Annotated in this window: 109 protein-coding genes and 4 tRNA genes (1 of these 113 cut by a window edge); 51 read left to right on the plus strand and 62 right to left on the minus strand. The window is 61.6% G+C overall.

Annotated features, from left to right (window positions below):
* Positions 1-301 (plus strand): hypothetical protein (locus FHS81_RS18640; protein ID WP_210281482.1); only part of this gene is annotated, 301 nt, incomplete at its 5' end.
* Between the two features lie 148 nt (positions 302-449).
* Here the strand turns inward: FHS81_RS18640 and polA are convergent.
* Positions 450-3,461 carry a DNA polymerase I gene (gene polA / locus FHS81_RS00005; protein WP_183750008.1) on the minus strand — a complete coding sequence of 1,004 codons (3,012 nt, stop codon included), beginning with the start codon at positions 3,459-3,461 and terminating at the stop codon, positions 450-452.
* A 675-nt stretch (positions 3,462-4,136) separates the two neighbouring features.
* On the opposite strand from polA, the gene FHS81_RS00010 reads away from it, so the two are divergent.
* Positions 4,137-4,841 (plus strand): XRE family transcriptional regulator, encoded by a 705-nt coding sequence (locus tag FHS81_RS00010; protein ID WP_183750009.1) that lies wholly within the window; start codon positions 4,137-4,139, stop codon positions 4,839-4,841.
* Between the two features lie 127 nt (positions 4,842-4,968).
* Here FHS81_RS00010 and sciP read toward each other — a convergent pair whose 3' ends face one another.
* Positions 4,969-5,244 carry a CtrA inhibitor SciP gene (gene sciP, locus FHS81_RS00015; protein ID WP_183750010.1) on the minus strand — a complete coding sequence of 92 codons (276 nt, stop codon included), beginning with the start codon at positions 5,242-5,244 and terminating at the stop codon, positions 4,969-4,971.
* 521 nt (positions 5,245-5,765) lie between these two features.
* On the opposite strand from sciP, the gene mnmA reads away from it, so the two are divergent.
* From mnmA to folK, 5 genes are read left to right on the plus strand one after another with little or no spacing between them, the layout of a single operon-like run.
* The gene (mnmA, locus tag FHS81_RS00020; RefSeq protein ID WP_183750702.1) at positions 5,766-6,971 is read left to right on the plus strand and encodes a tRNA 2-thiouridine(34) synthase MnmA; all 1,206 of its coding nucleotides are present in this window, start codon (positions 5,766-5,768) and stop codon (positions 6,969-6,971) included.
* On the plus strand, positions 6,972-7,622 hold the full coding sequence (locus FHS81_RS00025; protein WP_183750011.1) for a class I SAM-dependent methyltransferase: 651 nt from the start codon (positions 6,972-6,974) through the stop codon (positions 7,620-7,622).
* Between the two features lie 19 nt (positions 7,623-7,641).
* Positions 7,642-8,160, plus strand: a complete 519-nt coding sequence (locus FHS81_RS00030; protein ID WP_210281483.1) for an HPP family protein — start codon at positions 7,642-7,644, stop codon at positions 8,158-8,160.
* Between the two features lie 10 nt (positions 8,161-8,170).
* On the plus strand, positions 8,171-8,572 hold the full coding sequence (folB, locus tag FHS81_RS00035; protein ID WP_183750012.1) for a dihydroneopterin aldolase: 402 nt from the start codon (positions 8,171-8,173) through the stop codon (positions 8,570-8,572).
* Between the two features lie 59 nt (positions 8,573-8,631).
* Positions 8,632-9,105 (plus strand): 2-amino-4-hydroxy-6-hydroxymethyldihydropteridine diphosphokinase, encoded by a 474-nt coding sequence (gene folK, locus FHS81_RS00040; protein WP_183750704.1) that lies wholly within the window; start codon positions 8,632-8,634, stop codon positions 9,103-9,105.
* An 88-nt stretch (positions 9,106-9,193) separates the two neighbouring features.
* Here the strand turns inward: folK and FHS81_RS00045 are convergent.
* Positions 9,194-9,268: transfer RNA gene (locus tag FHS81_RS00045), tRNA-Val, on the minus strand.
* 130 nt (positions 9,269-9,398) lie between these two features.
* Complete coding sequence (locus tag FHS81_RS00050) at positions 9,399-10,109, minus strand: phosphoglycolate phosphatase (protein ID WP_183750013.1); 711 nt, start codon at positions 10,107-10,109, stop codon at positions 9,399-9,401.
* A 252-nt stretch (positions 10,110-10,361) separates the two neighbouring features.
* Between FHS81_RS00050 and FHS81_RS00055 the strand changes: the two genes are divergently transcribed.
* From FHS81_RS00055 to FHS81_RS00075, 5 genes are all read left to right on the plus strand, one after another.
* Positions 10,362-10,793, plus strand: a complete 432-nt coding sequence (locus tag FHS81_RS00055) for a hypothetical protein (RefSeq protein ID WP_183750705.1) — start codon at positions 10,362-10,364, stop codon at positions 10,791-10,793.
* A 33-nt stretch (positions 10,794-10,826) separates the two neighbouring features.
* Positions 10,827-11,525, plus strand: coding sequence for a ribose-5-phosphate isomerase RpiA (gene rpiA, locus FHS81_RS00060; protein ID WP_183750014.1), 699 nt, complete (start codon positions 10,827-10,829; stop codon positions 11,523-11,525).
* A gap of 85 nt (positions 11,526-11,610) precedes the next feature.
* A complete protein-coding gene (locus tag FHS81_RS00065) occupies positions 11,611-12,177 on the plus strand; it encodes a DUF2059 domain-containing protein (RefSeq protein WP_183750015.1) in 567 nt (188 codons plus the stop codon).
* 172 nt (positions 12,178-12,349) lie between these two features.
* Positions 12,350-13,717 carry a glutathione-disulfide reductase gene (gene gor / locus FHS81_RS00070; protein ID WP_183750016.1) on the plus strand — a complete coding sequence of 456 codons (1,368 nt, stop codon included), beginning with the start codon at positions 12,350-12,352 and terminating at the stop codon, positions 13,715-13,717.
* Between the two features lie 128 nt (positions 13,718-13,845).
* Positions 13,846-15,231, plus strand: a complete 1,386-nt coding sequence (locus FHS81_RS00075; protein ID WP_183750017.1) for a class II 3-deoxy-7-phosphoheptulonate synthase — start codon at positions 13,846-13,848, stop codon at positions 15,229-15,231.
* Between the two features lie 53 nt (positions 15,232-15,284).
* Here FHS81_RS00075 and FHS81_RS00080 read toward each other — a convergent pair whose 3' ends face one another.
* The 7 genes from FHS81_RS00080 to FHS81_RS00105 all read right to left on the minus strand — a co-directional run bounded on the left by FHS81_RS00080 (position 15,285) and on the right by FHS81_RS00105 (position 21,203).
* Entirely contained in the window at positions 15,285-15,602 is a 318-nt protein-coding gene (locus FHS81_RS00080; protein ID WP_183750018.1) for a hypothetical protein, read from the minus strand.
* Between the two features lie 149 nt (positions 15,603-15,751).
* Positions 15,752-16,345 carry a LemA family protein gene (locus FHS81_RS00085; RefSeq protein ID WP_183750019.1) on the minus strand — a complete coding sequence of 198 codons (594 nt, stop codon included), beginning with the start codon at positions 16,343-16,345 and terminating at the stop codon, positions 15,752-15,754.
* Between the two features lie 121 nt (positions 16,346-16,466).
* Positions 16,467-17,771, minus strand: coding sequence for a dual-specificity RNA methyltransferase RlmN (gene rlmN / locus FHS81_RS00090; RefSeq protein WP_428982421.1), 1,305 nt, complete (start codon positions 17,769-17,771; stop codon positions 16,467-16,469).
* Between the two features lie 183 nt (positions 17,772-17,954).
* Positions 17,955-18,497, minus strand: a complete 543-nt coding sequence (locus FHS81_RS00095) for an invasion associated locus B family protein (protein ID WP_183750020.1) — start codon at positions 18,495-18,497, stop codon at positions 17,955-17,957.
* A gap of 200 nt (positions 18,498-18,697) precedes the next feature.
* On the minus strand, positions 18,698-18,832 hold the full coding sequence (locus FHS81_RS19120; RefSeq protein WP_281374392.1) for a hypothetical protein: 135 nt from the start codon (positions 18,830-18,832) through the stop codon (positions 18,698-18,700).
* Positions 18,833-18,886: 54 nt separating this feature from the next.
* Entirely contained in the window at positions 18,887-20,674 is a 1,788-nt protein-coding gene (locus FHS81_RS00100; RefSeq protein WP_183750021.1) for a SulP family inorganic anion transporter, read from the minus strand.
* Between the two features lie 256 nt (positions 20,675-20,930).
* A complete protein-coding gene (locus FHS81_RS00105) occupies positions 20,931-21,203 on the minus strand; it encodes a helix-turn-helix domain-containing protein (protein ID WP_183750022.1) in 273 nt (90 codons plus the stop codon).
* A 346-nt stretch (positions 21,204-21,549) separates the two neighbouring features.
* Here FHS81_RS00105 and FHS81_RS00110 point away from each other — a divergent pair, with 346 nt between their 5' ends.
* A complete protein-coding gene (locus FHS81_RS00110) occupies positions 21,550-21,759 on the plus strand; it encodes a hypothetical protein (protein WP_183750023.1) in 210 nt (69 codons plus the stop codon).
* A gap of 181 nt (positions 21,760-21,940) precedes the next feature.
* On the opposite strand, the gene FHS81_RS19235 is transcribed toward FHS81_RS00110, so the two are convergent.
* The 3 genes from FHS81_RS19235 to FHS81_RS00125 all read right to left on the minus strand — a co-directional run bounded on the left by FHS81_RS19235 (position 21,941) and on the right by FHS81_RS00125 (position 24,871).
* Entirely contained in the window at positions 21,941-22,357 is a 417-nt protein-coding gene (locus FHS81_RS19235) for a YXWGXW repeat-containing protein (protein ID WP_183750024.1), read from the minus strand.
* 449 nt (positions 22,358-22,806) lie between these two features.
* A complete protein-coding gene (locus tag FHS81_RS00120; protein WP_183750025.1) occupies positions 22,807-23,958 on the minus strand; it encodes a DUF2865 domain-containing protein in 1,152 nt (383 codons plus the stop codon).
* 409 nt (positions 23,959-24,367) lie between these two features.
* The gene (locus tag FHS81_RS00125) at positions 24,368-24,871 is read right to left on the minus strand and encodes a MarR family winged helix-turn-helix transcriptional regulator (RefSeq protein ID WP_183750026.1); all 504 of its coding nucleotides are present in this window, start codon (positions 24,869-24,871) and stop codon (positions 24,368-24,370) included.
* 381 nt (positions 24,872-25,252) lie between these two features.
* Here FHS81_RS00125 and FHS81_RS00130 point away from each other — a divergent pair, with 381 nt between their 5' ends.
* Both FHS81_RS00130 and FHS81_RS00135 read left to right on the plus strand, forming a co-directional pair.
* Positions 25,253-25,750 carry a CreA family protein gene (locus tag FHS81_RS00130; RefSeq protein ID WP_183750707.1) on the plus strand — a complete coding sequence of 166 codons (498 nt, stop codon included), beginning with the start codon at positions 25,253-25,255 and terminating at the stop codon, positions 25,748-25,750.
* 468 nt (positions 25,751-26,218) lie between these two features.
* Positions 26,219-27,802, plus strand: coding sequence for a 2-isopropylmalate synthase (locus FHS81_RS00135; protein ID WP_183750027.1), 1,584 nt, complete (start codon positions 26,219-26,221; stop codon positions 27,800-27,802).
* An 81-nt stretch (positions 27,803-27,883) separates the two neighbouring features.
* Here the strand turns inward: FHS81_RS00135 and blaOXA are convergent, their stop codons facing one another.
* Complete coding sequence (gene blaOXA / locus FHS81_RS00140; RefSeq protein WP_210281485.1) at positions 27,884-28,702, minus strand: class D beta-lactamase; 819 nt, start codon at positions 28,700-28,702, stop codon at positions 27,884-27,886.
* Positions 28,703-28,849: 147 nt separating this feature from the next.
* On the opposite strand from blaOXA, the gene FHS81_RS00145 reads away from it, so the two are divergent.
* The 3 genes from FHS81_RS00145 to FHS81_RS00155 all read left to right on the plus strand — a co-directional run bounded on the left by FHS81_RS00145 (position 28,850) and on the right by FHS81_RS00155 (position 30,505).
* A complete protein-coding gene (locus FHS81_RS00145; protein WP_183750029.1) occupies positions 28,850-29,635 on the plus strand; it encodes a competence/damage-inducible protein A in 786 nt (261 codons plus the stop codon).
* Between the two features lie 93 nt (positions 29,636-29,728).
* Entirely contained in the window at positions 29,729-30,226 is a 498-nt protein-coding gene (gene gpt, locus FHS81_RS00150; RefSeq protein WP_183750030.1) for a xanthine phosphoribosyltransferase, read from the plus strand.
* 203 nt (positions 30,227-30,429) lie between these two features.
* Positions 30,430-30,505, plus strand: a tRNA-Lys gene (locus FHS81_RS00155).
* Positions 30,506-30,560: 55 nt separating this feature from the next.
* Here the strand turns inward: FHS81_RS00155 and FHS81_RS00160 are convergent.
* The 5 genes from FHS81_RS00160 to FHS81_RS00180 all read right to left on the minus strand — a co-directional run bounded on the left by FHS81_RS00160 (position 30,561) and on the right by FHS81_RS00180 (position 38,064).
* A complete protein-coding gene (locus FHS81_RS00160; protein ID WP_210281486.1) occupies positions 30,561-31,334 on the minus strand; it encodes an alpha-amylase family protein in 774 nt (257 codons plus the stop codon).
* A 288-nt stretch (positions 31,335-31,622) separates the two neighbouring features.
* Positions 31,623-33,755 carry a glycosyl transferase family protein gene (locus FHS81_RS00165; protein ID WP_183750032.1) on the minus strand — a complete coding sequence of 711 codons (2,133 nt, stop codon included), beginning with the start codon at positions 33,753-33,755 and terminating at the stop codon, positions 31,623-31,625.
* A 15-nt stretch (positions 33,756-33,770) separates the two neighbouring features.
* Positions 33,771-36,008, minus strand: coding sequence for a cellulose biosynthesis cyclic di-GMP-binding regulatory protein BcsB (locus tag FHS81_RS00170; RefSeq protein ID WP_183750033.1), 2,238 nt, complete (start codon positions 36,006-36,008; stop codon positions 33,771-33,773).
* Positions 36,009-36,042: 34 nt separating this feature from the next.
* Positions 36,043-37,200, minus strand: coding sequence for a non-hydrolyzing UDP-N-acetylglucosamine 2-epimerase (wecB, locus tag FHS81_RS00175; protein ID WP_183750034.1), 1,158 nt, complete (start codon positions 37,198-37,200; stop codon positions 36,043-36,045).
* Between the two features lie 360 nt (positions 37,201-37,560).
* Positions 37,561-38,064, minus strand: coding sequence for a methylated-DNA--[protein]-cysteine S-methyltransferase (locus tag FHS81_RS00180; protein WP_183750035.1), 504 nt, complete (start codon positions 38,062-38,064; stop codon positions 37,561-37,563).
* Positions 38,065-38,202: 138 nt separating this feature from the next.
* Between FHS81_RS00180 and FHS81_RS00185 the strand changes: the two genes are divergently transcribed.
* The 8 genes from FHS81_RS00185 (at position 38,203) to FHS81_RS19330 (ending at position 46,306) form a co-directional block, all read left to right on the plus strand.
* On the plus strand, positions 38,203-38,823 hold the full coding sequence (locus FHS81_RS00185) for a bifunctional transcriptional activator/DNA repair enzyme AdaA (RefSeq protein ID WP_183750036.1): 621 nt from the start codon (positions 38,203-38,205) through the stop codon (positions 38,821-38,823).
* A complete protein-coding gene (locus FHS81_RS00190; RefSeq protein ID WP_183750037.1) occupies positions 38,820-39,485 on the plus strand; it encodes a DNA-3-methyladenine glycosylase family protein in 666 nt (221 codons plus the stop codon). The genes FHS81_RS00185 and FHS81_RS00190 overlap by 4 nt, the downstream gene beginning before the upstream one ends.
* A gap of 112 nt (positions 39,486-39,597) precedes the next feature.
* Positions 39,598-40,134 carry a GNAT family N-acetyltransferase gene (locus tag FHS81_RS00195; RefSeq protein WP_183750038.1) on the plus strand — a complete coding sequence of 179 codons (537 nt, stop codon included), beginning with the start codon at positions 39,598-39,600 and terminating at the stop codon, positions 40,132-40,134.
* Positions 40,135-40,323: 189 nt separating this feature from the next.
* Positions 40,324-40,644 carry a (2Fe-2S) ferredoxin domain-containing protein gene (locus FHS81_RS00200; protein ID WP_183750039.1) on the plus strand — a complete coding sequence of 107 codons (321 nt, stop codon included), beginning with the start codon at positions 40,324-40,326 and terminating at the stop codon, positions 40,642-40,644.
* 327 nt (positions 40,645-40,971) lie between these two features.
* Positions 40,972-42,012, plus strand: a complete 1,041-nt coding sequence (locus FHS81_RS00205) for a D-alanyl-D-alanine carboxypeptidase family protein (RefSeq protein WP_183750040.1) — start codon at positions 40,972-40,974, stop codon at positions 42,010-42,012.
* Positions 42,013-42,614: 602 nt separating this feature from the next.
* On the plus strand, positions 42,615-45,572 hold the full coding sequence (locus FHS81_RS00210; RefSeq protein WP_210281487.1) for a glycosyltransferase family 2 protein: 2,958 nt from the start codon (positions 42,615-42,617) through the stop codon (positions 45,570-45,572).
* Between the two features lie 79 nt (positions 45,573-45,651).
* Positions 45,652-45,909 (plus strand): transposase, encoded by a 258-nt coding sequence (locus tag FHS81_RS19325; RefSeq protein WP_183750042.1) that lies wholly within the window; start codon positions 45,652-45,654, stop codon positions 45,907-45,909.
* Positions 45,910-45,994: 85 nt separating this feature from the next.
* Positions 45,995-46,306: a transposase gene (locus FHS81_RS19330; protein WP_428982422.1), complete on the plus strand. Its 312-nt coding sequence runs from the start codon at positions 45,995-45,997 to the stop codon at positions 46,304-46,306.
* A 65-nt stretch (positions 46,307-46,371) separates the two neighbouring features.
* Here the strand turns inward: FHS81_RS19330 and FHS81_RS00225 are convergent.
* Positions 46,372-46,447 (minus strand) — tRNA-Glu (locus tag FHS81_RS00225).
* A 217-nt stretch (positions 46,448-46,664) separates the two neighbouring features.
* Here FHS81_RS00225 and FHS81_RS00230 point away from each other — a divergent pair.
* Together FHS81_RS00230 and rpoH are read left to right on the plus strand one after the other, a co-directional pair.
* Positions 46,665-47,690, plus strand: coding sequence for an RluA family pseudouridine synthase (locus FHS81_RS00230; RefSeq protein WP_210281488.1), 1,026 nt, complete (start codon positions 46,665-46,667; stop codon positions 47,688-47,690).
* Between the two features lie 432 nt (positions 47,691-48,122).
* Complete coding sequence (gene rpoH / locus FHS81_RS00235; protein ID WP_183750043.1) at positions 48,123-49,037, plus strand: RNA polymerase sigma factor RpoH; 915 nt, start codon at positions 48,123-48,125, stop codon at positions 49,035-49,037.
* Positions 49,038-49,121: 84 nt separating this feature from the next.
* Here the strand turns inward: rpoH and FHS81_RS00240 are convergent, their stop codons facing one another.
* From FHS81_RS00240 to FHS81_RS00365, 26 genes are all read right to left on the minus strand, one after another.
* The gene (locus tag FHS81_RS00240; RefSeq protein ID WP_183750044.1) at positions 49,122-50,342 is read right to left on the minus strand and encodes a hypothetical protein; all 1,221 of its coding nucleotides are present in this window, start codon (positions 50,340-50,342) and stop codon (positions 49,122-49,124) included.
* 67 nt (positions 50,343-50,409) lie between these two features.
* Positions 50,410-51,702, minus strand: a complete 1,293-nt coding sequence (locus FHS81_RS00245; RefSeq protein WP_183750045.1) for an adenylosuccinate synthase — start codon at positions 51,700-51,702, stop codon at positions 50,410-50,412.
* A 150-nt stretch (positions 51,703-51,852) separates the two neighbouring features.
* Positions 51,853-53,436, minus strand: coding sequence for a phosphoglycerate dehydrogenase (serA, locus tag FHS81_RS00250; protein WP_183750046.1), 1,584 nt, complete (start codon positions 53,434-53,436; stop codon positions 51,853-51,855).
* A gap of 123 nt (positions 53,437-53,559) precedes the next feature.
* A complete protein-coding gene (locus FHS81_RS00255; RefSeq protein ID WP_183750047.1) occupies positions 53,560-54,732 on the minus strand; it encodes a phosphoserine transaminase in 1,173 nt (390 codons plus the stop codon).
* Positions 54,733-54,854: 122 nt separating this feature from the next.
* On the minus strand, positions 54,855-55,901 hold the full coding sequence (locus FHS81_RS00260) for a hypothetical protein (protein WP_183750048.1): 1,047 nt from the start codon (positions 55,899-55,901) through the stop codon (positions 54,855-54,857).
* Between the two features lie 69 nt (positions 55,902-55,970).
* Positions 55,971-57,341 (minus strand): MBOAT family O-acyltransferase, encoded by a 1,371-nt coding sequence (locus FHS81_RS00265; RefSeq protein ID WP_183750049.1) that lies wholly within the window; start codon positions 57,339-57,341, stop codon positions 55,971-55,973.
* A 240-nt stretch (positions 57,342-57,581) separates the two neighbouring features.
* The gene (locus FHS81_RS00270; protein ID WP_183750050.1) at positions 57,582-58,451 is read right to left on the minus strand and encodes a CheR family methyltransferase; all 870 of its coding nucleotides are present in this window, start codon (positions 58,449-58,451) and stop codon (positions 57,582-57,584) included.
* Positions 58,448-59,671: a chemotaxis-specific protein-glutamate methyltransferase CheB gene (gene cheB, locus FHS81_RS00275; protein WP_281374393.1), complete on the minus strand. Its 1,224-nt coding sequence runs from the start codon at positions 59,669-59,671 to the stop codon at positions 58,448-58,450. The genes FHS81_RS00270 and cheB overlap by 4 nt, the downstream gene beginning before the upstream one ends.
* A gap of 79 nt (positions 59,672-59,750) precedes the next feature.
* The gene (locus tag FHS81_RS00280) at positions 59,751-60,227 is read right to left on the minus strand and encodes a chemotaxis protein CheW (RefSeq protein WP_183750051.1); all 477 of its coding nucleotides are present in this window, start codon (positions 60,225-60,227) and stop codon (positions 59,751-59,753) included.
* Positions 60,224-63,019: a hybrid sensor histidine kinase/response regulator gene (locus FHS81_RS00285; protein ID WP_183750052.1), complete on the minus strand. Its 2,796-nt coding sequence runs from the start codon at positions 63,017-63,019 to the stop codon at positions 60,224-60,226. The genes FHS81_RS00280 and FHS81_RS00285 overlap by 4 nt, the downstream gene beginning before the upstream one ends.
* A 119-nt stretch (positions 63,020-63,138) precedes the next feature.
* Complete coding sequence (locus FHS81_RS00290) at positions 63,139-63,591, minus strand: hypothetical protein (RefSeq protein WP_183750053.1); 453 nt, start codon at positions 63,589-63,591, stop codon at positions 63,139-63,141.
* On the minus strand, positions 63,588-64,016 hold the full coding sequence (locus tag FHS81_RS00295; protein WP_183750054.1) for a hypothetical protein: 429 nt from the start codon (positions 64,014-64,016) through the stop codon (positions 63,588-63,590). Before FHS81_RS00295 ends, FHS81_RS00290 begins: the two co-directional genes overlap by 4 nt.
* Positions 64,017-64,043: 27 nt before the next feature.
* Positions 64,044-64,598, minus strand: coding sequence for a rod-binding protein (locus FHS81_RS00300; protein WP_183750055.1), 555 nt, complete (start codon positions 64,596-64,598; stop codon positions 64,044-64,046).
* 73 nt (positions 64,599-64,671) lie between these two features.
* On the minus strand, positions 64,672-65,070 hold the full coding sequence (locus tag FHS81_RS00305; protein WP_183750056.1) for a hypothetical protein: 399 nt from the start codon (positions 65,068-65,070) through the stop codon (positions 64,672-64,674).
* Between the two features lie 6 nt (positions 65,071-65,076).
* Complete coding sequence (locus FHS81_RS00310; protein WP_343052404.1) at positions 65,077-65,826, minus strand: flagellar biosynthetic protein FliR; 750 nt, start codon at positions 65,824-65,826, stop codon at positions 65,077-65,079.
* Between the two features lie 5 nt (positions 65,827-65,831).
* The gene (gene flhA, locus FHS81_RS00315) at positions 65,832-67,922 is read right to left on the minus strand and encodes a flagellar biosynthesis protein FlhA (protein ID WP_183750058.1); all 2,091 of its coding nucleotides are present in this window, start codon (positions 67,920-67,922) and stop codon (positions 65,832-65,834) included.
* Between the two features lie 149 nt (positions 67,923-68,071).
* Positions 68,072-68,341: a flagellar biosynthesis protein FliQ gene (fliQ, locus tag FHS81_RS00320; RefSeq protein ID WP_183750059.1), complete on the minus strand. Its 270-nt coding sequence runs from the start codon at positions 68,339-68,341 to the stop codon at positions 68,072-68,074.
* Between the two features lie 53 nt (positions 68,342-68,394).
* A complete protein-coding gene (flgD, locus tag FHS81_RS00325; RefSeq protein WP_183750060.1) occupies positions 68,395-68,796 on the minus strand; it encodes a flagellar hook assembly protein FlgD in 402 nt (133 codons plus the stop codon).
* 31 nt (positions 68,797-68,827) lie between these two features.
* Positions 68,828-69,283 carry a flagellar biosynthesis repressor FlbT gene (gene flbT, locus FHS81_RS00330; protein WP_183750061.1) on the minus strand — a complete coding sequence of 152 codons (456 nt, stop codon included), beginning with the start codon at positions 69,281-69,283 and terminating at the stop codon, positions 68,828-68,830.
* Between the two features lie 6 nt (positions 69,284-69,289).
* The gene (flaF, locus tag FHS81_RS00335; RefSeq protein ID WP_183750062.1) at positions 69,290-69,637 is read right to left on the minus strand and encodes a flagellar biosynthesis regulator FlaF; all 348 of its coding nucleotides are present in this window, start codon (positions 69,635-69,637) and stop codon (positions 69,290-69,292) included.
* Positions 69,638-69,681: 44 nt separating this feature from the next.
* Positions 69,682-70,830 (minus strand): flagellar hook-associated family protein, encoded by a 1,149-nt coding sequence (locus tag FHS81_RS00340; RefSeq protein ID WP_183750063.1) that lies wholly within the window; start codon positions 70,828-70,830, stop codon positions 69,682-69,684.
* Between the two features lie 4 nt (positions 70,831-70,834).
* The gene (gene flgK / locus FHS81_RS00345; protein ID WP_183750064.1) at positions 70,835-72,253 is read right to left on the minus strand and encodes a flagellar hook-associated protein FlgK; all 1,419 of its coding nucleotides are present in this window, start codon (positions 72,251-72,253) and stop codon (positions 70,835-70,837) included.
* 82 nt (positions 72,254-72,335) lie between these two features.
* Complete coding sequence (locus FHS81_RS00350; RefSeq protein WP_183750065.1) at positions 72,336-73,610, minus strand: flagellar hook protein FlgE; 1,275 nt, start codon at positions 73,608-73,610, stop codon at positions 72,336-72,338.
* A gap of 84 nt (positions 73,611-73,694) precedes the next feature.
* Entirely contained in the window at positions 73,695-75,200 is a 1,506-nt protein-coding gene (gene fliI, locus FHS81_RS00355) for a flagellar protein export ATPase FliI (protein WP_183750066.1), read from the minus strand.
* A gap of 96 nt (positions 75,201-75,296) precedes the next feature.
* The gene (flgF, locus tag FHS81_RS00360) at positions 75,297-76,025 is read right to left on the minus strand and encodes a flagellar basal-body rod protein FlgF (RefSeq protein ID WP_183750067.1); all 729 of its coding nucleotides are present in this window, start codon (positions 76,023-76,025) and stop codon (positions 75,297-75,299) included.
* Positions 76,026-76,123: 98 nt separating this feature from the next.
* Positions 76,124-77,587, minus strand: a complete 1,464-nt coding sequence (locus FHS81_RS00365) for a DUF1217 domain-containing protein (RefSeq protein ID WP_183750068.1) — start codon at positions 77,585-77,587, stop codon at positions 76,124-76,126.
* 391 nt (positions 77,588-77,978) lie between these two features.
* Here FHS81_RS00365 and motA point away from each other — a divergent pair, with 391 nt between their 5' ends.
* The 17 genes from motA (at position 77,979) to moeB (ending at position 91,483) form a co-directional block, all read left to right on the plus strand.
* Complete coding sequence (gene motA / locus FHS81_RS00370) at positions 77,979-78,872, plus strand: flagellar motor stator protein MotA (RefSeq protein ID WP_183750069.1); 894 nt, start codon at positions 77,979-77,981, stop codon at positions 78,870-78,872.
* Between the two features lie 2 nt (positions 78,873-78,874).
* Positions 78,875-79,807: a flagellar motor switch protein FliM gene (locus FHS81_RS00375; protein ID WP_183750070.1), complete on the plus strand. Its 933-nt coding sequence runs from the start codon at positions 78,875-78,877 to the stop codon at positions 79,805-79,807.
* 73 nt (positions 79,808-79,880) lie between these two features.
* Positions 79,881-80,273, plus strand: a complete 393-nt coding sequence (gene fliN / locus FHS81_RS00380) for a flagellar motor switch protein FliN (protein WP_183750071.1) — start codon at positions 79,881-79,883, stop codon at positions 80,271-80,273.
* Between the two features lie 183 nt (positions 80,274-80,456).
* On the plus strand, positions 80,457-81,488 hold the full coding sequence (locus FHS81_RS00385; RefSeq protein WP_183750072.1) for a flagellar motor switch protein FliG: 1,032 nt from the start codon (positions 80,457-80,459) through the stop codon (positions 81,486-81,488).
* A gap of 80 nt (positions 81,489-81,568) precedes the next feature.
* Positions 81,569-82,669 (plus strand): flagellar biosynthesis protein FlhB, encoded by a 1,101-nt coding sequence (gene flhB, locus FHS81_RS00390; RefSeq protein ID WP_183750073.1) that lies wholly within the window; start codon positions 81,569-81,571, stop codon positions 82,667-82,669.
* A gap of 232 nt (positions 82,670-82,901) precedes the next feature.
* Complete coding sequence (flgB, locus tag FHS81_RS00395; RefSeq protein WP_183750074.1) at positions 82,902-83,297, plus strand: flagellar basal body rod protein FlgB; 396 nt, start codon at positions 82,902-82,904, stop codon at positions 83,295-83,297.
* On the plus strand, positions 83,294-83,734 hold the full coding sequence (flgC, locus tag FHS81_RS00400) for a flagellar basal body rod protein FlgC (RefSeq protein WP_183750075.1): 441 nt from the start codon (positions 83,294-83,296) through the stop codon (positions 83,732-83,734). The genes flgB and flgC overlap by 4 nt, the downstream gene beginning before the upstream one ends.
* Positions 83,734-84,048: a flagellar hook-basal body complex protein FliE gene (gene fliE / locus FHS81_RS00405; RefSeq protein ID WP_183750076.1), complete on the plus strand. Its 315-nt coding sequence runs from the start codon at positions 83,734-83,736 to the stop codon at positions 84,046-84,048. Before flgC ends, fliE begins: the two co-directional genes overlap by 1 nt.
* Before the next feature lie 133 nt (positions 84,049-84,181).
* Positions 84,182-84,976 carry a flagellar basal-body rod protein FlgG gene (flgG, locus tag FHS81_RS00410; protein WP_183750077.1) on the plus strand — a complete coding sequence of 265 codons (795 nt, stop codon included), beginning with the start codon at positions 84,182-84,184 and terminating at the stop codon, positions 84,974-84,976.
* Positions 84,977-85,088: 112 nt separating this feature from the next.
* Positions 85,089-85,655, plus strand: coding sequence for a flagellar basal body P-ring formation chaperone FlgA (gene flgA, locus FHS81_RS00415; protein ID WP_183750078.1), 567 nt, complete (start codon positions 85,089-85,091; stop codon positions 85,653-85,655).
* A 1-nt stretch (position 85,656) separates the two neighbouring features.
* Positions 85,657-86,754 (plus strand): flagellar basal body P-ring protein FlgI, encoded by a 1,098-nt coding sequence (gene flgI / locus FHS81_RS00420; RefSeq protein ID WP_183750079.1) that lies wholly within the window; start codon positions 85,657-85,659, stop codon positions 86,752-86,754.
* Positions 86,751-87,395 carry a MotE family protein gene (locus FHS81_RS00425; protein WP_183750080.1) on the plus strand — a complete coding sequence of 215 codons (645 nt, stop codon included), beginning with the start codon at positions 86,751-86,753 and terminating at the stop codon, positions 87,393-87,395. The genes flgI and FHS81_RS00425 overlap by 4 nt, the downstream gene beginning before the upstream one ends.
* Complete coding sequence (gene flgH / locus FHS81_RS00430; RefSeq protein ID WP_183750081.1) at positions 87,392-88,147, plus strand: flagellar basal body L-ring protein FlgH; 756 nt, start codon at positions 87,392-87,394, stop codon at positions 88,145-88,147. The genes FHS81_RS00425 and flgH overlap by 4 nt, the downstream gene beginning before the upstream one ends.
* Before the next feature lie 15 nt (positions 88,148-88,162).
* A complete protein-coding gene (locus tag FHS81_RS00435) occupies positions 88,163-88,687 on the plus strand; it encodes a flagellar basal body-associated FliL family protein (RefSeq protein ID WP_183750082.1) in 525 nt (174 codons plus the stop codon).
* The gene (gene fliP, locus FHS81_RS00440; protein ID WP_183750711.1) at positions 88,687-89,505 is read left to right on the plus strand and encodes a flagellar type III secretion system pore protein FliP; all 819 of its coding nucleotides are present in this window, start codon (positions 88,687-88,689) and stop codon (positions 89,503-89,505) included. Before FHS81_RS00435 ends, fliP begins: the two co-directional genes overlap by 1 nt.
* A gap of 94 nt (positions 89,506-89,599) precedes the next feature.
* Positions 89,600-90,700, plus strand: a complete 1,101-nt coding sequence (locus FHS81_RS00445) for an esterase-like activity of phytase family protein (protein ID WP_183750083.1) — start codon at positions 89,600-89,602, stop codon at positions 90,698-90,700.
* A gap of 45 nt (positions 90,701-90,745) precedes the next feature.
* The gene (moeB, locus tag FHS81_RS00450; protein ID WP_183750084.1) at positions 90,746-91,483 is read left to right on the plus strand and encodes a molybdopterin-synthase adenylyltransferase MoeB; all 738 of its coding nucleotides are present in this window, start codon (positions 90,746-90,748) and stop codon (positions 91,481-91,483) included.
* A gap of 110 nt (positions 91,484-91,593) precedes the next feature.
* On the opposite strand, the gene FHS81_RS00455 is transcribed toward moeB, so the two are convergent.
* Positions 91,594-92,415, minus strand: a complete 822-nt coding sequence (locus FHS81_RS00455; protein WP_246374327.1) for a C40 family peptidase — start codon at positions 92,413-92,415, stop codon at positions 91,594-91,596.
* Positions 92,412-93,821: a leucyl aminopeptidase family protein gene (locus FHS81_RS00460; protein ID WP_183750086.1), complete on the minus strand. Its 1,410-nt coding sequence runs from the start codon at positions 93,819-93,821 to the stop codon at positions 92,412-92,414. Before FHS81_RS00460 ends, FHS81_RS00455 begins: the two co-directional genes overlap by 4 nt.
* Before the next feature lie 264 nt (positions 93,822-94,085).
* Between FHS81_RS00460 and FHS81_RS00465 the strand changes: the two genes are divergently transcribed.
* Complete coding sequence (locus FHS81_RS00465; RefSeq protein WP_183750087.1) at positions 94,086-94,547, plus strand: hypothetical protein; 462 nt, start codon at positions 94,086-94,088, stop codon at positions 94,545-94,547.
* A 72-nt stretch (positions 94,548-94,619) separates the two neighbouring features.
* Here FHS81_RS00465 and FHS81_RS00470 read toward each other — a convergent pair whose 3' ends face one another.
* The gene (locus tag FHS81_RS00470; RefSeq protein WP_183750088.1) at positions 94,620-95,696 is read right to left on the minus strand and encodes a nicotinate-nucleotide--dimethylbenzimidazole phosphoribosyltransferase; all 1,077 of its coding nucleotides are present in this window, start codon (positions 95,694-95,696) and stop codon (positions 94,620-94,622) included.
* Positions 95,697-95,990: 294 nt separating this feature from the next.
* Here FHS81_RS00470 and FHS81_RS00475 point away from each other — a divergent pair.
* Positions 95,991-96,065, plus strand: a tRNA-Gln gene (locus FHS81_RS00475).
* Positions 96,066-96,174: 109 nt separating this feature from the next.
* Here the strand turns inward: FHS81_RS00475 and FHS81_RS18830 are convergent.
* Positions 96,175-96,531: a heavy-metal-associated domain-containing protein gene (locus FHS81_RS18830; RefSeq protein WP_246374328.1), complete on the minus strand. Its 357-nt coding sequence runs from the start codon at positions 96,529-96,531 to the stop codon at positions 96,175-96,177.
* Here FHS81_RS18830 and FHS81_RS00485 point away from each other — a divergent pair.
* Positions 96,508-99,015 (plus strand): heavy metal translocating P-type ATPase, encoded by a 2,508-nt coding sequence (locus FHS81_RS00485; RefSeq protein ID WP_183750089.1) that lies wholly within the window; start codon positions 96,508-96,510, stop codon positions 99,013-99,015. The two genes, FHS81_RS18830 and FHS81_RS00485, sit on opposite strands and share 24 nt — an antisense overlap.
* Positions 99,016-99,099: 84 nt before the next feature.
* On the opposite strand, the gene cydX is transcribed toward FHS81_RS00485, so the two are convergent.
* The 5 genes from cydX to cydD form a co-directional block, all read right to left on the minus strand.
* Entirely contained in the window at positions 99,100-99,225 is a 126-nt protein-coding gene (gene cydX, locus FHS81_RS00490; protein WP_183750090.1) for a cytochrome bd-I oxidase subunit CydX, read from the minus strand.
* Between the two features lie 63 nt (positions 99,226-99,288).
* Positions 99,289-100,440, minus strand: a complete 1,152-nt coding sequence (gene cydB / locus FHS81_RS00495) for a cytochrome d ubiquinol oxidase subunit II (RefSeq protein ID WP_183750091.1) — start codon at positions 100,438-100,440, stop codon at positions 99,289-99,291.
* Between the two features lie 5 nt (positions 100,441-100,445).
* On the minus strand, positions 100,446-102,038 hold the full coding sequence (locus FHS81_RS00500) for a cytochrome ubiquinol oxidase subunit I (RefSeq protein ID WP_183750092.1): 1,593 nt from the start codon (positions 102,036-102,038) through the stop codon (positions 100,446-100,448).
* 58 nt (positions 102,039-102,096) lie between these two features.
* The gene (locus FHS81_RS00505; protein WP_183750093.1) at positions 102,097-103,809 is read right to left on the minus strand and encodes an amino acid ABC transporter ATP-binding/permease protein; all 1,713 of its coding nucleotides are present in this window, start codon (positions 103,807-103,809) and stop codon (positions 102,097-102,099) included.
* A complete protein-coding gene (gene cydD, locus FHS81_RS00510) occupies positions 103,806-105,557 on the minus strand; it encodes a thiol reductant ABC exporter subunit CydD (RefSeq protein ID WP_183750713.1) in 1,752 nt (583 codons plus the stop codon). The genes FHS81_RS00505 and cydD overlap by 4 nt, the downstream gene beginning before the upstream one ends.
* A 611-nt stretch (positions 105,558-106,168) precedes the next feature.
* Here cydD and FHS81_RS00515 point away from each other — a divergent pair.
* Positions 106,169-106,435, plus strand: a complete 267-nt coding sequence (locus tag FHS81_RS00515) for a zinc-finger domain-containing protein (protein WP_183750714.1) — start codon at positions 106,169-106,171, stop codon at positions 106,433-106,435.
* Between the two features lie 154 nt (positions 106,436-106,589).
* The gene (locus FHS81_RS00520) at positions 106,590-107,795 is read left to right on the plus strand and encodes an FAD-dependent monooxygenase (protein WP_183750094.1); all 1,206 of its coding nucleotides are present in this window, start codon (positions 106,590-106,592) and stop codon (positions 107,793-107,795) included.
* 96 nt (positions 107,796-107,891) lie between these two features.
* On the opposite strand, the gene ypfJ is transcribed toward FHS81_RS00520, so the two are convergent.
* Positions 107,892-108,797 (minus strand): KPN_02809 family neutral zinc metallopeptidase, encoded by a 906-nt coding sequence (ypfJ, locus tag FHS81_RS00525; protein ID WP_183750095.1) that lies wholly within the window; start codon positions 108,795-108,797, stop codon positions 107,892-107,894.
* A 696-nt stretch (positions 108,798-109,493) separates the two neighbouring features.
* Between ypfJ and FHS81_RS00530 the strand changes: the two genes are divergently transcribed.
* Entirely contained in the window at positions 109,494-110,438 is a 945-nt protein-coding gene (locus FHS81_RS00530; RefSeq protein ID WP_183750096.1) for a DMT family transporter, read from the plus strand.
* 92 nt (positions 110,439-110,530) lie between these two features.
* On the opposite strand, the gene FHS81_RS00535 is transcribed toward FHS81_RS00530, so the two are convergent.
* The 5 genes in view from FHS81_RS00535 to FHS81_RS00555 are tightly spaced (at most 55 nt apart) and all read right to left on the minus strand, a layout consistent with a single transcriptional unit that may run on beyond the window.
* Positions 110,531-111,841 carry an ArgE/DapE family deacylase gene (locus FHS81_RS00535; RefSeq protein WP_183750097.1) on the minus strand — a complete coding sequence of 437 codons (1,311 nt, stop codon included), beginning with the start codon at positions 111,839-111,841 and terminating at the stop codon, positions 110,531-110,533.
* Between the two features lie 6 nt (positions 111,842-111,847).
* Positions 111,848-112,828: a branched-chain amino acid ABC transporter permease gene (locus FHS81_RS00540; protein WP_183750098.1), complete on the minus strand. Its 981-nt coding sequence runs from the start codon at positions 112,826-112,828 to the stop codon at positions 111,848-111,850.
* Between the two features lie 55 nt (positions 112,829-112,883).
* Positions 112,884-113,753, minus strand: a complete 870-nt coding sequence (locus tag FHS81_RS00545; protein ID WP_183750099.1) for a branched-chain amino acid ABC transporter permease — start codon at positions 113,751-113,753, stop codon at positions 112,884-112,886.
* Positions 113,754-113,768: 15 nt separating this feature from the next.
* Positions 113,769-114,497 carry an ABC transporter ATP-binding protein gene (locus FHS81_RS00550; protein WP_183750100.1) on the minus strand — a complete coding sequence of 243 codons (729 nt, stop codon included), beginning with the start codon at positions 114,495-114,497 and terminating at the stop codon, positions 113,769-113,771.
* Positions 114,487-114,505, minus strand: partial view of an ABC transporter ATP-binding protein gene (locus FHS81_RS00555; RefSeq protein ID WP_183750101.1) — the final stretch only. It continues 728 nt past the right edge of the window; only the last 19 of its 747 coding nucleotides appear in the window; the start codon falls outside the window, past its right edge — the gene reads right to left on this strand; its stop codon occupies positions 114,487-114,489. Before FHS81_RS00555 ends, FHS81_RS00550 begins: the two co-directional genes overlap by 11 nt.

A 114,505-nucleotide genomic window follows, 5' to 3' on the forward strand; every position in this document is an offset into this window, starting at 1 on the left:
TCGTCGCTATTTCTCATACTCCCAACCATCTCTGGTCAGGACGCAGGAAAAAAACGCCGCCTACGATTCTCTTCCAATCCAAATTGTCAAAGAACTCGCGCTAACCAACAATCGATCAAAAATCGAAACCAGTCTCTGCGCATGCCCCAGAAGGGCAACAACCGAAGCTGCAATCTCTAATCTACCGAAAAACGAATGTCAACCCCGAAAAACAAATCAGGGAAACAAACCCCAGAAGAAACAAGAAAACAACATCCCCGCCGCAGAAGCACCCCGCAGCGCCGGTGTGACGCTCTTCTAGGACCACAAAACCCAAACGTCAACACCCCAAAAAAATATCCACAACCATCAACAACCCAAAAACAACACAACAAACATACAAAAATCAGGCAAAACACAACAATATCAAACACATAATACAAAAAATAATCCCGCAAAAAATCGCAAAATCAATGCGCGCCGTCCCAGTCAGACGCTGCGCGCGCCTCCACAGCCAGCGGAACTTTGAGTTCTACGGCCGGCAGTGGCGATTGTTCCATCACGTTGCGGATGAGTGGCAAGGTGGCTTCGATCTCATCGTCTCTCACTTCAAAGACGAGTTCGTCGTGCACCTGCAAAAGCATGCGTGCGCTCAATCCTGCCTTTTCCAGTGCAGGTTCCATGCGGACCATGGCGCGCCGAATGATGTCCGCCGCCGCGCCTTGTAAAGGTGCGTTGATGGACTGGCGCTCGACAAAGGCGCGTTCAGAAGCATTTTTCGAGTGAATTTGCGGATAGTGGCAGACACGGCCGAAAACCGTTTTGACGTAGCCGTGCTCGCGAACGAACTGCTTCGTCTCATCCATATAATCGCGAATGCCGGGGAATCGCTCGAAATACCGGCGGATATAGATTCCCGCTTCCTCGCGACCGATTCCAAGTTGATTCGCGAGGCCAAAAGCCGAAATCCCATAGATGATGCCGAAATTGATCGCCTTGGCGCGGCGACGAATCATCGGGTCCATGCCTTCCACAGGCACGCCGAACATTTCCGATGCCGTCATGGCATGAATATCGATGCCATCTTCAAAAGCCCGGCGCAGTTGCGGAATATCCGCGACATGCGCCAACAGGCGCAGTTCGATTTGCGAATAATCGGCAGAAACCAGCTTCCAGCCGGGCTCCGCCACGAAAGCCTGACGAATCTTCCGGCCTTCTTCAGTGCGAATCGGAATATTTTGCAGATTCGGATCGGATGACGCGAGTCGGCCCGTCGTCGTTGAAGCCAATGCAAATGATGTGTGGACGCGGCGTGTCTCGGGATTAATGAACCCCGGAAGCGCATCAGTGTATGTCGAGCGCAGCTTCGACAGCTGGCGCCAATCGAGAATTCTCGCCGGGAGTTCATGCCCCTGCTCGGCAAGATCTTCCAGCACGCCGGCTCCCGTCGCCCATTGGCCAGTCGCGGTCTTTTTCGCACCCGGCAGCCCCATTCGCCCGAACAGGATCTCGCCCAGCTGCTTGGGCGAACCGACATTGAAGCTCTCACCCGCAAGGTCGTGGATTTCCGCCTCCAGGCCTCCAAGGCGCTGGGCGAACTCCCCCGAGAGGCGCGACAAGAGCGCCGAATCAATGGCGATACCGCGCTGCTCCATACGCGCCAGGACTGCTGCCATCGGACGTTCGAGCGTTTCATAGACCGTCGCCATGCCTTCGCCGACGATTCGCGGCTTCAACACATGCCATAGACGCAGCGTGACGTCTGCATCCTCTGCGGCATAGGCCGTGGCCTTGTCGATCGCCACCTTATCGAAGGTTACGGCATTGCGTCCCTTGCCCGCGACATCGGTAAAGGAAATCGGTTTGTGGCCGAGATGTTTTTCCGAAAGCGCATCCATGCCATGGCCGCCCAGCCCGGCATCGAGGGCATAAGACAACAGCATGGTGTCGTCGTAGGGAAAGACGTCGATGCCGTGACGGGCGAACAGCAACCAGTCATATTTAAAGTTCTGGCCGACTTTCAGCACGCCTGCATCCGTCAGAAGTGGCTTGAGACGGGCGAGCACGTCGTCGGGCGATAATTGTGCGACGCCGGCATCTGCGGCGGGCGCCTCATCATCCGCGAACAATCCGCCCTGCTTATCGGCCGTCCCGTGTCGCAGCGGGATGTAACAGGCGACACCCGGCGCTGTGGCAAGGGAGATGCCGACCAGATTCGCCGCCATCGCATCCAGCGAATCGGTCTCGGTATCGACAGCGACGACGCCAAGTTCGGTCGCACGCTTTATCCAAGCGTCGAGAGCCTCGTATGTAGAGACCGTTTCATATGTCGATGTATCGAATGGCACCGCTCGCTGCGCCTTCGCGGCCCGCGCGGCAACGGCTTCGGGCACGGCCTCGCTGGCTTCATTCGACGATGAAACAGATGATTCGTTCGCGGACGAGTTATCGGATGACAATGCGTCCGTCGCTGCAACGGGTGTTGCTGCAGGCGCGACAGCCTCGGCGTCAACACCATACACCTCCGCTGCGCGGCGGGTGATCGTGGTGAACTCCATGGACTTCAGGAAGCTGACGAGGTGCTCGGCATCCGGTTGATGAACGGCAAAGTTCGCCAGCGGCACAACGACGTCGACATCATCCACGAGACGAACAAGTTCACGGGATACGCGGGCGTTATCGGCGTTGGTGATTAAAGTTTCACGGCGTTTCGGCTGGCGAATTTCCGCGGCGCTTGCAAGCAATGAATCGAGATCGCCGTATTCGGTAATCAACTGTGCTGCGGTCTTGATGCCGATACCGGGGACGCCCGGCACGTTATCAGTCGAATCGCCGGCCAATGACTGGACATCGACGACCTGTCGAGGCGGGACGCCGAAATATGCGACGACTTCATCCTCTCCGATCAAGCGCTCAGCGCGAAAGCTGCCTTTCGACTGCGTTCCGGAGGCCGGGTCGTACATCACGACACCCGGGCGAATAAGCTGCATCAGATCCTTGTCGGCGGAGACGATCAGCACCTCCGCGCCGGTTTCCGTCGCTTGCCGGGCGTAGGTGGCGATGAGATCGTCGGCCTCGTATCGCTCCTGCTCCACCGGAGTCAGCCCGAAAGCGCGCACGGCCTCACGCATCAGCGGAAACTGCGGCACGAGATCCTCCGGCGGCGGCGGACGATTGGCCTTGTAGGCCGGATAAAGCTCTTTCCGGAACGACTGCTCTGACTTGTCGAAGATGATGGCCAGATGAGTCGGACGGATGCCGACCGCTCCCTCGCGCAGAAACTGAAAGACCTTCGTGCAGAAAAGGCGCACAGCGCCGGTCGGCAGCCCGTCCGAACGGTAGTTGTATTTCCGGTCCTGATTCATGGACTGGAAATAGGCGCGGAACACGAAGGAAGATCCGTCGACGAGGAAGACGTGGTCTCCCGCGCCAGGCTGGCGGGGAACCGGGGCGGAAGAAGCCGGAGTGCTGACGTCGCTCATATCTTACCTATAAACCGATTGCCCTACTCATAAACCGACTGGCGCGCGCTACCGTAGCCGGTTTGGAGACATTTCCCAACGCCCGATGCCAGAAATGCAGCGCAGGCGACATCATCGCCACACAGGAGAATAGGACACAGACCTGTCTTGCTTCATGCACGCGGCGATCCAAAACAGATAACGGCAAAAGGACTGCGGCCCGCTGATTGCATCAATCTCCAGAGCATCAGAATACGGAAACGATGTCATTTCTCATATTTGGCTCAATTTGCGACATATTTATTGTCTTCATCAAACATGTTTTCGTTCACAGATGGCGTTCATTTGTCTTTACTGTGCATGCAGTTCGACATATGTTGATAGTATGGATGATAATGGCGCGGCAACCGGACAAAGTTGCAGGGGCGAGCAATTGAGCAATATCGGCTTGCGGGCAGATGGCGATCAATGTCACTCCATATATACGTAATGCTTTCGTGGCTCCCGAGAGCCGGGCATCGCGGCGGACAACGAAATAAATGGATCATTCCGTGCCCTGTTATCAGCATAATGAATGGTATTTTTGTCGGTGTAGCTAGTTTTCGTGAACCTGAACAATGGGATTCTTGCGCACATCGCAATATATGCCGAAGATTCCGTCCCTCGTGAATAGCAATTAGCGGGATTGACCTTACTATGGCTGGCAAATCAGACCACTTGAGCGACACCAATCCGCCGTGGGAGGATACCGCTAACGGCGGTAACGATCACGATATCGGGCGCCGGATACGCTTCCTTTTCGAACGTCTGGGCGGCCAGAAGGCGGCCGCGGCGACGGACAAGTCCATCCGCTCGTTGCAGCGCTACTTTTCGGGCGCGGAGCCTCCCGCGAGCGTCGTGAAGGCACTAGCCAAGGCCACCGGCGTTTCAGCGGACTGGATTTTGTTCGGTGGCGATGAGCCGACATTGCAGCCTTCCGGCTCCAGCAGTAACCAGTTCGTCTATATTCCCAAGTTCGACGCGGCGGAGGCCCAGAAGGGCATCGGTAACGACGCAATCCATTCGTCGGCCATCGCCATGCGCGAAAGCTGGCTCAAGGGCATCGGCACAGATCCGCGTCAGGCCTATCTCCTCTCGTTCGGCGGCGACAGTATGGAGCCGACCATTCGCGATGGCGATCTTCTGCTGGTGGATCGTTCGGTGGAACAGGTCATCGACCATGGAATCTACGTGCTGCTCGTGGGCGGCCGGCTTCTCGTCAAGCGCGTTCAGTTGCGCCACGATGGTTCGCTGGTGCTGCGGAACGACAACCCGGCTTACGAGGTCGAGACCGTTTCGGCGGATGAGGCCAGCCGATTGGTCATCGAAGGACGCGTGCGCTGGTTCGGCCGCACTGTCTGAACTGCCCGAAGTTGCCAGCAAAAACCAGAAAGGCCGGCAGGAACATCCTGCCGGCCTCTCCGGTTCGGGGTCTCTCCGAAGACTCGAGACTTGAAGGCCCGGCGGCGAAACAGCCGGGCACGCGCCTTTACTGGCGATAATGCTGGATACGAGTCGTCCGAAGACCGGCCAGGCCGTGCTCGTCGATGGATTGCTGCCAGCTCAGAAATTCTTCAACGGTCAACGTATAACGTTGGCATGCCTCATCGAGGCTCAGCAGGCCGCCGCGCACGGCCGCCACGACTTCAGCTTTGCGTCGGATGACCCAACGCTTGGTGGTAGTCGGGGGTAGATCGGCAATGGTCAGGGGACTGCCATCCGGTCCGATGACATATTTTGCGCGCGGGCGAAAAGCTTCGGTCATGGATACGCTCACTATTGGTCTCAACTGACCAGAATTCGACAAGCTTCCGCCTGCCCCGATACGCCGGGCGGGCGGACTTCGGCATCCGCCTGCATGGGCCAACCTCGCCGACCGCGCCTCCGTGGACGCGCCGGTAAGTCGCCCCATGCAGGCGGATGACGTCGATACCGGAAGCTATCGGCTTATTTTTAAGAATTGCCTAAAGCCGCGAAACTCCTTCCCCGTTTGCCCTCCCCTTGCGCCGCGCAGTGTAACGAGTCGATAATGGCCGGCATCGAGATCTGGGATGCCGAGTGCCTTTGGAATGCTAACGGCCGGGGATGCCGTTTATTGCGGGGGTGGCGGCAGGGCGCAGGTGCGCGTATATGGAAACGAGGCACGGGATCGGAAGAGGGCCGCCTGCGTCGGTAAGGACGGCATCCGCCTTTGCCTCCGAATTTGTGTCATGATGAAGAGATAAGGCACTTCTGCGTTTCCACGAAAGGCCGAAGCGCTTTGGCTCGCGAAAGACGAACGTTATGTTGAACAGTCTGGATCTGCCCAAGGAGCCGCGTGATACGCGCGTCGTCGTCGCCATGTCGGGCGGCGTCGATTCGTCCGTTGTGGCGGCAATGCTGGCGCGTGAAGGCTACGATGTGATCGGGATCACGCTCCAGCTCTATGATCACGGCGAGGCGATCCATCGCAAGGGCGCATGCTGCGCCGGACAGGATATCCACGACGCCCGCCGTGTCGCCGAGCGAATCGGCATCCCCCATTATGTGCTGGACTACGAATCGCGCTTCCGCGACGCCGTGATCGAGCGTTTTGCCGACAGTTATCTGAACGGCGAAACGCCAATCCCCTGCGTTGAGTGCAATCGCTCGATCAAGTTCACCGAGTTGCTCGACACCGCCCGCGATCTGGGCGCCGACGTGCTCGCGACCGGCCACTATGTCGCCAGCCGCCCCGTTCCGGGTGCTCAACAGGGAGCGCGTGGCCTCTATCGCGCCGCCGACCCTGATCGTGACCAGAGCTATTTTCTTTACGCTACCACAGCGGAGCAACTCTCGATCCTGCGCTTTCCGCTTGGAGATCTGAACAAGACCCAGACGCGCGCGCTGGCGCGGGAGTTCGGCCTCGACATCGCCGACAAGCACGACAGCCAGGACATCTGCTTCGTGCCGAACGGCCGTTATGCCGACATCATCGAGCGCTTGCGCCCCAAGGCAGTGCAGCCGGGCGACATCGTCCACGCCGATGGCCGCGTTATGGGCCAACACAACGGCATCATTCATTTCACGGTCGGCCAGCGCAAGGGTCTTGGCATCGCCACGGGCGAGCCGCTTTATGTGGTGCGGCTCGATGCCGACAACGCCCGCGTTATTGTCGGCCCGCGCGATATGCTGGCGACAAGCGCCATGTCGCTCGCGGATCTCAACTGGATCGGCGACGAGATGCCGGACGCGAACGGCACGCCGCTTGAGGTGGCTGTGCGGGTTCGCTCCACGCGCCAGCCGCATCCGGCGTTTCTGCGCATCACCGCTGACGGGCCGGTTGTCGAACTGCCGGTCGCGGAGCTTGGCGTTGCGCCCGGTCAGGCTTGTGTCATCTACGAATCGACGGATATCCGCTCCCGCATTCTCGGCGGCGGCACGATCCGCGCCACGACATCAGCCCTGCGGCAGGCGGCGGTTTCGCCGCGCAAGGACTGCTTCACCCCTGCAATCGCAACGGAAACACTCTGAATGAGCACGATCGCCGACGGCCCCGATACCTCACTGATGCGCAAGGCTTATGCCCGCTGGGCGCCCATCTACGATCTCGTCTACGACGGGCTGACCGCTTCGGCCCGCAAGGATGCGGTGGAAGCGGCTCTGGCTTGCGGCAACAACATCCTTGAGGCTGGCGTCGGCACGGGTCTGTCGCTGGGCGATTATCCAAAAAGCGCTCATGTGATCGGCTTCGATATTTCGGAGCATATGCTGCGCCGTGCGGCAGGCAAGGTCGAAAAGCAGAAGCTGGATCATGTCCGGCTGCTCACCGTCATGGATGCCTGCCGGCTCGGCTTTCCCGATTCCACCTTCGACGCGGTGGTCGCGCAGTTTCTGATTACGCTCGTGCCGCACCCGGAGCTGGCGCTCGACGAATTCATGCGCGTTCTGCGTCCCGGCGGTGAAATCATTCTCGCCAACCATTTCGGTGTCTCGGACGGCCCCATCGCCCGCGCGGAAGAAGCCGTGGCTCCGGCTGTCCGCAAGCTAGGCTGGAGTTCGGCGTTCAAGACGCGCCGCATTGAGGAATGGGCCGAAAAGCATGCCGCCACGGCGCTTGTCGAAGTGCGGCCGGCATTTCCGATGGGCTTCTTCAAGATCGTGCGCCTGCGCAAGATCGCGTGATCGGGACAATCTTGTCATCATGCGCGGTCGCCGCCACCTGATCGATATGCTTATCCGGCTGCGCGCCTTTCCGGTCGTGCAGCGGGCGCAGATGGGGATGCTCGTCGGCGGTTTCAGCTTCCTCATCATTTACGGCCTGTCGACCAGCAGCCAATATGCTCATGTTGCGATGATCATGGCTTCGCTGGGTGCGTCGTGCGTGCTGGTGTTCACGCTGCCGCAGAGTCCGTTGGCACAGCCGAGCAACGTGATTTTCGGCCACATCCTGTCAACGGGGTGCGGCTTGTTATCGCTGCAATTTTTCGGACAAACGCCGCTCGCGTTCGGCATCGGGGTCGGGCTGGCGATTTTCGTCATGGCGGTTACGGGGACGTTGCACCCGCCAGGGGCCGGCAATCCTATTCTTGTCATCGGCGGCAACCAGGGCTTATGGTATCTGCTCACGCCGACGGCGAGCGGTGCTATCGTTGTGGTTCTGGCGGGCCTATTCTACCACCGCTTCATTTCCGGACATATTTATCCGGTACGGAAGGTTTGACAACATCACCATGACTGCCACGCGTTACCGGCAAGACGAGCCGTCCGACCGGATCATTCTGAATCGCATCGCGCTCTTCGCTTATCACGGTCTGCATCCGGAAGAGGAACGGCTGGGGCAGCGATTTTTCGTCTCCCTCGATGTCGGCCTCGACCTTCGCGAAGCCGGACGCGGCGATGACTGGCACAGCACAGCCTGCTATGCAAAACTGACGCAACGCGTGCAGGAAATCGGCGTGGGCCAACGGTTCCGCACCATCGAGGGGCTGGCCGAAGCCATCGCAACCGCGACACTCACCGCCGTCCCCCGCATCCAGCGGGTAACGGTGCGAATCGAGAAACCGGCAGCCCCGATCCCGGCCATCATCGATGGAATCGCGGTCGAAATTACGCGCACACGCGCCGATATCTGAGCCTTACAGCCGGCATGACGGACAAGCGACTCAGCGGCCCGGTCGAAGCTGCGCCGCAGGTGCGCCGGGCCTATATCGGCCTTGGCAGCAACATGGGCGACAAGCGGGCCATGATCGCCGCCGCTATCGATCACCTGCACGCAACGGCGGGAATCGCCGTGGTCGGACGATCGCGTGATTATCGCACGCCGCCTTGGGGCGACACCGATCAGGACTGGTTCGTCAACGCCTGCGCCGCTCTGGACACCACGCTTTCGCCAGACGATCTGCTGACAACCTGCCTTGACGTGGAAACGCGCATGGGCCGCGTGCGGACCCGGCGCTGGGGACCGCGCGTGATCGACATAGACTTGCTCGACTATGACCGGCAGGCAATCCACAGTGAGCGGCTGACATTGCCGCATCCGCGCATTCTGGAGCGCGCATTCGTGCTGACACCGCTGGCCGAAATCGCCGGTGACCTCCTCATCGGCGAAACCAGTGTGGACGCACACGCCCGCCATCTCGCCGATCCAGAGATCACTCCGTACTGAATCCGCCTCCGCGCAAGGGCGCGATGTCTCTGTATGAGACACGTTTTTGCAAGACGTGGAAGTATAAGAAACAGGCAGGATATTGAGATGGTGGGCGGTACAGGGATTGAACCTGTGACCCCTGCCGTGTGAAAGCAGTGCTCTACCGCTGAGCTAACCGCCCATCCATATTTCGGTGGCACAATATACGGTCGATGTACCGCACAGCCTGCCGAAAAACTGCGGCGCCCGTAACGGGCGCCTCTCTCGTTCTTCTAGAAAGGTCGGAGCGTTCCGTCAAGCGCTCTCCTTCATCAGATCGTCGTTTTTCTATCTGATCCGTGTGAACCGGCAATTTCAGTCACCGCTGTCCACAAGTCGTCGAAGTGTGCGACCAGACGATCCGGGCCAAGCTCCGCCACCGGCACATCGGAATAGCCGAACGGCACTGCGACCACCGGCAGGCCAGCCGCACGGGCGGTGCTGATATCGGTGCCCGAATCGCCAATCATGACTGCGCGCACGGGCGATCCCCCTGCCCTGTCGATTGTCAGCGTCAGGTGGCGCGGGTCCGGCTTGTAATAGGGAAAGGTGTCGCGCCCGCAAATCGCAGTGAAGCGATCGGCAATTCCGAGCAGGTCGAGCAGTTGCAACGACTGATTCTCGAACTTGTTGGTGCACACCGCCAGAACCCATCCAGCATTGCGGAATCTGTCGAGCGCCTCCGGCACACCGGGGAACAGCCTGGTTTCATTGAGAAGGTTGCGCTCATAATAATCAATGAAGACACGAAACATCCGCTCCATGTCCGCGTCTTCAACCGGCGGATTACCCGCCTCGTCAAACCCGCGCCTGATCAATGCACGCGCACCCGAGCCGATCATATCCCGCGCCCTCTCGAACGACAGCGGCGGCAAATTTTCTCCGGTGAGCACATGATTAAGCGCTGCAACGAGATCGGGAGCCGTATCGGCGAGCGTGCCATCGAGGTCGAAAACGGCAATCGGGGGGAGTTTATCGGTCATGGCGCACTTTAATGAATGGCGGAAGCAGATTCGCGGTTGACTATAGGATGCCCTCACAGATGCAGCAATCCATGCGCCTTGAAGCTGCAATCGGCAGGTGAAAAACCGTTCCGGCGGCTGACGTGTGGCTGGATGGGTGCTAGAAGACATGCAGTAACCATGGACTGGCGATCAATGATGACGACACCATTCTTGACGACGACGACCCGCGCACCCCGGTCTGGCCGCCGTTGCGGCCTTTCCCCTGTTCGGATGGCGGTGGCCGCGACAGCGCTCGTCCTGTTGAGCGGCGCAGCGCCTTTTGCCTTCGCCCCCGCGCCTCAGCTCGATCTCAACCGTATCTACCGCGTCAATGTCGCCACTGGCGAAGTCGGCGCGTGCCAGTATGGTTTGAAGGAAGGCACGATCGGCGTGACCTTCTGCTTCCCGGCTGGCGAGGGTGCCGGCCCGCAAGCGCTGGGCGAATATGGGCTGGTCAGCTCCAGCCACACGCGGGAGAGCGGCGTGTTCCGCGTCAACCATCGCACCGGCGAAATCAGCAGTTGCTACGTCTTCAATACACATGTCGTCTGCACGCCGCAGGTGAGCGCCACGGATACGGCCTCCTCCGCCCCTGCTGACGCTGCCCAGCAACAGAACAGCGCCACTGGCGACGCCAGCGCGCCGCCCACACCTGCCCAGTGACATTGCCTCGCGCCCCCGATCAGGAGCTGAACCGTGAGTGATTCCCTTAAGCGGGAGGCTGCCGCGCGGGCGGTCGCCCTTGTCGAGCCCGGCATGCGGCTGGGGCTTGGCACCGGCTCCACCGCACGACATTTCGTCGCACTGCTCGGGGAGCGTGTTCGGCAAGGTCTCGATGTGGTTGGCGTGCCAACGTCTGAAGCCACCCGCCGGCAGGCCGAAGACGAAGGCATCCGCCTGACCACCCTGGAAGAAACGCCGCAACTCGACCTCACGGTCGATGGCGCGGACGAGTTCGACGACCGCTTGCGCCTCGTGAAGGGCGGCGGCGGTGCCTTGCTGCGCGAAAAGATCGTCGCGGCATCCAGCACCCGCATGGTGGTGATCGCTGATTCCTCCAAGCGCGTTGAACGGCTTGGCCGCTTTCCGTTGCCGGTCGAGGTCGTGCGTTTCGGGCTTGCATCGACCCGTACTGCAGTAGCAGATGTTGCCAGCCGCTTTGGCGCGCAGGGCAGCGTTACATTGCGGCATGCTGAAGAAGAGCCGTTCGTGACCGACGAAGGACATTTCATTCTCGATATCGCCTTTGGCGTCATCGCGGAGCCTGAAGCGATGGCTGCCGCACTTGTGGCCATTCCGGGCGTCGTGGAGCACGGCTTGTTCATCGGCCTCTGCCAGACGGCATTTCTCGCGACGCCGGACGGCATCCTCACCCTGACCAATAACGACGCCTGAGCGACGTTTCCCCCCTGTTGCGGGCGGGCGGGCTTACGAAATTGAAAAAATTCTGATAAGCCGGCCATGTCCTTGGAGATTGTCCATGAAAAATTCTGTGAAACGTCTGTCTTTCAGCTCTTTTTCCGTACGTAGCGCGGCCATCGCCACATTGGCGGCAACGGGTATCGCGTTTGGCGGCGGCAGCGCCGTGGCGCAAACAGCGACCGCACCGGCTCCTGCTGCGCAGTCGACGCTGACCCAGAGCCACATCGATGTGGCGCGCGAGGTCGTGACCCTTTCGGGCATGGCCCGCACGTTCGATGGTTTGCTGCCGACATTCGGCGATCAGGTGCGGCAGACGTTTATCACCCGTCCAGAGATTTCTGCGGATCTGAATGCCGTGCTCGATCAGCTCAAGCCCGAGCTGGAAGAGAAGAAGGCCGACATTCTGAACAACGCGGCGCGCATTCTTGCCAGCCGCCTTAACGAGGAAACCCTCGTACAGGTTCGCGACTTCTTCCGGTCTACAGCCGGCCAGCAATATGTTGCCACGCAACCGCTGGTCCTCGATGACCTGTTCGCCGCGCTCAACACCTGGATCGGCGACGTTTCCAGCTTCATCGTTACCCGCGTGCGGGAAGAGTTGCGCAAGCGCGGCCACGAATTATGATGGAATCGCTTGCGTTCAGACCAAAGTGTCGAGCTGAACGCAACTTGCGGTAACGTCCTGATTCCGTCAGACTATCTGGCGTTTAATATCGTCAGTGATGACAGGCGGCAAGAACCGGAGCGCATGGCGCGCGGCGGCTCTTGCCTCATCTTTTATTCTGGAGGCTTTCCCCATGGCGTCGTTCGATGTTGATCTTTTCGTCATAGGGGGCGGCTCCGGCGGCGTTCGGGCGGCGCGCATTGCATCCGGTCACGGCGCTTCAGTCATGCTGGCGGAAGAGTATCGCTACGGCGGCACCTGCGTCATTCGCGGCTGCGTGCCGAAAAAATTGCTGGTGCACGCCAGCCGCTTCCCCGCCCAATTTTCAGATGCCGCGGGCTTTGGCTGGAGCGTCGGCGAAACGGCCTTTAGCTGGCATACGCTGATCCGTGACAAAGACGCGGAAATCTCCCGACTCGAAGGCATTTATGCGAAAAACCTCGAATCATCCGGCGTAAAGCTCGTCCGCAGCCGGGCCGTGATCGAGGATGCGAATACCGTACGCCTGCTAGCGACCGGCGCGCGCATTCGCGCGCGGTATATTCTCATCGCCACCGGCGGTGCGCCCGTGATCGATACGACCCTTCCCGGCCACGAACTTGCGATCACCTCAAATGAGGCATTCAACCTGCCGGACTTCCCGCGCCGTGTGCTCGTTGTCGGTGGCGGCTACATCGGCGTTGAGTTCGCGGGAATTTTCGACGGTCTGGAAGCGGATGTTTCTATTGCCTATCGTGGCAAAACCCTGCTGCGCGGTTTCGATGCAGACGTCGTTTCCGCGCTGGAGGATGCCTATAAGGCGCGCGGCATCACCCTGAAGCCGAATCGCACGCTTTCCAGGCTCTCCCGCGCTGACAATGGCGCGCCGATTGACGTAACGTTTTCCGATGGCGAAACAGGCACGTTCGACATCGTCCTGTCAGCCATAGGCCGCAAGCCCAACGTGGCCGGCCTCGGCCTGGAGACTGTCGGCGTGCGGCAGAAGGCCAATGGCGCCATCGAAGTGGACGGTTTTTCGCGTTCCAGCGTGCCATCCATCTACGCAGTGGGTGACGTGACCGACAGGGCCAATCTCACCCCGGTCGCCATTCGCGAGGGCCATGCTTTCGCGGATACGGTCTTCGGCAATAAAAGCTGGCAGGTGGATCACTCCGTCATACCAACTGCAGTGTTCTCAACCCCGGAAATCGGCACCGTGGGGCTGACGGAGGAGCAGGCACGCAAGGCGCATGGCGACGTGTCGATTTTCCGAACCTCATTCCGGCCGCTTCAGGCCACTCTGTCCGGCAGCAACGACCGGGTGCTGATGAAGATCGTCGTCGACAAAAGCAATGATCGAGTGCTCGGCGTCCATATCGTCGGCGAGGGTGCCGGTGAAATGGCGCAGCTTGTCGGCATCGCGGTGACAATCGGGGCGACGAAGGCCGATTTCGATCGCACGATTGCCCTGCACCCAACCAGCGCCGAAGAACTCGTCACCCTGCGCACGCCGATAGCGTGATTCGCTGCGGCAAATGGCGCTCGCATTTTATTGCGTAATACGTATATAAGCAGGAATCTTGTTGCGGGGGCTGGGCCGTTTGCCAGCTTGCCTCCGGTCAGTTTTCTTTGGGAACGGGAGTGGGTGTTATGACGGAGCGTTGGACGCCATCAAGCTGGAGATCGAAGCCTATCCAGCAGGTGCCCTCCTATCCGGACAGCGAGGCGCTTGCGGCAGTCGAACAACAGCTCGGCACTTTTCCGCCGCTGGTGTTTGCCGGCGAGGCGCGCCAGTTGAAGCGCCAGTTGGCCCGCGTTGCGGAAGGAAAGGCTTTCCTGCTGCAGGGCGGCGATTGCGCCGAAAGCTTCGCCGAGCATTCCGGCGACACGATTCGCGATTTCCTGCGCCTGTTCCTGCAGATGGCTGTGGTGCTGACCTATGCGGGCGGCTTGCCCGTGGTAAAGGTCGGCCGCGTTGCAGGGCAGTTCGCCAAGCCGCGTTCTTCGCCCAATGAGACCGTCGGTGATGTCACTCTGCCAAGCTACCGCGGCGATATCGTCAACGGCATCGGCTTCTCGGCCGAAGAGCGTATCCCTGACCCGCACCGCCAGTTGAAGGCGTTCCGCCAGTCTGCGGCAACGTTGAACCTGCTGCGCGCATTCACGGGTGGCGGTTATGCCAACCTCGACAATGCGCATCGCTGGATGCTCGGTTTCGTCAAGGACAGCCCGCTGTCGGATCGTTACCGGGAGATCGCGGACCGCATCACCGAGGCGCTGGACTTCATGCGCGCCTGCGGCATCGATCCGGAATCCAGCCCGGAAGTGCGGGCGACGCAGCTTTACACCAGCCACGAAGCCCTTCTGCTGGGTTACGAGGAAGCGTTGACGCGCATCGATTCGACCTCCGGCGACTGGTACGCGACGTCCGGTCACATGCTGTGGATCGGCGACCGCACCCGTCAGCTCGATCATGCTCATGTGGAATTCTTCCGCGGCATCGAGAATCCCATCGGGTTGAAGTGCGGCCCCTCGCTCAGCCCGGATGAATTGCTGCGCCTGATCGACGTGCTGAACCCGGACAACGAGCCAGGCCGCCTCACCCTCATTGCGCGTTTCGGCTCGGATAAGGTGGAAGCCCACCTCCCCGCGCTTGTGCGCGCGGTGAAAAAAGAAGGCCGTGCTGTTGTGTGGTCTTGCGATCCGATGCATGGCAACACCGTCACGGCCAACGGCTACAAGACGCGGCCTTTCGAGCGGATCGTTGGCGAAATCAGCACCTTCTTCGACGTTCATCACGCCGAAGGCACCCATGCGGGTGGCATTCATCTGGAAATGACCGGCCGGAACGTGACTGAATGCACCGGCGGCGGACGCCCGTTGACGGCTGATCAGCTTTCCGATCGCTATCACACCCACTGCGATCCGCGCCTTAACGCGGAACAGGCACTTGATGTGACCTTCCTCGTGGCGGAGCGGCTGAAGCGCGAGCGTTTGCTGAAAGGGCGGCCGGTCGATGCCGAAGCAGCAGAATAATGCTCCGCTGAAAGCAGTTTGAATTAAAAAGGGCCGGTTTACACCGGCCCTTTTTAATTGATGGCGCTCTTCAACAACGCTGAATTGCCAGCATCTGCCCCAAAATAACGATCGATGAGCGCGCGCTTGGTTTTTTCATCAAGACCGGCAAGGGCCTTGCCAGCACTGACAGCCAGCGCCTCGATTTCATCCCGGCTGGCGCCGGGCCGCATGCTGAGCCCCGTAAGCGCGGTCAAAACCGCTTCGGCTTTTTCCTGCTCGTGGCGCGTGTCATAGCCCACACGATAATCCACCGGCTCTGGAGAGAACCAGTAAATAATGCCGATGCATATTGCGAAGCGTGTGAAAAACCCCATGCCGCCTACCCACAAGAGAGTAACCGATACGATGCGGGGCAAAGATAAACATGAGACTAACGCGGGCAGGTCACAGTATTGACAACCATCCCGCCCGGCAATCCCGGAAGCGTTTCACGCCAATGTGAAACCGCGGCGCAGCCATAAGGGCTGCGCCGTTAGGCTCAGATGCCGACTTCCTGCGACTTCGATTCGACGCTCGTCACGAGCGGGACAGGCGTTGGCTCGACAAAGTTGGCGAACCACCGCGCCGGCGGGGTCTGGACCAGCCGGTTATAGGTGTTGGCAGCGCGGACATAATCGCTGCGCGCCACAACGATGCGGCTTTCGTTCTGCGCCAGCCGCCCCAGAGCCGTGCTCACTGGCGGCACAGTGCGCTGCTCCGGCAGGAATTGCAGCATATCCAGTACGCGTGCAAGTTCCGCCGTCAGTTCGTCCTGCTTTTCCATGTAAGCGCGGAAATGCTCTTCCGTGTGCGGCGGCTTGGCGTCCAGCGGCAGCAGGATGATATCCTGACGCTTTTCTTCCAAAGCTTCGAGCATATCATTGCGAGCGGGGCTGACAGTGCGCAAAGCGTCTATCACATCCTGCGTGACATAGGCACGCAGCAGAAACTGCCGCTGCATTTCCTCCCAGGCATTGGCTGCCCGCGTTTCGGCCTGGGGAACGTTCATGAGGCGTGCGCCGGCAAAAGCCAAAGCGAGAACCAGAACCACGCCGACGACTATGAAGATCCGGTTGCGGGAGGGTACCCCCATTCCTGAAATCCTCTGAGTTTGGCTGACCACAGTTATACTTCCGTAGAATTACACTAAATAGCGCGATGTAAAGCCGCGCGCAGTGAACACGAAAACTTCTCCGGACACAATGCCGCCGTAATCAATCGGCGGCATTATCCTCAACGTTGGATGCTCCGGCGCCTGCGTCCAGCATCAGACGCGCTCTGGCGCGCATCTTTTCCGTTTCGCTCTTCAACTGTCCGCAGGCTGCGAGGATGTCGCGCCCACGCGGCGTGCGAACCGGGCTGGCATAACCGGCACGGAACACGATATCCGAAAACCGCTCAATCGTTTCCCAGTCGGAGCACTCATAGGCGGAACCGGGCCACGGATTGAAGGGAATGAGATTGATCTTGGCCGGAATGCCCTTCAGCAGGCGGACCAACTCACGTGCGTCTGCCGGTGTATCGTTGACGCCCTTCAACATCACGTATTCAAACGTGATGCGGCGCGCATTCGACAAACCGGGATAAGCCCGGCAGGCATCGAGCAGCTGCGCAATCGGATATTTCTTGTTCAGCGGCACCAGCTCGTTGCGCAGGTCGTCGCGCACGGCATGCAGCGAAATCGCCAGCATGCAGCCGATTTCCGCGCCCGCCCGCTCAATGGTCGGCACAACGCCCGATGTCGACAGCGTGATGCGCCGGCGGCCGATGGACAAACCTTCGCCATCGGCAACGACATCCATCGCATCCCTGACGTTGTCGAAATTATACAGCGGCTCGCCCATGCCCATCAGAACGATGTTCGAGACGTAGCGGTTGCCGTCTCCCGGCACGAATCCGTTCTTTGGCGGCTCCGCATCCGGCCAGTCGCCCAGCATGTCACGCGCGACCACGACCTGCGCCACGATCTCCGCCACAGACAGGTTGCGAACAAGGCGCTGTGTGCCGGTGTGGCAGAAGGTGCAGTTCAGCGTGCAGCCGACCTGGCTGGACACGCAGAGCGTGCCACGATCCACTTCAGGAATATAAACGCATTCGATTTCCGCGCCGCGATCGTGCGGCCCAGTCGAGGGCATGCGCATCAACCACTTGCGCGTGCCGTCGGTCGATACCTGCTCGGTCACGACTTCCGGACGATCCAGCGTGTAATGGGATGCAAGCGCGGTGCGCAGACCTTTGGCGATGTTGGTCATCGCCTCGAAATCTGTAACGCCGCGCAGGTAGATCCAGTGCCAGAGCTGCGTGACGCGCATTTTCAGCTCGCGCTCGGGCACGCCGATGGCGGCGAGCGCATCGCGCAGACCCTGACGTGTCATGCCCAGAAGCGACGGCAGACGTGCGGGGACCGACAACTCGACGGGAACGCCCGCCGGGCGCGCGGACAACGTCGAAGCACGCGCTTCCCGCATGCCCGCTGGCGCCTTCCCAATTACCGTCGCCCTGCCGCTCGTCACTGACATCTCATCAGTGACATCACGCGCAACAGCCACCGTCGTCATGCAATTCCCATCCGTCTTGCCCGCTTGTGCGAGCTTGCCACCGGCGTCATCCCGCCGTTACGAAAGGGCGCGTATAGCACGCCACCGCTCAAATAGCCAGAGGGCGGACAGCACGGGAAGATGCCGGATCTTGTCGCCGGACGATTACGGGCATTCGCGTGCGAGACGCTGCAATGCAGCACTGACGCCAGCAAGCGAATACTCGTCCGTAAGGCTCGAGCCACGGGCGGACGTCGATTTGACGGTCAGTTTCGATCCGCCGCGCATGGCCGCCAGCACGGCATTTTCCTGAGCGGCATCCTTCACCCATACGTTGGCGCCGGACGTGACGAGCGCGAATGTCGCGCCACCGTTCACGGTTGCCTGAGCGTCCTGCCCGGGGCGAGTGGGGAAGCCCATCACGAAGCTGATTTCGTTGCGGACATTTTCCTTCGGCCGCGACGACACGAACAGGTAAGCCGGGTCGCGGTTGAGGCCCGCTGGCAGGCGCACCTTCGGCTGCGTCACCGCGTAACAGACTTTCGCGCCGCCCTGTTGCGACGTGTAAACGCTCCAGTCACTGAAAGTGCCTGCGAGCACGGAACCTGCCGGTGCCTGCGCCTGCGCCGGCCCAGCCGGCAATGCGATTGCGAGGACCGAAGCTGCGAAAACGCCCGCGAGGGCGCGTGTCGGAGTCAATCGTATCATGGTCGCATCTTACCCTTTTCCAGCCGGCGCGCGCTGCCGGACTTCATGCCTGGTATCCATTCCGCACACGGCGGACCCTCGAAACCACAAAGGTGGCGTGATCCAAGCCATGACACGGGATGGTAAAATTTCTGTCACCGTCCGCGATAATGCTACAGGGTCAGGTCTTCAAAATGTGCAACCATGCCCCCGCCGACGCATCATTCTGTCAGCAGGCTGGTTCCGTCTGCCCGGAAAGCGCTCTGGAACGCCGAGGTGCTATAGCCCTCAAATCCATCCAAAAAACGGCAAGCGCAGTGCGGTGGCAGCAAAAATTCTGACATGATTTCTGTCATGGCACCCTCTCCGCCGCCAGGGCGATCACAATCGGGCGAGCGCCATGGCATGATTCAAGCCTGTGCAGCTTGTTCCTGCGCACGAATGGCCCGGACGGCCGCATGGGCATCGGCGACGGCATCGTCGATATTGGCCTTGAAATGCACCAGCGGGTGGCGCACCCCATGCAACAGCAGCGTGCGGCGCACACCCGGCCGGGCTCCGGAAATGGAAATCAGCGCCCCGCGCGCGTGGCCCTTGCGCACAAAGCTTTCGATGGTCGAAGCCGCCGTCGAATCAAGGAACGGCACGGCGGAGAAGTCGATCACATAAGCCTTGGGGCGGCGTGCGATCTGGTCCAGCGTCGTGCCGACACTCGCCGCGGCTCCAAAGAAGAACGCGCCGGAGATTCGCGACACCACGACATCGGGGTCGCTCGCCGCCGAGGTGTCGTAGGGCGCGAGCGTCCTGTCCTCGCCGACATCGGATTGATCCTCGGTTCCCAACGACACCGAAGCGGCGTTCTCCACCTCCACGGACTGCGCCATGCGATGCAGAAACAGCAGCGCGCTGAGCGTGAAGCCAACCACGATGCCTTCGACCAGATCGCGGAAAACCGTCAGCAGAAAAGTCGCCGTCAGCACCACGGCATCGCCGCGCGAGGCGCGCAGCAGCGTTGCCACGGCATGTTTTTCCACCATGTTCCACGCCACCGTCGCCAGCACGCCCGCAAGCGCGGCCAACGGAATGAACGACGCCAGCGGCGCGGCGAGCAGGATGAACAGCAGCAGAAACACCGAATGCAGAATGCCGGCCATTGGCCCATAGGCACCCGCGCGCACGTTCGTAGCCGTGCGGGCAATCGTGCCCGTCACGCAGAAGCCGCCAAATAACGCCGAACCGACATTGGCCACCCCTTGCGCCACCAGCTCGCAATTGGAGCGATGCCGGCGCCCCGTCATCGTATCCGCAACCACGGCCGACAGCAGACTCTCGATGCTCCCCAGCAGCGTGAAAGCGATCGCCGCCGGCAGCACGGCAATGATCTTGTCAATGGAGAGCGTTGGCAACTGCGGCGCGGGGAGTGTCTGCGGAATACCGCCGAATCGCGTGCCGATGGTATCCACCGGCAGATCGAACGCCCACGTCACCACGGCGGCCAGCGCCACGGCGATGAGCAGACCCGGCATGCGCGGCCTGTATTCCCGCAGCCCGATGATGATGACGATGGTCGCCGCCGCAAGCAGGAAGGAGGGCACGCTGAAAGTCGGCATGGCATCGGCCAGCGCCGCCAGTTTCTCGAAAATCGGCGACGGCTCGGGACCGGAAAGCGTGAGCCCGAACAGATCCTTGATCTGGCTGGCGAAAATGATAACCGCAATACCGGCGGAGAACCCGACCGTGACTGGATAGGGAATGTATTTGATGAACGTGCCAAGCTGAAGGAAGCCGACAACAGCCAGCAGAATGCCCGACAGCAGCGTGGCCAGAATGAGCCCCTCGATGCCCTGCGTGCTCACCGTGGTCGCGACCAGCACGATGAATGCACCTGCCGGGCCGCCGATCTGGAAGCGGCTGCCGCCCAGCAGCGACACCAGAAAGCCGCCGATGATCGCCGTATACAGCCCGCGATCCGGCCCAACACCAGAGGCGATGGCAATGGCCATCGACAGGGGAAGCGCAACGATGGCGACCGTGAGGCCCGCAATGGCGTCGGCCTTGAAATTGGAGAGCGTGTACCCCTCTCGCATCACGGTGATGAACTTGGGCGTGAACAGCTCCACGAACGACGGCCCGTCCGGAACGTGCTGCCTGGAATCGCCGCGCGATGCCGAAGACGTTTCTCTCGGATGCGATGACATGACGCTCACTCCCGCGCGCCGCCGTATCCAGCGGCACCCTGCCTGATAGCTGCTCCACCCGGTCGTTCCGACAATTTGCGGACCAACGACACATGGCCAAAGACCGACCGGTTTGCCGAATGCGCGACGGATCGTCGGATCCTGAAAGGCCCACGGCACCGGCAAGCCGGAGCAGCGGAGGAGGCGGCGGTCGCCGAGAGACGGCGTCTGCGGTTGCCTGCATCGCTCGCGATACCGGCAGCCGCAGTTTATTGATTCAACTCGTCGAACTCCGAGCGGCCTGCGGCTCCTTCAGCCTCACGCCGCGCCCGCCTTCCGGGCTGGGTGCATGATCGGCGATGAGCACGATGCCGGCGCGATCGAACGCTTCGATCACTTTGGTCAGCGTATCGACGACTCCGCGAACATTCCCCTCGCTTGCCTCCATCCGCTGGATAGTCGGCAAGGAAACGCCCGCCAGCTCGGCGAGCTGGCGCTGGTCGATTCCGAGAAGGGCGCGGGCGGCGCGCATCTGAGCGGCGCTGATCACACGAGGAATCCGATATCAATCATTCGAAAAGCTATATCACCCATCATAAGTGATGTCAAAAACATCATTGTTAAATTTATTAACATGAAAAGGGGTGCATCAGGTCCATGGAGACTATCGGAACAGCCGGGGGATACGATGCTGTGAAGGCCGCGACTCTCAAGGCTGGATACGGCCTTGCGGTGGAACCTCGCTCCGATTGACGCGTTATTTTTGGTAAGAGGCATCGTTCAATGAATCGAAGCTTGATCATGGCTTCATTCTTCTGGACAATGATGCCTGTTCCTTATGCAGGATGGGATTTGCCGCATGGCAACTCCATCGACGTGCTTTTCGGGAGGTTGACATGACGGCATCACACCACGGCCCCATCGACGACGACTCCAACGGCCGGTCGAAAGAGGAAGCAGATGAGCGGCTCGATGAAGAGCTGGAGGACAGCTTTCCTGCGAGCGATCCGCCGGCTGCCATCAGCCCCGGTTCTGGTGAAGATCCCAAGCTTGGTGACGATGCCCCGCGCAAGGAACATCCGAGCAAGAATAACCCACCAGCCTGACGGCACTGTCATTTAGAAACAAAAATCCGCCGGAGACGACAAATGTCTCCGGCGGATTTTTCATATGGTCTAGAGCATTTCGGCATTTCGTTGAAACGCAGAAGTGCTCTATCTTATTGGTTTTACGCGTTTTCTTCACGCAAAGCGGTATCCACTTTGCTTGAAAACGCTTTAATGACGATTAGCGATGCCATCCGCCGGGATCAAACGTCCACTGGTTGCCACGCTGCACCCACCGTGGGTCGCGGTGACGATAGCCGGGGCGTTCGCGCACCCACTGCCCCGAAACCCATACATGGCTCCGGCGGCGGTTATCCCAAGACCAATATCCCGGAACCCACACGTGGCCACGCCGCGGAGGCGGACGACGCTCCCGGCGCGGTGCGGGCGGCGGCGGCATTCTGCCACGACCGCCTTGAGGACCGCCTTGGGGGGCACCTTGTGGACCGCGATGCGGCGGCGGGCCGGAGGGCCTTGAACCCGGACCGGGGCCGGGACCATAATGCTGCTGTGCCTGCGCAGTTGCCGCTACACCCGCAAGCGGGGCAGCAATGCCTGCCAGCAAAATCGCGTTGAGAAAAGACCGTCTCGATACCATGCTGCTCTCCCTATCGAAACACACCAGAGCACCAGATGTTCTGATGACATCAGGCCACGCGCTCCAGTTGCCGCATTTGACTGCAATTCGCGTTCAACTCGATGGATCGGCTTGAACGTCGACTGCCCTGAACAGACGCCACGCCGAACAAAAAAGCGTTCAGTCGTTATGTATCAGTATTCCGCCAGAATCGTACGAAAGAATGGCAGAAGCAACGCATGAAGAAGAATGACAAGAATTTAATATTTGAATAAGATAGCAGGCAATATTTTACTTTTTGTTAATATTAAATGGCCTGAGCTTGTCTGTTCTGACGATATCTTCAGGCACGGTAACAGCTATCCTGCCCTGAAATATCCGGACGGCGGCCGCAGACCGGGGATCGGCAAAACCCTCCCCACGCGCCCGAAAGCTTTTCGAGCGCGCAAGTTTCCGAAGCGGAGGGGAGACTAATTGCGGTGAGGCGTCTCTGGCGTCGGGATGAGGTAAGGCGCAACGACGCGGACATTTCGCCGACCGCCATCGGGTGAGGTCGCCGAAATCAGCATCCCTTCCCGACGCGAGATGGTTGCACCCGCATCTGTAAGGCCGGGGCCGATACCCGCTGATTCACCCCCGGCCGTGGGAACGGCGGCGGCATCGGCGATATCCTCGGCATCGGCCGCCGTGTCGGCCTGAGAAACGCGCGACGCCGACCGCGCTCCGGCAGGACGGGACAGCTCCCGTGCCTTTTCAGCCGTTACGACGATATCGCTTTCCTGCGGCGCGATCAGCGACTGCGCGGCTTGCAGCGCGTGTTCCCAGGTTTCGCCCTGTTGCAGGCAAGCTGCCTCGGGAACGAGACGTTTTTGATAAGCACGCGCATTCGGCAACGAGCTGTAGGGCACTCCGGATGCGCTCTGGGCGCGCTCGATGGTGCCGCCCTGCGACATGAAGAACAGTTCCGTGCGGGTTGCCGGGCACTGCGCCTGACAGACCTGCTGCGCTTGCGCAACACCCTGGAAGGGGCCGCCAAGCGGGAAAAAGAACCCGTCCGCCAGCCTGACGCAAACAGGCTGCGAACCGCCCGAAGCGCGCTCCTCGCGCGGGGCTTCAGGAAGAGCGTTGCTGACGTCTGCCTGCGGCATTTCCGGCGGGTAGTCGCTCTCCTGCGGGCTACCGAAAATACGCTCGAAGAAGCCGCGCGGCCGCTCCGGCACGTTGGCGCAGTGGCGATCGAGCGCGGCTTGCAATTGCCGCCGCCGCGCCTGGTTGCGCGGCCCACCCCCGAGCCTGTCGGCATAGGCCAGCATCTCGTTCAGGTTGGACTGCATCTGCTGCATGTGCGCGCGCAGCGGGGCGCACTCGCCGGGCGTGCGGAAGTTGTCGGTACGGGTGCAACCGATCTGGTTGAAATAGGCGCGGGTGCGATCAAGCTCGCCGCGCTGACGTTGCGCCGCCACGAGATATTCCTGCGCGCGGGGATCGACGCCACGCGACAGACCGTTGAGTTCTGCACGATAGGCAGAGCAATCGATGGCCTGCGCAGCAGCCCCGCCGACACCGGCTGTGGTTATCGCAAGGAACGTCAGAATACCGAACAGGCGGGAGTGTGCTGCCAATCGGAAGCGCCCTGCCAAGCCAGAGGATGCGGGGAGAAGCCGTTCCCGTGCTGCCTGACGCATTGATGTCTGCCTGATCGATTCTGTGGCCACGTATCTGCTCGACGTCCGGTTCATGCGAAAACTCAAGGCAGGCAGCCCCCATGCCTGCCGATGTCCTGCCTTAGCATCCAGTTTATATGCTTAACCAGCTTTTCCGTAGCTTGTCTTCTGACAAAGCCGCGGTCATGCACAGCAGGATGACCGTCGCATCCCCGGCATATCCGGGATTTACGCGCCGTCGCCGGGGCACACACGGCGACGATCACAATCTCTTGCGCCGGCATGCGGCGGGATAACGTATGCTGCGAGAAAGCGATTCACCGCTCATGACGCTTTCCTGACGCCATGCTCCCCTCTGCCGAAACCGTCAGACTTCGGGAAAGCGGGACGGGCGCTTGTCCACAGTGTCGTGCTCGGCGCTGTCGATGCCGGCCCGCTCCAGAAGATGGGCCATGATTCGCTCGAATGCGGCGAGATCGTCCTCCGGCAACCCGGCGGTCAGGTTCTGAGAGTGTTCGAGCGCTGCGGGCACGATCAGCGCATAGGTGTTCGCGCCGGCTTCCGTCAGCGACAGGAAGGCCTCGCGCCGGTCGCGCTCGTTGGCGCGGCGCACCAGCAGGCCCCGCTCCTCCAGCGTTGCAACGGCACGGGAGACCTTCGTCTTGTGCATCTGGCTGTGCGCGCCTATGTCGCGGGCCGTCATCGGGCCGAATTCGCCGAGCGTGGCGATCAGCCGCCACTCGGGAATGCCGAAACCGAAGCGCTCGTTATAGAGCCGATCGAGGCCCCCGGCCACGACATGCGCGAGGACGTTGAGGCGGAAAGGCAGAAAGCGGCTCAGCGCCAGCGGTTCTGCGGGAGTGTCCGTCATGCTGCCAGACCTTGCAAGATGTGTTTGAATCATGCCCGCCGCGAGTAGAGAACGGGCATGCCTCAAGGGTAGCTGTGAAAACAACTTCAATGAAATAACGCGATCGCCGCCTTGCGGCAATCCCGCCCCGGACACATCTGCAGCAAATACGCGGCTCCCGGCGCATACCGGACGCCGTAACGGCCGCCCGGCAGCCGGGAAACGCGGGCGCGGGCCGGGTTTTTGCTGTATGAGTTTGCTGCCAGAGCCGGAGAGCCCCGCCTCCGATCAGCCGTGGAGAAGTCGATGCCCCTCTCATCCGCTCGTCAATCGTTCAGCCGCCTCGCCTATCGTGGCCTCGCCGCGCTCGCAACCGCCGGCAGGGACAGGTTGCTAGCGCCCATGCTGCTGGCGTTGGCGCTGATGCTGCCCCTCGGCGGCGCGACAGCGTGGGCAGATGGCCCGGACCTCATTTTCAAGAAATCCACGGTGTGGAAAATGCTGACGCCAGACCACAAGCTCGCGGTGTACGGCATCGACGACCCGGTCGTGTCCGGCGTCGCCTGCCATTTCACCACACCGGAAAAGGGTGGGCTGGGGGGCTTCTTCGGGGTGTCCGAAGAAGTGTCGGACATCTCATTGTCCTGCCACCAGACCGGGCCGATTTCTTTCAACGAGAAATTCGAGCAGGGCGATGTCGTGTTCAGCGAACGCCGCTCGCTGCTCTTCAAGCGCATGCAGATCGTCCGTGGCTGCGATGAGAAGCGCAACACGCTGATCTACCTTGTATATTCCGACAAGCTCATCGAGGGATCGCCCAAGAACGCCACCTCCGCCGTGCCGGTCACGCCTTGGGGCGGCGGCGAGGCCCAGCGCTGCGCCGACTGGCTGAAGCGGTGAACAACTGCATTATCCGCATGATCGGAAATTGCAGAGCCTTGCCATCGATATTTGCATTTGTTACAAAACTGCGTCGCTGGGCGTGATGATCCGGCTTTCAGGAGGATGTGAGCGTGGTCGTCTCCCGCTCCCGTGGTGCGTTCAAGGCTCTGGCCGCCGGCATTGTTGCCGAGGCCGGCATGCGCTCGCGCCCGCCGCATTCCTCGCTGCTTCTCCCCCTTCTTCTCCTTAGCTGCCCCTGAGGGCTGGCCGGGTTTTGCCCTGGCCTTCAGGGGGCATTCGACGGCGGCGCACCGCTCCGGCGTGCCGACGCATTTTCCGGCAAACCCGGGGACATGACGTCCCTGTCCCAGTCCCGGAGCGCTTGTCCAGCGGATGACACCATCTCATCGACAGGAAGGCGCCCGATATCGAAATGATCTCATCCCGCCGCAGGCGACAGATCGATTCTTGAAGAAAGACCGGCTCATGAACACGGCAGCGAGCAACGCCACGAACAACGGCCAGACCGGCCCCAAAGATCACATCATTATTTTTGACACCACCCTGCGCGACGGTGAACAGTGCCCCGGCGCATCCATGACCTTCGAGGAGAAGCTGCAGATCGCAACCATCCTCGACGAGATGGGTGTGGACGTGATCGAGGCCGGCTTTCCCATCGCCTCCGACGGCGACTTCGAATCCGTGCGCGAGATCGCCGGCAGGGTGAAGCGCTCCGTCGTATGCGGGCTGGCGCGCGCCAACCCTGCTGACATCGACCGCGCTGGCGAGGCAATCAAGCCCGCGGCGCGTGGCCGCATCCACACCTTCATCGGCACATCGCCGCTGCACCGCCAGTTTCAGTTGCAGCTCGACAAGGAGCAGGTGTTCGAGCGCGCCGTCGCCTCGGTCAAGCGCGCCCGCAACTACACGGACGACGTTGAGTGGTCGCCGATGGATGCAACCCGCACCGAGCACGATTATCTGGTTCGCATCATCGAGGCGGCCATCGACGCGGGCGCGACCACCATCAACATTCCGGATACTGTCGGCTATGCCACGCCGGAGGAATATTACGAACTGGTGCGCACGCTGATCGAGCGCGTGCCCAATTCCGACAAGGCGATCTTCTCCACCCATTGCCATGACGATCTCGGGCTGGCGGTGGCCAACTCGCTGGCAGGCGTGCGTGCCGGTGCCCGCCAGATCGAGTGCACCATCAACGGCCTCGGTGAGCGTGCCGGCAACGCGGCGCTGGAAGAGGTGGTGATGGCCATCCGCACGCGCGCGGACATCCTGCCCTATGACACCGGCATCGATGCCACGCATCTGATGCGCGCCTCGAAGCTGGTATCGACGGTGACGTCCTTCCCCGTGCAGTACAACAAAGCCATCGTCGGCCGCAACGCCTTCGCCCACGAGAGCGGCATCCATCAGGACGGCGTGCTGAAGAACGCGCAGACCTATGAAATCATGACCCCGGAATCGGTTGGCGTCAGCAAGAACGCGCTCGTCATGGGCAAGCATTCGGGCCGTCATGCGTTCCGCGAAAAGCTGAAGGAACTGGGCTTCAACCTGGGCGAAAACGCCGTGGAAGACGCCTTCAAGCGTTTCAAGGATCTCGCCGACCGCAAGAAAGACGTCTACGACGAGGATATCGAGGCGCTGGTGGGTGACGAAATCCTCACCGGACACGACAGAATCAAGCTGGTGTCCCTGTCCATCGCGGCCGGAACGACGGGTCCGCAGACCGCCGCCATCACCCTCGACATCGGCGGTGTCGAGCGCGAGGCGAAGGGTGAAGGCAATGGCCCGGTCGATGCGGTCTTCAACGTCATCAAGGCACTCGTGCCGCATGATGCAACGCTGGAGCTGTATCAGGTGCATGCCGTCACCGGCGGCACGGATGCGCAGGCTGAAGTGTCGGTGCGCCTGAAATCTCCCACCGGCGTCGTGACTGGCCGCGGCGCGGAGCCGGATACGCTGGTGGCTTCGGCCCGCGCCTATCTCTCGGCGCTGAACCGTCTCGAAGCGCGCGGCGCGCGCATTCAGGTGCACGCCTTCACGCCGTAACATCAATAGGCCGATGGCTGACGCCGATCATGTGTCAGCCATCGGTCCGGTCTCCGTGTGGCGCTATGGAAGGCCCCGCCCTTACAGGCCGCTGGCCTCGGAAAACAGGTCGTGCACGACCTTGTCTCTTCTCGCGGCAGAGGATGCGACGCTAACCTTTTCCTCGGCAGTCAGGCGGGCGAAGACCAGCGTCCGCCCGTTCTTCGTAGCCCATCCAACGAACCAGCCCCTGTAACGATCCGCAGCATCCGCCTGTCCAGCTTGCGTCGCGAGTCCGGCGCCGGTCTTGCCATAGACATGCCAGCCGCCAGGCTGAAGCCCCTGATCGATCAGAGCGCCGGTCATATCATAAGCCGTGTCGCTGACTAGCAACTGCCGCATCGCGACCTTGCGCAGAAACGCAACCTGTTCGCGGGGAGAAATTTTTAGCGACCGCAGCCAGGCATATGTCAGGCCGTTATTCTTGCCGGCCTCGCCACTGAGATCCATGTCTCCATATTGAAACGTCTGGACATAATTCCGGAAACGCGGCTCGCCCAGTTTCCGGGTCATTTCCTGCGAATACCACACGACGGAATCTTTCATCCATTTCGCGGGATCTGTCGTGTGACGCCACGATGGACGCCAGTCGGCGTAACCTTCCTTGAACGGCAGCGCCGGAGACTGCGCATCTTTCAGGATTCCCGCATCGAAGCCCATGAGGCTGATGGGTATCTTGAAAGTCGATGCCGCAACGGCTCGCTCGTCGCAACGCCCCTCCTCTTTGACAATCTCGCCACTCGCCGCATCGGCAACGATTGTGCAGATGGTGGAGGCATGGGCCTCATCGGCGAGGGCCGGAATCGCCGCCGAAATCAGCGCAGCCAGGATCAGGCGCGCGGGCAACTTATGTTTGAACAATAAAGCCATATTCCCGTTGATCTTCGGCATGGGCGCCGGCAAGGGCACCGGCATGAGCGCCGATATAGGCGGCGGCCTGACAGCGCTGTTCTTGAGCAGCGTACGGGTTTGGCGTACACCATGCACTTTACTCGGGGGTAAATGGCCATGGCAGGCGAGCATACGGACGACGAATCACAACGTGGGGAATCGAACGCCGCAACGGCGGCCGTGCTGGTGATCGGCGATGAAATCCTTTCCGGTCGCACACAAGACCGCAATATCGGCTACATCGCCCAATATCTGACGGGCATCGGCATCGACCTGCGCGAGGCGCGGGTGGTGGCGGATGTCGAGGATGAAATCATCGCCGCCGTGGACGCACTGCGGGCGCGATATACCTACGTCTTCACCACCGGCGGCATTGGCCCCACGCACGACGACATCACCGCCGATGCCATCGCCAAGGCTTTCGGTGTTCCGCTCGAAGAGCATCCGCGCGCCATCGCCGCCCTGCTGAAATATCTGCGCCCAGAAGATCTGAACCCCGCCCGCAGGCGCATGGCGCGCATCCCGCAAGGGGCGAAGCTCGTGAACAACCCGGTTTCGAAGGCACCGGGCTTCTGGATCGGCAATGTCATCGTCATGGCGGGAATTCCCTCGGTGATGCACGCGATGCTGGACAATGTCGCAACTGAGTTGCGCACCGGCGTCCCCGTGGTATCCCGCACCATCAAGGCGACATGCAAAGAAGGCGACGTGGCGGAAGGACTGGGCACGATCGCCCGCAACCACGCCAACGTGGCAATCGGCAGCTATCCTTACTTCTCGGAGGGAACGTCAGGCACGAATATCGTGCTGCGCTCGCGCGACGCGGACGCCCTGGAGACGGCCTATAATGAGGTGGTGCAGCTGGTGGCAACCGTCCGTCACACCGGCGCATCGCCGTTCTGATGCGCTTTCGCGGGCGCATCCCGGTAAAAACGGGTACCGCTCGCCGTTTTCATGTGATAATTGCGTCCTCCGTTTCGGACAAAGGTATTTTTCATGACACTGCCTTCGCAGAAAGCGTTCCCGGTTTCCTGGGACCAGTTCCACCGCGACGCGCGCGCACTGGCGTGGCGTCTTCACGAAGCCGGCCCGTTCGAGGCGCTGGTGTGCGTCACCCGCGGCGGGCTCGTGCCCGCGGCGATTATCGCGCGTGAACTGGAAATCAGGCTGATCGAAAGCGTCTGCATCGCGAGCTATCACGATTACGCGAAGCAGGGCGAGTTGCAGCTCATCAAGGACATCGCCCCATCCCTGCGCGCCAATGGCGGCAAGGGTGTGCTCGTGGTCGACGACCTCGTGGATACCGGCAAGACGCTGGCCCTTGTGCACACCCTGCTGCCCGACGCGCACTATGCCGCCATCTACGCGAAACCGCAGGGGCGGCCCTTGGTGCACACCTTTATCACCGAAGTCTCGCAGGACACGTGGATCTATTTCCCGTGGGACATGGGGCTGACCTTCCAGCCGCCGATCAGGAACGGCGCACCCGGCTGATCCCGGCCATCCGGGCAAACGCCCGTCACGGCCACCTTCGCATCCTGTGCGTAAGACATACCCCGCCGACCCAAGACAAGCGGTTTGATATTGACCTTGGGCCGGCAAATCCGTATTGGAATGCGGATTGCATCGTGTTTGCGAAACAAGCGCCTCGGAATTAGGTTTGTGATTCCGCAGACAACGATCCGGTTTTGGTGAACGAGCGCGTAGCTCAGCTGGTAGAGCAACTGACTTTTAATCAGTAGGTCCTGGGTTCGAGCCCCAGCGCGCTCACCAAAAACTCCGAATGATAGCGGCGCTATCACCGTTTCATAAAGCGCCCGATACGCTATCAGCCCTGCGGGCCAACGGTCTGCTGGTTTTCCAGCAATTTGTCGACCAGCCTGTCGTGTACGTAATGCGGGCCGTCGAACAGATAAATGTCGTGGCCTTGCATGGCGTTGATCTGAATGGCCAGTTCCTCCGCCGAGGCTGGCCTGAAACCGCCTTTGCCATCCGGCCGGAAGGCCTCGACGATGACACGCAGGCGTTCCGCGCCCAACCCCGCCGCGAGGGTATCGGCGTATTGTCGCGCCGTGGCCGCGTCGCGCGCATGGACGCCAACTCCGTCCTGAAACAGAATGCCGACATCCTCGGGCAGCCACCCGGTGAGCCATTGCGTCAACGTGTCCGCCCCGACATTGGCGCTGTCATACACGCTGATCCACAGCGGGCGTGGCAGCTTCTCAAGTTGCTCAACGAGCGCCGGCGCGTCCTGCCATGTCGGATCGACCTCAACAGGAAAGTACCAACCGGTAACATTAAGCGGCGTCGGCAGGCTGGCGACCAGTGCCGACAACTCCGCGAGCCGCTCAGCGCCAGCCCGCGCTTCCTGCTCGCTGAAACGGCCTGCCATCCCCAGAATGACCGACTTGGCCCACGGCTGTTTTGCGATGCGATCCCAGTCCGGCATGCGCGGCGCCGGTTTCAGCCCCGTGCCCGGCATGAAGGCCAACTCGTCGACGACCATCCACTGGATGATCAGTTCATCCGCGCCAAGCCGGTGCCAGTTGCCCTGCGCACCGACGGTGGCATTGTCAACCTGCCAGACAGTGCCCTTGATCATTCCCATCTGCCGATCATGAGAGGACCAATACAGCCTGAGGCAGGCGATAACAGCAATGATGAAGATCGCGGCAAGCGCAATAGCCTTTCTTTTGCCGCACCATTTCCCCACTTCAGATCTCCGCTCACCAGATCGTACAGGAAAGCAGGCTACCGGAGACAGTGAGGTTCCCGGCCCTGTCGCCGACCGAAGCGCCGGATCGTTTGACGGATCAGGCCGCGCCCCAGCTTCGATGCTTCCCGCGACGTTCAGTTTTTACAATAAACCAGACGCACCGGCGACAAAGTACTAAGGGTTTAAGCTTGCGCGAGACTCTGCAGCGCGCCGGCGTTGTTCTGCTATGGCCGCATCGAGGTTTTCACGGGTAATAATGCCGTGCGAGAGGAAATACTCACCAACCCGGCCATCCCTCTGCGACACGTAATTCTGCATGGCCTCGCTCACCACCTCGGGCTTTATACCACCGATCTCGACGAGAATATCGCCGAGCAGCGGGACATCGGTGGCTTCTGGATGAATATCCCCGCGAACGCCCCTGTGGGCGAGGAGCAACCGCAACCCGGAGGATATCTGGCTGTCGCGCAGGATAAACTGCCGGGGCATGTAGCCGATAGCTGCCTCTATCTGCTTCTCGCCAGCTTCATCGATCGGGGTCGAAACGCCAAGCATAATCTCGCCGTTTCCGCGCAACGGCAGAACACGCCAGCGAACAGCGAGTTCGAGCGGCAACGCGTTCTTCGCCAGCAGGCTGCCGATGTCCTCGACATCCAGCCTTTCCAGCGACGACTGGAACGCCACAGCTTCGGCAATGGTGCTCTCGTCGATCAATCCTTCCCGCACCAGCAGCGAACCGAGCGGCAAGGGTACCGCTTTCTGCTTGTCGAGCACCTGTTCCACGGTTTTTTCATCGATGACGTGCCAGGAGACCAGCAGCGCGCCCAGACGCTTGCGGTCGAGGACAAGGCCATCGCCCGTGGGAAAGTCGTGCATGGTCTTGTCCCACACCAGCGGCCTGCCCAGAAGAACGTGCTGCAAGTAGAGCTTCCATGCCCGCGACATGGCCATGAAGTTCACGAAATTGCCAACGACCATGCGCGGCACCGCCAGCAGCGCGTGCTCCCACCCGAACGTACGCCCGGTGAAATACATGCGCTGCGCAACGCGCAAGGCAAGCACGATGCCGTTGGCGATAAACAGATACTTGATCCAGCCTTCCAGATAGATCAGCGGCGGATAGGCCGTGCTCCAGAAGCCGAACAGGCGAGCCCCTTCAAGCACCAGAAACTGCAGCACGAGCAGGTAAGCGAAGATCGTCACGAATGACGTGACCATGCCCTTGCGGTCTCGCAGCATGAGGTAGCGTTCCGCCAGCGTCCCTTGCCAACCGAGCTGTGCCCAGCCCTGAAAGCAGATACCCAGCGCCCAGCGGGCCTTCTGCCTGTAGGATGTCGTGAACGTGTTGGGAAAATACTCGCGAACGCATAGCGGCATCGTGATGGTTTCATCGCGGGGCTTGCCGAAGCCGAACCACGGCGTGCGGCGCACGCGATACTGCGTCGGGAAACGGGCGATGATGCAACGCATGCCATGCTCGGCGAGCCGCACGCCGATATCGTAGTCTTCCGTCAGGGTCTGGGTATTGAAAGGCTCGTTGTTGTCCTCGGACGCCAGCACCAGCAGGGCGCGGCGGGAGAAACAGGTTCCGACGCCGGCGGATGGCACCATGCCGGTCATGCTTTCACGCACGACCAGATCCTTGCCGTGCCATTCCGCGAACTCATCCATGTAGACGCCCACGACAAACTCATACCACTCGCGTTCGAGAGAGTTGACGGGGATCTGGATGAGGTCCATCCGCGGCAGCAGGTAATTGAAGAACTTCAGCTCCAGCGGGTGGAGCACATCCTCGCTGTCGTGCAGGATAACGCCGGCGAACTCGATTCCCAGAATCTTCTCGTGGCGGAAAATCGCCTGCACAACCCAGTTCAGGCAGTCCGCCTTGCAGGTCGGGCCGTCGTGCGGCACCTCGACGCGCACGAGCTGGCGATAACGCAGGCGCATGCGCTCCACCTCGGCAATCGTGCGGCTGTCATTGCGATAGGTGCCGACAAAAATGGTGTAGGCGCGATAGTCAAGCGTCTGCACCATGTTTTCGAGCATTGGCGCGATCACATCGTATTCGAGCCATGCCGGCACCATAATGGCGATGGGCTGCTCCGGTTTTTCCAGCAACTGCTCTTCGCGCAGCGGCTGATACCAGCGCTTGATCGTCAGCGACCGCCATATCTCACGCGCCCAGAACCAGCCATCGATGAACAAGTCATCGATGCTGGAAATCAGGATGATGAGAGCCGCGACGACAGCCAGGGTTTCCAGCGTCGCATAATAGTCCGCAACGGCGTAAGGCCAGTACAGGGACATCCGAACTATCCAGGATCACTGTCTCTGATCAGACCTGCGGCGAGCGCGACGGGCCCGAAGCAGAACGATCAGGAACAGGGCGACGACGACACCCAGAACGCCCCAGAACAACGCCGGTCGCTCCCGCGCCACTCCGGTCAGATCCTCTGGCTTGAACTGCGCAATCGTATCGAGAGGCGATGCCGCGTCTTTGTCGACAACCGGCGCATTCGTATCGACATGCACGAGCACGCCCCGAGGACCGAGAACGGCGAGGTTGCCGCGCGACAGGCGGAACGGCTCAGCCACCTGCAACGTCTGCTGGCCGATGGACTGGTAAATCAGGCCCGGCGGGGAACCGGCTACTCCCGTGGCCGACCGCACGACTGCGACATCGCGCAGACCGGCGACATCGTAGAACACACGCCCGCCCCGATCCGACAGGATCAGCCGGTCACCATCGACCTGAACTATGTCGGAAGAACCTTTGACAGCCGTATCGAACGCGATGAACGGTTCCGTGGGCGTCACAGCGGCAGCGGCAAACTCGATCCTGGCGCGCTCCGGAGAGACGCCCCCGGCATCCGCAATGTGGATGATGGTGGACAGTGTTTCCGCAGGCCGTGACAGCCACTGCTCAGGCACGAAAAGGCTGGCACCGCCAGAAAGCCTTGGCAGGAGGCCGACGAAATCTCGTGCAGCCGGCGCCGGGCCGAGCGTCAGATAGCTGTCCGGCAGGACTGCCGCGGGGAACGACGACGGCGTTTCACGACAATGGTTGCTGGACGGTTGCCGGCGGAAGTCGACACGCACGACATTGCGCGGCAGCAAGGCGTAGTCAGGCACCCGCACCTTGATGCGCTCCGGCTGGCCGTGCGCATCGAGGCGGCTGGCGCCCAACAGGTAATCGTTGAAGAACACGGACACCACGGGTCGCGTATCGGTTGCACCCGGAGCCGCGGAAACCTGAAGATTGATCTCGTCCGGAACCTTGCCGTCCGCCAGCGCCGAGGCGAGGTCGATGGAGGCGCTCCACTGGCCCCGGTCGAGCAGGTCGATGTTGCCGGCAGCGCCGGTCAAATCGCCGAGAGGCACGATGTTGCCGCCGATCACGGGCGGCTGAACCTGATTGACGATCAACCGCTGAGCCTGCGCAGTGGCGCGCCACAGAGTGTCGAACAAGCCCGCTGCCGCTGCACCCGCATCCGGCTCCACGACGATAACCGGGCGTCCGGAAAGGTGAGACAGCGCGACCTCATGGGCCTGATCGGCTTCCAGCTTGCCGCGGCTGCGGATAAGCGCGGAGAAACCCTCCTGCGCCTCCGGGTCAACTTGCAGCACCTGACTGCCGAGAGCGTCGATCGCCGTCTTGATCTGCGACGAGAGAGCGTCGTCGGACACCGCAACGCGCGGGCGCAGGGACGGAGGGCCGAGCAGCAACAGTGCGCCGATCTCCGCCTCGCTGGCGATGGTATGGCGCCCCTCGCCGACGAGCGCCGCGAATGCCGGCACGGTGCGCAGGCCCTGGGGGACGACGATGCCGTTGAGGTCTATGGTATCGCCGACAGCCGGCAGCTTCGTGATCTGCACACGCTTGCCTGCGCGTTCCAGAGCAAGGCCCAGACGCCAGGCCGTGTCGTAGGATCGCCTGTCCAGCGTACCGTTGGCGATCAGCAGGCTCACGTCCTGCCGCAGCGCCGTCCAGGCGCTGGAAATCGTCGTCACGGCGCTCGCATCGTAGCTGTAATCGAGATAAGTATCTGGAGATACCTCAAGAATATCGCCGATAGTCCGCGCTTCCTCGCACAGTTCGCGCGCAACCGACGACGACCACGCCAGCCCGAGACGCACAAAGCCGCCAGGGCGGGCAGCCGAATCGACGCCGATATCGAGCCCCGCATTGCCCTCGTCGCTGCGGAACGACCGCGCCGACACGGCGCTGCCATCGAGATAGACCACGAATGTCGTTCGCCCGCCATCACCGCGCAGGTAACGCGCATCGAGCGACAGGTTGGGCGACTGCAACGGCACATCCGCCGGGATCGGCAGGTAGACATCATAACGGGCGTCAATGCCCGCCAGCGAAATCGGCGTTGTGATCCCGAGAGCTTTCAAACTGACACGTTCCGAGACAACCGTATCGCGTGAGAGCGCATCAAGTGCGTCGGCCACTTCCGCCGCCCAGGCAGCCCCGGCTGTGGACGCAACGACAAGACCGGCAGCGAGAGCGCTGATGGAACTGACAAGACGTTGGCGAAAGGTTGAGGTACGCATCATCATAAACTTTCAGAATCTGGACTCGCAAAAATCAGGGTTCGGGCTTCAGCGGAGTGGAAGCCACGAAAGGAGAAAAAGCGCCACCCGTGAGCACATCGGCGATGCGCCGGGCGGCATGGCCATCTCCATACGGATTGATGCAGCGTGCAAAGGAAGCGTGTCTTTGCGCGTCGTCAAGCAGACGCGCCACCGCTGAAACAATCCTCTCACTGTGTGTACCGACAAGCTGCACGGCCCCGGCGGCGACTGCTTCGGGACGCTCGGTCACATCGCGCATCACCAGAACCGGCTTGCCGAGAGAAGGAGCTTCCTCCTGCACGCCGCCGGAATCCGTCAGCACGATATGCGCCCGTCCCATCAGATACACGAACGGGAGATATTCCAACGGGGCGATGAGATGGATATTCGGCTTGCCCGCGAGCGCTTCGCGCACCGTCACGTTAACGTTGGGATTGAGGTGGACGGGATAAACGATTTCAATATCCGGCCGTTCCGCCAGCCGCGCAAGCGCATCGCAAATGTTGCGGAAGCCATCGCCGAAACTCTCACGCCGATGGCCGGTAACGAGCACCAGCCGGCGGGTCGGATCAATAAATGAAAACTGCTCATCGAGCTGCCTGCGCAGCGCGTCATCCGAGCCAATACGTTCCGTCATCGCGAAAAGAGCGTCGATAACGGTATTGCCAGTGACGAAAATTGTGCCACCCAGTTGCTCTGCAAGCAGCATATCCCGGCTGCGACGCGTCGGCGCGAAAAGCAGATCCGCAACCACGTCGATCACCCGGCGGTTCATTTCCTCCGGCCATGGGTGCTTCATGTCGTGTGTGCGCAGACCCGCTTCGACATGGCCGATCCGGATACCCTCATGAAACGCCGCCAACGCCGACGCCATGGCGGTGGTGGTGTCGCCATGCACGAGGACGACATCGGGCTTCGTTTCCGCCAGAACAGGTTTCAGAGCGGAAATGACACGCACCGTGATGTCGTTCAGGGTCTGATTGGGGGCCATGATCGCCAGATCGTGATCGGGGCGGATGTCGAACAGAGACAGCACCTGATCCAGCATCGTCCGATGTTGCCCGGTCGAGCAGGTGACGACCTCGACTCCCGGACGAGTCGCCAGCTCCCGGATAACCGGAGCGATCTTGATGGCTTCTGGCCGAGTGCCGATAACGGCAAGAACACGCATCACGACCTCCCTGACCCTGCTTCGCAATGGGCAACGTGACTCTGAAGCCACCGCACAGCACGCGAGTAGCTGGTATACTACGAATTAACTCATATTCATTGATTAACACATAAAATTTATGATTAATATTCATAGATGAACAGCGCGTGAATCTTCGTTTCCTGTCATTATAGAATTACAACTTGCGCCGGCAAATTTTTTTTCAGAGGCCGGATCAAGTGACGCGCCCGGATCGACGTCGCAGGAAAACGACATGCAGGAAAACAACGTGGCAGGAAAACTGCACATCGCCGGCCCATCATGCTGCCTGTGAACGGTGTCGTGGAAAACAAGCCCAGGCAACAATGCTTGTCTGGCGAATCACGCCTCCAGCGGGGCGAGAAGATCGGCTTCGCTTTCCAGCGTCAGAAGCCATTTCTTGGTGTCGATGCCGCCGCCAAAGCCGGTCAGTGCCCCGCTGGCGCCGATGACGCGATGGCAGGGCACGACGATCGGCAGCGGATTGAGGCCGTTCGCCGCGCCCACCGCCCGGCTGGCCGAGGGCTTGCCGATGCGCTGGGCAACCGCGCCATAGCTCGCCGTTTCACCCCATGGTATGCGTGACAACTCCCGCCAAACGGACAGTTGAAACGGTGTACCCTTCGGCGCAAGGGGCAGATCGAAGATGCGCAGTTCCCGGTTGAAATACGCCTGCAACTGGTCCCGCGCCACCGCGAAGGCCAGATCGTCGCGCTGCCAGTCCTCCGACGGCCGGACGGAGCCTTTGCCGCGCGGGAAGCCAATGCGCGACAGGCGCTCGCCGTCTCCAGCCAGAAGCAGGCTGCCGATGGGGCTGTCCAGATAAGTATAGAGCGTTTTGGTCATGAAAGTGCATTCTTGATGTTGTGTTCGCAGAACGGTGACGCAAAACGCCGACTGCCGCCAGCCGGATTCGGACTCCGTTGTTTCCAATGCGGCGCTGGCAGATGGAAAAGCACGGCAGAACGGATGTAAACTGGCCGCATGACACTGAACGATATTTTCTGCGAACGCGCATGGCGCACCCGCGACCCCGCCGCCGACGGGCTGTTCTTCGTCGGCGTGCATACGACGGGTATCTACTGCCGGCCCATCTGCCCGGTGCGCCATCCGTATCGCCACAACATCACGTTTCTGCCCAGCGCGGCGGCTGCCGAAGCGGCCGGGTTCCGACCGTGCCTTCGCTGCCGCCCGGAGAGCGCTCCCTTCAGCCCCGCCTGGAAGGGTAGCCTCATCACCGTGGAGCGCGCCGTGCGCCTCATTGTGGAGGATCGCGCGCTTGATGATGGCGGTCATGTCGCCGGCCTGGCAGAGCGCCTCGGCATGGGTGAGCGTCATCTGCTGCGGCTGTTTCGCAAGCATCTCGACGCAACGCCGACGCAAGTGGCAAAGACCGCGCGCGTGCAAAGGGCAAAGAGACTCATCAGCGACACGGACCTGCCGATGATGGAAATCGCCCTCAGATCGGGCTTCGGCAGTCTGCGCCGGTTCAATGCCGTATTCAGCGAGGTTTATCGCATGCCGCCTTCCGCAATTCGCCGCATGCCGCTGCGTTTGACAAGAGGCGCGGCAATTCTCGCAGCGCATGACGGAACCGCGCCATGACGCGCACCGCCCCCTCCCCTGCGATTCAGGTGCTGCGTTCCAGCGCCGATATCGCAGAGGGCATGCGCGCCCTTGTCATCATCGACCCGGCCTGGGAAGGCGTTATCGCCCGCACCGGCATACCGAATCTCCGCCGATGGCCGGATGGCTTCCCCGGACTGGTGGCGATCATTATCGGCCAGCAGGTTTCCGTGGCCAGCGCGCGGGCCATTCAGCAGCGCACTCTTACGGTTCTGGGCGAGATAACCGCCACGCGCCTGATCAACGCAAGCGACGAAGAACTACGCCAATGCGGCCTTTCCCGCCCCAAGCAGCGGACATTACGAGCCGTGGCAGAAGCAGTGGCGGACGCCCGCCTCGACCTTGCGGCGCTTGCGCGCATGGATGCCGATGCCGTGCGCGACGCACTCACCGCCATTCACGGCATCGGCCCATGGACGGCGGATATCTATAGCCTGATGTGCCTTGGCCATGCGGACAGCTTCGCAGCCGGAGATCTGGCCTTGCAAGAAGCCGCGCGCCATGCCTTCGGCATGTCAGAGCGCCCCGGAGCGCGCAGCCTGCATGCCCTCGCCGAACAATGGCGACCATGGCGCGGCGTGGCGGCGCACCTGCTGTGGGCCAGCTATGCCATCCTGAAAGGACGAGAGGGTATCGCATGAAGACGCCAGCCCCGAATGGATCATTTCAGGGATGCAACCAAAGCTTTATCATAAGCATTGTCACCCGTGACGAAATCGCCTCCTGACCGGATGGCGCAAACGAGGATACGACATGCGGATAAGGGAAGCCACCGAAGCGGACGCCGGAGCGCTCACCAGGATTCTGAACGACGCCATCACTGACGATGCTGCGATCGGCAAGGACAGGATCGTCGACAAGGACGAGCGCATTGCGTGGATCGCCGAAAGGCATGAAAGCGGCTTTCCGGTTCTGGTTGCAGTCTCGGATGACGCACCGGATGCAATAGGAGATGAGGAAAAGGTCGTGGGCTTTGCCTCCTACGGCAGTTGGCGCGAGGGCAACGGCTATCGCCGCACGGTTGAGCTGTCGATATACGTCCATGCCGATCATCAAGGCGAGGGTATTGGCTCCACGCTACTCGAAAGCCTGATCGAATCAGCGCGCCGGCAAAAACGCCACGTGATGATTGCCGCCATCGAATCCGAAAACGAGGCATCCATCGAGTTGCACCGCACTTTCGGCTTCGAGCTGTCGGGGCAATTTCGCGAAGTGGGAACGAAGCGCGGTGAATGGCTCAACCTGTCAATCATGCAGTTGCTTCTCGATGAAGAGCAGGACGATCAATAGGCCAGCTCGAAGCCGGCTCACACCGGCTCCGATCCATCAATCGGTCACCGGATGCCGCAACAGCCACCTCGGATATGGCGTCATTGCCGGCGGCCTCCTGAGGTTTGTTCGGCGTTATCAATATGGCCCTGTTGCCCTGCCAGCGAGCGTGCTCTAGATGTGGCCGGCAAAACATCAGGGGGGGCAGGCATGAAGCGCGTTGCGGCAGAGTGGACAGACATCGTGCTGGTGTGCCGTAAATGTGCGAAGAAGCTGAAAGGTGGGTTCGGCCCTGACGGGGACGACAATCTCATCAAAGCATTGCGTGCCGAAGCCGCCCGAGATGGCGGGCGCGCGGGAAAGCCGAAAAGACGCGGAACGCGCATCGCCGTACTCGAGGCCGATTGCCTAGACATCTGCCCGAAGAACGCGGCCATCGTTATCAACGCGCGCAAACCAGACGTGTGGCGTGTCGTTCCCTCCGGCGCTGACACCGCACAGGTGCTGTCCCAGCTCGAAATCAAAACGTAAACCGGGCGCGTGGAAAAACGCTCCCTCAAGAGCGCGCGAAACCGATAAGCGCAGGCTTTCGATCGTTAGCCATCGCCCGGACATTGTGTTTCAATCGACAGGAAAATCCGATACTGACAATTGAAAGTGACCTGCCCGGTCGCCGCAAGACATTATTACGCTCAATTTGATTGCCAGATTTCATCGAGAACAGTCGCACTTTATATATAGCCCGAATGCACTGGCTGATTCCGCTCATCGGTTTGTCGCCCGCCTCGTATTATTGAGGCTACTCGGCAGCAGATAAGCTATGAACGCTCGCACCACGGCCGTTACAGGATACTGACAATGCCGACCCGCGCCTTTCTCCTGGCCCTTCTTTTGATCATTCCATTATCTGCACGCGCAACGCCGTCGCTGCTGGTGGATGCCGGGAGTTATGAGGTGTTACATGCGGAAGATGCCGGCCACGCCTGGTATCCTGCCTCCGTCACCAAGCTGATGACCGCCTTCGTAGCATTCGAGACGCTGCGGGCCGGGCAAATTACACTTGAAACCGACATCGTGTTTTCCAAGAACGCATTGGCGCAGGAGTCCGTCGAATCGAAGTTGACGCCCGGCAGCATCATGTCGCTGGAGGATGCGCTCTATGCAATGTTGGGCGTTTCCGCCAACGATGCCGCCGTGGCGATTGCCGAAAACATTGCCGGTAGCGAGGCAAAATTTGTCGAACGGATGAACGAAACGGCGCGGCGTCTTCAGATGACGGGTACGCATTTCGTCAATCCGGAAGGGCTTTTCCACAGAGACCATGTTTCGACGGCCCGTGATCTGGCGCTTCTTGCCATAGCAATCGACCGATCCTTCCCGGAATACCTGCCCTTTTTCGGGCTCTCCGAGGTGCAGATCAACAATGTCAAATTGGAATCGCGCAATCTTCTACTCACGCACTATGCCGGCGCCATCGGACTGAAAACGGGATTTGTGTGTGCCTCGGGCCGCAATCTCGTCAGCCTCGCAGAGCGCGACGGCAGAAGGCTGGTGGCTATCGTGCTGGGTGCGACAACCGACCGCGAACGCAACGAACGCACCGCCCGGTTGTTGCAGTCCGGTTTCGAGGGCGACAAGCGCGGTAACGGCCTCAAACTGGCCGACCTGCCGAACGACCCATCATCCAGGCCCGAAGACATGCGCATGAAACTATGCAGCCCCAAAGCCGCCGCCTACGAGCAAGAGCAAGTCAAGCGCTATCCAATGGGCCTGCCCGGCCATCCAAGCTACCTAAGCCCTGCAACTGCCCCAAAGCGTCACGTCATCCGCACACGCGCCGCCCCACCCGTCACAGCAACCACAATTCCCCAACCACCGCCCCGACCCGTTACGTTTTAAGACTCGCCTCTCAGCAAATAAAAAACGCAACAATATATGGAATTACAGTACGGCACACTGCCGAAATATACATAATTATAAATTAATAAACACTAATTCGAATGATCAATTCTTATTATAAACTTCTATTTATTTCCAATCAATTTACGCACTGAAATCCAGAGCAACATATTACAGACTATAAACTATTCTATACACATCAAGGGATATCCTGATAAAAATTTCACATCTGCCACTAAAGATTGCAAATTAAGCCATAAATGACACAATATCCAAATTTTATGGGCAAATATGCCATTTTTGCCAATTATGTCGTGATTTCACATGGAATATATGGCATGCCTCCGTCAAATCGGTTGGAGACAGGCGCGGGATTTAAGCCATGCACATCAGGTTGGCAATGACGGGGTTCAGCTCCCCCACTCACGTTGTGTGCTCCAATACGTTTTCGTCAAACGATTACAACATCGTTTCATTTCCCCTTCCGACCCACTGAACGATTGTTCGACATCATGCACTCACTGACGCAATCTTCTTTCCTGCATCCGCAACATATTCCGACGTCAGCGTGGCTGGAGCATGCGCCGTTCGCATTCTGGCTCATGGAAACGCTACGTCCGCAATTGCTGGTCGAACTTGGCACGCACACCGGCTTTTCCTATTTCTCATTTTGCCAGGCTGTACAACAACTCCGGTTGCCGACCCGCTGCTATGCAGTTGATACGTGGGAAGGCGATGAGCATGCAGGGTTTTATGGCGAAGAGGTGTTTGCAACAGTCAATGCTATCAATGAAGAGCATTATAAAAGCTTCTCTCAGCTCATGAGGTCGCGCTTCGATCAAGCTTTACCTTATTTCCCGGATAATGAAATCGACTTGCTGCATATCGATGGTCGCCACGGCTATGACGATGTTCTCGAGGATTTTACAACCTGGCAGCCGAAACTTTCAGACCGCGCCGTGGTTCTGTTTCACGACACAAACGTACGGGAGCGGGATTTCGGAGTATGGAAGCTATGGCGCGAGCTTTCCACACAGTATCCGTCTTTCGAGTTTTTCCACTGCCATGGGTTGGGCGTACTAGGCGTCGGCGCTGACCTTCCAGAAGGACTGCGCACCCTTTTCGCCAGCGGGCCTGAGGAGGCAGCGGCGGTTCGTGCCACATATTCCGCCCTTGGCTCGGCAGTGTCACGTAGCGCCCATAACAATCATTTGCACTCCGAACTCCATCGCATCGATCACCGCGCCAATCAATTACAGCATGAGGCCGAACATTTAAAAACGGCACTCGAACAGTCCCGCACCCACGGAGCGCAGCTGGAAAATGAGACCGCGCATCTGCGCGACATAATTGCTGAACAGCAGATTCAGATCGAAGCTGGCAACGAGTTGCGCCTCACCATTGCAGAGCGGGGGGCGGCAATCCTGACTTTAAGGAATGAGCTGACATCCGAACGAGAGGAGGCTGCCGCCAAACTCGTCACTATTCATAGACAGTTGGAGCAGCAATCCGCAGTTTGTATAGCGCTGACAGAACGACTATCACTTATAGAAAGCAGCACGTTCTGGAGAGCAGGTGAACCTTTACGCAGGTCTCTGAGGTGGATACCCACAGGCATACGGCGCAACGCACGGCGCGCTGCCAAAGCAGCATGGTGGACAATAACGCCGCACCGCATGCCAGAACGACTGCGTTTCCTGCGTGCTCGACGCGCAGTCCGAACGTCACTGGACGGTGATATAAAATTTTTGAGCGGTACCGTAACAAGTCATAATGAAAATGTGACAGACGCAGCCTCCAACAATATAATTGTTTCTGGAAGCAGCAATTCATACAATGAGTGGATTGCAGCTCATGATAGCTTAACGGCATCAGATCGCTCGAAAATATTAGAAGATATTAGAAACCTTGAATATAAACCGTTCATTTCAATTGTAGTTCCAGCCTACAATACATCAGAATTAGCATTACGCTCGATGATAACATCTGTTCAATCGCAATTATACCCTTACTGGGAGTTATGTATAGCAGATGATGCGTCAAGTGTGCCTTATATAGAGAAGATGCTCAAGGAGTTTTCGTCGGCTGATACTCGCATCAAATGGCTGAAACGTGAAAAAAATGGCCATATATGTGCAGCCAGTAACTCTGCACTCACTTTAGCAACTGGAGAATTTGTTGGTCTCTTAGATCATGATGATATTCTCTCGGAACGTGCTCTCTACGAAGTTGCTGTTGCACTTAATAAAAACCCTTCCGCCGATATTATTTATTCTGACGAGGATAAAATAGATGAATTCGGCCGGCGTTACGATCCTTATTTCAAGCCCGACTTCAGTTATGATTTGCTATTAGGACACAATCTGATTAACCACTTTGGAGTTTATCGTCGGCGAATTATTGAAGAGATAGGCGGGTTTCGTGAAGGATACGAAGGCAGTCAAGATTATGACCTCGCTCTTCGTGCCGTGGAATATTCCGGGCCGGACAAAGTATTGCATATTCCAGCGATTCTCTATCACTGGCGGCAAGAACGTGCGGGCTCGTCATTTTCTCAATCCCAACTTGACAAATGCGTATCAGCAGCAAGAAAAGCCGTCCAGGAAGCTCTTGACCGCACGAGCGCCACGGGACGAAACAATGGCAGAAAAGCAGTGGTGGAGGCCAATCCGTTCGTACCATCATGGAGTCGTGTGAAATGGGATACTCCAAGCCCTCCGCCGCTTGTAAGTATTATCATCCCTACCCGCGACCGTTCTGATCTGCTTGAAAATTGCGTTGAAGGGTTACTTCATCAAACATCTTATACTCAATTTGAGATCTTGATTATAGATAACGATAGCGTAGAGCAGAGAACTCATGATTTACTGGAACGTTATCAGAAAAATGACCGCATACAAATAATTCCAATAGGTGGAGAATTCAATTATTCCGCCTTGAACAATGCAGCTGCGAGGATGGCTAATGGAGAGATTTTGCTTCTGCTGAATAATGATACACAAGTCATTCATTCGGACTGGCTATCGGAAATGGTCAGCCTCATCACACGCGATGACGTTGGAATAGTAGGAGCAAAGCTACTATATGCAGACGGGCGCGTACAGCATGCTGGTGTGAAGCTTGGAGCCGGTTCGTTTGAGGAAGGTCCTGGCGTTGCCGGCCATTTCGGCCATCTGCGTTCCAGGATGGATATTGGCTACTATGGACAATATGGGTTGACACGCGATCTCAGCGCCGTCACGGGCGCTTGCCTGGCAATCCGCAAATCGGTGTATGATGAGGTGGGTGGTCTTGATGAAGTCAACTTAAAAGTTGCTTTCAATGACGTAGACCTATGCCTGCGTGTTCGCGATGCCGGCTATCGCGTATTATGGACACCTTTCGTCGAACTCTTCCACTTGGAATCTGTATCGCGTGGTTTAGATATAACGGAAGAGAAGCGCGCACGCTTTGCTCGGGAAGCAAGATGGATGCTCGAAAGATGGGGTAAAAAGTTGGCGAGCGACCCTTTTCAGAACATTAATTTTGATGTCGACGCGCTAAGTTTCCGAAAAAATTAAATAGAAAGCGTTACATGCCATTCTGCAATATTTATAGCAGAATGGCATGTAACATTGTAAATATAAAAAATTTAATTAGATGGGGCGGATATGCAGTTTTTTCCCGCTGCCGCATGGTGTTGCGCGCGTCGATGACCGGCGCGTGGTCAGTGGCATCGTCTACGTGATCAGGAACGGTTTGCAGTGGAAGGATGCGCCGAAGGACTACGGTCCGCACAAGACGCTCTACAACCGCTTTATGCGCTGGAGCTGGTTGGGCGTGTTCGACCGCATCTTCGCCAGCCTCGCCGGTGAAGGCCCAAACCTGAACGCATCAAGATCGATGCCACGCATCTGAAGGCCCACCGTACAGCAGCGAGCCTTCTTAAAAAGGGGATGTTCCCCGTCGTATCGGGCGAACCAAAGGCAGACTGAACTCGAAGCTGCATGCTGTCTGCGACGAGAAGGGGCGACCGCTCGTCCTGCTCCTGAGTGAAGGCCAGATGAGCGACCACAAGGGCGCCCGCCTCATGCTCGACGTTATGCCACCTGCGGTCAACCCGATCGCCGACAAAGGCTACGACAGCAACTGGTTCAGACAAGCCCTCATCGAAAGGGGCATTGAACCGTGCATTCCGTCAAATAGAACCCGAAGCAGCCGCTATCTTACGACAGCATACGTTATCGCCAGCGCCACAGGATCGAGAATATGCTTTGCATACTCAACAACTGGAGGCGCATCGCAGCAGCCGTAACCTTCTCCATCAATCAATGAGCCCTGAAACGAGTCTGTCACAAAACCATTGATTTATAGAGATATTGGCGCTCCCAAGGGGACTCGAACCCCTGTTTTCGCCGTGAGAGGGCGACGTCCTAGACCGCTAGACGATGGGAGCCTGCCGAGTAGAATGCTCGTATACCGACTATATGCCGGCAATGCAAGCCTAAGCTGCAAATTATTTTGTTTCAAGTCGGGACGCCGGCATCCGGCGCTGCTATGAACCAGAGTTGTATCAAAGTTCCGACCCATCTAGGGACCAAGTCCTATGATACACATCGCAGATTTGATCAGCCGGGATCTGGCAGGGCGCGGACCCGCGCGGAGAGGTTTCATTGAGTACATTCAACGACGATGACATTCAGGATGACTGGCTGGTCTTTACCGTCCCGGAAGACTCATCCGGCGGGCGGCTCGACAAGATATTGGCTGAGATAGCCGGCGATACGGGGCTGTCGCGTAGCAGGCTGCAACAGCTGATTCGCGGTGGCGCCGTGACGGTTGACGGACTGGCCATCGGCGATCCCAAAGCACGCGTTGACGCGGGCGCAGCACTCGGTATTCTCGTTCCTCCACCGGAGCCCGCTGCGCCGCAGCCCGAGAATATACCACTGAAAGTCATTTACGAGGATGAGTGGCTGATCGTCATCGATAAGCCGGCCGGCATCGTCGTGCATCCCGCGCCGGGTTCGCCGAACGGCACGCTGGTCAATGCGCTGCTCGCCCATTGCGGCGACAGCCTGTCCGGCATCGGCGGCGTGCGCCGGCCCGGCATTGTTCACCGGCTCGACAAGGACACCTCTGGCGTGATGGTCGTTGCGAAAACAGACCGCGCCCATAGGACGCTTGCTGCGCAGTTCGCGGACCATGGCCGTACGGGGCCGCTGGAGCGGGCCTACCTGGCCGTATGTTGGGGAGTTCCGCTGCCGCGCACCGGCACAATCGACGCGCCGTTGGAGCGGATGACGCATAACCGTGAAAAGATCGCCGTCGTCGCGCGGGGGCGGGGCCGCGAGGCCATTACCCATTACCGCTCGGAGGAGAGCTTCGTTTCACCGGGTGGAGAGCCGCTTGCCAGCCTGGTGCGATGCGAGTTGGAAACAGGGCGCACGCACCAGATTCGCGTCCATCTTGCGCACAAGGGGCACCCGCTGCTCGGCGACCCGCTCTATGGTAGCGGTTTCCGCAGCAAGGAGGGGCATCTGGGCGAAACGGCGCAAACAGCGCTTGCACGTCTAGGCCGGCAAGCTTTGCACGCCACTCTGCTCGGCTTCGCGCACCCCGCCAATGATGAGGAAATGCGGTTCGAAAGCCCCCTGCCCGACCCAATGCAGGAGCTTATCGACGCGTTGCGGGGATAGTACGTGCCGCGTGTGCGGCCGCACCGACGACTGCGGTGGACAGGGCATAGTCTGATTACGAGAATTACCAACGCGGTCAGAAACCATAACGTCGCTGCGTGCATTATAAATAGGCGCGCTGCTGAAATTTGGACATCTTTGGAACGCAATAGCACTGTAGTTTATTAATAGGCTTTCGGATGTTCTTGACTCTGTTGCATTGTGACTTGCGCCCAACCCAAAGACTAAACCTGAATGCAGAGCAACACGGAGAACGCCTGCTGCAAAGTTGGTGCTGCATGCGGCCATTGATGGCAAGGCTGGCGCAAACATGACGATACCGTCATGTCCGGCATCTTCCCCGCAGGCTCGTTATCGCGGTATACTCAGGAACCGGCTGGCCTTCAGGCGACCGAGTGATCTGCCTGCAAGGGGGATCTGAGAGGAGACATCATGAGCGCGTCATCGGCTTTACCGACTCTGGCCAGCGAAAACGGCCTCAATCGATACCTCAGTGAAATACGCCGTTTCCCCATGCTGGAGCCGCAGGAAGAGTTCATGCTCGCCAAGCGGTGGAAAGAGCATGGAGACAGGCAGGCAGCGCATAAACTTGTCACCTCTCACCTGCGCCTCGTGGCTAAAATCGCGATGGGTTATAGGGGTTATGGCCTGCCGATCGCGGAGGTGGTGTCCGAGGGCAATGTCGGCCTCATGCAGGCGGTCAAGCGGTTTGAGCCCGACAAAGGCTTTCGCCTTGCCACTTATGCCATGTGGTGGATCAAGGCCGCGATTCAGGAATACATCCTGCGGTCGTGGTCGCTCGTAAAGATGGGCACGACGGCCAATCAGAAAAAGCTGTTTTTCAATCTGCGTAAGGCCAAGGGACAGATTTCCGCCTATGAAGAAGGCGATCTGCATCCCGAGCACGTCAAGACGATTGCCACAAAGCTCGGCGTTCCGGAGCAGGACGTCATCGATATGAATCGCCGCCTTGGGGGCGACTCATCTTTGAACTCGCCCCTGCGGCAGGATGGCGAGGGCGAATGGCAGGACTGGCTTGTCGACAATGGGATCGACCAGGAATCGGCCCTTGTTGATGAGGAAGAAGGCAGCAACCGCCTCACAGCCTTGCGTGAAGCTCTCAACGTTCTCAATGATCGCGAGCGTCGCATTTTCGAAGCCCGTCGCTTGCGCGAAGACCCCATTACGTTGGAAGAGCTTTCGGGAGAATTCGGTGTATCGAGGGAGCGCGTGCGCCAGATCGAGGTTCGCGCATTCGAGAAGATTCAGGAAGCCGTCAAGCATGGACTGGCGCAAATCGAGAACCCGCGGGCAGCCAGGGCCATTACTGATCAGACGGCGCTATGATCTAAAGATTGCCAATGAAAAGCTTTAAATTAAAAGCCCCCCGACGCTGCGCGCCGAGGGGCTTTTTTCATGCATGCGCCTGATCTAGCGCCGCCAGCTATCGATCGCATCGGAAATGGCCTGGCGACCAGCTGATCCCTTTGCAAACGTCACTGTGCCAAGATTTCCATTTGTAAAGCGTACTGGCAGATCAACCCAATCGCGTTCACGCAATAGCGTGTAATTCCGTTCAATATCTGCCGGCAAGCTGGAAAGCCCGATCAGGAAGATATTATCAGCAACCGGAATCGGCAGGCCGGACAATGGGACGCCTCGCGGCTCACGATCAATCCGAAGCTGGGGAATTGCAAGATCGCGCACCACACGCTCGGGTCTATCCGTCGCATTGGTGAAATTCACATCGATCGTATGCGATGCCGGCAAAGTCTCGTCGCTGTTAGGGCGAATAGCGACCGTGAAGGACAGCCCGGCCTCCGGCAGGGTCACGTCGGCATGGAGCACGGCATCGGGAGATCCCTCACCCTCCAAACGCCATACGACTTGACCGGAGCCAATTTTCGGCTGTTCGGGATTTTGTTCGTCGAGTTCAAACAGGAATGCGCGCTGCGCAAGCGTTCCGGACTCATCCGAAACGCCGGATGCCGGCGATGCCTGCTGGGCCGTATTGGTCGAGGAACCGTTCGATGGCGCCGGCTCCACAGGCTGCTCGGCTGGCGTATCCTCCGGGGGCGAACCATCGACACGGTCCGTGATCTTGGCCGTGCTCTCCTGCGGCGCCTCGGCAACGACCTCGCTTCCGATTGTTTCCGGATCGGGCACATCGGCCCGGAGCCACCATGCCACAACACCAATACCGGCAAGCACAACGGCAATCGCGGCAAGCGCGATGGCGCGCCTTGACGCCGATCCTTCACGTGGCTGCCGGCGGGCGGCTACGCGGGGGCGTCCGCGGCCCCCATCACCTGATTGCGCAAGAACGGGCTGCTGCTCATCCTCGGTTTCGGGTGCTGGCGGCGCTTCGGACGCGGCGAAGCGATCGAACGACAGCAACTCCTCGCTGGAGGGTGATACGCCGGTCCGCTCGGCCTCGATCCGGGCGATAACAGTTTCCAGCGCGGCTTGCTCACGCACGAGCCGCGCGTGTTCTTCCTGCGCCTCGGCGGGCGGCAGCGCCGGATCGATCTCCTGACGCCGGCGCGTGTAAAGGCCACGAATATGATTGTAGACCGCAAGCCGCGCTTCGGGAGTATCCGGCTGGCTATCGATGGCCCGGTTCAGCAAGTCATACAGATCAGTCATCAGCACCCAACCGCCTCCCGGGCGGCCTCATCGATTAACGACGCTGCGGTCCCCGGCCTTCAGGGAACCGCCCTCAGCCTTCGAACGGATTATGGACGAGGATAGTATCGTCACGCTCGGGGCTTGTTGAAAGCAGCGCCACGGGCGCGCCGATCAATTCCTCGATACGACGCACATATTTTATGGCCTCCGCCGGCAGGTCAGCCCAGGAACGCGCTCCGGCAGTCGATGCGGACCAACCCTTGATGGTCTCATACACCGGCTTCACACGTGCCTGAAGCGCCTGATTCGCAGGCAGGTAATCGATGATCTGGCCATCCAGTTCATAGCCGACACCGATCTTCAGCTCCTCGAAACCATCCAGAATATCGAGTTTCGTCAGAGCAATGCCGTTGATGCCCGACGTGCTGACAGTCTGCCGCACGAGGGTTGCGTCAAACCAGCCGCAACGGCGCTTGCGACCCGTAACCACGCCGAACTCGCGTCCGCGCTGGCCGATCAGTTCGCCTGTTTCGTCGAACAGCTCGGTCGGGAACGGGCCTTCGCCGACGCGCGTCGTGTAAGCCTTTGCAATACCGAGCACGTAACCAATAGCGCCCGGCCCAAGGCCGGAACCCGCCGCCGCCTGCCCCGCAACCGTATGAGAAGAGGTGACGAACGGATATGTGCCATGATCGACATCGAGAAGCGCGCCCTGCGCGCCTTCAAAGAGAATGCGCCGGCCAGCACGACGGTCTGCATCGAGCGTGCGCCAAGTCGTGTCGATGTAAGGCAGAACTTTCGGCGCAAGAGCCAGCAGCTCGCTGACAATGGTTGCGGCGTCATATTCCGGCAGACCGAAACCGCGCCGCAGGGCATTGTGATGCGACAGCAACCGCTCGACCTTGCCGGGCAACGACTCGGGGTCGGCAAGATCGGCAAGGCGGATGGCGCGACGGCCGGCCTTGTCCTCATAGGCCGGGCCAATGCCCCGCCGCGTCGTGCCGATGCGCGTGCCGGCATTGGAGTTTTCGCGCAGCGAATCCAGCTCGCGATGCAAAGGAAGAATCAGTGAGACGTTTTCGGCGATGCCGAGATTGTCTGCTGTAATGGTCACACCCTGCGCGGCAAGCCGTTCGATCTCGTCGACGAGGGCCTGTGGATCGAGCACGACACCATTGCCGATGATGCCACGCTTGCCCGGACGCACAACGCCCGACGGCAGCAGCGACAGCTTGTAGGTTTCGCCGCCGATAACAAGCGTATGGCCGGCATTGTGCCCGCCCTGAAACCGGACGACCACGTCGGCCTGTTCCGACAACCAGTCGACAATCTTGCCCTTGCCCTCATCGCCCCACTGGGCGCCGACCACGACGACATTCGCCATTTTCCGCCTCGCATTCAATCCCTCGCGAGCCGCGAGGCTCGCCAGCAAAGCAAACCCCGGCGCAAGAGAAAGCTCTCTACCGCCGGGGCTCTCACATCTGTCATGAAAGATCGCACGCCGCAGGTCAACCCCCCGGCAGACGATCCCGGTTCAGAACGTCAACTGGTGCGCGTGCTTCACACCCGGAATGGCATGCACGCCATCGAGCACCGCCTGCGGCACCTTGCCATCCACCTGCACCAGCGCCACAGCCGAGCCGCCTTCCGCATCACGACCGAGGGCGAATGTGGCGATATTGATGCCCGCATCGCCCAGAACCGTCGCGAAACGGCCGATAAAGCCAGGCTTGTCTTCGTTCGACACGTAGATCATCGACGGCGCGAATTCCGCGTCGACCTTGATGCCCTTGATGCCGACGATGCGCGGTTTGCCATCCGCGAACACCGTGCCGACGATGGAGCGCTCGTAGTCGTCCGTGGTGACGGTCAGCGTGATGAGTGCGTCATAATCGCCCTCAGCTTCGCGCGTCGTCTCCTCGATCACGATCCCGCGCTCCCGTGCGATTGCCGGTGCGGAAACGACGTTTACGTCCTGCAGGATCGGGCGCAGCAGACCGGCGACGGCAGCAGACGTCAACGCCTTGACCTTGAGCTGGGCCACGGAGCCTTCATAGGTGATGCGAACGGACTTCAATCCGCCCTCGGTCAACTGGCCGGCGAACGAACCGAGCTTCTCTGCCAGTTCCACGAACGGCCGCAGCTTGGGCGCTTCCTCGGCGGTGATGGACGGGAAATTGATCGCGTTGGTAATCGCGCCGCGCAACAGGTAATCGGAGATCTGTTCAGCCACCTGCAAGGCGACGTTCTCCTGCGCTTCCGTGGTGGCAGCGCCAAGATGCGGCGTGGCGACGACATTCGGGTGGCCGAACAGCGGGTTTTCCTTCGCCGGCTCAACCGTGAACACGTCAAAGGCTGCGCCTGCGACATGGCCGCTGTCAAGGGCGGCGCGCAGCGCCACTTCGTCCACAAGACCGCCACGAGCGCAGTTGACGATGCGCACACCCTTCTTGGTTTTGGCAAGATTCTCTGCCGACAGGATGTTTTTCGTCTTTTCGGTCAGCGGCGTGTGCAGAGTGATGAAATCGGCGCGGGCGAGCAGATCTTCAAGCTCCACCTTCTCCACGCCAAGATCGCGCGCACGCTCCGGTGACAGGAAGGGATCGTACGCGATAACCTTCATGCGCAGACCGACAGCGCGCTCGGCAACGATGGAGCCGATGTTGCCGCAACCGATGATGCCGAAGGTCTTGCCCGTCAGCTCAACGCCCATGAAGCGGTTCTTTTCCCACTTACCGGCCTGAGTCGAGGCATCCGCGGCGGGGATCTCGCGCGCCAGCGCGAACGTCAGCGCAATGGCGTGTTCCGCCGTGGTGATGGAGTTACCGAAAGGCGTGTTCATCACGATGATGCCGCGCGCCGTAGCTGCCGGCACGTCGACGTTGTCGACGCCGATACCGGCGCGGCCGATCACCTTGAGGCGGGTTGCCTTCTCCAGCAACTTCGCCGTCACCTTGGTAGCGGAACGGATAGCGAGGCCATCGTAGTTGCCGATGATCTGTTCGAGTTCGTCCTTGTCGATACCGGGACGGAAATCCACATCGACGCCGCTGTCGCGGAAAATCTGGACGGCGGCTTCGGACAACTTGTCGGAAATAAGCACCTTGGGAGCGGTCATGGCGGTCAGCCTTTCAGGCGGGCGGGCAGAGCCTTTCACACCCGCACTCATCGTAAGGGGTGGTGAAGGCCCGGAACGACCGGGCCTTGCGATATGGTGTCTGCTGTCAAGCAGCCAGCCGGATCAGCCGGCGAGCTTCGCCTTCTCGGTGGCGAAAGCCCAGTCGAGCCACGCCGTCAGCGCTTCGAGATCAGAACGCTCAACGGTCGCGCCCGCCCAGATGCGTAGGCCGGCCGGCGCATCGCGATACGCACCGATGTCATAGGCTGCGCCTTCCTTATCGAGCGTCGAAACGATGCCCTTGGCGACGGCGGCGACAGCCTCCGGCCCCTTGGCCACCACTTCGGGATCGACGATGGAGAACGTCACCGAGGTATTGGAGCGCGTTGCAGGATCCTTGGCCAGCGGCGCAACCCACGGGGTCCGCTCCGCCCAATCGTACAGCGTCTTGGCGTTGGCATCGGCGCGGGCGATCAGGCCGTCCAGCCCGCCGACCGACTTCGCCCACTCCAGCGCATCGATGTAATCTTCGGTCGCGAGCATCGACGGCGTGTTAATGGTCTCGCCGACGAAAATGCCCTCGATCAGCTTGCCGCCCTTGGTGAGACGGAAAATCTTCGGCAGCGGCCATGCGGGCTTGTACGTTTCAAGCCGCTCCACCGCACGCGGGGACAGGATGACAACGCCATGCGCGCCTTCACCGCCCAGCACCTTCTGCCACGAGAAGGTGACGACATCGAACTTCTTCCAGTCCAGCGGCTGCGCGAACGCGGCGGACGTGGCGTCGTTGATGATCAGGCCCTCGCGGTCATCCGGAACCCAGTCCGCATTCGGAACTTTGACGCCGGAGGTGGTGCCGTTCCACGTCAGCACAACGTCGCGGGTCTTCGCATCCACCTGTGCCAGATCGGGCAGTTCGCCATACGGGGCGCTGATGACGCGCGCATCATCGAGCTTGAGCTGCTTGACGACATCCGTGACCCAGCCTTCGCCGAAGGATTCCCACGCCAGCAGGTCCACACCACGTGCGCCGAGCGCCGACCACAGAATGGCCTCGACCGCGCCGGTGTCGGAACCGGGCAGGATGCCGATCCGGTAGTCTTCGGGAACGTTCAGAATTTCACGGGTGAGATCGATGGCCTGCTTGAGCTTGGCCTTGCCGATCTTCGCGCGGTGCGAGCGGCCAAGCGCCGCGTCTTTCAGCGCATCGAGATTCCAGCCGGGGCGTTTTGCCGTCGGGCCGGACGAAAACGCGGGGTTTGCGGGCCGCGTGGTGGGCTTTGCGATATCTGTCATATTGTATCCATCCTCACAGATGGGCGCTTCCCGTTGGGGGGAAGTGTCCCGCGAATGGAGATACAGCAGTCGCCGCCCGCGCGCAAGCCGCCGCGTCGGTATTTTCAATCACAGCCGCCGTTTCAGGCGCCGTTCACCGTGCCAAGAAGCGGCCTGATGCGGGCCGCGATCTGCTCTTCCAGCACGCGGGCGAGCTTGCCCTTGTAGTGAATTTGATCGAAGTAGAGATCCGGATCCTCGGTTTCCGGCAGGGCGCCGTCCCAGGAGATGACGAAGGTGCGTGGCCGCGTCTGCGCCAGCGCCGCCAGCCGGCTTTGGCAGGCCTGTTCGGTGCGCCTTTCCGGGGTGTTCTCGCGCGGCTGGCCGGTGACGAAGGCTGGCGGCACCACAAGGGCGACGACGGTTTCCGCCGGCAAAGAGGCCAGCACGTCGGCAAGCGCGTCGATGGCGGGGAACTCCCCGGTTTCGTTCACCACGTCCTCGGGCTTGTACTGCATCAGAACCGCGCGTTTTTCCTCCGTCTCGAAGCCCTGCGACTCGTAGATGGGGTCGTAATCCCAATAACCGTCCGGCCGGGCGCGGTCGCGCTGGCCGATGGCGTACTGGACACGCCGCACGCCTTCCTGCAGCACATTGAAGCGCACCAGACCACCCAGATATGCGAGGGTATCCTGCTCATAGAGCCAGAACGGAAACGGGTTGACGGTCGAGAACGCCTTGTCCGGCCCGTGACACCAGAAGATATCCGTGCCGATGGCCAGAACGGCGGGCGGCGTGCTGCGATGGCGCAGGAACCAGTCGATCAGCGTGAGCTGCTCCTTGGGGCGCGTGCCGGGCACGGTCAGGGAGGCGAAGCGCGCGCCTGTCAGCTCCGTCAGCCGTTCCGGATTCAGCGCCTGCATGCGCGAGTTGCCGATGATGATGGAATCGAAGTCGGGATCGCGCGCGCGATTCGCGTGCTCGGTGCGCGTGCCTTGCGCGCGCACGCCCGGCGTGTCGAGCACCGTCATACGCCCGGAGTTGTAGGGGTCGATGATGTAGAGCGCCAGCATCAGGCACGGCAGCAGCACGACCACCGTCACCAGAAGCGTCACGGCAAAAGCGCGCCAGCGCCGGCCGGTGTCGGCCACGGCGTTAACTTGCACACTGTCTTGCTTCGTTTCGCTCATGTCAGGTCACTCATAAAGCGTCGTTGATGGCTTTCTGGATCTGATCTTCAATGATGTCAGCGCCGGATGTCAGAACTGGAAGTAGATGAACTCATAGTTGGCATCGTCGCCAATCTTGAACAGGATCACCACGAAAACGATGGCCGTGAGCACGGCAACCCAGCGCGATGGCGGCAGCCGCTGGGTAAAGGTCCATGCCGTCGGGCCGAGCAGCGCGACCGCCGCCGCCAGCGCGATGGTGCGCCATCTGAACCGCTCTCCCGCGATATCGGAGCCGAACAGCGCTTCGAACATCGTGCTGGCCACTTCGAAGGTGGGCGCGCGGAACAGGATGAAGGTGAGCGCCAGAAAGCTGAAGGTCAGCACCCAGCCGATGAACGGCGGTATCGGCACACCTGTTTTGCGCCACACAGCCCCCACCGCCAGACCAACGCCGTGCATCATGCCCCATACAACAAAGGTCAGGCCCGCACCGTGCCATAGTCCCGCAAGAGTCATGGTCATGAACGTCGCAAAAAGCTGCACGGCCAGTCCGTGCCGGTTGCCGCCCATGCCGATGTAGAGGTAATCGCGCAGGAAGCGGGACAGCGTCATGTGCCAGCGGCGCCAGAAGTCCTGCAGCGACACGGCGCGGAATGGTGTTTCGAAGTTTTGCGGCAGCACGACGCCGAACAGCAGCGCGATGCCCAGCGCCATATCCGTATAGCCGGAAAAGTCGAAATAGATCTGGAACGGAAACGCAAGCGTGGCCTGCCATGCCGCGGTCGTGCTCACGGCACCGGCGGCGGCGGCCTCATAGGCCGGATTGACGTAGACCGACAGCGGGTCGCCGATAAACACCTTTTTGGCAAGGCCGATGGTGAGCAGCACCAGCCCGCGCGCGAAGCGTTCCGCCGCGTCCGAGCGCTGGTATGGACGCTCGTCGAACTGGTGCAGCACCTCGCTCCAGCGCACAAGCGGCCCGGCCAGCACCTGCGGGAAGAAGGTGATGTAAAGCGTGTAGCGCAAAAGCCCTATTTGCGGCGCGCGCCCGGCCTTCAGGTCCGTCAGGTACATGATGTGATGGAACGTGAAGAACGAGATGCCAAGCGGCAGCGCCAGTTCCAGCGGTGTGAGAGCCGTGCCCGTCACCTGCAACGCCAAACCGATGCCGAAATCGGCATATTTGAAGACGCCCAGCACGATGAGGTTGACGACGATGGCGGACCAGATCAACTCCCGCCGCCCCCAATGCCCGAACGCCCTGGCTATCCACCAGTTCACGAGGATGGAAATCATGAGCAGCGGCAAAAAGCGCCAGTCCCAATAGCCGTAGAACGCGAATGAAAGCACCGCCAGAAGCGGCAGCCGCCATTGGGGTGCAAATCGCTCCGCTGCAAAATGCAGGATGAGCGCGCACGGCAGGAACACGAGCAGGAAGGCGAAGGAATTGAAGAGCATGCGCAGGCTTGTTGAAAAGAATCCGGATCTGAGGTGCGGACGAAACCCTGTGACCGGGATGAACGGACGTCGCCTTCATCCTGCCATGAGCCCGTCCGGCCGGCCCACCTGCTAGATTTCGTCAGGCGTTCCGAATCTCTCCATAGGCGATATATCGTTTGGAATAAAGCCTGCTTTCCGACGGAAACCGATCATGTTTCCGTCAGAATGGCGGGAGTGCGGGGCAATCCCTTCGCGATGTCAGGCCATGCCGCCGGACCGGAAGGTGTCCTTTCGGCCGTCAACATGAGACGACAGGCGGAACAGTCCCCGGCGTCCGGCCTCCGAGTGGAAAGCTTCCGTCAAGCCCACAACGGTTTCCGCCGCGCCAAGCATCATGAAACCATCCGGCGCAAGCTGACGGGCGACTCGCTCCAGCACATCGGCCTTCGTCTGAGGATCGAAATAGATCAGGACATTGCGGCAGAACACGATATCGAACTGGCCGAGCGACGCGAACGGGTCAAGCAGATTGTACTTCCTGTACGTTACCATCGAACGGACCTGCGGCGCGATTTCCCACATCTCGCCATAGTCCCCGGCTCTCTGCGTGAAATATTTCGCCAGCATCTGCTGGGGCAGCCCCCTCTGGACCTCGAACTGCGAGTAGAAGCCATTCCGGGCGCGATCGAGCGCTTGCGTCGAAATGTCGGTGCCAATGATTTCGATGCGCCAGCCAGCCACACGCGGCCCCATCTCCAGCAGGCTCATCGCCAGTGAATATGGCTCCTGCCCGGTGGAGGCGGCGGCGCACCAGATGCGGATATGCCGGCTCGCTGCCCGCTCGGTCAGCAGATACGGCATCATCACGCCGGCGAAGTGCTCGAAGGGCACCTTGTCGCGAAAGAACAGCGACTCGTTCGTGGTCATCGCCTCGACCACCGTCTCGCGCAGCGCCAGTGCATCCGGCCGCCGCAAGCGTGCGATCAGTTCGCCAAGGTCCCGGCATCCGGTTTCACGCGCCAGCGGAGACAGACGGCTCTCGACGAGATACTGCTTGTCGCCAGGCAGGACGAGGCCGGACTTTTCCTTCACGAGCCGTCCGACAAAGGCAAAATCATCTTCGTTCATCGGCCTGCCTCGCGCAAGAGTTCTGCAATTTTCACGCCGATCCGGTCCAGCGGCAGCACGGCCGCGGCGGCGCCCGCCGCCCGCACCGCGCCCGGCATACCCCAGACAACACTCGTTTCTTCATCCTGAATCAGGATGCTGCCGCCGCAATTACTGATGGCGCTGGCCCCGAGGCCGCCGTCGTTGCCCATGCCCGTCAGCACCACCCCGAGACTCGCCGCGCCGAAAACCTGTGCGACGGAGCGAAACATCGGGTCGACCGCCGGACGGCAGAAATGTTCGGGCGGGGTGTCCCGCAGCCGCGTCACAACCGCGCGGTCATCCTTTTCAACGATGAGATGCAACCCGCCCGGAGCGACATAGATGCGGCCGGCGACGATTTCCTCGCCGTCCTGCCCCTCGGCCGCCGGCAGGCCGGTGGCGCGGCCAAGCTGTTCGGCCAGCAGGGCGGTGAATGTCGGCGGCATGTGCTGCGTGATGAGCACGGGTACCCGCACCAGCATATCCTTGCAGGTTTTCAGCACCTGCACGAGGGCCTGCGGGCCGCCGGTGGAACTGCCCAGCGCCAGAACGCGCGGCGGCACGCGGGAAAAAGGCCGAAGCGCCGGCCCGTTGTGTGACGGTGAGGGCGAAGTCGCGGGTTTGATTTCCCGCAGGCGCTCCATGAAAGTGGTGACCCGTGGCGATATCTCGGCCTTCGCCAGTTCCGACGTTGCCGCACGGCCCGGCGCTCTCGCGGCGGTTGAGGACGTATACGACGACGGCGAGGAGGACGATGCAGACCGCGAATGGCGGCGGGCCGCCTTGCTCCCCAACTGAAGCACAAGATCAACCAGTTCCCGCCGATAATCGTCGGCGCTGGCGATGCGGCCGCTGCCGCCGGGCTTGGCGATGCAATGGGCAGCGCCGAGCGTGAGGCAGCGCAGACTGGTTTCCGCCCCCTGCCGCGACAACGTGGATGACACCAGCACCATCACCCCCGGCCGGCGCTGGAGCAGCAACGGCAAGGCGGTGAGGCCATCCATCTCCGGCATCTCGATGTCGAGCACCACGACATCCGGCTTCGACGCCTCGACGTCCTCCACGGCAACCCTGCCGTTGGCATGGACGGCCACCACCTTCACGCCCGGCGTTTCACCCAGCCAACGCGCGGTCAGCCCACGGATGACCGCTGAATCGTCAACCAACATCACCCTGATATCATCTGGCTTGCCAGACATGGTCATCCCCCGAAATGCCGACACTCTCTCGTCGCGCCACGTTCCGCCATCTGTCCGAAGTGTTGCGCCCCTTCATGCGTCAGCTCGAGGTCTGATCCTCCCTGATATTCGCCAGAACCGCCTCGACATCGAGCACCGCCATCAGTTCGGCATCGAGCGAGAACACGCCGTCCGTCATGGTATTCCAGCGCGGATCGAGGTTCGGCGGGCGGGCCGCGAGGCGGGTGGTGTCCAGCGTCAGCACCTCGCCGACTTCGTCCACCAGCAGCCCGAAGCTCTCACCGTGATAGTCCACCCCAACCGCGATGGATTGCTCGTCTTCCCCGCGCGGCTGAAAACCGAGGCGCAGGCGCATGTTGATGGCGGTGACGATGCGTCCGCGCAGGTTGAGCACGCCGTCGATCTCCGACGGAGACAGCGGGACCGGGGTGACGCGCTGTGGCACGAAGACATCGTGAACGGCCCAGATCGGCAATCCGAACAACTGCCCGGCGATGCGGATCGTCACGAACTGCACCTGTCCGTCATTGCGCGCCGCTGCGAGTTGCATGCTCATGACTCAGCTTTCATATATCTTGCGGTGAATTCTTCCAGCGCCGCCAGCAAACCGGCCTTGTCGAACTTGGCGATGTAATCCGTGAACCCGGCGATGCGTCCGCGCTCGATGGCCTCCGGCGTACCGAGGCCGGACAGCGCGATCACCGGCCAGTCGACGGTGGCAGGGTTGGCGCGTAACTGTTCAACGAAGGTGTAGCCATCGACTTCCGGCATATCGATGTCGCTGACCACGACGTTGAAAATCGTGCCGGCGTTCAAATGCTGCCAGGCTTCCGCCACGCTGCCGCATACCGTTACGTCGTAGCCTGCCTCTCGCAGGGAGGGCGTCAGCATGTTGCGGAACAGCGCGCTGTCGTCCACGAACAGTATCTGCGGCTGGTTCGGCGCGGCGGGCGTGCGCTGGCTTGCGATGAGCGAGAAGCCGGACGGCAGAAAATGCCCGATGTCGAGAATCTCCGTCGCCTTGCCCCGGATTACCGCCGTGCCCACGATGCCCGGCCCGCCGGAGTCGAACTCGATGGAGAACTCCTCGTCGACGATGTCGATGATCTCGTCCACCGCGAAGCCGATGGCCTTGCCCTGATCCGTGAACACCAGCAGCGGGCGTTCCTTGCGCGTGCTCTGGCGCGAGGCTTCGTCGAAGTAGATCAGAGGCATCAGCGAGCCGCGATATTGCACCAGATCGTGTCCCGTCACGCGCTCGATGCGGTCCGCGTCCACCACTTCCAGCCGGGTGATGAGCGACAGCGGCACGGCCTTCGGCTCCGACGATCCGACGCGGAACACGATCAGCGAGGTGTTTGCCTCGGCGGATGCCGCGATGGCCTCCGGCACGTCGTCGTGCGTGGTGTTGGACGTGAGGCCCGCCGCCATCGCCTGCGCCATGCTGTTGGGGTCGATGATCATGATGACACTGCCATCGCCGAGGATGGTCGTGCCCGAGAACATCGACACATGCCGCAGGATGGACGACACCGGTTTGATCACGATTTCCTCGGTGTGCAGCACGTTGTCGACACCGATGCCGAACGTGCGATTGCCCACCTGCATCACCGCCACGAAGCTCTCGCCCGCGCTGTCGGTTTGCGTACCAATGCCCAGAAGCTGATCCAGATAGACAATCGGCAGCAGCTTGTCGCGCAAACGCAGCACCGGCGCTTCCTTGAAGCGCTCGATGCGGTGCTCGCTGCCCTTCTGCACCCGTACAAGCTCCACCACCGCAAGCTGCGGAATGGCGAAACGCTCCCCGCCCGATTCCACGATAAGCGCCGAAACGATGGCCAGCGTCAGCGGGATCTTGATGAGGAAGGTGGACCCCTGCCCCGCGCGCGACACCACGTTGACCGATCCGCCGATCAGCTCGATGTTGGTGCGCACCACGTCCATGCCGACACCGCGGCCGGATACGCTCGTCACGGCTTCCGCGGTGGAAAAACCGGCGTGGAAGATGAAGGCATGGACCTGCGAGTCCGACAGCTTCTCCGCCTCCACCTCGGACACGAGCCCGTTGCGGATCGCCTTTTCGCGGATGCGGGCGGTGTTGAGGCCGCGCCCGTCGTCGCTGACCTCGATGATGATATGGCCACCCTCATGGTAGGCCGAAAGCCGCACCGTGCCGACCTCGCGCTTGCCAGCCTTCACCCGATCGGCGGGCGATTCCAGACCGTGGTCGGCGGAGTTGCGGATCATGTGGGTCAGCGGGTCGCGGATCATTTCCAGAACCTGCCGGTCGAGTTCCGTATCCGCACCGTGCATTTGCAGGTCGATTGGCTTGCCCAGATCACGCGACAGATCGCGCAGGATGCGCGGCAGCTTCTGCCAGGCATTACCGATGGGCTGCATGCGCGTCTTCATGACCGCATCCTGCAACTCGCCTGTGACCTGCGACAGGCGCTGCAGCGGCACCTTGAATTCCGATTCCTCGTGCCGGCGCATCAGGTCCAGCAACTGGTTGCGGGTGAGCACCAGTTCGGACACCATGGTCATCAGCTGTTCGAGCGTATCCACGTTCACGCGGATCGACTGGCCCGGCCCACCCCGGCCACCCCCGGCGGCATCCTCGCCATGCTGGGACGGCGTCTCACGGGAAGCCAGCGGCTGCTCGGCGCGCGCCGGCACACCGCCAGCCGGTTTCGTTGCAGGAGGCGCGACGGGTGCCGTCTCCTTGCCCGGATGCGCCGCGTCTGACCCAGCCTTCGGCGTTTCTGCCTTGGCGGCTGCCTCAGGAGGCGTTGTGGCGCTGGCGGACGGGCGGGGATCGACGGGCGTATCCCGGAACAGGCGCTCAAGCTCATCGAGTTCATCGTCAGCGGCGGCATTCGCCTGCGCGGCACTGCCCTGCGGCTCGTCCTCCGGCACGATTTCAGGCTCGCTCGCCTGCTCGTCCACAGGGGGAGCCTTGGCCGCCTGCGCGACCTTTTCGGCCATTTCCTCCAGCGCGGCAATGATTTCGCTGTCGTCTTCCTCCGGCTCTATACCGTCGTTGTTTTCCAGATCGTGGACGATGCCCTTGATGCGATCGATCGCGCGCATCACCAGATCGACGGAGCCCGGCAGCACCGGCGCGCCATCGCGAAAACGCCCCATCAGCGTTTCCCCGGCGTGGGCGACAGCCCCCAGCCGGGCGAGCCCGAGAAACCCGCTGGTGCCCTTGATGGTGTGGACGATGCGGAAAATACTGCTCAGAATATCGGCGTTGTGTGGATCACGCTCGAACTTGACAAGCTCCGTGTCCACGAGATCGAGACTCTCGTTGGTTTCCGTCAGGAACTCTTGCAGCAGGTCATCCATATCCGCCTCTTATGAAAAGATCCGCCTCTGGTGAAAGGCAATCCCGAAACACCCGCCTTGAAACATCCGGCGACGGCACGCGCACGGCCAGAACCCTTCCGGACCCGCGCGGCGCTGCATCATTTGAGGATGTCCCTCTTGTCGATGTAATTGAGTTCCTCGATCAGCACGTCCTTGACGATCTCCGCGCCGAAAACCCCGTTGACCGACGTTTTGATTTCCGTTGTCAGCTTGTCGAGGTTCTTCTTGTTGACGCCATCGAACTGGCGATCCGTATCGTCGTAGATCAGCCGGAACGCGCGATCGACAACCAGCGATTCGGGCGGAATCGACAACTCGCGCAGGGTGCGCGCGTCCGCCGTGTAGACGAACTGCGCGACAACGTAGCCCTTAACCTCGTTATCGGTGACCACAGGCACGTTGATGGCCCGCACCTTGCGGTATTCGAGCCCTTCGAAATATGCCGACTGCGGCTCCTCGGCCGGAAGACTGGACGACCACTGGGCAACGCTATAGCTGGAAATCAGCGTCACGGCGCACACCCACAAGCCGACGAACATGAGACGGATCATCGTCCGTACCTTCCAAACGGACCCGCTTCCGCATATGTGCCATCGGATTCCGACGCGCGCAGCCCCTCCGCGACAAGCGCCGCGATTTCATGCGCGGCCTCGACATAGCGTTTGAGCATTGTCTCGCTATCGGCCAATTTCGTCCTGATCCGCGCCGCCTCCTGCATGATCGCCTCGCTGCCCTCCTCGATGAAGAGCTTGCGCCCGTCCAGCGCCTTGGAAAGACGCGTCAGATCAAGCAGGCACTGGCTTTTGCGGCGCGAGATGTCGTCCAGCTCGTCGAGCCGTCCCTGTTCCAGCGCCTCGCGCTCGGCATCGAGAATGACATCCAGCCGCCCGAACATCTGGTCCAGCGTAAGGCGTGTGCTCCCGCCACGCCGCGCGGGTTTCGCCGCTCCGCCATCGATGGCCGCTTCCTCGCTCATGCCGTTCATCACCCTTACCCGCGCCGATCAGGCCACGCCTGCGGACGCAAGTCCGCTGGTCACCGCCAGGCCGTCATCGATATTGTTCGCGGAACTCAATGCTTCAGAGGCCGCGCGTGCTTGTCGATCGTCTGGATGAGCCTGCTCGATCATGCGCGCGATGCCGATGCCGCCGGAGCGGGCAAGCTCCGCCGCCATCTGCTCGGCCAGAAACGACTTCCAGGTTTCACCGGCAAACCCCTTGCCGAATACGGCCGTGCTTTCCTTCGGCAGCATGGCCTCGACGAATTTCTGCAACGTCAGCGCCTCGAACTGCTCGTAAGGGCTGCCCTTGACGCCGCCGGCCCCGCTGCGGTCTCCGAGGCGCAACACGGCTTGTCCGGCGTCGAAGGGCTGGCGCACATGGCCAGCGCCCTCGAAGAAACCGGCGGTATCGTCAGCGGCGAAGGCAAGCGCCACGTCGCGCGCCACGGCGGCGTAATCTCCACCGCTCTCAAGCCGGTTCACCGCCACCTTGAAACGGGCGGGATCGGCGGCGCGCGCAACGTCCATCACTATGTCGGCAGGCAAGGCGACAGCCATGACACTTCACTCCGGCAACTCTGGTCGGCCACGCTTTCTGGCGGCGGATTTGCTGCATGGTAGATGCCCGACCTTACGCGAGGCTGTCGTCTTTCCTCGCCACCCCGGCCTCGACGATGCGTTCAAGGCCGACGCGCTCGCTGTGCGCTTCCGCGTCGCGGGCCATGTTCTGCGCCAGCCTCTCCGTGCGTTTGAGGCGCATGGACTCATCCACGATCCGCGCCTGCAAGGCCTTGCCGGTTTCGCGCAAGGCCTCCTCCTCGCTGGAAAGGCGCGAGAGGCGGCGGGACATCGCGCCCACGAACAGCCCGTGATGCACCGATCCGTCATTGAGCTGGCCGATGAGCTGCTGCTGCGCATTGCGCAGGCCAGCTTCGTCACGGCGCAACAGCGCCAGCTTCCACTCGGTCAACCGCTTGAGCTGGCGCTGCACCTCGACAACGCGCTCTATCTTCTTCAGCCGGTCACCCATGACGCGTCACCCGTAAATCAGCCAGCGTGAAAACTGCCGGATGAACTCCCCGAGCATTTCCTGAACCAGAAAATAAAACAGGATAATTCCGCCGGCGATGACGAAGGGAATCGAGATGAAGTACACCTGTATCTGCGGTGTGAACTTGTTCATCAGGCCGATGGCGAAGTTGATGATGACGGAATAGATGATGATTGGCGAGCTGATGCGCAGCGCCACCAGAAACGAACTGGACAACTGATCCGCGATGCCGACCAGTGACAACCGCGACTGAAACAGCAGTCCGGGCGGCATGTTGGCGTAAGACGCCTTCACCGCCCGCAGGATTTCCCAATGCAGATCGGCGGCGAACACCAGCATGGCAGCCGACAGCGAGATGATCGCGCCCACCGGCGGTAGAGCCTCCATCTGGTCGAAGGACACGCCCGAGGGGTTGCTGAGGTTCAGCGCCATCGCGATCAGCACCGCAAGGGTTTCGAGCGCCAGAAACATCAGCCGGCCCAGAAACCCGATCCAGATGCCCGACAGCACTTCCGAGATCACCAGCAGAAGCAGGAACGAAAACGACTGCCCGCGAAAGGCGGGCGCAACCGTGTCGAACAGCAGCGGATACATGGTCAGCGTCACCGCGATGGCGGCGTAGAGGCGGATATTCACGGGGATGGAGGCATTGGACAACCCCGGCATCAGCATGAAGCATCCGCCGACGCGGCACATCAACAACATGGCGCCGATCACGGCATCCGACGCCAGCACGGGAATCAAGAGATGGCTCCGAGATTCTCGATCTCCGTCCCGCGCGCGATCTCGACGTGGGAGAGCACAGCCAGCGCGGGAAACATCCGCTCGACGATCATGCGGACATAGGGGCGTGCATCCGGTGCAGTCACCAATACGAAAGCCTTGCCAGCGCCCAGATGCTTGCGGATCGTCGCCGCCGCCTCGGTGATGAACTCCTCGACCAGCTTGGGATCGATGTCGAGTTCCACAACCTCGCCGCGCTGATCGCGCCTGATGCTCTGATGGAAGACCAGATCCCAGCGATTGCCGAGCCTGAGCACGCGCAGCACGCCCTCATCCGACAGGTCGCCGCAGATCTGCTGGGCGATGCGCAGCCGGACGTGCTCGACGATCTGCTCCGTCTTGCGCACGTGCGGGATGATTTCCGCGACGGCCTCCAGAATGAGGTTGAGATTGCGGATCGACACACGTTCGGCCAGCAGCAGCTTCAGCACCGCCTGCAAACCGGAATAGGAGATGTGCGCCGGGCAGATATCGTCGATCAGGCGCCTGTACTCCGGATCGAGCTGCCCCAGCAGTTGCCGCATGTCCTTGTAGGACAGCAGCAGCGGCAGATTGTTCCGGATGATCTCGCCAAGATGCGTCAGCAGCACGGACAGGCTGTCGATGGGGGCAAGGCCCATGCGCTTGGCATCGTTGAGGTAGATTTCGTTCAGCCACAGCGCCCGCATGCCGAACGCCGGTTCGAGCACTTCATCGCCCTCGATGTCCGGCTTGCGGCCGTCGCCGATGATGACCATGAAGTCGTTCAGCCGCAACTCCTGTGTGGTGACGATCGTGCCGTGGATCTTGATCTGGTAAGCCTTCGGCGGTGTCGCGAGGCTATCCGTCAGCTTGATCTCGGGAACGATGAAACCGTATTGCTGCGCGAACTTGCGGCGCATCTTCGACACGCGATGGATCAATTCGCCCTGATTGGCCTTCAGCCGCACGGAAAGCTGACGGCCCATGCACAGTTCGATCTCCGCCGTCTTCATGGTTTCGCGGATGGCCTCACGCGTATCGACCTTCTCCAGCGCCTTCTTGTTCTGCGCTTCGATATCGTCACGCGCCTGCTGCTCGGCCCGGCGCTTGGGAATGATGTAGCCCACGAAGGCCATGATGCCGGCCAGCGTCGCGAACGGCAGGAACGGCAAACCGGGCGTCACGCCCATCAGGGCCATCAGCCCGGCGGCCACGAACAGCGCCTTCGGATAAGCGCTGAGCTGGCCGAGCACCGCCTGCTCGGCGGAGCCCTGCGTGCCGCCTTTCGAGACCAGAAGGCCGGCGGCCAGCGACACGATCAGCGCCGGAATCTGCGACACCAGACCATCGCCCACGGTCAGCTTGGTGTAGATGTCCGCGGCCTGCGACAGAGGCATGCCGTGGCGGGTGACGCCGATGATGATACCGCCGAAGATATTGACGGCGGTGATGATCAGGCTGGCCACCGCCTCGCCGCGCACGAACTTGGATGCACCGTCCATGGAGCCGAAGAAGGAGCTTTCCTCTTCCAGTTCCCGGCGGCGGCGCTGCGCTTCCTTGTCGTCGATCATGCCCGCCGAAAGATCGGCGTCGATAGCCATCTGCTTGCCGGGAATGGCATCGAGCGTGAAGCGCGCGCCCACCTCGGCGATACGTGTCGCGCCCTTGGTGATGACGAGAAAGTTCACGGTGATGAGGATCAGGAACACCACGAGGCCGATGACGAAATCGCCGCTCATCACGAATTGCGAGAACCCGTGAATGATGTACCCCGCTGCCGTCACGCCCTTGTCGCCGTCCGCCAGAATGAGGCGTGTCGTGGCGATACCCAGCGCCAGCCGCAGGATGGTGGCGATCAGCAGCACGGTTGGAAAGGCTGAAAACTCAAGCGGTTTCTGAATCCACAACGCCACCATCAGGATCAGCACCGACAGCGCGATGGACAGCGCCAGCCCGATATCGATCAGGAACGGCGGCACCGGCAGGAACAGAATGAGCAGGATCGCGACGATGCCGATCGCGAAGGAGACATCACGCCCCTTCTTGCCCTGGCTCGCGTTCAAGCTGTTGACGAACAGTTCAGCCATGAGGCCCCATCGACGCAATATTCCGGACGAGAGCCCGGCGCTTTCGCAAACAAACAATCGGCAACGAATGCCCAGATAATTGAAGTATCAATATTGATCAGAGAAACTGGTGTTTCGACGAAAGCAATGCTGTGACTGAAAATTCTATTCTAATCGAATCCCGTCACGATCCGCCCGTAAACCTGCTCAGTGAACATATATATGCGTTCACCCATGAAAGAGCCGGTCAGCGCCGTGATAGTCAGGATAACGACGATCTTGGGAATGAAGGTCAGCGTCATTTCCTGAATCTGCGTCAGCGCCTGAAACAGCGCGATGATCAGGCCGACAATCATGGCCGCCGCCACAGCCGGACCGGCTGCGAGCAGAATGGTCCAGATGGCGGACTGCACGAGATCGAGCGCATCGGCCTCATTCATTTGCCGTCATCACTTCCATGCATCCCTTCCATAGCCGACATGCGGCGGGTGCGTCAGGAAATCGTGACGCCTGCACCGGCAACGATCCGCTGCCCGTCGGCCAGCGTCGCCACCGTGCCCTCGGACGTGACCTGAACGGACACGACCTTGCCCGACACATCGCCCTCTGCGGAGGTCAGCGTGCGGCCGATCAGCGTGTCGGCCTGCGACAGCGATTGCGCCGTGAGCAAGGAATCCAGCTTGCTGTTGGTGGAAACGCTTTGCTCGACCTGCGAGAACGTCGCGAGCTGGGCCAGCGACTCACTGGCGTCGAGCGGCGCCGTGGGATCCTGATGCTTGAGCTGTTCGACGAACAGCTTCAGGAACGATTGGTAATCGAGCGTGGTGCGGCTTTTCGCGTCCGTGCTCGTGGTGCTCGTCGCGGCGGTTTGCCCAACGCCAGATACTGCGACCATTGTCCCATCTCCATCTTGTGCGGGCGGCCGCTCAGGCCACCTTGCTGCGGGCTATCCTGCCGAAGATGACAGGCTCGTTGTCTTCCATCTCGATGTCGCCGATGGCTTCGGCGCGCGGCGGCGGCGGCTCCCACTGGAAAAGCCCGCGCACGAGGCGAAGCGCCTCGAAAACACGCCCCTCGACGATCAACGCCCGAACATCGACGAGGCCAGTGCCGACCGGCCCGTCGCCATACGATTCCAGCATCTGCGGGATCAATTGCAGGACGGTTGTGCGTGTCTCAAGCTGGTTCGCCGGGCTGATCAGCATCGACTGGATAATGAAATAAAGCTGCCGCAACGGAGTCGTCGCGCCCTCAAGCTGCATCACATGCGCTTCAAGCAGAAACGTCGCGTCGTTGAGCAATTCAAGCGTCACGCGCCGATCGGCCTTCAGAACCGCACCATTGATGAATATCCGCTCACCGGCTTTGAGACTCAGTCGCATGGCTCCTCACTTCAAACCATCACGGATCAGCTTGTTGACGCTGATGATGCCGGAAATATCCTCGACTTCGCCGTACTGTACCCTGCGGGTTTCCTGCAGGATCCAGGAGCCGATCGAGATGAGCAGCCCGCGCAGCTCGTCCGGCAAGGCGTTGTCGGGGTGGATGAGATCGTCGATCAGAAACTGCCAGAGTTCCATCACCCGTGTCAGCGCGAGCCGTCGTTCGGGAGATTCCGGCCCCTTGGACGCAACGTCCTCAAGCAGCTCGATAACAATATCGAATGCTTGTCTCTCGCTGGACCGCACGACCTGGGGGTCGTTCTCGACGACTTCCCCATAAGAAAGCATGTACATCGTTGTACCTCGGTCAGTATCGGCGCGTATATTCGACGCACCGTTTACTTGATGTAGTTGAGAAGGCTGAGGCTCTGCAGACGTGCCGTCAGCGCGTAGGCGAGATTGAGCTGCAATTCAGCCGCATCGAGCGATACCTTGGCTGCTGCGGGATCGACGCCTTCGAGATCGGAGATATTTTTCTGAAGCAGGGTTTTCTGCGTCGCGAGGCTCTCGTTGATCGTCTTGACGCGCGTCTGCGCCGATCCGAGACCGGCCTGCACGATCGTCACCCCCTCCGTCGCCAGCCCCAGTTCCTTGATGGCGTAGGACACGACCTCCTTGAAGGCGTTCTCGTTGAACTCGTCGGCGGGCAGCACGGCAAGCACGCTGTAGGCGCGCGCCAGTCCACGGAACGAACTGTCATTGGCGCTGATGGACGTCGTGATCGTTTCAGAAGCGGAGATGCGGCTGGTGATGGCGGTGTTGGAAGCCGAGGACCAGTTTTGCCAGTTGGCGTCATTGAACTCCTGATCGAGGCGCGCACCGTTCCAGACGGCAGTGGCCAACTCGATGAACGGAACGCCCTTACTTGCGGGAATCGTTGTGGGATCAACGGGATTCAGGAACAGGCTCAGTTCCTCGGCGCCGATGTCGTTGACGGTCGCAACGGCTTGCCCGGTCTCGGCAGCCTTACCGCTATCCGTCCAATACGTCTGGAAGGCGGTTTTAAAATTGTCGAAGGCTGCCGTGACCTGCGCCGTGCCGGCATCTTGCGTCATCGGAGCCGTATCGGTCTTGATACCACTGAAGAGTTGCTGTCCGGCATAGGCCGAATTCAGCTTGTCGGTCATCGCCTTCAGCACGCGCTCGGCCTCGCCCTTGATCGTGGCGGAGCCGAGATCGTTCGTCGGCAGGCCGACCAGCGTGGCCATCATATCTTCCCCGGCCTCTCGGATTTCCGTGAGCGCAGCCTGCGTCATATCGAGCCGCCCGGAGGCGAGACCGTTCGACGTGGTGAAACCCTCGATGCGGGCCAGTTCCTGATAGAGAATGGTCGAGTGCCCGGTTTTCGCGCCGAGAACAAGACCGACATCGGCATAGCGCGCCTCGACGACCTCCTTGCCGAAACGTGTGATATCCGCCTGCGCGCTGCGCGCGTAAGCCCGTGGGCCGTTCAGCAGATTGTAGGTGGAAACAAAGTTGGAAGCCATGACATCACCTCACTGCATCGAACAGGGTCTTGAAGAGATTATCGACGACTGAGATCAACTGCGCGGACGCCGTGAACAGGCGTTCGATCTCCAGTTGCAGCGCCGTTTCCTCATTGAGATCCACGCCGCGCGCATTGGAGAGCGACGTCGTGACCAACGTCAGCACGGCATCATTCACCTTGACGGCCGCATCGGAGGACTGCCGGGAACTCTCCACCCAACTCACCGTGGAGGAGGCGTAGTCGAGAAGGGTTTTGTTATCCAGGTCTGTATTCTTCTCGCCAACCTGATCCAGCAACCGGCTCAGTTGGCCCGAATATGAGGGAGCGTTCTCGGCGGTATTGTAATCGTAGGCGATTCCGTCACGCAGCTTGCTCGGCGTTCCTGCCGGATTGGCCGCCGGATCGACAGCGGTATTGACACTGATATTCTTCGCCAGATCTGCCGGATTAGCCGGCAATGCAGTAGCGTTGCTCCGATCGACAAAAAGACCCGGAGCTGTATTGGCGGGATCGGTGGGGTCGATCTCGCGAAATGCCTGGATCAGACCGAGGGCCAGCTTGTCGAGTTGTTCGCCATACTGAGCCGCATCTTTGTTATGAAGCGCCACCGCCCCGACCAGCGCGCCGTTCTTCGACTCCATCTGCGGCGCATCGCCCGCCACCTGCACACCGTCGATGAAGACGCGCACGGGCTGGCCGGCATCCGTGGTCGCAGAAACCTTACGAGCGCTGGTCTCGAACAGGGTGACGCCGCCATCGGTGAACAGCACCATGTCGTTGTTTTCACGCGTCGCCACCGAAATGCCGATCTCTTCAGACAGTTGCGCCACGATGGCATCGCGCCGGTCGAGGTCGTCAGTGATGTCGGCACCCAACACGGTGCCCTGCACAATCAGCGTATTGGCGCTCTCAAAATTCTGCAGCAGCGTGTTGATACGATCGACTGATGTCTTGACGTCAGCCACGGCTCCGGCCCGCACTTCGTCAACGACAGCGGCCGCATCGTTGAGGGCACGCGCCATGTCACCGGCGGCCACCACCGCCGCACGGGCCAGATTGTCATCAGCCGGGGCATTGAGATATTCGGTCAGTTTGTTGGTCAGATTGCCAAGCCGCCCGACAAGCGAGGTTTCATCCGCCGTGTCGCCGACCGTTTCCGACAGGCGCGTCAGCCCGGTGAGCCGGACATTCTCGCGCGCCGCGACGGAGGTCGATTCGAGGTAGCGCTCGTAAAGACGCGTATCGCTGGAGCGGATCGGCCCACTGGCGAAAACGCCGCTATCGCGCGTTACCAGCGGAGTGAGCTTGCGGGAGTAATCCGTGTCGCCCGCGCCCGCAACGTTGCGCGCAGAAATCGAAATGCGCTTCTGGCTTGCCGTCAACGACAGCTGGGCGGAATTCAAGGCAGCGTTCAGGCTCATGATCCGGTTACTCCAACGCCCCGGCGCGAACCGGGCGGCGACATCGACCGCGGCCCGCGCGCACTCAGGATCGTGTCATCGTTTACCGCTTGAGGTTCACAAGAACCTCAAGCACCTCGGCCCCTGTCTGGAAGGCCTTGGAGTTGGCGGTGTAATTGCGTTGCGCCTCGATCATGGTCGACAGCTCATCGGCCAGATCGACGTTGGACGACTCCAGCGCGTTTGTGCGGATGCTCCCGAGGCTGCCCTGCCCCGGAAAGCCGACCAGCGGCGAACCGGATTCGTTGCTGACCTGGAACAAGCCGCCGGAAAGCGCGGTCAGATTGTCCGGGCTTGGCACGTCGGCAAGAGGGAGCCGGTAACCATCGACGGTGGTGCCATTTTTCATGGCGAAGGACACGACGCCATCGTCGCCGATGTTGATACCCGAAACGGTGCTGGGCGCATTGCCGTTCACGGTAGGCTCCAGCGGCGTATATTCCATCTTCACCTGCGTCAGCTTGGAGAAGTCGAATGCAACGGTCGCTCCGCCGGGCACGTTCAGGTTAACCGTTCGGTCTGCTACCGGAGGAGTCTGAATTGAACCGTTGGCGGGATCGAACGTGATGGCCGTGCCACCAGCATTCAGCAGACCGCCAGCTGCGTAGGGGAATCCGCCGGTTGCGGCGTCAGCCGTTCTGGCATCGAACACCGACATCTGCCATCCATTGGTGGCAGTCTTTGCAAAGTAGACATCCAGTTTGACCTCGCCGCCGAGATTGTCATAGACAATGATCGAGGATTTGGAGGTATAGGTAGAGCCTGCGACGTTATCGCTCGGTAGAGTACCTGCGGCCACCACGGCGACATCGTCGCGCGCGTCCAGATTGGCCGGGAACGTGATACCCGTCGTCGGCGTCGCCTGAATGTTGAGGTTATTGACGTTGATGCGCTCGCCGCCGTTAAGGCTGTTGACGATCACACCGCTGTCGCCGTTCCGGATATCGTAGCCGGTGAGGTAATAACCCGCCGCGTTGACGAGGTAGCCCTCGGCGTCTTCCACGAAGGAACCGGCGCGGGTCATGTAGCGCGCGCCGCTGCCATCGTCGACGATGAAAAACCCGCTGCCGCGGATGGCGAGATCGGTTGTGGAGGTCGTGGAGGTCAGCCCGCCTTCGAGCGAGACGGCGCGACGGACATGCGTTTCCACACCGCCGGCATTATAGCTGCCTGAGCCGGCGTCCATGACGAGTGCGGAAAACTGCGTCGACGTCTTCTTGTAACCGACCGTCGAGGCATTGGCGATATTGTCGCCCACCGTCGCCAGCCGGTTCGATTGTGCCTTCATGCCCGAGACGGCGGTATTCATGATGCTCATGACCAGCTCCGTTGACTGAAACTATCGCCCTGCCAATAAACACCAGCAGCCTTGCGCGAGGCTCGCATCCACGGATCGCCGCGATCAGGCGGGGCGCAGAGCGTTCGCCAGCTCCTGGAAAGCGTCCTCGCTCATCGGCGCGTCCATATCCTGCCGAAGCGCGTCGTAGATGCGCGGCACCAATGTAACGGCCTGATCCAGCTCGGCATCGAGACCGGGCTGGTAGCCGCCCACGAGCCGCAGGTCGCGCGTATCCTCATAGCGCGCGATCATCGCCCGTATGCGCCGCAGCAGGTTGCGTTGCTCCGGTGTCCACGACAGTTGGGCAAGGCGTGAGATCGAGCTGAGCACGTTGCCCGCCGGATACCGACCCTGATCGGCGATGCTGCGCTCCAGCACGATATGGCCGTCGAGCGTGCCGCGAATGTTGTCGGCGACGGGATCGTTATGGTCGTCGCCATCGACGAGCACCGAAAAGATGCCGGTGATGGTGCCGCTGCCCTCAGCTCCCGGTCCCGACCGTTCCAGCAGCCGCGGCAGGTCGCTGAATACGCTGGGCGCATAGCCGCGCGCCACGGCAGGTTCGCCCGCCGCCAGCGCCACATCGCGCGCCGCGTGGGCATAGCGCGTGACGGAGTCGATGATCAGCAGCACGGACTCGCCGCAATCGCGAAAATATTCGGCGATAGCCGTCGCAGTGCGCGGGGCCATGCGGCGCATCATCGGGCTTTCATCGCCCGTCGAGACCACAACGACGGCGCGGCTGCGATTATCCGCCAGCGGCCCTTCCAGAAACTCCCGCACCTCGCGGCCGCGCTCACCGACCAGCGCCACGACGATGGTATCGAACCCCCGCGCCCGCGCCAGCATGCCCAGCAGCGTCGACTTGCCGACGCCCGAACCGGCGAAAATACCGATGCGCTGGCCGAAGCACAGCGGGGTGAATAGATCCAGCATGCGCACGCCGGTTTTCAGCGGCGTATCCACCCGCGCCCGCGTCAGGGCGGGCGGCGGCGGTGCGTCGACCGGCATTTCACGCAGCCCCTGCCGCAGCGGTCCGTGGGCATCGAGCGGATGGCAAAAGGCATCGACGACGCGACCTTTCCAGCTGTGATCCGGGCTCACGCCCATCGCGCCCTGCCGGAACACGCCGGAGCCGATGCTGGCCTCGATCTGGTTGCCAAACGGCTTGATCGTCGCCCCGGCCTGATCAATGCGCACAACCTCGCCGGGCAGACCGCCATCTTCGAACACCACCCGGTCTCCCAGCCGCACCTCGCGCGAGAGGCCCACGACGCGGCAGTAACCGGCGGTAATTTCCTGCACCGAACCGCCTTTGCGCACCAGCGGAAGCTGGGCCGCCTCCACGCTGATCACGCTGGCGACCCGCGCCAGCGCCGTGCGGCGCCGGCCATCGCGATCCCGATCAGCAAGGACGGTAACAGTCCCGGCATGGTTTTCCGCAAGCACGCCGGCAGCGACCGGCCCGGCGCTGTCCGGGGTCGACTCTTCCGCAACCGCACTCGCCGGTGGCAGCGCCAGCAATGATGGAACGTTCTGCCCCGCGAGGGCTTCGGCGATGCTGTTCATGTGTTATCGATCACTGATGCCAGGCAAGGCGCTTCTTCGATGAAGCGGGCACCGCTTGTCATCGGGAAAACGCTCACAATCAAAATGTTACGGCTTTTACGACGCAGGCCCGAGATCGCGGATGACCTGCTGGAGTTCGTTGTTGAGCGAACTCGTCGCGCTGGCGGCATATTCGAACGTGCGCTGACCGTCGATCAGGCGGGTCATCTCGATGACCGGGCTGACGTTGGAGCCCTCGACATAGCCCTGCATCACGCCAGACGCGACGAAATCGTCCACCGGCACCACCGCACCGGGGTCCACGGCGACGGAGCCGTCGACTGCGCGAAACAGGTCGGCGCCCGGCGCGATCTGGAACAGGCCGATGCGCCCCACGATGCCGCCATTCTGCGAAATCGTTCCGTCCGAGGCAATGGATACCTCGCCGCCGGCGGGGTTAAGCGCCAGCGGAGCACCGCCGTCATCAAGCACAGGCAAGCCGTTCACGGTTGTCACGTCGCCGATGTCTGTCATGGTCAGCCGCCCGTCGCGGCTGTAGCGCACCCCGGCTGGCGTCTGGATGGCGATCCACCCATCTCCCTTCACGGCGATATCCAGCGGATTGCCCGTCTGGTTGACCGAGCCGGGCTCGCGCTTGAGAAACGCCTTGCCGCTGCCCGCGAACGCCACCGAAACCTGGCCCGTGTTCGACAACACGCTCTCGAAAGTCGTCGCCTCGGCGCGGAAACCGGCGGTGTTGATGTTGGCTATGTTGTTCGCCACCATGGTCAACTGCCGCTCGCGCGACACCTGACTGGACAACATCACGTAAAGAGCTTCCTGCATTCCGTCCTCAATATCGTGAAGTAAAATAAAGCGGCTCTCGATTGGACAGCGCCAAACGATCGAATGAAATTCTATTCAAAATCAAACGGCCCAAATCGTTACTTTGACTGCAACAGCAGTTCTCCGATATCGACCGCTCCCGTTTCCTGGAACAGCGACAGCAGCGGCGAGTTGGCCCCGGCTTCGACATCCGCCAGCAGCAGGAAGCGGCGGATCAGCTTCTCGACCTTTGCAGGGTCTTGAAAATCCTCGATGTCGAGCTGGCTGGTGATGAGACGGGCCTGCGCGTCGACATCGGCGGTCGCCGTTTCAGCGGGGATGCCATATGCCGTGCGGATGACGGCGGCCAACGCCTCATCGGCAAGAATGTCATAGGGCGACTTGATATCAGCCGCACGGCGCTGGAAGTTAAGCGCGAGGCGAACGTTGTTGTCTTCGTTGCCGATATCCAGTTCCAGCGTCTGGCGGATATAGGCCTGCACCGTTTTCTCGACATCGCGCACCAGCGGCGCGACGGTCGGTGTACCATCGCTTTCAAACGCGAAGACAGCCTTGAAGCTCTCGAAATTCTCGCGTTCCTTGGCATTGGAGAAGCTTAGCGCACGCGTATCGCCCTTCAACGCCGCGACAATCGCCGTTTCCTTCCCGATCAGGTTTTCGAGGTCGAAAGCACGCAGGCCGATGGACAGCACCTGCACGTTCTTGGTCAGGTCGTCGGCCGTCTTGATCTCATCGAGTCCTTCATAGAAGGCGTCGACATCGGCATCCGCCCGCTCCTTCAGCTTTTCGCCGAGCCCCGGCGCCGCCATGCGATAGTTGACGATCACGCTCTCAAGTCCCTCTTCGCCCGTCGAGGCGACAAAGGCATCGAAGAACCGGCCGAAGTTGTAGCGTCCCTCGGCATCGGTGATGCCGATATCCTCAAGACCGGAAATGTAAGCGCCGGAAGCACCGGCAGCGCGGGCCGCCACTTCGTTGGTGACCACCTTGCGGACGGCATCGAGCTGGAAGATCTGCTGATCGAGGCCGAAAGCTTCGAGGGCGAATGTCAGGGCCGTATCGCTCTTCAGGAGCGTATCGAAATTGTCGATTCCCTCCATCTCGATCCTGTAATCGAGAACGCGGCTATCGACATTGTCGGTGATGCGTTTGTCGATGTTGTCCAGATTGTCGCGATACCGCTGCGTCACCGACAGCGACGATGCATGGAGGACCGGGGGCGCGACGCCGCCGTCGGTCACCTGAAACGCGCCCGCAAGCTCCAGATAACGGCTGTCGGACATCTTGGAGGCATAGCTGTCCGTACCCGTGCCTTCGCTGATGATCCGGCGCATCAGGGCGCGGGCGTAGGCGAGTTCGTCCATGCCATACGCCTTGACCGCGAAAGTGTAGGTGCGGTCATCCTTGAAAAGATCATCGACCGACTGGATGGTACCCGCGGCCTCGGTGAAGCGCGCGATGTCGCGTGCGACAACCGGCTCGGCCGCCTTCCTCTCGATGGCCTTCGGCAGATCCCTGACGATGGCGTTATAGTTCAGGTACGACGACTGATAGATGGCCATGACAACCCCTTCCGGGAATATCCCCGCACTGGATCGCCGGTCTCGGCATCTGTCCGGCATCCCGATATCAGCGCCATCTTACCGGCCCAGGCTTGCATGGAGCTTTTCGTCTCTGCACGCCCCGTTCCCGCTCCCCCCCTCTCCGGAGCCGATCCAGCCTCACGCAAGCTTATATGCCTATCGTGAGGCATCCACGGCAGATCGGGGCTCGCGTCAACAGATGCGGGCATCGGCGCTTCGACGCAATGTCAATGCATTGCCCCACTCCTGCCGCCGGGTACTTTCGTGGACACCGTAACTGCCGGTCCTGATACCGGCGACAGAAAGAACGCGGACGGCGGAGCGAGGGCGGCAGCCGGCTTCGACATCCCGGGAAGCAGGAAAGCAGCCAATGAACTTCATCGTGGGCGTGATTGTGGCTGTCGGCTGCATGCTCGGCGGTTTCATGGCCATGGGCGGCCATGTCGCGGTCATCTGGCAGCCGTGGGAATTTGTCATCATTTTCGGCATGGCCCTGGGTGCTTTCATCGTCGCCAACACGTGGAGCGTGCAGATCGATACCGGGCGCTCCGTTGTCGAGGCGCTGCTGAACAAGGGACCGAAGCGGAAAGACTACCTCGCGCTTCTCGGACTGTTGTTCACGCTGACCCGCATGGTGCGCACGCGCCCCAGAAGCGAGATCGAGGCGCATGTCGACGACCCCGCGAATTCCACTGTGTTCCAGAACTTTCCCACGATTGTCGCCGACCGCGAGCTGACCAACTACATCTGCGATTACGTCCGTCTTCTGGTTATCGGCAATGCCAAGCCGCACGAGATCGACGCGTTGATGGACGAGGAAATCGCGACCATCAAGAAAAACAAGCTCAAGACCTATCAGGCCATGTCCGCCGTCGCGGACGGATTGCCGGCGCTGGGGATCGTGGCCGCCGTGCTCGGCATCATCAAGGCCATGGGCGCCATCGATCAGGCCCCCTCGCTGCTGGCGGGCCTGCTGGGCGCGGCATTGGTTGGCACGTTCACCGGCATCTTCGCCTCATACGGAATTTTCGCGCCGCTGGCGAACAAGATGAAGACAACGCGCGAAAAACAATGCCAGCCGTATTTCATCGTCAAGCAGACACTCGTGGCATTCCTGAACGGCGCCATGCCACAGATCGCCCTCGAGCACGGGCGTAAGATGATCAGTTCTTATGAACGCCCCACAATCGATGAGCTTGAGAACGAGACGATGAATGCCGGAGGCCGCTCAGGCGGCGATCAGGATCAGCAGGAAGCAGCCTGACAATGAGCGCTACAGCAACCGCCAACGACAAGATCCAGGATCGTCTGCTCGACTCCACCGGCCTGTCCATCGACCGGCTGCCAATGCTGCACGTGATCTTCGACCGCATGGCCAACGTATGGCTGGAAGGCATTCGCCATCTGGCGACGTCACCGGCCTACTGCTCCCTGACGATGATCGAGATCGGCCGCATCAGCGATATTCTGGAGATGTACGAGTCCAATGCCATCGCCGCCGTCTACCAGGCCCCGGAATGGGACAGCCAGGTGCTCGTGGGGCTGGACCGCGACTTTGTGTTCTCCATGATCGAGGTGCTGCTGGGCTCGGACGGGGCGGAGCCGCCCATCGATGAGGAGCGAGGGTTTTCCAACATCGAGCGGCGGGTTTCCGATCTCATTTTCCGGCATCTCAGCAAGGCGATGCGCACGGCCTTCAAGCAGGTGACGAACGTGCATTTCAGACACGAGCGCACGGAGACCAGAATGGACTTTGCCGTCATCGGGCGGCGGACGAGCCGTGCGGTCGTGGCCAAGTTTCTCGTGCAGACGCTCAACCGGGGCGGCGAGATTTTCGTCATCATTCCCCAATCCGCGCTCACGCCCATGCGCCAGAACCTGATGCGGGTGATCTCGAACGAGCCAACGGTGCGCGACCCGCGCTGGAGCAAGCAGATCAAATCCGAAGTGCAGCGGGCGGAAGTCACGCTTACCGCGGTTCTGGAAAAGCGTTACCTGACGCTGGAAGAAATCGCCAGCCTCGAAGTGGGGCAGACCATCCGTCTGCAAGCAAGTCCGAAGTCGCTCGTCACACTCGAAAGCGACGACCAGCCGCTGTTCAAATGTTTCCTCGGCAAATCCGACGGCGCTTACAGCCTGAGACTTGAAGAGGCCATCGATAATAAAAAAGATATCATCGAAGACTTATTATCGAAATAGCATAAAAATAGTATCGAATATTTATTTTGAATTATCCAACACCTGCGACCAACCGAATATGGAATCGTGAGCAATGAACCAGAACGCAGATGAAATGACCATGGACAATGCTGCGGCTGCCGCGAATGCGGACGCGTTCTCGCCAAACAACTTCGCGCCCATATCCGGTGACGACCACCAGCTGCGCGCGGGCAGCGAGGCGCGCAACTTCGATACCGTCAAGCGTATTCCAGTTCTCGTGCAGGTGGTTCTCGGCTCCGCGACGATGCCGGTTTCGGCGCTGATCAAGCTTGGCCGCGGCGCTGTCGTGCCACTCGACCACCGCGTCGGCGAGCCGGTCGACGTCGTGGTCAACGGCCGGATCATCGCGCGCGGCGAGGTCGTGGTCGTCGAGGATGACAACTCGCGCTTCGGTGTCCAGCTCACGGAAATCGTCGGTCCTTCGACCGAGGAAGAAGATCTGTAAAACGTCATCCATCGCGCGAGCGCCCTCCGGGACCGCGCGGCAGACACCAGCGCCCGACCGGATGGCCGCGGCGGCGAAAGCGCCCCGCGAGCCGCATTCCGGTGACGGCAATCGATGCATGCGGCAGACAGGACCGGCGCCAGGCACTCCGGTCGGCCTGCCGCGCCAGCCCGGTGGTCCAACATGAGCGAACAAGGACAGGTCACCCGCAAGACGGTGTCGTTAAAGACAGGCCCGGACCGCGTGGCGGCCCTGCTGCTGACGGTCGGCAACCCGACGGCAGGCCGGATTCTGAAACATTTCTCGGTCGATGAAATCAAGCTGATCACGCGCTCCGCCGCAGGTCTCGGCATGATCCCGCCGGAGCAGCAAGAAATTTTGATCGAGGAGTTCTTCGAGCAGTTTCAGGCTGGTTCGCATCTGTTCGGCACCGCGCAGGAAGTGGAAAAGCTTCTCACAGGCGTTCTGCCGTCGGAGCAGGTGGCCGACATCATGGCCAACGTGCTCGGCAATTCGTTCCAGTCCATCTGGGACCGGATTTCCGGCATTCCCGAGGGTATTTTGGCCAACTATCTGCAGAACGAGCATCCGCAGACCGTTGCCATCATCATGTCGCGCGTCAAGCCGGCGTGTGCGGCGAAGGTCATGGTGCATCTACCGCCCGAACTGCGCAACGACGTCACCCGCCGTATGCTGGCCTGCAAGCCAGTGGTCGAGGAAGTTATTCAGGTGCTCGAAAGCACCCTGCACGAAGACCTCATGACGAACTTCTCGCAGAACAAGGGCGCGGATACTCATGCGAAGATGGCGGACATCATCAACAAGATGGACCGCGACCATATGGAGGAGCTGCTCCAGAACCTCGCCGACGAAAAGCCGAAGTCGGCGGAAATTCTGAAGGGACTGCTGTTCACGTTCGAGGACATCGTCAAGATCACCCCGGCCGCACGCTCGGCGCTGTTCGACGCGGTTCCGGCAGAAACGATGATCATCGCCCTGCGCGGCACGAATGCGTCCTACCGTGAAATCGTGCTGTCCGCCCTGCCTGCGCGATCGCGCCGCACGGTCGAGTCCGAACTGGCCTCCGCCCAGCCCATTCCCCAGCGCGAGGTGCTGGAGGCCCGCCGTTCCATCACCGACCTGGCGCTGGATATGGCGGGGCGCGGCGAGATCGAGCTGCACTCGGAGGCGGAACAGGACATGTTCATGCAGTAACACGTTGCCGCATATAAGAAACACAGCGGCAATCGCTCCGCGCCCGGGAAGGGCAGGCGGACTGGGAACGGAACGAAGCGATGTCAGATGCCCCCGATCCCGACAGCAAAACCGAAGAGCCGACAGAAAAGAAGATCCACGACGCGCTGGAGAAAGGCAATGTGCCTCAATCGCGGGAAATGGCGCTCTTCTTTTCCATCGGCTGCATCACGATCATCATCTACCTGTTCCTCTATAATTCGGCCGCCGTGCTGAAGGACTTCCTCAGCTTCTTCATCGACTCACCCGGCTCCATCTCCATTGCGGACGGACGCGACGCCGCCTCGCTGCTTCAGCTCGTGGCGATCAGCGTCGGTACGTTTCTGCTGCCCATCGTCTGCATTCTGATGGTCGGAGGCATTCTTGCCTCGGTGCTGCAAAACGCGCCCCGGATCGCCTCGGACCGTATCGAGCCCAAATGGTCGCGTATCTCGCTGATGTCGGGGTTCAAGCGCATCTTCGGCATGCATGGTCAGGTGGAGTTCGCCAAGTCCATGGCGAAGCTGCTGATCATCACGATCATCTGCACGATCCTGCTGAATTCGGAACGCAACGAAGTGGTGAACGCCATTTACAGCGACCCGACACGCATTCCTGAAATCATGCTCAACATGGCGATGCGCCTCGTGTCCGCGATCTGCGTCGCAACGGTGGTGCTGGTCGCCGGCGATCTGGTCTGGTCGCGCTTCAAATGGCGCAAGGATCTGCGCATGACCCGTCAGGAGATCAAGGACGAGATGCGCCAGTCCGATGGCGATCCCATGGTCAAGGCGCGTATGCGCTCTCTCGCCCAGGACAGGTCGCGCAAGCGCATGATGGCAGGCGTTCCGACGGCCTCGCTGGTCGTCACCAACCCGACCCATTTCGCCATTGCCCTGCGTTACCTGCCGGAAGAAGGCGGCGCACCCATGGTGGTGGCCAAGGGCAAGGATCTGATCGCCCTCGCCATTCGCGAGATCGCGCAGAAGCATGACATACCCCTCATCGAGGACAAGGCGCTGGCAAGGTCCATGTACGACCACGTCGATGTCGACAAGTCGATTCCACCTGAATTCTACAAGGCCGTGGCCCAGCTTTTCTACCACCTTTATCAGAAGAAGGGCGTCAGCCCCGCCATTTCTCCGGCGCCCAAAAGCCCGTAGCCCGGAGCGAGACGACGGGCGCCGATGCGAGACGATGCGACAACGCGACAGGCTCGGACAAGGTTATCGGCGTATCGTCTTTTCATGAAGAACATCGGTTTCCGCCGGTCGGATGAAGCGCTGGCAGCAGCCTTCCGGCGGGGGGAAAATCCACCCGGCGCGCCCGTCATGGCGCCCCGGACAATGCCCCGCGCCGGTTGCGCACCGGGGCCGATGATATCAGGAGCAAGCAATGGATCCGGTCTATCTGTTCGGTCTGGCATCGCGAAAGGCGGACTGGCTGACGACACGTCAAGCCGTGCTGGCCCGCAACGTGGCCAACGCCAACACACCCGGATTCCGCTCCCGCGATATCGAACCGTTTTCAGCCACGATGGACAAGACGGCGCTGACGCTGGCCACCACTGCGCCGGACCACATGCCGCTGGGGCCGGCACAGGCCAACGCGGCCCGCAGCCGCCCGAACAAAAGCAACGAGAGCTGGGAAACCTATCACTCCGGCAACTCGGTCAGCATCGAGGAAGAGCTGTTGAAGGCCGGCGAGGTGTCGCGGGAATACGGCGTGACCACGGCCATCGTGAAGAGCTTTCATAAATTCGTTCTCTCAAGCGTGAGGTCACAAGGATGAACGTTTCATCCATAGAGGGCGGCGACGCCATCGCGATTTCGAGCAAGCTGGCGGCTTCGGCGATGCGCGCCCAGTCCGCGCGCCTGCGCATCGTTTCGGAAAACGTCGCCAACGCCGAAACCACGGCGAACACGCCCGGCGGCGACCCCTATGCGCGCAAGACCATTACCTTCCGCGAGCAACTGGACCGTGCCTCGGGCGCGGAAATGGTGAGGGTGCGCGATGTCGGCATCGACCGCACGCCCTTCCAGTTCGACTACGATCCGGGGCATCCCGCCGCGGATGAAAAAGGCTACGTCAAGAAACCGAACGTGAACCTGCTCATCGAACTGGCCGACATGCAGGAGGCCACGCGCGCCTACAGCGCCAACGTCCAGATGATCAAGTTTTCGCGCACCCTGTCATCCATGACGATCGACCTGTTGAGGACAAGCTGATGGTTGCCGCCCTGAACGTAGTCAATGCAATCGGAACCGGCGTTTCCGGCGTCACGCCGACCGCCGTCAAGGCCGCCACAACGGCAGCCAGCGCCGCCGTGGATTTCACCGCCGTTCTCGGCTCGATGATTACCGATACCGCCCAGAACCTGCGCACCAGCGAGACTGCCTCGTTGCAGGGCCTTCAGGGCCGGGCATCGACGCAGGATGTCGTGGAAGCGGTGATGGCGGCGGAACGCTCGCTGCAAACCACGCTCGCGGTGCGTGACAAGGTCGTGGCCGCCTACCAGGAAATCAGCCGCATGGCGATCTGAATGGCGATCTGACGGCTTCATCGCCCTCAAGATGGCCAGTGACGCCCGCTCCCTCCGGAACGGGGCGGGAAACCACGAGGCCAGTGATAGTGGCCATGAACGAGCCTCATGAACGAGGTTACCGGAGAGTGTCATGAGTATTCTCGCTATTGCCGCCACGGGCGCGGAAGCACAGCAGACCAATATCGAGGTTATCGCCAACAACATCGCGAACCTCAATACGACGGGTTTCAAGCGCTCGCGCGCTGAATTCTCCGATCTGCTTTATCAGCAGTTGCGGGTGCCCGGCGTGCCCAACCAGACGCAGGACGGCACCGTGCCGGAAGGCGCACGGCTGGGCGTCGGAACGCAGGTGACGGCCATCCGCAACCTGCACAAGCAGGGCTCCCTGACGCAGACGGGCAACGATTTCGACGTCGCGATCACCGGTCGGGGCTGGTTCCGCATCGTCGGCCCGAACGACGAGATCCTCTACACCCGCGCGGGCGCGTTCAACAAGAACGAGGATGGCCAGATCGTCACGCTCGACGGTTTCGAGGTCGCCGACGGCCTTGTCATCCCGGAAGGCACCATCCGCGTCACCATCAATGAGGCCGGGCAGGTCTATGCGCTGGTCGACAACGCGGGCAACCAGGAACAGCAGGAAGTCGGCCAGATCACCATGGCGACCTTCGCAAACGATGTCGGCCTTGAGCCGCTGGGCAACAACCTGTTCCGCGAGACGCTGTCATCTGGCGCGCCGGTGGAAGGCGTGGCCGGGGATGCCGGCTTCGGCACCATCAAGCAGAACTATCTGGAAGCGTCCAACGTCGACCCGGTGAAGGAAATCACCGAGCTGATCAGTGCCCAGCGCGCCTACGAAATGAATTCCAAGGTTATTCAGGCGGGCGACGAGATACTCGCAACCATCTCCAAGGGAATTCGGTAAGCGCGTTCGCTGACGTGAACAAATCCCGCCGGGCAAACACCCGGCGGTCGAGACGGGCGGCCATCCGGCATCGGTCCAGAACCGGCGCTGGCGGTATCATCTGGATGTTGTCATGCTTTTTCTGTCCGCAATTCGCAGATCGCTCTCGGCTGGAGCCGGCCGCCTGTTACCTGCACGCGCCCGGAGACCGGCGCTGATGGCAGCAATGGCGCTGATGCTGGTACCGGCAGGGCAGGCAGGCGCGCAAGAGCTGGAGGACGCCTCGTCGGAACAGGACCCTTCTTCATTCGGCACAGTCGCTGTCACGCCGCTCGTGACCATCTATCCCGGCGACTCTATCGATCCCAGCATGGTGGCGGAACGCACGTTCGCCCAGTTGCGTCCCGTGCGCGGCGGCTATGTCTCATCCGCCTCGGCTCTCGTCGACAAGGTCGCCCGACGCACATTGATGCCCGGCATCGCCATTCCCCTCAACGCGCTTGAGAACACCAAGCTGGTGCAGAAGGGCGTGCCCACGCAACTGGTGTTCGAAGACGGGGGGTTGAGCATCACCACGCTGGTTTCACCGTTGCAGGCCGGTGAGCTGAACGAAGCAATCCGGGCGCGCAATATCGACAGCGGACTGATCGTCTACGGCATCGTGCAGGAAGACGGCACCCTGCGGGCGACGGGGGGCTGACATGCTTCGCTGCATTCTGGCGGCGTTGATCGTCATTCAGCCGCTCGCCGCCTTCGCCAACACGCGCATCAAGGATGTCACCACCCTTCAAGGTGTGCGCGACAACCAGCTCGTGGGCTATGGCCTCGTGATGGGCCTTCAGGGCACCGGCGACTCGCTGCGCAACTCGCCCTTCACCGAACAGGCGCTGCAATCCATGCTGGAGCGCATGGGCATCAACGTGCGCAGCTCCACCCTGCGCACGCGCAACGTCGCCGCCGTGATGGTGACAGCCGACATTCCCGCCTTCGCCGCACCCGGCAACCGCATCGACGTGACGGTGTCGTCGCTGGGCGACGCGCAATCGCTCAAGGGCGGCACGCTGCTGGTAACGCCGCTCATGGGCGGCGACGGCATGAATTATGCCGTGGCGCAAGGCCCCATCGCGGTGTCGGGCTTCAGCGTCGGCGGAGAAGCCGAGATCCTGACGCAAGGCGTTGCGACCGCGGGCAGGATTCCCAATGGCGCCCTCGTGGAACGGCCGCTGCCAGGCCGGTTCAACGATGTCGGCCAGCTCGTGCTCGATCTGCGCAACCCGGATTTCAACACCGCCGCACGCATCGCTGACGCCATCAACCGCTACACCCGCAAGCACCTGAAGATTGCAACGGCCCACGTGCGCGATCACCGCAGCGTGGTCGTGCGGAGGCCGCCGAAAATAAGCGCCGCCCGCTTCATGGCCGCCATCGGCAATCTCACCGTCAGCCCGGATGTGCCAGCCAAGGTCGTCGTGGATCAACGCACGGGCACCATCGTCATCGGCCGTGACGTGACCGTCTCCACCGTGGCGCTGACGCACGGCAACCTGACCCTGCGCGTGACAGAGCTGCCGCAGGCATCGCAGCCCGCACCCTTCTCAGACGGTGAGACCGTGATCGAGCCCCGCACCATTGTCTCGACCGAACAGGAAGAGGGACAACTTGCCATCGTCCGGGGTACGAGCCTGCAATCGCTGGTGCAGGGTCTCAACCGGCTGGGCCTGAAGCCGACAGACATTATCTCCATCCTGCAAACGATCAAGACAGCGGGCGCGCTGCAAGCGGATCTCATCGTCCAATGACCTATCGCGCATCCATAACCATCACCGCCATTCTGGCCTGCATGCTGGCGGCATCGGGACAGGCGCAGGCACAAACCCGGCTACCGGTAGCAGCCCCCGGACAGGCGCCGGTCGCAAGGCCAACTGCTGCGGCGGCTCCGGCTTCTGCTGCTGCATCGGCGGCCGCTCCTGCCCCCACGGTTATGCCCGCGCCCGCATCTGCCGGCAGCATACCCCCGGCAGGAGAGCAGGCCCCACCTGCCAATCCCTATTGCGAAGCTGTCGCGGATGCAGCCGCCGATGCCCGCTTCGCCTGGCAGGTGCAGACGCTGGAAGCCATGCGCATCGAAATCGAGGAGCGCGCGGCGCTGCTGGAGCAGAAGCGCGCCGAGACCGAAGACTGGCTGACCCGCCGGCAGGAATTTCTGGACCGGACGGAAGAACGTGTCGTGGCCATTTACGCCCGCATGAACGCGGAAGCGGCGGCCTCGCAGATTGCAGCGATGCAGGACGATGCGGCAGTCGCGCTGCTGACCAAGATCGATACACGCCGCGCAAGCGCGATCATGGGCGAGATGGAATCCGCCCGCGCGGCGCACCTGACGAACGTCATTACCGGCGTGCTGAAACGCACGGCGAAAAACAAGGCGAGAGCACCATGAAACCGCAGGCGCGCTCACAACTGTCGTTCGCCGGCACGGCCATTGCGCCGAACCTGCGCGCACTTGCGCTGGTGCTGGCCGGGACTGCCGCGCTCGGCGGCTGTGCCCGTGTGCAGGATCTGGGCCGCGAGCCACAGATGACCACCGTCGGCACGGGTCTCGCCGTGCAGCGCGCACCGCTGCCCGGCAATTTCAAGACATGGAACGGCCACGCCTACCATTCGCTGTGGGGCCAGACCGGCCAGACGCTGTTTCAGGACCCGCGCGCCAGCCATGTCGGCGACATCGTCACGGTCATCATCTCCATCGACGATCAGGCGAAGTTCGACAACAAGTCCGAACGCCGCCGCAACTCCAGCGCTGATCTCGGGCTGAGTCTGGGCATCAGCACGCCGAGCCATTCGGCGGACCTCTCCGGCGACGGGGCCGTAACGTCCAACTCCCGCACGAAGGGCGAAGGCAAGATCGACCGCTCGGAAAAGCTGCGCTTGTCGGTCGCCGGCGTGGTGACCGAGGTTCTTCAGAACGGCAACCTGATGATCAGCGGATCGCAGGAAGTGCGGGTGAATTTCGAGCTGCGCGTGCTGAACATCGCCGGCATCGTCCGGCCGCGCGACATCTCCCGCAACAACACCATTGCCTACGAGAAGATCGCCGAAGCGCGTATTTCCTATGGCGGACGCGGGAGAATGTCCGAAGTGCAGCAGCCCGCGCTCGGACACCAGATCTACGACCTCCTGACCCCCTTTTGATGGCACCGTGGCAGCATGACCGAACTTACAGTCGTCGAAACCCCGCCCGCCCCGCCCGCAAGGGACAGCATGCGGCCGGTCATTCTGGCTGCCGTGATCCTCACGGTGCTTGCCGTCCTGCTGGGCGGCGGCATCGGCTATCTGATGTCGAGCAGCATCGAGGAAAACATCGCCCGCAAGGAGAAGGACGCCGCCGCCGCCGCGACGGAACCGCCGATGCCCACGCGCTACACCGGCGATATCGCCCTCGTGAACATACGCCCCGTCACCGCCAACCTCATGTCGCCGGAGACCGTCTTCATCAGGCTTGAGGCTTCGATGGTGCTGGGCCGTGAAACGGCTGCGGATGCCGGAGCCGTATCGGCACTGTCTGCCGAAATCTCGCAGGATATCCTCACCTTTCTCAGCACGCTGACTCTGGCGCAGGTTCAGGGGCCGGCCGGCCTGCAAAACCTGCGCGAAGACCTCAACGACCGGGTCGCCATCCGCTCCGCAGGCAAGGTGCACGAACTCATTCTCGAAACGATGGTCGTCCAGTGATGCGTCTTTCCCTCGCAGCGTCCCGATCCGCCCTGTCGACGATCGCGGCGCTCGCCTTGCCGCTGCTGCTGGCATCGGTCGCGCCCGCACATGCCCAGATGCCCGACCTGTCATCGCTGATTCCAGCAGGGGATGCCTCGGCGGCAGGGCGCATCATCCAGATCGTCGCGCTGCTGACGGTGCTGTCCGTGGCGCCGGGCCTGCTGATCATGGTGACGAGCTTCACGCGCATCGTCATCGCGCTCTCGTTCCTGCGCTCGGGCCTTGGGCTGCAAAGCACGCCGGCCAACATCGTGCTGACGACGCTGGCGCTGTTCATGACGTTCTACATCATGGCCCCGACATTCGACCGGGCATGGCAGAACGGCGTGCAGCCCCTGCTCGAGAACACCATCGACGAGAAGGAAGCCTATACCCGGATTACCGATCCGTTCCGGGATTTCATGCTCTCGCAGGTGCGCAGCAAGGACTTGCGCCTCTTTGCCGATCTCGCCGAGGTCAATTTCCCCAAGATTCAGCAGGAGGGCGCACCGGCGGCCATCAACCCGGCGGATACCGACGACGGCATGGAGCAGGTCGAACTGCGTGTGCTGATCCCCGCCTTTCTGATTTCGGAGTTGCGGCGCGGGTTTGAAATCGGCTTCCTGATCGCGCTGCCGTTTCTCGTCATCGACATGATCGTCGCCACGCTGGTCATGTCCATGGGCATGATGATGATGCCGCCGACCGTGATTGCCTTGCCGTTCAAGGTGCTGTTCTTCATTCTCATCGACGGCTGGAACCTGCTGACGAGCGGGCTGGTGCGCTCCTTCTTCTGACATCGCTCGCGAGAGAGGCAAGGCGCGCAAGACAGGCAGGCAGATTTCGTGATATTGCCTGCCATGTCGTCTTATTCGTCGCGCGGAGCGGGTCATGATCCGGATTGTATCGCTGGTTGTCGCATTCGGCATGGCCTCGGGCGCAGCGCTGGCGCAAGATGCGACGCCGCATGCAACGCAGCCTTCCTCAGTCAGCCTCATCGGTGAAGTTCGTTTGCCGACGCAGCTTTCCATCGCCGGCGTTCCGTTCGGCGGGATCTCCGGGCTCAATTACAATCCCGAAGAAGGGCTGTTCTACGCTATTTCCGATGACAGGGCGGAATATGGCCCGGCGCGTTTCTACAAGCTGCGGATCGACATAACGCCTGCTGGCATCACGCAGCTTGATATCGTCGATACGGTGCCGCTCACTGACAGCAACGGACGGGCCTTCGCGCGCGGCGATGTCGATCCCGAAGGCATCAGCCTCGATCCGCGCCGCCCCGGGGTTCTCGTGTGGGCGAACGAGGGCGATCTGGCCGGCACGCCCGCTGTTATCGAGGCAGGAATGGATGGCCGCGAACGCCGCCGCTTCGAGTTGCCTGCCTATTACACACCGGACGCGGAAAAGCAGACCGGCATCCGCAACAACGCCGCTTTCGAAGGTCTGTCGCATGCGCCGGGCGGCGGGCGGCTGTTCGCGGCGATGGAAGGCAGCCTGTTGCAGGACGGCCCTCCGGCATCCACGCGCGATGGCAGCCTGACGCGAATCCTCGCGTTCAACCCGCAGACCGCCAAGCCAGTGGCAGAATACGCCTATCGCACAACGCCGGTGCCTCGCGCCTCGAAAAGCCTGCGCCCGGCCGACAATGGCGTCTCGGCTATTCTGGCGCTGGACGATGACCGACTGCTCGTCGTGGAGCGCAGCTACGCATCGGGCTATGGCAACACCATACAGGTTTTCGAGGCGACGACAGCCGGCGCGACCGACGTGCTGGGCCGCCCGGCCATTGCCGGCACAACCTTCGAGCCTGTCACCAAGAAGCACCTTTTCACGCTGGAGGAAGGCACCTTCGGACTGGACATGGACAACATCGAGAGCATCACATTCGGCCCGGAGATCAACGGCCGCAAGACGCTGGTGCTGGCCTCGGACAACAACTTCAACCCGCGCGGGCAGATCACGCAGTTCATTGTGCTGGCTTATGATCCATAAAGCTCCCCGCCTTGCCGGAAAAGCGCGCCGGGTATAGAGAGAGGCATGGCTTTTTCCGACGACGAGATCGAACGTTATGCCCGCCACATCGTGCTGCGCGATGTGGGCGGCCCCGGCCAGATGAAGCTGAAACGCGCCCGCGTGCTTGTCGTCGGCGCGGGTGGGCTCGGTGCGCCTTTGCTGGCCTATCTTGCAGCGGCGGGCGTCGGCGTCATCGGCCTTGTCGATGATGACACCGTGTCACTGTCCAACCTTCAGCGTCAGGTGATCCACGGCACGCCGGATATCGGCCGCGCGAAAACGGACAGCGCGCGCGATGCGGTGAACCGCATCAATCCACACGTTACCGTCGAAACCCACGCGCTGCGGCTTGATGCCGACAACGCTCCCGCCCTCATCCGCCAATACGATGTCGTGGCCGATGGCTCCGACAACTTCACCACGCGCTATCTCGTCGCGGATGTGTGCGAGGCGGAGCGCAAGCCGCTGGTCGCCGGGGCGCTGGGCCAGTTCGATGCCTCGGTGACGACTCTGCGCCCCTTCGAGACCGGACCGGACGGGCAGCCAAACCCCTCCTATCGCACGTTGTTTCCCGAGCCGCCGCCACCCGGCGCCGCACCCACCTGCGCGGAAGCTGGAATTCTGGGTGCGCTGCCCGGCGTCATCGGCAGCCTGATGGCGATCGAGGTGATCCGCGCCATCGTCGGCTTCGGCGAACCGCTCGTGGGCCGGATGCTGATCGTTGACACGCTCACCATGCGCTTCGAGACGATCCGTTACTAAAGCGTTTTCAAGCAAAGTGGATGCCACTTTGCGTGAAGAAAACGCGTAAAACCAATGAGATAGAGCATTTCTGCGTTTCAACGAAATGCCGAAATGCTCTAATCATATCCTCAAAGCGCCAGACGCCGGAATGACGGCTCATGCCCCGTGGCCGCGCGGATACGCGCAACGGCGTCCGCCAGCGGCTCACTGACGACGAGCATGTGATGACCGTTGGCATGCAGCAGCGTAACGGCATCCTGCAAGATACCGACATGCCCGGGCCAGAAGGCCAGATCGCCGCGCCGCAAGTCCCCATACCGGGGCAAGTCCTCGCGCTGGGGCAAGTCCTGGCCCTGCGACAAGTCCTGGCCAAGTGTGCGCGATTGCGGGCCGCTGTCACGCGGGGCATCGACGCCAGTCGCCGCCAGCGACAGTTGCACGAGCCCGGAACAGTCGATGCCCAGCGCCGACTTGCCCCCCCACAGATACGGCACGTTCAAAAAGCGCTCGGCCACGGCGACGAAATCCAGATCCGGCCAGTCCGCGACTGGTGCAAGATGAGCGGCGTAAAGGAAACCCTCGCCGAACTCACCGCGAACGCGCAGGAATTCATCGCCATGCGGCAACACCGCAACCTCGCCGTTGAGCGGCAGAACCGCGACGGGCGGCAGCTTGATCGACGGGCCGGGAAACACGAATGTGCGCGGCACGATGATGCGATGAGTCGGCTCCACTGGCTCGCCCAGCGCCGCGAGCGGCACATAGCCGGTGTAACCATCCCGAAGCAGCGTCACATGCGCCCAGCCCTCTCCGGCCAGCGCGTCATCCTCTGCCACCGAGGCGCGCTCACCGATCAGCGCCTCGGTATCAAGCGCAGCAGCGGAATGGGGATCGCGCCGCAAGGGCGCCAGCGGTGCGATGATTTGCCGAATGGCCGAACCGCCGCTCATGCCGCGACCCCGTAGCGGCTTTTGAGCCATGCATAGACGAGCCGCGCCGCCTGCACCTCTCCCCCTTCCGGGCGGCCAGGGCGGGCGGAGGGTGTCCAGCCATAGATATCGAAGTGGACGTGCGGCACGCCAACCGTGAACCGGCGCAGGAACAAGGCCGCGGTTATCGAGCCGGCAAATCCGCCGCTGGAGATATGGTTGACATCGGCAACCTTGGACGCGAGCAGCTTGTTGTAAGGCGCCCAGAGCGGCAACCGCCATACGGGATCATTGACGGCCAATCCAGCCTCGGCAATCGCAGCGGCGATATCGTCATCTTCGGTATAGAAGGGCGGCAGCTCCGGCCCCAACGCAACCCGCGCCGCGCCGGTCAGCGTCGCGTAATCTATGATCAGTTCCGGATCATCCTCACGCGCCAGCGCCAGCGCGTCGGCAAGCACGAGCCGCCCTTCGGCATCCGTATTGCCGATTTCCACCGACAGGCCCTTGCGGCTCGGGATGACATCACCGGGGCGGAAGGATGCGCCCGAAATGGCATTTTCCACCGCCGGGATGAGCACACGCAACCGCACCTTCACACCGGCGTCCAGCAGCATATGCGCCGTGGCCAACGCACTGGCTGCGCCGCCCATATCTTTCTTCATCAGCAACATGGCGCTGGAGGGCTTGATATCGAGGCCGCCCGTATCGAACGTCACACCCTTGCCGACGATGGTGACCTTGGGCCAGCTCTCGTCACCAGCGGAAAAGTCGATCAATCGCGGGGCCTGCGCCGATGCGCGCCCAACCGCGTGAACCAGCGGGAAATTCGCATCCAGCAATTCGTCGCCAACAGTCACCGAAAACCGCGCCCCGAACCGGGTGGCGAGCGCATGCGCCGCGTTGGACAGTTCCTGCGGGCCAAGGTCATTTGCCGGTGTATTGATCAGATCCCGCCCCAGCGCCACCGATTCGGCGACGCGGCTCACCTCAAGGGCATCCACCCCTTCCGGCACGACCAGCCGCGCGGCCGGGGCAGGGTTATCTCGATATCTGGCAAAACGATAAGCCCCCAGCAGCCACGCGAGCGCCGCCGCCTCACGCCCATCCTCCGGTACGCCGTCCAGAGTGTAGATGCCTTCCGGCAACAGATCCGGCAGCTTGCCGTAGATAAAGCGATCAGCCCCGTCACCAACGCCGAACAGCACCTCGGCCAACGCCCCGTCCGCGTTCGGCAGAAGCACGGCCTTGCCGGCATCCGGCCCTTTCCCGCTCTCCAAAAAGCCTTGCGCCGCCGCGAAGGCACGCGCCAGCGGCGCAAGGGAGGCCGCGACATCCGGCCATGATTGCGGTGAGACGGCGCGGATTGTGACAGGCGATGCAGGAAGGGTCGGCAGGTCGGATCGGGAGACAAGCAGCGGATGCATTTTGACCTTCAACGGATGGAACGCGGCAAACGGAACGCACGGATTGGAAAGACTAAAGCACGTTCCCGCAGAATGGAATCGGATCGTGCGCTTTCAATCCGGATACTCCACCGAAAGCCCGGCTTAAATCCGGGTCGCGGCAGAAGCGGGCAAGGCCTACAGGGAAAATGAGGGTTATTCTGTCAAGCTATGCAATACTGTTATCATCGTCTGTCAAAGTGTGTTCCACTGCTCTCCTGTTGATCGCAAATTGAGGAACTTCCGATGGTCGATAGCATTTTTGATCTTCCGCCCGCCGCCGAATTCGCCAAGCGCGCCGCTGAAAAGCGGGCCGAGGAGGACGCACGTCGCCAGCAGCTCCACGAAACCGGCGACACCCAGCGCGAGGAACTCATCAACTCCCTCCTCCACGCCAACGAAGTTGCCACCGAAGAAGCGTTGAAGCGCGTCTCGGTTCTCGTTCGCACGGCGAGCGATCACGGGTTGAACGAGGTTCTGATCAACCGCTTCCCCACGGAGATCCTGACCGATCACGGCCGCGCGATCCTCGCCAGCGATCCGGAATGGCCGGACACGCTGCAGGGCCAGCCCCGCACCCTTTACAATATCTGGAAGGAGCACCTGCAGCCCCTCGGATACGGACTGCGCGTGGAGATCGTCGACTACCGCAACGACCTGCCGGGCGACGTTGGCGCCTTCCTGTTCTGGGGCGCACAGGCCGTCTGATCCTGCATTCGGTTACAGGCAATCATACCTCTCCCGGATCATCACCATCCGGGAGAGCGTTGTCCATAATGATCAGACCGGCCCGGAGACGCCCGCCTGCGTGCGCGTCGACATGCCGGAATGTGCTGCGGCAGCGGCCTTCACGATGCCCGCCGCGAGCGCCGCGCCCGTTCCCTCACCTAGCGTAATGCCCAGGGACAGCAGCGGCTTCTTGCCGATGCGCTCCAGCACCTCTGCGTGGGCGCCATCCGGCGAAACGTGTCCGGCGCGGCAGTGATCGATGGAAGACGGATCCAGCGCGTGCAGAATAGCTGCCGCCGCCGTCACGACATAGCCGTCCAGCAGCACGGGAATATGTTCGAGCCGTGCGGCGAGAATAGCACCTGCCGCCGCCGCAACCTCACGACCACCAAGGCGGCGCAGCACCTCCAGCGGATCGTCGAGCGTGCCCGCATGGCTCGCCAGTGCAGCCTCCACCACCGCAACCTTGCGCGCCACACCCTCACCGCTACCGTTCGCGGCGTGCCTGCCCTTGCTGCCGCTGCCCTTGCCAACATGGCCGAACGTGCCGTGGCCGACCCAGTGCGAGGCAGGTCCGCCATAAAGCGCCGTGTAGATAGCCGCAGCCACGGTGGTATTGCCGACACCCATCTCGCCGAGGCTGAGGAGGTCCGTGCCGCCGGCAATCGCCTCCATGCCGAAGGCCAACGTGGCCACGCAGGCTTTTTCATCGAGCGCCGGCTCGCGGGTGATGTCACCCGTCGGCAGGTCGAGAGCGAGATCGAAAACCTTGAAGCCAAGATCGTATGTGGCGCAGATCTGGTTGATGGCTCCGCCGCCGGCGGCGAAGTTATCCAGCATCTGCCGCGTCACAACCTGTGGATAAGCCGAGACGCCATGCGTCGCGACACCATGGTTGCCGGCAAACACCACCACCAGCGGCCGCCTCACGGCAGGCGTCGGCGAGCCCTGCCATGCCGCCAGCCACTCGACGACAGCCTCCAGCTCGCCCAGCGAGCCGGGGAGTTTCGTCAGTTCCTTGTTGCGCGCCCGCACAGCCGCCACGGCGAACTCATCCGGGCCGGGCAAGGTATGAAGCAACCTGCGGACATCGTCGAAGGGCATTCCGGAGGTGTTCGTAGGATGCATCGTTCCGTCCCGCGCATAAATCGTTGAAGGCCAATTGCGTTTATGCCGATCCATGGACGTCAACGCAAACGGCTCTGGCAAACGCCGTCCATAGCAGGCATTGACGGCGGTGGCGAGACGCGCGCCAACATGGCCTTGGAAACTGGCGCACACGCGCTGGACAAACCGTCATTCCCGATATATATCCGCGCAAGTTCCGGCGGCAATTGTGTTGCGGGAAGAGCGGTACTATTCTCCGCTACTCCTGATTGATTCGGCATCGGGATTTCTGTGTTCTGCCCGGCGGGCGAACATTGGGGCGTCGCCAAGCGGTAAGGCAGCGGATTTTGATTCCGCCATGCGGAGGTTCGAATCCTCCCGCCCCAGCCAAATTCTTTCCAGACATCTCATTTGTCGATCCGGCGCGCTTTCTTGCCGCATCTCCGGACGCCGGCCCGTGGCAAGCGGGGGGCTTGCCACATTGCTGACCGGGCCGGGGTTATGCGCTCGCCGCAACCTCATTGTCGTATCCCGCCGCCTTCACGGCTTCGGAAATGCGTGCGGCTTCGGTATTCGTTTCCACCGTTACGGTCTTGGCGGCCAGATCGGCTTTGACGACAGCGTTTGCATCAACACCCTTGACTGCTTTTTCCACGCTTGCCACGCAGCCTCCGCAGTTCATCTTTGGCACTTTCAGAAATACCATGGCTGGAATCCTTCTTTTGAGGCCGGCACGTCTTGCGCCTGCCACTGCACGATAAGACATGGTCTGGCCTTGCGGCTTCAACAAGACCATATACTCATTGCAAGGCATCTCAACCGGGGCAATGGCATGAATACCGAGATCGGCGGTCAAGAATCGAACCGTGGCGGCAAAACCGCCGCGGCAGGCGCGCACCTAAGCCTCGCTGTGGAGGGCATGAGCTGCGCCTCCTGTGTTCTGCGCGTGGAAAACGCCATCAAGGCGGTGCCCGGCGTTGCCGAGGCGAACGTCAATCTGGCCACCGAACACGCCGACATCACCTTCAGCAACGCTGCCGATCTGCCCGCAGTGTCGGCAGCTATTCGTGCAGCTGGTTATGATGTGCGCGAGCACACGCAAGAATTTGCCATCGACGGGTTGAGCTGTGCGTCCTGCGTGCTCCGCGTGGAAAATGCCATCAAGGGCGTTCCCGGCGTGCTCAATGCCAGCGTCAACCTCGCCACGTCGCGCGCCGCCGTCAGCATCGCGGACGGCGCGGTTTCCGCCCGGGACATCGAACGCGCCGTAGAGGCTGCGGGATACGAAGCCCGGGCGCTCGAAGACGGCGACAGCGGCGATCGTGAGCGCGCCGCACGCGAGGCCGAAAGCGCCGCCCTGCGCCGGGATACCATCGTCGCTGCCGCGCTCACCCTGCCGGTGTTCGTAGTGGAAATGGGCGCGCACATCATTCCGGCCCTGCATCATTGGGTGATGGGCACGCTCGGCATCTGGAGCTGGTACGGCCAGTTTCTGCTCACCGCCCTCGTTCTGGCGGGGCCGGGGCGGCGCTTTTTCATCAAGGGTATTCCCGCCCTGCTGCGCGGCGCACCGGACATGAACGCACTGGTCGCGGTGGGAGCGGGCGCAGCCTTCACCTATTCCGTGGTCGCCACCTTTATGCCGGGCTTGCTGCCGGCAGGCACGGATCACGTCTATTACGAAGCCGCCGCCGTCATCGTCACGCTGATCCTGCTCGGGCGCTATCTGGAGGCACGCGCCAAAGGCCGCACCGGCGACGCCATCCGCAAGCTGGTCGGGCTGCGCCCGCAGCGCGCCACCGTGCAGCGCGATGGGCGCACCGAGGATATTGCCATCGACGACGTGCGCCCCGGCGACATCGTAGTCGTGCATCCGGGCGAAAAGATCGCAGTCGACGGCGAGGTGGTGGAGGGATCGTCTTTCGTGGATGAGTCCATGATCACGGGTGAGCCCATCCCTGTCGCCAAGCAGGCCGGATCGCACGTTGTCGGCGGCACGGTCAATACGGCGGGGGCTTTCAGCTTCCGCGCCACCGCTGTCGGATCCGACACCGTGCTGGCACAGATCATTCATATGGTCGAGACGGCGCAGGGCTCGAAACTGCCCATTCAGGCGCTGGTGGACCGCATTACGGCATGGTTCGTGCCTGCGGTGTTTGCCGTGGCGGCGGTGACATTCACGATCTGGCTGTTCTTCGGGCCGGAACCGGCGCTCGGCTTTGCATTGGTGAATGCCGTCGCGGTGCTCATCATCGCCTGTCCCTGCGCCATGGGACTCGCCACGCCGACATCGGTGATGGTCGGCACCGGCAGGGCGGCGGAACTCGGCGTGCTGTTCCGCAAGGGCGAGGCGCTGCAATCCCTGCGCGACGCCACCATCATCGCCGTGGACAAGACCGGCACGTTGACCGAAGGCAAGCCGCAACTGACGGATTTCATCGTCGCCCCCGATTTCGACGAGGCGACGGTGCTGGCTGCCGTCGCGGCAGCGGAACAGCGGTCGGAGCATCCCACAGCGCGGGCCATCATCGAAGAGGCACAGCGGCGGGACATTGCCGTTCCGGCCCTCGATGAATTCGGAGCTATTCCCGGTTTCGGCGTCACGGCGCGCATCGGTGAGCGCCGCGTGCTCGTGGGGGCCGACCGCTTCCTCACGCGTGAGGGCATCGACCCCGCGACCTTCGCGAAAGATGCGCAGAGGCTGGGAGAGGAAGGCAAGTCGCCCGTCTACGCCGCCATCGACGGCAAGCTTGCCGCCATCATCGCGGTGGCCGATCCGATCAAGCCGACCACGCCCGCCGCCATCGAGGCGCTGCATGCGCTGGGCCTGAAGGTGGCGATGGTCAGCGGCGATAACACCCGCACCGCGAACGCCATCGCCAAACGGCTGGGTATCGATGAGGTCGCGGCAGAGGTACTGCCGGACGGCAAGGTCGAGGTGGTGCATCGCCTGTCGAAAGGCGGCGCGAAGGTTGCTTTTGTGGGCGACGGCATCAACGACGCGCCCGCCCTGGCGGCTGCCGATGTCGGCATCGCCGTTGGCAACGGCACGGACATCGCCATAGAAAGCGCGGATGTAGTGCTGATGTCGGGAGATCTGCGCGGCGTGGTCAACGCCATTGCCATTTCACAGGCGACCATGCGCAACATCCGGCAGAACCTGTTCTGGGCTTTCGCCTATAACACAGCGCTGATCCCCGTTGCGGCCGGCGTGCTCTACCCACTCAATGGCACGCTGTTGTCGCCGGTACTCGCCGCGGGCGCCATGGCGCTTTCCAGTGTGTTCGTGGTCTCTAATGCCCTGCGCCTGCGGCGCTTCCGCAGCCCCGTCGCCACCTGAACCAACAGCATATAATACAAATAATACCAATGCGCCCCGACCGGCTGGATCGGGGCGCATTGCTATAATTGAAGGGCGAAAGGATCAGCCGCCGACGCGGACCGCTGCCTTGCGCTTTGCTTCGTCATCCTTCAGCTCGTACCACATCGCATTCAGCACCGCGAAAGCGGCGGCGAGCGGCAGGCCGAGAAGCCAGGCGAAATACCACATGATTATCGTCTCCCAAAAAAGAGCGGACGACCGGGGCGTCCATCCGCCCCGGCCTTTCATCGATCAGTAGGCGTGACCGCCGCCTTCAATCTGGCGAGCCGTGACCTTGCCGCGCAGGATGCTGTAGACCCATGACGTGTAGGCGAGGATGATCGGCAGGAAGATCACCGTCGTCACCAGCATGATGAACAGCGTCACATGGCTGGACGACGTATCCCAAACGGTCAGGCTGGCGTTCGGCTGCTCCGAGGACGGCAGGATGAAGGGGAACATCGACACGCCGACCGTCGAGATGATGCCGAACATGGTGACGAAGCCGGACAGAAGGGTGAGGATCTCACGCTTCGAGCCGATCAGCACCAGCACCAGCAGCGGGCCGAGGAAGCCGAGCGCGGGCGCGATCAGTGTCCACGGATGCGCGGCGTAGTTGGCGAACCACGCATGCTGCGAGCGCGCCACTTCCTTCAGCAGCGGGTTGGACGGGCCAGCCGGATCGATGGGGCTGGTAATGCTGTAGCCGTTGACGAGCAGCCACACGCCCACACCGCCGAGGGCGAAGAGGACGATGGTGGCGATAGCCGCCAGACGACCATAACGCACCGAACGCTCGCGCACCGGACCCTGTGTCTTCAGGGCAAGCCATGCCGCGCCGTGCATGGTGAGCATCGCCACCGATACGAGGCCGCACAGCAGCGCGAAGGGGTTCAGCAGGCCGAAGAACGTGCCGTCATAGAAGATGCGCATCTCGTTATCGATGCGGAACGGCACGCCCTGAAGCGTGTTGCCGATGGCGACGCCGAAGATCAGCGCCGGCACGAAACCGCCGATGAACAGGGCCCAGTCCCACGCGGAACGCCACGTCGCGCTTTCACGCTTGCTGCGGAACTTGAACCCGACCGGGCGCAGGATGAGCGCGAACAGAATCGCGAACATCGCCAGATAGAACCCTGAGAACGACACCGCATAAAGCTGCGGCCAGGCGGCGAAGATCGCGCCGCCGCCGAGGATGAGCCACACCTGGTTGCCTTCCCAGACCGGGCCGACGGTGTTGATGACCACGCGGCGCTCGATATCGTCGCGCGCCACGAAGGGCAGCAGGATGCCGGTGCCAAGGTCGAAACCGTCCATGGCGGCAAAGCCGATGAGAATGACGCCGAGCAGCACCCACCAGATGACTCGCAGCGTCGGATAATCAATAAGTTCGTGCAGGATCATCTTTGTTACTCCGCAGCGACGACAGTGGCGGAAGCAGAAGGCGCGGGTGCGGTTTCAGGACCGTGATCGTCCATGCCCTCCGGCCCCTTCCTGATGGCGCGCAGCATCAGGCCCACCTCGATGACGATCAGCACCGTGTAGATGAGCGCGAAACCGGCGATGGTGATGAGCAGCGTCGTGACGCCCAGGCTGGAAACCGCGACGGCCGTGGGCAGAATGCCTTCGATCGACCACGGCTGACGGCCGACTTCCGCCACGATCCAGCCCAGCTCAGCCGCGATCCACGGCAGCGGGATGGAGAATAGCGCCACACGCAGCAGCCACCGGCGACGGTCGAGCTGATGACGCGCCGACAGGATGAAGAACGTCGCCGTCAGCAGGATGAAGTAGAAGCCGAGCGCCACCATGATGCGGAACGACCAGAACATCGTCGGCACGTTGGGCACGGTATCCCAGGCAGCCTTGGCGATCTGCTCGTCGGTTGCAAGGCGCGGATCGTCGACATAACGCTTCAGCAGGAGCGCATAGCCGAGCCAGCGGCCATTATCCTCGAAGCTGGCCTTCAGCTCTTCCGGCACGGTCTCGCCACGCGGCAGGGCGCGGATCTGCGTCAGCGCGTCGTAGGCGAGAATGCCCCGGCGAATATGGCCATAGGTGCCGTCCACCAGCTCCTTGATGCCGGGAATTTCCGTATCGAGCGAGCGGGTGGCGATGAGGCCCATCACCATCGGAATGTGGATGGCGAAGTGCGTCTCGCGGGTTTTCTGATCGGGGAAGCCGAACACCGTGAAGCCGGCAGGCGCGGGTTCCGTTTCCCACATGGCTTCCATGGCGGCGAGCTTCATCTTCTGATGCTCGTTGGCGAGATAGCCGCTTTCGTCACCCAGCACGACGACCGACAGCGAAGCAGCAAGGCCGAAGGAGGCCGCGACCGTCATCGAGCGCTTGGCGATTTCCGGCGCACGGCCCTTCAGCAGGTACCACGCCGACACGCCGAGCACGAAGATGGAGGCCGTGACATAGCCCGCCGACACCGTGTGCACGAACTTGGCCTGCGCCACGGGGTTGAACAGCACGTCGAAGAAGCTGCCGATCTCCATGCGCATGGTCTGGACGTTGAACACCGCACCGACCGGGTTCTGCATCCAGCCGTTGGCGATCAGGATCCACAGCGCCGAGAAGTTGGAGCCCAGCGCAACGGCCCAGGTGGTGATGAGGTGGCCCACCTTCGACATCCTGTCCCAGCCGAAGAAGAACAGGCCGACGAACGTCGCTTCCAGGAAGAAGGCCATGAGGCCCTCAATGGCAAGCGGCGCGCCGAAGATGTCGCCGACGTAGTGGCTGTAGTAGCTCCAGTTCATGCCGAACTGGAACTCCATCACGATGCCCGTTGCCACGCCCATGACGAAGTTGATGCCGAACAGCACACCCCAGAACTGTGTCATTTGCCGCCAGATGGGCCGCCCGGTCATGACATAGACGGTTTCCATGATGGCGAGCAGCATGGAAAGCCCGAGCGTCAACGGCACGAACAGAAAGTGATAAAGCGCAGTCAGCGCGAACTGAAAGCGCGAGAGCGATACGATGTCGAGTTCCATACTCCTGTGCCGGCGAGCCGGCCTCCTCTGCGTCCGCCCGAAAAGGCGGGCCAAAAAATCAATCCGGGCGCAACCGCCCGAGCCACGTCTCGAACGACGGGTCGTCGCGCCGCGCCTGCGCGACGATGCGTCCGTGTTCAACGACGATGATCCGATCCGCCGCTTCCGCTTCGCGGCGTAGATGCGTGGCGATGACGAGGCTGCGCCCCGTCTCGCGCGCAGTGTGGTGCAGCCGGGCCATCACATCCCGGGCGGTTGCCGCGTCCAGCCCCTCGCTGGCCTCGTCCACCAGCCACAAGGGCGACGGGCGCAACACAAGCCGCGCCAGCGCCAGCCGCCGCGACTGCCCCCCCGAGAGGCCGATGCCCCCCTCGCCCAGCGGTGCATCCAGCCCCTGCGGCAACGCGGCGATGTCGTCCGCCAGACCTGCGACGGCCAGCGCGCCCCACAGGGTGGCATCGTCGGCCGCGGGCGCCGCAAGGCGAAGATTTTCACGCACGCTGTCGTGAAACAGCTCCGTGCGCTGTGTCAGCAGGGCATGCGGCAAGACCGCGACACGGCCTGACTGCGGAACGATTTCTCCGGCAATCACCGCAAGCAGGGTGGACTTGCCCGCCCCGCTCGCCCCTATGACGGCAACCGTTTCCCGCTCGCCGACATGGAGCGAAACGCCGTCCAGCACGGGACGGTCGGCCCCGTCGTGACCGGCGACGACATCATCGAGCGCCACTGACACACCGGCGCTTGGCCGCGCGCGCGGAGCCGGCGCGGGGGGCGTCGCGAGCCTGCCCCCGAGCCGCCGGGCGGAGAGCATCGTGCGGCCAAGTTCCAGAGCGCCGCGCCGCAACGCCCCGAAAGGCTCAAGCGCGGCGAACGCCACCAGCAGCATGAAAGCCGCGACCGGCGCGCCGATAACCTCGGCCTCCACCAGCACGGCGACGATCAGCAGCATCCCGGCCAGAATGATCGCCGAGGTCACGCCGAAAGCCGCCCCGGCAGCCGTGTCCAGCCGGTTCAATTTGTCATCGGCAGCGGCAAGCCGCCGCTCGGCCCCATGGACGTGGGCGATCTGCGCCGCAACACGTCCGGCCATGGCGAGTTCCGTGTGCCCGGCGGACAGATCCACCGTGCGCGCCCGCAGCGCTTCCATCGCATGCGAACGGCGGCGCGCCGATTTTTCGCTGGCGTGCGAGAGCGCAAGCGGAATGCCGATGCCGGCCAGCAGCAACACGATGACGAGAACGACACCGGCCCAGGCATAAGCCAAACCGACAGCCAGCCCCGCCAGCAACGCCGTGACGATGGCCGCGCCAAGCGGCACGATCACCCGCAGGTAAAGCGAGTCGAGCGCATCCACATCCCCCGTGAGCCGGAACAGCAGCAGCGCGGGCCGGCCCCGAAGGCGGCGTGCCTCACCCGCCGCCGCGAAACCGCGAAACAGCCTCTCCCGCAGCGAAGCCAGCACCGAAAGCGTCGCATCATGAGTGGTGATGCGTTCGCCATAGCGCGCCGCCGTGCGGATCAGAGCCAGCAGGCGGATGCCCGCGCCGGGTGCGAAAACGTCGAACATCAAGGCCGTTGCCGTCGACAGGCCCGCGATGGCCGTCGCGGAAATGAACCAGCCCGACAGCCCGAGCAGCGCCACACCGGCCAGCACAGTCGTCGCCGCCAGCAGGACGCCGGCGAGCATCATGGCGCGGCGGTGACCGCCGTCCGCCTCGACGAACACGCTCAGCACAGGGCGCAGATGACGCAAGCCACGCAGCTTCATGCCGTCCTCCCCCCGGATATGGCGACCACCCTGTCCATGTCGGCCATGAGCAGGGGATCGTGCGTGGCGACGATCAGCGTCTTGCCTTGCGCGATGCGCAGCAGGCCGGCACGCACATCCGCGGCTGTTTCGGGATCGAGATGGGCGGTGGGTTCGTCAGCGAGAATAATGTCGGCGTGTGGATCGGCGGCCGCCCGTGCGAGCGCCAACCGCAGCGCCTCGCCGCCGGACAAACCGTCGCCGCCCTCGCCGACCGGCACGCCGGGACGCCGCCTGCCGACGACATCGGCCAGCGCAACCTGCGCGATGGCAGCATTGACCTCACCCCGCCCAACGCCGGGGCGGCCAAGCGCCACATTCGTTGTCACGCTGCCGGAAAAGAGGTGCGGCTTCTGCCCGATCCATGCCATGCGAGCCCGCAAGGCAGTGGCCGTTTCGTCGGTAAGCGGTACGCCGCCGATGGAAATCGTGCCCGAATCCGCCGCAACCAGACCGGCGATCAGCGCCAGCAGGCTCGACTTGCCGCTGCCGCTTGCGCCCGCCAGGGCAACCTTTTCACCCGCTGCAACGTGTATCGACAGATCATCGAGCTGCCGCGCGCCCTCGTCATAGCCGAAAGCAAGCCCGTCGACCGTGACGGAAGGTGCGTGATGCGATACGCCGTCAACATCATCCGCATTGGAAGCGTCGTTGGCATTGGAAGCGCCGGGCAACATCAACCTGCCGGGACGCGCAAGCCGGTCAAGAGACTCCAGCGCCGCAACGCCTGAGGCCCGGTCATGCCAGACGACTGCCAGCTCGCGCAGCGGCTCGAAGAAGGCAGGAGCCAGCAGCAGGATGAACAGCCCTTCCGCCAGCGTCAGCTTGCCACCCCAAGCGCCCCACGGCAGCGGGCCAAGCAGGTGAAAGCCGATATAGACGGCCACCAATGCCACGCCCAGCGCCGAAAACAGCTCCAGCACCGCCGATGACAGGAAGGCAATGCGCAGCACGGCCATCGTGCGGGTGCGCAGCCGCTCCGCCGAGTCGCGCAGGCGTGTCGCGGTGGCGTCTACGGCATCAAGCGCGCGGATCGTGGCCAGACCGCGCAGGCGGTCGAGCAGGAAGGCGTTCATGCCGCCGATTTCCAGCATCTGCGCTTCGCTGGCCTCTTTCGCCTTGAGGCCGATCAGCGCCATGAACATTGGAATGAGCGGCGCGGCGATCAGCAGGATCAGCGCCGAGAGCCACGAAAACGGCAGCACGGCAGCCAGAATGACGAGCGGCACAAGCACCACCTTGCGCTGCACCGGCAGATAACGCGACAGATAAGGCAGCACCGCATCGGCCTGCTCGGCAACCACGCTGGCCGCCTCGCCCGACGCCGGACGCTCGCGGTCGAGCGGAGAGCGCAGCGCCAGCGCCCGCGCCGCCGAATCACGCAAGCGCGATACCTCTGCGCGCGCGCTGCGGAACGACAGCCGGGTTCCCCATGCATCGAGGCCCGCGCGCACCAGCCCGAACGCCAGCGCGCCAAGGGCGAGCGGCACTACCGCCTGCAAGCCCGCGCCATTGGCGAGCGCCCCAACCGACCATGCAAGACATGCAGCCTGCGGAATCCAGAACAGCGCCGCCAGCGCCTGCACCATCGCCCCCACTGAAGAGGGCCGGGGCTTGCGGTTTTCGGGCCGTTCGGGTTTCCCGGGAGCCTCGCCGGACGATTCGGAGGTTTCCAAGGTGGGGTTGTTTCCGGGAGGTACGGTGTCCATATGCGTTGCGCCGGCATGGACCGGCGTGGGGACGCGCGCGGTCTCGCCCCTGGCAGCCCGCAGCGCCGATGTCGCGCCGTTTGCTGCCGGGCTTGCCACTCCCGCTCCACCTGTCGCCAGTGCCCTCATGCCTGCCTTATCCGTGCTCCCCGGCGGCCTCGGAACGGGGCCGCATAACCGAATATAATCCGCGGGATTTGGAGCAGATCGCGCGCAGATTTTCTTTGATATAGCTCCAATTTTGCGATCTGCTGGGGACAATCAACTGGACAGAGACCCCCCGGAGCAGCTGGCAAAATGAGCACTGGCGCCTCGAAAAGCACCACTATATCAATCGGATAGGTCGACAATCAATCGAATCCGATCCGCGTTCCGATTATATTTTATTTTCACTTATTCTGAATTACACATTGCGCGCCGTGAGGGTGGCGAAACGTCACACGGCGGTTGGCGGCGAAAGCACAAACGATTATGGTGCGTGCGCGGTGGTTCGGGAGCGGCCTGTCAGCAGGCCAATCCCCGCCGTCACACAGCAGCAAAAGCGCATCACCGCACCGGCAGCGACACCGGGCGGCGCGATGGCAGAACGCATTCCGGCGAAGGATACACAGATGGCCGCAAGCATCATTCCGCACTTCCACAACACGCCCGGCGTGCGCGTCGTTCATGTCGGTTCGCGCGAATTCATGTGCATCGGCGCGCTGCCGCCCTTCGACCACCCCCACATCTACATCGACATGGGCCACGATTCGGAAGTCGTGTGCAGCTATTGCTCCACTCTCTACCGATTCGATCCCGCGCTTGCCGAGGGTACTGCCAAGCCGGTGGAATGCGTGTGGCATGACCAGCCGGCAGAAGCGCCCGCCTCCGCCGCCTGAGGCATCACAGCGCTTTCGCCCCTGTTTTGACTGCGAACAGACCGATGCCCGCGGCGCAAGCCGCCCCGGACGCCGGTCTGTGAACGCGGATCTGCGGGCCTAACCCGTGTAGAGCGGACCATTTCCGTCCGTTATCCTCCAATCGAGACCATTGATGAGCCACTCATCCGAATCTGTCGTCGTCGCCGGCGCGGGCATCGGCGGACTGACAATTGCGCTGATGCTGGCACGCAGGGGCATATCGGTCACCGTACTTGAAAAGCGCACCGCGCTGGTGGAAGCCGGCGCGGGCATTCAGTTGTCGCCGAACGCCAGCCGCTGCCTCATCGATATCGGTTTGGGGCCTGCGCTCGCACGCCGCGCGGTGGAGCCGGAACAACTGGTCGTCCGCAGCCTCAAAAATGGCAAGACCCTGGGCGGCATGCCGCTTGGCCGCACAGCGCGAGACAGGTACGGCGCTCCCTACTGGGTGATTCTGCGGGCGGACTTGCATGGCGTCCTGCTCGACGCGGTTCGATCAGAACCGAATGTGCAACTGCTGGTCGGTCGCGATGTTGTCGGCGTTCGCGACGGCGTGGATCATGCCGAGATCACATATAGATCCGCCGGCGATACCGAGCAGATCCTGCACGCGCCGCTTCTCGTCGGCGCGGATGGCGTGCGCTCGAAATTGCGATCCGCCATCGGCAATGCCGAACCGCCCCGGTTCCGCAATTTCGAGGCGTGGCGGTGTGTGGTTCCGGCACAATCGGTGCCCCCGAGCCTTGCCGAAAAGCAATCGACGCTATGGCTGGGCTCGCAGGCGCATATCGTCAGCTATCCGGTTTCCGGCGGAGAGAACTGGAACATCGTTGTCATCGTGCCGGCCCGCCTTCCCGTAGAAGGCTGGGGGCTTCCGATGGAGCGCGACCGTTTCGAAGCGCTGTTGGCTACCCTTCGCGGCGACGATCTCGCCGACCTTCGCACCCTGCTGCGAGCCGCTGAAAGCTGGCGGTTGTGGTCGTTGCACGACGCGCTGCCGGCCACACGGTGGAGTTTGCGCCACGCCACACTGCTGGGGGACGCCGCGCATCCGGTGCTTCCCTTCATGGCGCAGGGCGGTGCGCTCGCCATCGAGGATGCCGCCGTGCTGGTCAGGGCGCTGGCCGCGCATCAGGGCGATACACCGGCCGCGCTGGCTGCTTATGAAGCGGCGCGTCATCCGCGTGCCCGGCAGGTGATGGAGCAGTCCCGTTCCAACAGCCGCTCGTTCCACTTCTCCGGCATCCCGGCGTTCGTTCGCAATGCCGTGCTGGGCCGCTGGAAGGGCGAGCAGTTCCTCGCCCGCTATGACTGGCTCTATGGCTGGAAGCCAGATTAAAAAGCCCACGTTCCGTGCAAATCAGAATGTGGGCTTTATATTGCCTGCCATCAACGCAAACGGCCCTTTAACAGGCCATCCCGATGGCGTCTGTCATTATATCTGCTGGGCGGCAAAGGCATCGCAGGCGCTGACCTTGCCGGACTGGAAGCCGCGCGTGAACCAGCGCATGCGCTGGTCCGACGTGCCGTGCGTGAAGGAATCAGGCACCACCCTGCCCTGTGACGCTTCCTGCAGTCGGTCGTCGCCGATGGCGGACGCGGCGTTCAGCGCTTCCTCGATATCTCCCGGTTCGAGCGCGTTCCAGCCGGTGTTGCTGTGATAAGCCCACACGCCGGCAAGGCAATCGGCCATCAACTCGGTGCGGACGGACAACCGATTCGCCTCGGCCTTTGATGATGCCTGCTGCTGCGCCTGCTGGACGCGCGGCAGGATGCCGAGCAGGTATTGCACGTGATGCCCGACCTCGTGGGCGATGACGTATGCATAAGCAAAATCGCCGCCGGCACGAAAGCGCGTGCGCATCTCGTTGAAGAAAGCGACGTCCAGATAAACCTTCTGGTCAAGCGGGCAGTAGAACGGCCCCATGGCCGACTGGGCCGCGCCGCAGCCGGAGCGCGTGCCGCCGGTGTACATCACCAGCCCCGGCTCGCGATAGTCCTTGCCCGTCTGTTCCGGCAGAACCTTGTTCCACACGTCCTCGGTGTTGCCCAACACGGCGGCGACGAACTGCCCGTCCTGATCGTCGGGCGTGCCTGTCGCTCCCTGCTGGCCGCTATTATCCTGTGTGACATAGCCGGAGTTGCTCAGCATCTCCGCACCGCCGATCAGGACGCGCGGATCGATGCCCAGCGCCCAGCCGACAAGACCGAGAATCACGAGCGCGCCGATTCCAAGGCCGCCGCGACCGCCGCCGCCGCCGCCCGGCAAGCGGAAGCCACCGCCACCCCCACCGCGCCTGTCTTCGATATTGCCAGACCGACGAAAATCACCCCAACGCATGCAATCCTCCCCGCCGCCAGACATCGGCAGAATGATTTATTTATAATGCCGTGGGCAACAAGGCGAGGCGATATTTGTTCCCGTGTGCATCTCGCGTTGGAGAAGACGCAAGGCTTGACGCGCCCGCGCCAGTCGTGGCACAAGGTCGCGGATTGCCGGGTTAGCTCAGCTGGTAGAGCAACCGCCTTGAACATAACGAGTGCCTCGGGAGAAATCCCGGGAGTAGAATCGCCCAAATTCGGGGAAAGCTAAAGCCGTCGCCTGCCGATGGCCATGCCAATCCCGAGCCAAGCCCCGCTCCGCGGGGAAGGTGTAGAGACTAGACGGGTGACGCCTAAGGCCAACGCAGATGTAACGCTGCAGGCTATGGCGAAGGGATAGTCCAGCCCACGAACGCACACGGCGGCGAAAGCCGAAGTGGGACGGTAAGCGGTAGGTCGTTGGTTCGATTCCGACACTCGGCACCATTTTTGTTTGCAAGCGGCCGCCACACCACCATGCTTGCGGGTGCGGTTCGAGGTTTCACCTCTCATCCGTACCATTCTATTTCTGTCCAAATACCAGCCCGACACCCGGCGACTTCGCGGCGGAGCATGCGCGCCAGCCAAATACCGAAGTGCAGCCGGTAATTTCCCTTGACCCATGCCATAAAACACGTAACCTCTTGTAAAAATAAGAATTCCAGAGGGTTATGACATGGCTGTGGTGCCCCGGCGCGGACGAGACCAGTTCGCAATTCTCGTGCTTGCGCTTTGTTGGGGGTTGAACTGGCCGGCGGTGCGCACCGCCCTGTTCGAGCTTCCGCCGTGGACGCTTCGTGCGTTGGGTATGGGGGCCGGCTGTCTGTTCCTGTTCGCCATCGTGTGTCTGCGTGGCCAGAGACTTACCCTGATGCGCCGCGACGTGCTGCCGGTTCTGGCAGGCGGAGCGTTGACCATTACCGCCTTCAATCTGCTGCTCGCCTTTGCCCAGTTGACGGCGCCGACCTCCCGCGCCGTCATCGTCACGTTTACCATGCCCGTCTGGACGGTGATCTTCGCCCGCATCTTTCTGGGGGAGCGGCTGGACGGACGCCGCAAGCTCGCGCTCGTCTTCGGCATTGCGGGATTGATATGTCTTGGCTGGCCGCTGATCGTCAGCGGGACTTTTTCCTACGGGCTGCTGCTGGCTTTGCTTGCGGGAATGGCATGGGCTTTGGGAACCATTGTCATCAAGCGTTTTCCCGTCTCGACCCCGCCCATGACGGCTGTGGCGTGGCAGCTTGGAGCGGGAGCACTGGTCGCGGCAATCGGCATGGTGGTGTTTGAGCCGCACGTCCTGCGGGATGGGATCGACTGGTTCAACCTTCAGGAACGGACATGGATTGCGCTTGGCTATCACATCGTCTTCTCGCAGGCGCTGGCCTATCTCATCTGGTATAATCTGCTGGCGCGGCTTCCTGCCGGCGTGCTCAGCCTTTCGACGCTTATGGTTCCCGCAATCGGGGTCATCAGCTCGATCCTGCTGCTCGGCGAGCAGCCCACAATGAGCGACTTTGCCGGACTGGTGCTGATGACCGCGGCCGCAGGCTCCGTGATGATGCCGCCCTCGACAAGATCGCGGGTGAGCGCGTCTGCCAGCGCGCAATCCGGAAAAGCATGATGATGTGATTGGCAAACAAAACCGGGCGGCTCCTGAGGAACCGCCCGGCTTTGGTCTTCCATTGTGTCCCGGCTATCGTCCCGCTGGTATCATCACGATGCGCCGGCGTTCTGGATCGGCTCCAACCCGCACCACTCGGCGATGAACAGGGCGTAGGTGCGCGTGACCTGTTTCAGGCTTTCAAGGTCGACGTATTCGTCAATCCCGTGCGGCAGGCCGCAGGTCGCGCCGTAAACGATGGACGGCGTATTCTGGTAAAGGCCGAAATAGCGCGCGTCGGTTACGGCGGAGCTGATGGAACTCGTTACCGGCTCACCAAAGACGGTTTCGTGCGCGCGGCCCATCGCGGCTTCGATGTCCGACCCCGGCTCCAGCACGTAACCGTCCGCCATGAAGCCGTGGAAGGTGATCTTGGGCGGATGATTCGCCAGGTAGGGATCGGCAGCGCATGCCTCGGCCACGCGGTCGCGGATCTCCTGCCGGATAGCGGCCAGATCCTCGCCTTCCAGCACGCCGAGCCGAATTTCCATCCGCGCTTTTGCCGGCACGGACGACACCCAATCCCCACCCGCCAGCTTGCCGAGATTCACCCGCACGGGATGCGGGTGATCCTTGTAAACCGGATGGTTCACCTTTCGGGCATTCCATTCGTCCTCAAGCCGCTTGATGAACGGCCAGATGTGAATGGCCTTTTCCAGCGCGTTGGCGCCAACGTTCTGGAACGCCGCCGAAGCATGCTGGGGATCGCCCTCGATGTCGAGGCATAGCCACATCAATCCCACTTCGGCACGCATGATCGACGCCCCGAATGGCTCGGGCACCAGCGCACCGTCAGCCTTGTAACCACGCTGGATGCATGCCAGCGCGCCGTTACCGGTGCATTCTTCCTCGACCACCGATTGCAGGAAGATCGGCGCGGCGGGTGCAAGGCCCACCGCCTTCAGCGCCTCGATGGCGTAGATGGCGGCGGCAAGGCCGGACTTCATATCCCCAGCCCCTCGGCCATACATCCGCCCCTCCGCGATGCGCGGTTGGAATGGCGGCGTGGTCCAGCGATCGGTGTCGCAAGGGGGCACCACATCGACGTGGCCGTTGATGATCAGCGAGCGCCCCTTGACCTCTTTCGGAGTGAGCGTACCGACGACATTGAAAGCCTGTGCGTAGTCGACGAACTCGACCGGCGCAAATCCGCGCAGATCCTTGATATCGTCGACCTCGATCTTCCAGTGATCGACCGCATATCCCCGCGCCCGCAACGCATCGGCCATGAACTGCTGCATGGCTGCCTCGTTGCCGCGCGTGGAGTCGAAGCGCACCATGTCTGCGGTGAAGGCAAGCTGGTCGTCGAACCCGGCATCGACCGCATCGATTATCCGTTGCCGTATCGTTGCATCAAACTTCATGGTGGGTCACTCCTGCGGACGGGGGAAGCAGCGCTCCCGCAGGGTCACGAGACCCTTGGGGAGGTACATGACAATCAGAACGATAAGAAGGCCGTAGCCGAGCATGCGGTAGCTTTCGAGATCGCGCATTGCCTCGATGAGAACGGTCAGAACCAGCGCGCCCACGAGCGGGCCGGTGAACGTGCCGAGGCCCCCGACCAGCACCATGGCGATGATCGAGATCATCAGATCCAGCCCCACCACCGAGGCCGGGGTCAGAATGGACAGGTAATGGGCGTAGAATGCTCCTGCGATGCCGACGATGAACGCCGACAGGCCAAAGACCATCAGCTTCATCCGCGTCAGGTTCACGCCAAGGCTCTCGGCGGCGTCCTCGCCGTCGCGCATGGCCAGCATCGCAAGGCCCGTCTTCGAGCGCATGAGACAGACGATGACACCGAGCATCAGCAGCAACAGGACGAGCGACAGGTAATAGAACGATACCTTGTCCGCCGGGCTGAAGGTTATCGGCCCGGCGAAAGGCAGGGTAAAGCCTTCGAACTGGGGAATGCCCCACAGGCCCATCTCACCCCGGGTGACCGAGGAGAAATTGGCGATGCAGATGCGCACGATCTCGGCAAAACCGAGGGTTACGATGGCGACATGCGCCATCGAGCGGATCCGCAGGATCGGCGTGCCGATGAAAAAGCCGGCGCCGGCGGCGATCAGCCCGCCCAGCCACAGCGTGATCCACGGACTGATGGCCAGATTCATCGACAGCAGCGCCGAGCCATAAGCCCCCAGACCGAAGAAAGCGTGGTGGCCGAAGGTCTTGAGCCCGGCAAAGCCGGTCACCAGGTTCCACGCCGAGGCAAAAATGCCGAAGATCATCACCAGCACCATGACGTGCATGATGTAGGGATCGGACGTAATCAGCGGCAGCGCCAGCATCAGGACGAGAGCGCCCGCGATACACAGCCGCGACTGAAGTGTATAAGGCTTGAACATCAGCGGCCTCCTTTGACAAGCGGTTCGGGGCGGAAGAAAGTGGTCAGTTGCATGATCATTTCTTCCCGAACAGGCCCCACGGGCGCCACCAGATGACGGCGATCATCAGCGTGAAGGAAATCACGTCGCGCCATTCGGATGAGGTGAGCTGCACGCCGATCGCCTCGACGACGCCGAGCAAAAGCCCGGCGGCAATGGCGCCGGGGAAGGAGCCGAGCCCGCCCAGAACCACCACCACGAACCCCTTGAGCAGCACGGGTATGCCGGCCCACGGACTGATGGCGTTGATCGGCGCCAGCATGGCCGCCGCCAGCGCGCCGAGCGCTGCCGCAAGGCCGAAGCAGATCATGTAAACCCGCCGCACCGGGATGCCGACGACCTGCGCCGCGTCCCTATCCTGCGCGGTGGCGCGGATCGACCAGCCAAGGCGCGTATATTTGAGCAGCCAGGTGAACAGCCCGATGACCGCCAGCGCCACAACGAAAATCAGCACGCGTTGCCATGGCAGGCGAATATCGCCGATGGCCATCACACCCTGCACGTAATAGGGCACCGTGTTGAAGCGCTCGCCGAAGATCAGCAGGGCGGCGTTCTGCAGGACGATGGACAGGCCGAGTGTCGCCGCGATGGTGGTGAAGGCCCAGTTTTCCCGGACAATCAGGTATTCGATCGTCAGCTTCTCGATCAGCATGCCGAGAGCGAAAGCAATCGCCACCGCCAATGGAATGGAGATATACGGCGGCAGGCCGAACTGCACCGTGAGGAAGAAGGTGAAATAGCCGCCCAGCATGTAAAGTTCGCCGTGGGCGAGGTTCAGCACCTTCATAGTGCCGTAGACGAGCGCGATACCCGATCCGATCAGCGCGTACATCGATCCGGTGATCAGGCCATTGAGTATCTGCTCAAGAAAGATGGCAAGGTTCATGGTCTGCGTCCCTTCTCATTCGCCGAGGTAGACGCGGCGGATCACGTCGGAATTCATCATCTCGTCCCCGGTGCCGCTGAGCATCACCCGGCCGCTTTCCAGCAGATAGCCGTGGCTTGAGATGCCGAAGGAGAGCTTGACGTTTTGTTCGTTGAAGATCACGGCGATGCCCTCGGCATTCACCTTGCGGATGATGTCGGCGATCTGCTGCACGATCCTGGGCGTCAGGCCCAGATAGGGCTCGTCCATCAGCAGAAGCTGGGGCTTGGACATCAGCGCCCGCGCGATGGCGACCATCTGCTGTTCGCCGCCGGACATCTTCCCCGCGATCTGGTCACGGCGTTCGGCGATGATCGGGAACAGGCTTTCCACCCATTCCAGCCGATCCTTGGCGTATTTCTGGACGCTGTGGTGGTAGGCGCCCAGCATGACGTTCTCATACACCGTCATGCCCGTGAACAGCCGCCGGCGTTCCAGCACCATGGACATGCCGCGCGCCACCATCTCGTGCGCCGGGCGGTTGGTGATGTCCTCGCCGTTCAGGAACACCTTGCCCGAGCGGACGGGCGTCAGGCCCATGATAGCCTTGAGGATCGTCGATTTGCCGGAGCCGTTGGGGCCGAGCACGGCCATTACCTGCCCCGCATGCGCCTGCATCGAGACATCCCACAGCACCTGATAGTTGCCGTAGATGACGTTGACGTTCTGCACGTCGAGCATGGGCTTTGCGCTGTCAGTGGCCATGGTCTGCG

Origin of the sequence: Pseudochelatococcus contaminans (assembly GCF_014195635.1) — a bacterium.
Taxonomy (GTDB): Bacteria; Pseudomonadota; Alphaproteobacteria; order Rhizobiales; family Beijerinckiaceae; genus Pseudochelatococcus; species Pseudochelatococcus contaminans.

What these genes read in the sequence shown, in the direction of transcription:
- FHS81_RS00130 (WP_183750707.1), top strand. Translation starts at nt 25,253, where the DNA reads ATGCTGCTGGCGTTGGCGCTGATGCTGCCCCTCGGCGGCGCGACAGCG.
- FHS81_RS00095 (WP_183750020.1), bottom strand. Translation starts at nt 18,497, where the DNA reads ATGATACGATTGACTCCGACACGCGCCCTCGCGGGCGTTTTCGCAGCT.
- FHS81_RS00025 (WP_183750011.1), top strand. Translation starts at nt 6,972, where the DNA reads ATGAGCACGATCGCCGACGGCCCCGATACCTCACTGATGCGCAAGGCT.
- FHS81_RS00500 (WP_183750092.1), bottom strand. Translation starts at nt 102,038, where the DNA reads ATGGAACTCGACATCGTATCGCTCTCGCGCTTTCAGTTCGCGCTGACT.
- FHS81_RS00185 (WP_183750036.1), top strand. Translation starts at nt 38,203, where the DNA reads ATGACACTGAACGATATTTTCTGCGAACGCGCATGGCGCACCCGCGAC.
- cydD (WP_183750713.1), bottom strand. Translation starts at nt 105,557, where the DNA reads ATGGACACCGTACCTCCCGGAAACAACCCCACCTTGGAAACCTCCGAA.
- fliI (WP_183750066.1), bottom strand. Translation starts at nt 75,200, where the DNA reads ATGAACAGCATCGCCGAAGCCCTCGCGGGGCAGAACGTTCCATCATTG.
- flgH (WP_183750081.1), top strand. Translation starts at nt 87,392, where the DNA reads ATGAAACCGCAGGCGCGCTCACAACTGTCGTTCGCCGGCACGGCCATT.
- FHS81_RS00210 (WP_210281487.1), top strand. Translation starts at nt 42,615, where the DNA reads ATGGAAACGCTACGTCCGCAATTGCTGGTCGAACTTGGCACGCACACC.
- flhB (WP_183750073.1), top strand. Translation starts at nt 81,569, where the DNA reads ATGTCAGATGCCCCCGATCCCGACAGCAAAACCGAAGAGCCGACAGAA.
- rpoH (WP_183750043.1), top strand. Translation starts at nt 48,123, where the DNA reads ATGAGCGCGTCATCGGCTTTACCGACTCTGGCCAGCGAAAACGGCCTC.
- FHS81_RS00435 (WP_183750082.1), top strand. Translation starts at nt 88,163, where the DNA reads ATGACCGAACTTACAGTCGTCGAAACCCCGCCCGCCCCGCCCGCAAGG.
- moeB (WP_183750084.1), top strand. Translation starts at nt 90,746, where the DNA reads ATGGCTTTTTCCGACGACGAGATCGAACGTTATGCCCGCCACATCGTG.
- FHS81_RS00350 (WP_183750065.1), bottom strand. Translation starts at nt 73,610, where the DNA reads ATGAGCATCATGAATACCGCCGTCTCGGGCATGAAGGCACAATCGAAC.
- FHS81_RS00425 (WP_183750080.1), top strand. Translation starts at nt 86,751, where the DNA reads ATGACCTATCGCGCATCCATAACCATCACCGCCATTCTGGCCTGCATG.
- FHS81_RS00290 (WP_183750053.1), bottom strand. Translation starts at nt 63,591, where the DNA reads ATGATCCGTCTCATGTTCGTCGGCTTGTGGGTGTGCGCCGTGACGCTG.
- FHS81_RS00125 (WP_183750026.1), bottom strand. Translation starts at nt 24,871, where the DNA reads ATGACGGACACTCCCGCAGAACCGCTGGCGCTGAGCCGCTTTCTGCCT.
- FHS81_RS00255 (WP_183750047.1), bottom strand. Translation starts at nt 54,732, where the DNA reads ATGACAGATATCGCAAAGCCCACCACGCGGCCCGCAAACCCCGCGTTT.
- FHS81_RS00200 (WP_183750039.1), top strand. Translation starts at nt 40,324, where the DNA reads ATGAAGCGCGTTGCGGCAGAGTGGACAGACATCGTGCTGGTGTGCCGT.
- FHS81_RS00205 (WP_183750040.1), top strand. Translation starts at nt 40,972, where the DNA reads ATGCCGACCCGCGCCTTTCTCCTGGCCCTTCTTTTGATCATTCCATTA.
- FHS81_RS00145 (WP_183750029.1), top strand. Translation starts at nt 28,850, where the DNA reads ATGGCAGGCGAGCATACGGACGACGAATCACAACGTGGGGAATCGAAC.
- FHS81_RS00050 (WP_183750013.1), bottom strand. Translation starts at nt 10,109, where the DNA reads ATGACCGATAAACTCCCCCCGATTGCCGTTTTCGACCTCGATGGCACG.
- FHS81_RS00300 (WP_183750055.1), bottom strand. Translation starts at nt 64,598, where the DNA reads ATGGCTGTCGCCTTGCCTGCCGACATAGTGATGGACGTTGCGCGCGCC.
- wecB (WP_183750034.1), bottom strand. Translation starts at nt 37,200, where the DNA reads ATGCGTGTTCTTGCCGTTATCGGCACTCGGCCAGAAGCCATCAAGATC.
- FHS81_RS00465 (WP_183750087.1), top strand. Translation starts at nt 94,086, where the DNA reads ATGGTCGATAGCATTTTTGATCTTCCGCCCGCCGCCGAATTCGCCAAG.
- FHS81_RS00165 (WP_183750032.1), bottom strand. Translation starts at nt 33,755, where the DNA reads ATGTCCCTGTACTGGCCTTACGCCGTTGCGGACTATTATGCGACGCTG.
- flgA (WP_183750078.1), top strand. Translation starts at nt 85,089, where the DNA reads ATGCTTTTTCTGTCCGCAATTCGCAGATCGCTCTCGGCTGGAGCCGGC.
- cheB (WP_281374393.1), bottom strand. Translation starts at nt 59,671, where the DNA reads ATGTCTGGCAAGCCAGATGATATCAGGGTGATGTTGGTTGACGATTCA.
- FHS81_RS00270 (WP_183750050.1), bottom strand. Translation starts at nt 58,451, where the DNA reads ATGAACGAAGATGATTTTGCCTTTGTCGGACGGCTCGTGAAGGAAAAG.
- motA (WP_183750069.1), top strand. Translation starts at nt 77,979, where the DNA reads ATGAACTTCATCGTGGGCGTGATTGTGGCTGTCGGCTGCATGCTCGGC.
- flgD (WP_183750060.1), bottom strand. Translation starts at nt 68,796, where the DNA reads ATGGTCGCAGTATCTGGCGTTGGGCAAACCGCCGCGACGAGCACCACG.
- FHS81_RS00375 (WP_183750070.1), top strand. Translation starts at nt 78,875, where the DNA reads ATGAGCGCTACAGCAACCGCCAACGACAAGATCCAGGATCGTCTGCTC.
- FHS81_RS00305 (WP_183750056.1), bottom strand. Translation starts at nt 65,070, where the DNA reads ATGGGTGACCGGCTGAAGAAGATAGAGCGCGTTGTCGAGGTGCAGCGC.
- cydB (WP_183750091.1), bottom strand. Translation starts at nt 100,440, where the DNA reads ATGATCCTGCACGAACTTATTGATTATCCGACGCTGCGAGTCATCTGG.
- FHS81_RS00445 (WP_183750083.1), top strand. Translation starts at nt 89,600, where the DNA reads ATGATCCGGATTGTATCGCTGGTTGTCGCATTCGGCATGGCCTCGGGC.
- flhA (WP_183750058.1), bottom strand. Translation starts at nt 67,922, where the DNA reads ATGGCTGAACTGTTCGTCAACAGCTTGAACGCGAGCCAGGGCAAGAAG.
- FHS81_RS00545 (WP_183750099.1), bottom strand. Translation starts at nt 113,753, where the DNA reads ATGAACCTTGCCATCTTTCTTGAGCAGATACTCAATGGCCTGATCACC.
- FHS81_RS00460 (WP_183750086.1), bottom strand. Translation starts at nt 93,821, where the DNA reads ATGCATCCGCTGCTTGTCTCCCGATCCGACCTGCCGACCCTTCCTGCA.
- FHS81_RS00520 (WP_183750094.1), top strand. Translation starts at nt 106,590, where the DNA reads ATGAGCCACTCATCCGAATCTGTCGTCGTCGCCGGCGCGGGCATCGGC.
- FHS81_RS00075 (WP_183750017.1), top strand. Translation starts at nt 13,846, where the DNA reads ATGACGGAGCGTTGGACGCCATCAAGCTGGAGATCGAAGCCTATCCAG.
- FHS81_RS00530 (WP_183750096.1), top strand. Translation starts at nt 109,494, where the DNA reads ATGGCTGTGGTGCCCCGGCGCGGACGAGACCAGTTCGCAATTCTCGTG.
- fliE (WP_183750076.1), top strand. Translation starts at nt 83,734, where the DNA reads ATGGTTGCCGCCCTGAACGTAGTCAATGCAATCGGAACCGGCGTTTCC.
- fliQ (WP_183750059.1), bottom strand. Translation starts at nt 68,341, where the DNA reads ATGAATGAGGCCGATGCGCTCGATCTCGTGCAGTCCGCCATCTGGACC.
- FHS81_RS00030 (WP_210281483.1), top strand. Translation starts at nt 7,642, where the DNA reads ATGCGCGGTCGCCGCCACCTGATCGATATGCTTATCCGGCTGCGCGCC.
- flgB (WP_183750074.1), top strand. Translation starts at nt 82,902, where the DNA reads ATGGATCCGGTCTATCTGTTCGGTCTGGCATCGCGAAAGGCGGACTGG.
- gpt (WP_183750030.1), top strand. Translation starts at nt 29,729, where the DNA reads ATGACACTGCCTTCGCAGAAAGCGTTCCCGGTTTCCTGGGACCAGTTC.
- serA (WP_183750046.1), bottom strand. Translation starts at nt 53,436, where the DNA reads ATGACCGCTCCCAAGGTGCTTATTTCCGACAAGTTGTCCGAAGCCGCC.
- FHS81_RS00180 (WP_183750035.1), bottom strand. Translation starts at nt 38,064, where the DNA reads ATGACCAAAACGCTCTATACTTATCTGGACAGCCCCATCGGCAGCCTG.
- FHS81_RS00295 (WP_183750054.1), bottom strand. Translation starts at nt 64,016, where the DNA reads ATGAGCGAGGAAGCGGCCATCGATGGCGGAGCGGCGAAACCCGCGCGG.
- flgF (WP_183750067.1), bottom strand. Translation starts at nt 76,025, where the DNA reads ATGCAGGAAGCTCTTTACGTGATGTTGTCCAGTCAGGTGTCGCGCGAG.
- FHS81_RS00535 (WP_183750097.1), bottom strand. Translation starts at nt 111,841, where the DNA reads ATGAAGTTTGATGCAACGATACGGCAACGGATAATCGATGCGGTCGAT.
- FHS81_RS00195 (WP_183750038.1), top strand. Translation starts at nt 39,598, where the DNA reads ATGCGGATAAGGGAAGCCACCGAAGCGGACGCCGGAGCGCTCACCAGG.
- sciP (WP_183750010.1), bottom strand. Translation starts at nt 5,244, where the DNA reads ATGACCGAAGCTTTTCGCCCGCGCGCAAAATATGTCATCGGACCGGAT.
- FHS81_RS00470 (WP_183750088.1), bottom strand. Translation starts at nt 95,696, where the DNA reads ATGCATCCTACGAACACCTCCGGAATGCCCTTCGACGATGTCCGCAGG.
- FHS81_RS00135 (WP_183750027.1), top strand. Translation starts at nt 26,219, where the DNA reads ATGAACACGGCAGCGAGCAACGCCACGAACAACGGCCAGACCGGCCCC.
- FHS81_RS00540 (WP_183750098.1), bottom strand. Translation starts at nt 112,828, where the DNA reads ATGTTCAAGCCTTATACACTTCAGTCGCGGCTGTGTATCGCGGGCGCT.
- FHS81_RS00455 (WP_246374327.1), bottom strand. Translation starts at nt 92,415, where the DNA reads ATGAGCGGCGGTTCGGCCATTCGGCAAATCATCGCACCGCTGGCGCCC.
- FHS81_RS00190 (WP_183750037.1), top strand. Translation starts at nt 38,820, where the DNA reads ATGACGCGCACCGCCCCCTCCCCTGCGATTCAGGTGCTGCGTTCCAGC.
- FHS81_RS00340 (WP_183750063.1), bottom strand. Translation starts at nt 70,830, where the DNA reads ATGGCTTCCAACTTTGTTTCCACCTACAATCTGCTGAACGGCCCACGG.
- folB (WP_183750012.1), top strand. Translation starts at nt 8,171, where the DNA reads ATGACTGCCACGCGTTACCGGCAAGACGAGCCGTCCGACCGGATCATT.
- FHS81_RS00550 (WP_183750100.1), bottom strand. Translation starts at nt 114,497, where the DNA reads ATGGCCACTGACAGCGCAAAGCCCATGCTCGACGTGCAGAACGTCAAC.
- FHS81_RS19325 (WP_183750042.1), top strand. Translation starts at nt 45,652, where the DNA reads ATGGGGCGGATATGCAGTTTTTTCCCGCTGCCGCATGGTGTTGCGCGC.
- flgK (WP_183750064.1), bottom strand. Translation starts at nt 72,253, where the DNA reads ATGAGCCTGAACGCTGCCTTGAATTCCGCCCAGCTGTCGTTGACGGCA.
- FHS81_RS00260 (WP_183750048.1), bottom strand. Translation starts at nt 55,901, where the DNA reads ATGAGCGAAACGAAGCAAGACAGTGTGCAAGTTAACGCCGTGGCCGAC.
- FHS81_RS00365 (WP_183750068.1), bottom strand. Translation starts at nt 77,587, where the DNA reads ATGGCCATCTATCAGTCGTCGTACCTGAACTATAACGCCATCGTCAGG.
- flbT (WP_183750061.1), bottom strand. Translation starts at nt 69,283, where the DNA reads ATGCGACTGAGTCTCAAAGCCGGTGAGCGGATATTCATCAATGGTGCG.
- cydX (WP_183750090.1), bottom strand. Translation starts at nt 99,225, where the DNA reads ATGTGGTATTTCGCCTGGCTTCTCGGCCTGCCGCTCGCCGCCGCTTTC.
- ypfJ (WP_183750095.1), bottom strand. Translation starts at nt 108,797, where the DNA reads ATGCGTTGGGGTGATTTTCGTCGGTCTGGCAATATCGAAGACAGGCGC.
- fliN (WP_183750071.1), top strand. Translation starts at nt 79,881, where the DNA reads ATGAACCAGAACGCAGATGAAATGACCATGGACAATGCTGCGGCTGCC.
- FHS81_RS00515 (WP_183750714.1), top strand. Translation starts at nt 106,169, where the DNA reads ATGGCCGCAAGCATCATTCCGCACTTCCACAACACGCCCGGCGTGCGC.
- FHS81_RS00055 (WP_183750705.1), top strand. Translation starts at nt 10,362, where the DNA reads ATGGCGGTGGCCGCGACAGCGCTCGTCCTGTTGAGCGGCGCAGCGCCT.
- FHS81_RS00160 (WP_210281486.1), bottom strand. Translation starts at nt 31,334, where the DNA reads ATGATCAAGGGCACTGTCTGGCAGGTTGACAATGCCACCGTCGGTGCG.
- FHS81_RS19120 (WP_281374392.1), bottom strand. Translation starts at nt 18,832, where the DNA reads ATGACAGAAATCATGTCAGAATTTTTGCTGCCACCGCACTGCGCTTGC.
- FHS81_RS00285 (WP_183750052.1), bottom strand. Translation starts at nt 63,019, where the DNA reads ATGGATGACCTGCTGCAAGAGTTCCTGACGGAAACCAACGAGAGTCTC.
- FHS81_RS00505 (WP_183750093.1), bottom strand. Translation starts at nt 103,809, where the DNA reads ATGAAGCTGCGTGGCTTGCGTCATCTGCGCCCTGTGCTGAGCGTGTTC.
- flgG (WP_183750077.1), top strand. Translation starts at nt 84,182, where the DNA reads ATGAGTATTCTCGCTATTGCCGCCACGGGCGCGGAAGCACAGCAGACC.
- rlmN (WP_428982421.1), bottom strand. Translation starts at nt 17,771, where the DNA reads ATGTCAGTGACGAGCGGCAGGGCGACGGTAATTGGGAAGGCGCCAGCG.
- polA (WP_183750008.1), bottom strand. Translation starts at nt 3,461, where the DNA reads ATGAGCGACGTCAGCACTCCGGCTTCTTCCGCCCCGGTTCCCCGCCAG.
- FHS81_RS00280 (WP_183750051.1), bottom strand. Translation starts at nt 60,227, where the DNA reads ATGAGCATGCAACTCGCAGCGGCGCGCAATGACGGACAGGTGCAGTTC.
- flgC (WP_183750075.1), top strand. Translation starts at nt 83,294, where the DNA reads ATGAACGTTTCATCCATAGAGGGCGGCGACGCCATCGCGATTTCGAGC.
- FHS81_RS00110 (WP_183750023.1), top strand. Translation starts at nt 21,550, where the DNA reads ATGACGGCATCACACCACGGCCCCATCGACGACGACTCCAACGGCCGG.
- FHS81_RS00170 (WP_183750033.1), bottom strand. Translation starts at nt 36,008, where the DNA reads ATGCGTACCTCAACCTTTCGCCAACGTCTTGTCAGTTCCATCAGCGCT.
- fliP (WP_183750711.1), top strand. Translation starts at nt 88,687, where the DNA reads ATGCGTCTTTCCCTCGCAGCGTCCCGATCCGCCCTGTCGACGATCGCG.
- FHS81_RS00485 (WP_183750089.1), top strand. Translation starts at nt 96,508, where the DNA reads ATGAATACCGAGATCGGCGGTCAAGAATCGAACCGTGGCGGCAAAACC.
- flaF (WP_183750062.1), bottom strand. Translation starts at nt 69,637, where the DNA reads ATGTACATGCTTTCTTATGGGGAAGTCGTCGAGAACGACCCCCAGGTC.
- gor (WP_183750016.1), top strand. Translation starts at nt 12,350, where the DNA reads ATGGCGTCGTTCGATGTTGATCTTTTCGTCATAGGGGGCGGCTCCGGC.
- FHS81_RS00065 (WP_183750015.1), top strand. Translation starts at nt 11,611, where the DNA reads ATGAAAAATTCTGTGAAACGTCTGTCTTTCAGCTCTTTTTCCGTACGT.
- flgI (WP_183750079.1), top strand. Translation starts at nt 85,657, where the DNA reads ATGCTTCGCTGCATTCTGGCGGCGTTGATCGTCATTCAGCCGCTCGCC.
- FHS81_RS00100 (WP_183750021.1), bottom strand. Translation starts at nt 20,674, where the DNA reads ATGTCATCGCATCCGAGAGAAACGTCTTCGGCATCGCGCGGCGATTCC.
- FHS81_RS00385 (WP_183750072.1), top strand. Translation starts at nt 80,457, where the DNA reads ATGAGCGAACAAGGACAGGTCACCCGCAAGACGGTGTCGTTAAAGACA.
- FHS81_RS00085 (WP_183750019.1), bottom strand. Translation starts at nt 16,345, where the DNA reads ATGGGGGTACCCTCCCGCAACCGGATCTTCATAGTCGTCGGCGTGGTT.
- FHS81_RS00245 (WP_183750045.1), bottom strand. Translation starts at nt 51,702, where the DNA reads ATGGCGAATGTCGTCGTGGTCGGCGCCCAGTGGGGCGATGAGGGCAAG.
- FHS81_RS00265 (WP_183750049.1), bottom strand. Translation starts at nt 57,341, where the DNA reads ATGCTCTTCAATTCCTTCGCCTTCCTGCTCGTGTTCCTGCCGTGCGCG.
- FHS81_RS19235 (WP_183750024.1), bottom strand. Translation starts at nt 22,357, where the DNA reads ATGGTATCGAGACGGTCTTTTCTCAACGCGATTTTGCTGGCAGGCATT.
- FHS81_RS00010 (WP_183750009.1), top strand. Translation starts at nt 4,137, where the DNA reads ATGGCTGGCAAATCAGACCACTTGAGCGACACCAATCCGCCGTGGGAG.